Here is a 113,253-nt window from a genome sequence, read left to right as displayed (position 1 = left end):
GGAGCTGAACGTCTGCCACAACGCGCTGGACCGGCACGTCGAGGGCGGGCGCGGCGAGCAGGCCGCGCTGGTCTACGACTCCCCCGTGACGGGCTCCCAGCGCACGTACACCTACGCGCAGCTGCGCGACGAGGTCGCCGTGTTCGCCGGGGTGCTCGCGGCGCAGGGCGTGGGGCGCGGCGACCGCGTGGTCATCTACATGCCGATGGTGCCCGAGGCCGTCGTCGCGATGCTCGCGTGCGCGCGGATCGGGGCCGTGCACTCGGTGGTGTTCGGCGGGTTCGCCCCGAAGGAGCTGGCCGTCCGCATCGACGACGCCGCCCCGACGGTGATCGTGTCGGCGTCCTGCGGCATCGAGGGCCAGCGGGTGATCGCCTACAAGCCGCTGCTGGACAAGGCCATCGAGCTCGCGGAGCACAAGCCGTCGGCGTGCGTGATCCTGCAGCGGCCCCAGGCCGAGGCCGAGATGGGCCCGAACGACATCGACTGGGCCACCGCCGCCGCGGACGCGACCCCGGCCGACTGCGTCCCGGTCAAGGCCACCGACCCGCTCTACATCCTCTACACGTCCGGGACCACCGGGAAGCCGAAGGGCGTCGTGCGCGACAGCGGCGGCCACGCGGTGGCGCTGAACTGGTCGATGCCGTCGGTCTACGCCGTGGGCCCCGGCGAGACGATCTTCACCGCGTCCGACGTCGGGTGGGTCGTCGGCCACTCCTACATCGTCTACGCGCCGCTGCTGGTCGGGGCCACCTCCGTGCTCTACGAGGGCAAGCCCGTCGGCACCCCCGACGCCGGGCAGTTCTGGCGGGTCGTGCAGGAGCACAAGGTGAAGAGCCTGTTCACCGCGCCGACCGCGTTCCGGGCGATCAAGAAGGAGGACCCCCGCGGGGAGTACGCGCAGAAGTACGACCTCTCCTCGCTGGAGTACCTGTTCCTCGCCGGCGAGCGCCTCGATCCCGAGACTTTGCGCTGGGCGCAGGAGCTGCTGGAGATCCCGGTGATCGACCACTGGTGGCAGACCGAGACGGGTTGGCCGATCGTGGCCAACCCCGCCGGCATCGAGCTGCTGCCGGTGAAGCCCGGCTCGCCGACGGTGCCGCTGCCCGGCTGGGACGTGCAGGTGCTCGACGCGGCGGGCAGGCCCGTGGAGGCCGGCACCGACGGCGCCATCGTCGTCAAGCTGCCGATGCCGCCCGGCGCCCTGCCCACGCTCTGGAACGACGACGAGCGGTTCGTCAGCTCCTACATGTCGGCCTTCCCGGGCTACTACCTCACCGGCGACGGCGGACGGATCGACGCGCAGGGCTACGTCTACGTCATGGGCCGCACCGACGACGTGATCAACGTGGCCGGCCACCGGCTGTCCACGGGCGGGATGGAGGAGGTCCTCGCCTCGCATCCCGACGTGGCCGAGTGCGCCGTGATCGGCGTCGCGGACCCGATGAAGGGCCAGATCCCGCGCGGGTTCGTCGTGCTCAAGTCCGGTGTCGAACGGGACGGCGACGAGCTGCGCGCCGAGCTGGTGCAGCTCGTGCGCGAGCAGATCGGGGCCGTCGCGTCGCTGAAGGACGTCGCGGTGGTGGCGGCTCTGCCCAAGACCCGCAGCGGCAAGATCCTGCGCAAGACCATGCGCGGCATCGCCGACGGCCTCGACGAGCCGGTGCCCGGCACCATCGAGAACGCGGCGGTCCTGGACGACCTCCGGCCGGTGCTGCGGAAATCCTGAGCGCCTGACCCGCCTGCCGGTGCGGCTCTGAGCCGAACGGCCCAACTTGTGACGGAGCGGTAACGACGGCCGACGGGCCGTAGATGAGCAGGTCAGGCCGGCGCTCCCCCTCGACGGCCGCTCCACGAGAGGACCCCCGCTCTCATGTCCCTCACCCGTCCCACCCTGCTGGCGGCCGCCGCCGCCACGATCAGTGCCGCCTGCGTCGTCGCCATGGCCGGCACCGCGCTGGCCGTCGACGCGCACCGTCCCCCGGGGCCCGCCGCGGCCAGTGCGACGTCCACACCGGCCGCGCCCACCCGGGCGGTGGCCACCACCCCGGCGGGGGCGCCCGCGGGTTAGGCCGACCTGGCTTTCCCGCCCGTCCGTGACCGTGCACGATGGACCCATGAAGGTCACGGTCGACTTCGACCTCTGCGAGTCCAACGCCATCTGCATGGGCATCGTCCCCGAGGTGTTCGAGGTGAGGGACGACGACTTCCTCTACATCCTCGACGAGAACCCCGCGGAAGCCCTGCGCCCGAAGCTGGAGGAGGCCGTGGCCTCCTGCCCGCGGGCGGCCATCAAGCTCGTCGAGGACTGATCACGCACCGAACGGTAGCGCCGTAGCCTCACCGGGACGCGCTGAGTGCCGTTCGGCGCTTGCCCGGCCCGGGTGCAGCGTTCAGGATCCACTCATGCCCCTGTCGGTCTGGAACACGCAACTCACCCCGCTCGCCTTCCTGCGCCGCTCCGCCGACGTGTACCCGGACAAGACGGCCATCGTCTACGGCGAGCGGCGGCACACCTACGCCGAGTTCGCGGCCGAGGCCACCCGCGTGGCCCACGCGCTGCGCGGGTCCGGCGTGGAGCCGGGCGACCGCGTCGCGTACCTGCTGCCCAACGTGCCGGAGATGCTGGTGGCGCACTTCGCCGTGCCGCTCGCCGGCGCGGTGCTCGTCGCGATCAACACGCGCCTGTCCACCGACGAGGTGCGCTACATCCTCGACCACTCCGGTTCCACGGTGCTCGTCGTCGACGCCGCGCTGTACCCGGTGGTCGCCCCCGTCGCGGGGGAGCTGAAGACCGTCGAGGAGATCATCACGGTGGTCGACCCGGCCAACCCGGGCGACGGCATCGGCAGCGGCGTCCGCTACGACGACCTGCTCGCCCGCGGCAACGACGAGCCGCTGCCGTGGACCGTGGCGGACGAGGACGCCACGCTGTCGATCAACTACACGTCCGGCACCACGGGCAAGCCCAAGGGCGTGATGTACCACCACCGCGGCGCCCACCTGAACTCGTTCGGCGAGATCATCCACTCCGCGCACACGCCCGACAGCGTCTACCTGTGGACGCTGCCGATGTTCCACTGCAACGGCTGGTGCACCCCCTGGGCACTCACGGCGATCGGCGGCACCCACGTCTGCCTGCGCGAGGTGCGCGGCGACGCGATCTGGGCGTTGATCAAGGAGCACCGGGTCACGCACCTCAACGGCGCCCCCACCGTCGTCACCACGATCCTGCGCGCCCCCGAGGCCGAGCAGCTCGACTACCAGCTGGTGATCACCACGGCGGGAGCGCCGCCGTCGCCCACCACGATCCTGGCGATGGAGAAGAAGGGCTTCCGGATCGTCCACGTCTACGGGCTCACCGAGACCTACGGTCCGTACACGGTGAACCAGTACCAGCGCGCCTGGGACTCGCTCGAGCCCGAGGAGCGCGCATCGCGGCAGGCCCGCCAGGGCGTCGGCATGCTCTGCGCCGACCGCGTGCGCGTGGTGGACGAGAACATGCGGGACGTGGCGGCCGACGGCGTCGCGATGGGCGAGATCGTCATGCGCGGCAACAACGTCATGAAGGGCTACTACGAGGACGTCGACGGCACCGAGAAGGCCTTCGCGGGCGGCTGGTTCCACTCCGGCGACCTCGGCGTCATGTACCCCGACGGCTACATCGAGCTGCGTGACCGGGCCAAGGACGTCGTGATCTCCGGCGGGGAGAACATCTCGACGATCGAGGTGGAGCAGGCGATCGTGTCCCACCCCGCGGTGCTGGAGGCGGCCGTGATCGGGGTGCCCGACGAGAAGTGGGGCGAGGTGCCCAAGGGCTTCGTGGTGCTGGCCGAGGGCGAGAGCGCCACGCCGGAGGAGATCATCGAGCACGTCAAGGTGAAGATCGCCCGCTACAAGGCGCCCAAGACCGTCGAGATCGTGGCGGAGCTGCCGAAGACCTCCACCGGCAAGGTGCAGAAGTTCGAGCTGCGCGAGAAGGAGTGGAGCGGCCAGACCAGCCGCATCCGCGGCTGATCGCCGCGATCCACACGTCGGCGGACGGGCGACCACGCGCCGGGTGATCGTCGCCCCGGGACCGCCAGCCGCGCCCCCTACGGCTCCGCGTCCCCGACCGATGATCACGCCCGGTGTCGTTGTGGCGGGCGGCGGCGGGCGGCACCGCCGCCGTCACGGTCGCGGTGGCCGTGCGGCTACCCCGGTATGAGGCGCCCGGCCAGGGCGATCGCGTCGTACGGCGCGTGCACCTTGGCGTCGTTGTCGAAGTAGACGGCCACGTCGAGCCCGGCGGCGAGCCACCCCCGCACCCGCCCGGCCCAGGCGTCGAGGGCCTCGGGGGTGTAGCCGCCCGCGTAGAGCTCGTCCTGCCCGTGCAGCCGGACGTAGACGTGGTCGGCCGTCACCTCGTCGAAGACGGGCCAGGTGCCGGCGGAGTCCGCGAGCACGAGCGCGACGCCGTGCTCGCGCAGCAGCGCCGGGACGGCGGGGTCGCGGAAGCTCTCGTGCCGCACCTCCAGCGCGTGGCGCAGGGGCCGGTCGGCGTCGGTGGTGGTGAGCGCCCGCCCGTCCAGGCGCTCGTCGTGGCCCTCGGCGAGCGCCGCGGCCCCGGCGGTGGTGTGCGGCAGCAGCGCCAGGAACACCTCGATGCGCGCGGCGTCGAACCGCATCCGCGGCGGCAGTTGCCAGAGCACCGGACCGAGCTTCGGGCCGAGCCCCAGCACCCCCGACGCGAAGAAGTTCGCCATCGGGACGGCCACGTCGCGCAGCTGCTTGAGATGGGTGACGAACCGGGGCCCCTTGACGGCGAACACGAAGTCGTCGGGGGTCTCCGCGGCCCACGCCCGGTAGCTCTCAGGGCGTTGGAGCGAGTAGAACGACCCGTTGATCTCAATGGACCGGACCCGCCGCGAGAGGTACTCGAGCTCACGCCGCTGGGGCAGGCCCTCGGGGTAGAAGGTGCGGCGCCACGGTGGGTAGCGCCACCCCGACGTCCCGACCCGTACCTGTGCCATGTCGGCGAGGATGGCACCGGAGACGCGCTCTGTCCCGCGGAGGCGACATCGGCACCGCCGACGCACACCGTCCCGCGAAGGCGACATCGGCACCGCCGACGCACACCGTCCCGCGAAGGCGACATCGGCACCGCCGGGGCAGGATGGCCGCGTGAACGACCTGCACACCGCCATCGGGACCGTGCTCGACTGGCCGGTCGACCACGTCGCCGCCACCACGGTCGCCGCGGACGGCACGGTGCTCGGCTCGGCGGGCGAGATCGACCGCCCGTTCCGCCTGGCGTCGGTCACGAAGCTGCTCACGGCGTACGCGACGCTGATCGCGGTCGAGGAGGGCGCCGTCGAGTGGGACACCCCCGCCGGTCCCGAGGGCTCCACGGTGCGCCACCTGGCCGCCCACGTCTCCGGCCTCGCCTTCACCGGTGACGCCGTGCAGGCCGCCGTCGCGACGAAGCGGATCTACTCCAACACCGGCTTCGAGGTGCTCGGCGCCGCGATCGCGGAGGCCGCGGGCATCCCGTTCGCCGAGTACCTGGACCAGGCCGTGTGCGAGCCGCTGGGCATGACGGCCACGCGGCTGGAGGGCTCCCCCGCCGCCGACGGGGTGTCGACCGCGGCCGACCTCACCCGGTTCGCCGCGGAGCTCCAGGCGCCGATGCTCACCCACACCCTCGCGGAGGCCACGACCGTCGCCTTCCCCGGCCTCGACGGGATCCTGCCCGGCTACGGGCGGCAGAAGCCCAACGACTGGGGCCTCGGGTTCGAGATCCGCGACGGCAAGTCCCCGCACTGGACGGGCGCGAACAGCTCGCCGCGGACCTTCGGCCACTTCGGCCAGTCCGGGACGTTCCTGTGGGTCGACCCCGACGCGGGCGCCGCGTGCGTGGTGCTCACCGACCGCGACTTCGGGCCGTGGGCGATCGAGGCCTGGCCGCCCTTCACCGATCGCGTGCTGGCGGGAATCATTTCGGGGGGCGGCCCGTTGTAGGGCCTGTTCGGGTCGAGCGATCCGAGCCCCGGGTCTCACCATTTTGCCACCCCACGGGGTGTGCCATCCGCCGAGAGGCGCCCGGCGCTCGGCTCGGACACCTACCCCGTCGGGGGAACAGTTCCCTGGTCGGGGTGGTTGTAGTGCGTGTCCGAACCGGGCGATCCGAGCCCCGGGTCCTACCTATCGCCGCCTACGGGTGTGCCACGCGCCGTGAGGCGCCCGGCGCCCGGTCCGGACACCTACTCCTCCAGATCGAAGGACACCGCCATGAAGGGCGACCGTGTAGAGATCGTGATCGACGCCGGCAGCGGCACCACCCGCACCTACGACATCACCGCCACGCGCGCGGGCCGCAAGGTCTCCATCACGCACGGCCGGGGCTTCGTCGAGGTCAGCGAGAGCACCCGCGGCGGCTCCACCATCCGCACCGCCCGCTTCCTGGCCAACCGCGTGCTGGCGCTGGTCGAGCACCCGGCGGCCGACAATCCCGTCGACGACGAGATCACACCCGGCCTACGCTCGGCCTGATCTCGCATCGGTCACACTGAAAGAACCATGTCCTTCCCCGTAGATCGAGCCTCTCCCGCGGCCCGAGCCGGCGACGCGCGCCCCGCGCAGGACGCCCCACCCGCCGACGCCCTCCCCTCCCGCGAGGGTGTCGTGCCCGCCGGTGGAGGCGCCCGCGACGGCGCCGACCGGCCGGGCCGCGGGAGTCCCGACGGCGTCGACGCCCGGCCTCCCCGCAGGCCGCGCCGGCGCCGTCCTCGTTCCGCCCGGGCCGATGGAGGCACTCCCGCCCCCGTGGAGAACGGCGGCGCGGAGAACGGCGGCGCGGAGAACGGCGGCGCGGAGAACGGCCCGGCAGAGCGGGACCATCGCCACGGCGACCGACCCGCGTCGGCCGGGTCCCGCCGCCGCCGGCCGTCGCACGCGGAGCCCGACCCGCACGCACGCACACCCCGACTCGCGGAGGATGCGGCGCCCGAGTTCTCCGACGCCCATCTCGACGCGCTCGCCGAGCGGCTGCCCGCGCTGGGCCTGCGCGACGAGCACCGCCTGGCCCGCCGCCTGGACACGGCCCACCGCACCCGCGACCGCGCCGCCCGCAACCGGAACCTCGCCGGCATCGCCACCGCCGTCGACGAGGCCGAGCAGCGGATCGCCGCCCGCCGTGCCGCCCTGCCGGCCATCAGCTACCCCGAGACGCTGCCCGTCAGCGCCCGTCGCGAGGACATCGCCGCCGCCATCCGCGACCACCAGGTCGTGATCGTCGCCGGCGAGACCGGCTCCGGGAAGACCACGCAGATCCCGAAGATCTGCCTCGAGCTGGGCCGGGGCGTCCGCGGGCTCATCGGCCACACCCAGCCCCGCCGCCTCGCCGCCCGTACCGTGGCCGCCCGCATCGCCGAGGAGCTGCACACCGAGATCGGTGAGGCGGTCGGCTGGAAGGTGCGCTTCACCGACCAGGTCGGCGACACCACGCTGGTCAAGCTCATGACCGACGGCATCCTGCTCGCCGAGCTCACCGGCGACCGGATGCTGTGGCAGTACGACACGCTGATCATCGACGAGGCCCACGAGCGCAGCCTCAACATCGACTTCATCCTGGGCTACCTCGCTCAGCTGCTCCCCCGGCGCCCCGACCTCAAGGTGATCATCACCTCGGCCACCATCGATCCCGAGCGCTTCTCGCGGCACTTCGGCGGCGCCCCGATCGTCGAGGTGTCGGGACGCAGCTACCCCGTCGAGGTGCGGTACCGGCCCGTCGTCGATCCCGACGATCCGGACGCCGACCCGGACCGCGACCAGCTCGCCGCCATCGCCGACGCCGTCACCGAGCTGCGCCGCGAGGGCCCCGGCGACATCCTCGTGTTCCTCCCCGGCGAGCGGGAGATCCGCGACGCCGCCGACGCGCTGGCCAAGCGCGACTTCCCGGGCATCGAGATCCTGCCGCTGTTCGCCCGTCAGACCACCGCCGAGCAGCAGCGCGTCTTCGCCCCGAAGCAGAGCTCGCTGGGGCGCCGGGTCGTGCTCGCCACCAACGTCGCCGAGACCTCGCTGACGGTGCCGGGCATCCGCTACGTCATCGACCCGGGCCTCGCGCGCATCTCCCGCTATTCGCGCCGGCTCAAGGTGCAGCGGCTGCCGATCGAGAAGGTCAGCCAGGCCAGCGCCAACCAGCGCGCCGGTCGCTGCGGCCGCGTCGCCGACGGCATCTGCATCCGGCTCTACGCCGAGGACGACTTCGACGCACGTCCGCTGTTCACCGACCCGGAGATCCTGCGCACCAACCTCGCGTCGGTGGTGCTGCAGATGATCTCGCTGGAGCTCGGCGAGATCACCGAGTTCCCGTTCGTCGAGCCCCCGGATGTCCGCAGCGTGAACGACGGCATCGCGCTGCTGCAGGAGCTCGGCGCGCTCGACGGCCGCAGCGAGCTCACACCGGTGGGCCGCCAGCTCGCCGCGCTGCCCGTCGACCCGCGGCTGGGCCGCATGCTGGTGGAGGCCGACCGCAACGGGGCCCTGCGCGAGGTGCTCGTCATCGCCGCCGCCCTGTCGGTGCAGGACCCGCGCGAGCGCCCCACCGAGCAGCGCCAGGCCGCCGACGAGAAGCACGCCCGCTTCGCCGAGGACGGCAGCGACTTCCTCGCGTTCCGCAACCTCTGGACCTATGTCGCCGACCTGCGCAAGGAGATGGGCGGCAGCCGGTTCCGGAAGACGCTGCGCGAGGAGTTCCTGCACTACCTGCGCATCCGCGAGTGGCAGGACCTGCACGCGCAGCTCCGCTCGGCCGCCCGCAACGCCGGCATGACGCTGACCGACACCGACGCCACAGCGCCGATGAGCGGAGCCGCAAGCGGCCCGCTGGCAGACCGCATCCACATCTCCGTGCTCGCCGGGCTGCTGAGCCAGGTGGGGCTCAAGGAGGGCGAGTCGCGGGAGTACCTGGGTGCCCGCAACGCCAAGTTCATGATCTTCCCGGGCTCGACGCTGGCGAAGAAGCAGCCGCGCTGGGTGATGGCCGCCGAGCTCGTGGAGACCTCCGCGCTGTTCGCCCGCACCGTCGCCCGCATCAAGCCGGAGTGGATCGAGCCGCTGGCCGGGCACCTCGTCAGGCGCACGTACTCGGAGCCGCACTGGTCGCGCAAGCGCGCCGCGGCGGTCGCCGTCGAGCGCGTGACGCTCTACGGCATCCCGATCGTGGTGGGCCGCAACGTCGACTACGGCCGCATCGACCCGGAGGTTTCGCGCGAGCTGTTCATCCGGCACGCGCTGGTGGAGGGCGACTGGGACACCCGCCACCGGTTCTTCCACGCCAACCGCGCGCTGCTGGAGGACGCCGAGGAGCTGGAGACCCGTGCCCGACGCCGCGACCTCGTGGTCGACGAGGAGACGCTCGTCGCGTTCTACGAGCAGCGCATCCCCGCGCACGTCGTCTCGGGCCGGCACTTCGACTCGTGGTGGAAGAAGAACCGGAACTCCGATCTGCTCGACTTCACCGAGGAGATGGTGCGCACCGCCCAGGCCGCGGGTGTCGACGCGTCGGCCTACCCCGACCACGTCGAGGCGGGCGGGCTCACCCTGCCGCTGTCGTACGCGTTCGAGCCGGGCCGACGCGAGGACGGCGTCACCGTCGACGTGCCCGTGGCGGCGCTGCACCAGATCGACCCCACCCCGTTCACCTGGCAGGTGCCCGGGCTGCGCGAGGACCTGGTCACCGCGCTGATCAAGACACTGCCGAAGAACCTGCGCCGCAACTTCGCGCCCGCCCCCGACCACGCCCGGGCCGTGCTGGCCCGCCTGCAGGTGGGTGACGAGCCCCTGCTCGACGGCCTGGAGCGCGAGCTGGGCCGGATGAAGAACATCGACATCCCCCGCGAGGCGTGGGAGCTGAACCGGCTGCCCGAGCACCTGACGGTGACGTTCCGCGTGGTGGACGAGGCCGGGCGCGAGGTCACCCGCGGCACCGACCTGGAGGCGCTGCGCCACGAGCTGGCGCCGAAGGTGCGCGCCGAGCTGGCCGCCGCCGGCAGCGACCTGGAGCGCAGCGGCCTCACCACCTGGACCATCGGCGCCCTGCCCCGCGAGCACGCCATCCGCCGCGGCACGCACGTCGTCACCGGGTTCCCCGGGCTGGTCGACCGGGGCAGCTCCGCCGACGTGCGGGTCTTCCCCACCGCCGCCGAGCGCGACCCCGCCACCTGGCGCGGCGTCCGGCGGCTGCTGCTGCTCGACACCCCGTCCCCGGCGAAGCAGGTGACGCGCGGCCTCGACAACGCGGCCAAGCTCGCCCTGTCCCGCAACCCGCACGGCTCCGTCGCGGCGCTGGTGGACGACTGCGTGACGGCCGCCGCCGACGGGCTGATCAAGGCCGCGGGCGGCCCGGCGTGGGACGAGCGCGGCTACCTGCGGCTGCAGAAGCTGTTCCGGGAGCGCCTGGCCACCACGACGCTGCAGGTGCTGCTGGCCGTGCGTGGGGTGCTCGACGTCTGGCACCGCGTCCAGCGGCTGCTCGCCGACACCCGCGCGCCGATGCTGCGGGCGGGCGTCGCCGACATCACCGCCCAGCTCGCCGCGCTGGCCGGCCCCGGCTTCGTCACCGCCGCGGGCGCCTCCCGGCTCGGCGATCTGGCCCGCTACCTGGAGGCGATCGAGCGGCGCATCGAGAAGCTGCGCGTCGACCCCGCCCGCGACGCCGGGTGGACGGCCCAGGTCCGCGTCGTCGCCGACGAGTACGCCGCGGAACTGGCGGCGCTCCCACAAGGCGTCGAGCCGTCGGACGCGCTGTGCGAGATCCGCTGGATGATCGAGGAGCTGCGCGTCGGCCTCTACGCGCACCCGATGCGCACGCGGTACCCGGTGTCGATCAAGCGGATCCAGCAGGCGATCGACGCCCTGCCGCGCTGACCCGGACGTCGAGCAGGTCGTCGGCGGCCTGCCGCGGCAGCGGCAGGTCCACCGGCACCACCGTCTCGCTCCGCCACGACCGGGTCAGCCACGCAGCCACCTGGTCCGGGAACGGGCTGTGCTTGCGGGTCAGCGCCGGCTTCTCCACCAGGAACCAGGAGGCGATCGCGACCGGCAGCGTCGCGAAGATCGCGACGGGCGCGAACGACCAGTCCGGCAACCAGCGCAGCGACGTCAACGCGAGCAGCTGGATCACCGGCCAGTGGTAGATGTAGATCCCGTAGGACAGGTCGATCCGCAGGGACACGAAGCGTGTCCCGGCGGTGGCCAGCCAGAACACCAGGTAGGCCATCGGCACCGCGCCCAGCAGCCGGTAGTTGTGCGGGAACGCCGCCGCCGAGTAGAGCACCAGCGCCAGCGCGAGCACGCCGAGCCAGGTGTTCATCGGGATCCGCTCGGCGTAGAGGTGGGCGAGCGCGCCGAGCGCGAACATCAGCGTGAGCCGCAGCGTCATGTCGCGCATCGGCACCGCCACCCCGTTCTCCTGCAGCACCGTCAGCACGATCAGCGCCGCGGCCAGCGCGAGCACCACCCAGCGCCGCCGGCTCAGCACGCCGACCAGGCCGAGGGCGGCCACCAGCAGGTAGCAGAACGCCTCGAACGTCAACGTCCACAGCGCCCCGTTGAACGACGGCTCGTGCGGAGCCGCGTTCAGCACCCCGCCGATGTCGTACTGCTGGATCACCAGGAACCAGTCGGCGGTCAGGAAGTGCCAGGCCGACGGGGTGCCGGTGAAGCCGGCGGTGGCGGGCAGCCCCTGGATGAGCGCCGCGGCCGGGGCGACGACGAACGCGCAGACCAGCAGGCACACCCAGAAGCCGGGCATGATCCGCAGAAACCGGTGCCAGGCGAACCGCGGGAGCGAGTGGAGCCGCAGGTAGCTGCGGGTGACCAGGAAGCCGCTCAGCACGAAGAACCCGTCCACCCCGATCTCTCCCGAGGTGCCCGAGCGGCCCCAGAAGTCCCCGGCCCGGCCCTGGAGGATGACGGCGTGCTCGACCACGACCATTGCGGCGAAGAGCAGCCGCAGTAGGTCGAAGTTGTTCCGGCCGGTCCCGAACCGCTGCTCGAGCGTCGATGCCACGTGCCCTCCAGGTCGTCCGCGTACTCGGGAAGGCATCGATCGGGTGAATGTCGTCGTTACGGACTGCTGCCAACCTGAGTAAGCGTGCGGTGAAGGGTCGAAAATCGACGGTGACCGTCAGCCGTCTGCCAGGTTCAGGGGCACCGGTCAGGGTGTGGCCAGGGCCTCCAGGGTCGCCCGTGCGCCCTTCTCGTGCAGCGACGCCAGGTGCCGCTGGTAGGTCTCCGCGAAGCGGGTGTCGTCGGCCAGGTCACCGAACAGCTCCTCGTTGCGGACGAACACCAGCGGGTCCTCGGCGTACCGCTGCGCCGTCGCCTTCAGCGTGTCGGCGAGCCGGTCGACGATCGTGATCGGCCCGCCCTGCTCGTCCACGCCCTCCGCGTAGCGCGCCCACGCCGCCACGATCGCGGCCGAGCGCTCGATCTCCCCGCCGTGTTCCAGGTTGTGCCGCACCACCGGCAGCAGCCACTTGGGGATGCGGTCGGAGCTCTCGGCGCACAACCGGGCCACGGTGTCGCGCACGTGGGAGTTGGAGAACCGCGAGATCAGCTCGTGCTTGTAGGCGTCGAGGTCGATCCCGGGCACGGGGTGCAGGCTCGGCGTGGCCTCCCGGTCCATGTACGACAGCAGGAACTGCGCGAACAACGGGTCCTGGCACACGTCGTGCACCAACCGGTGCCCGGCGAGGTAGCCGAGGTAGCACAGGCCCTGGTGGCTGGCGTTGAGCAGTCGCAGCTTCATCAGCTCGTACGGTTCGACGTCGGCCACCACCTGCGCGCCCGCGTCCTCCACCGGCGGCCGACCGGCGACGAAGGCGTCCTCCAGCACCCACTGCGTGAACGGCTCGCACACCACGGGCCACCGGTCCTCGACGCCGAACCGCTCCGCGATGGCGGCGCGGTCGTCGTCGGTGGTGACGGGGGTGATGCGGTCGACCATGCAGTTGGGGAACGTGACGTGCTGCTCCACCCACTCGCCGAGCTTCTCGTCCCCCCACTTCTCACCGCGCAGCCGGGCGAACGCGGTGAAGCTGCGGCGCGCGGCGTCTCCGTTGCCCTGGATGTTGTCGCAGGACAAGATGGTGAACGGACCGGTCCCCCGGTCGCGGCGGCGGGCCAGGGCCTCGGTGACCAGCCCGAACGTGGTGCGCGGTACCGCGTCCGGCTCCAGGTCGGCGACGACGCCGGGGTCGGTGGCGTCGAACTCCCCGGTGACGGCGTGGAAGTTGTAGCCGCCCTCGGTGACGGTGAGGGAGACGATCCGGGTCTCCTCCGACGCCATCTTCTCGATCACCGCCTCGGGGTCGTCCGGGGCGAGCAGGAACTCGACGATCGAGCCGACCACCCGCGCGTCCTGCGTGCCGTCCGGGTGCTTCTCCACGAGCGTGTAGAGGCAGTCCTGGGCCTGCAGCGCGTCGCGCATCCGGGCGTCACCGGGCAGCACCCCCACCCCGCAGATCCCCCAGTCCATGCCCTGCCCCGCGTTCATCAGCTTGTCGAGGTAGAGCGCCTGGTGGGCGCGGTGGAAGCCACCGACGCCGATGTGGACGATCCCCGCCCGCACCGCGGCCCGGTCGTAGGCGGGCACGGCGACGGACGGGTCGAGCGAGGAGAGGGTGGCGGTGGAGAGCGCCGTCACTTGACGGCCCCCAGGGACAGCCCCTGCACCAGCTTGTCCTGCGCCGCGAACCCGGCGATGAGCACCGGGAGCGACACGACCACCGCGGCCGCGCACACCTTGGCCAGGAACAGCCCCTGACTGGTGACGAAGCTCGTCAGGAACACCGGGGCCGTCTGGGCCACCGTCGCGGTGAGCACGCGGGCGAACAGCAGCTCGTTCCAGCTGAAGATGAAGCAGATCAGCGACGTGGCCGCGATGCCCGGCAGCACGATGGGCATGACGATCGTGCGCAGCGTCCGCGGCAGCGTGCAGCCGTCCATCGACGCGGCCTCGAGGATCTCCCCCGGCACCTCGGCGAGGAACGAACGCATCATCCACACGGCGATCGGCAGGTTCATCGACGTGTACAGGATGATCAGCAGCCAGATGTTGTCCAGCATGCCGATGCCCTGCGCGATCAGGTAGACGGGCAGCAGCCCGGCCACCACCGGCAGCATCTTCGTGGACAGGAAGAAGAACAGCGTGTCCGTCCACTTGCGCACCGGCTTGATCGACAGCGCGTACGCGGCCGGGATCGCCAGGATGAGCACCAGCACCGTCGAGAGCACGCTCGCGGTGATCGAGTTCAGCAGCGGTGGCCACGGGCTCGCGCCGCCGCCGAAGAAGTTCGCGTAACCGTCGAGCGTGAGCGGGGCGAACACCGACGGCGGGTTGGTGGCCGCATCGTTCTCGCTGTGGAACGAGGTGAGGAACATCCACACCACCGGCAGCACGAACAGGATGCCGACGAGCCAGGCGATGACGCCCAGCGCGATCCCGGACCGCCTGCGCTTGGTGTGGGCGGCGGTGTCGGCCGTCGCGGTCGGGGTCTTCTCCAGGGTTGCTGCAGTCATGACGAGTGCTCCTCGACCGGCGGCGCGGATGGAACCGCAGCCGTGATGGTGGATGGCGTGATCATCGAGCACCCTCCTCGCGGAACAGCGACGACACGGTCCGCAGGGCGAACGTGGCGATGATGATCGTGCCGATCACGGTGACGACGCCGGCGGCCGACGCCCGGCCGTAGTCCTGCGCGTTGTAGAAGGTCTGGTAGATCGTGTACGGCAGGTTGGCGGTGCCGAGCCCGCCCGAGGTGATCGTGAAGACGGCGTCGAAGTTCTGCACGATGTAGATCGACCCGAGCAGGCCGCCGAGCTCCAGGTACTGACGCAGGTGCGGGAACGTCATGTGCCGGAAGACCTGCCAGTTGTTGCAGCCGTCGATCTGCGCCGCCTCGATCACGTCGAGCGGCTTGCCCTGCAGACCCGCCAGCAGGATCAGCATCATGAACGGCGTCCACTGCCACACCAGGGCGATGATCACCGACGTCAGCGGGGCCGCCGTGATCCAGTCCGGCTGCGGCGCGTTCGCCCCGAAGATCCACGTGAGCACGCCGTTGAGCAGGCCGTACTCCGGGTTGAACAGCGCGTGCTTCCACAGCAGCGCCGCCGCGACGGGCACGACGAGGAACGGCGTGATCATCATCGTGCGGACGATGCCGCGGCCGAGGAACGCCCGGTCCAGCAGCAGCGCGATGAGCATGCCCAGCACCAGGCTGATGATCACCACCGACGCCGTGAGCAGGATCGTCGTGAGGATCGCGTTGCGGGTGTTGATGTCGGTGAGGACACGCACGAAGTTGTCGAACCCGGCGAACCCGCGCTCGTCGGGGTAGTAGGCGTTCCAGTTCATGAACGAGATGACCAGCGTGCCCACGAACGGCAGCTGCGTCACGATGATCATGAAGATCAGCGCGGGCAGCAGCGGGGCCCGGCGGGCCCACTGCCCGGTGCGCTGCAACGCGGTGTTCGCGGGAGTTCCGACCGGACGTTCGGCTGTCGTGGTCATGGCTACTTCCCCCCTTCGCTGCGCGAGCGGTAGCGCTCCGCGACGTCGTCGGCCAGTTGCTGGCCGCGGTCGAGGGCGTCCTGCACGCTCGTCTGCCCGGCGATCGCCGAGCTGATCTCCTGCGACACCTGGGTCCCGAGGTCCGGGAACTCCGGGATGTCGACGAACTGGATGCCCAGCGCGGGCCGCGGCTGGACGCCGGGGTCACGCGGGTCGGCCGCCTCGATCGCGGCCTTCGTCGGACCGGCGAACGAGGAGGACGCGGCCAGGTACTGCGGGTTCTCGTAGGTCGACGCCCGCTTGCCCGCCGGGACGCTCGACCAGCCGATCTGCTGGCCCACGAGGTTCTCGTAACCCTTGCCCGACGCCCAGGAGATGAACTTCCAGGCGTTGTCCTTCTTCGTGCTCGCCTGCTGGATGCCCCACGACCAGGCGTAGAGCCAGCCGGCGCTCTGCGTGTCGACGACCGGAGCCGGGGCGTAACCGATCTTGCCCTTCACCGGGGAGCCGGACGCCTCGAGCGAGCCCGCGGCCGACGTGGCGTCGTACCACATGGCGACGTTGCCCTGGATGAGGTTGTTGAGGCACTCGGTGAAGCCGGCCTGCGGGGCGCCGGTCTCGCCGTGGGCGCGCACGAGGTCGACGTAGAACTGCACGGCCTTGGTGAACTCCGGCGCGTTCACCTGCGCCTGCCAGTCCTTCGTGAACCAGGTGCCGCCGAACGTGTTGACCACCGTGGTGAGCGGGGCGAACACCTGGCCCCAGCCGGGCTGGCCGCGCAGGCAGATACCCCTCATGCCCGGCTGCGCGCCGTCGACCTGGGCGGCGATGTCGGCCACCTGGGGCCAGGTCGGCTTCGCGGGCATCGTGATGCCCTTCGCCGCGAGCACGTCCTTGCGGTACATGAGGAACGACGACTCACCGTAGAACGGCTCGCCGTAGACCTTGCCGTCGTCGCCGGAGAGCGAGGTGACCATCGGCTTGAGGATGTCGGCCTGGTCGAACCCCGGATCCTTCGCGATGTAGTCGTCCAGCGGCGCGATCCAGCGGCTGCGCGCGTAGATCGGGATCTCGAAGTTGCTGACCGTGGCCACGTCGTACTGGCCGGCCTGGCTGGAGAACTCCTGGCTGATCTTGTCGCGGACGTCGTTCTCGGGCAGCACCGTGAAGTTGACGGTGATGCCCGTCTCCTTCGTGAAGTTGTCCGCCGTGAGCTTCTGCAGGTCGATCATCTGCTGGTTGTTGACCATCAGCACGTTGATGCTGTTGGGCCCGCCGCCTCCGACGCCTCCGCCCCATCCCGCGCAGGCCGAGCTCAGCATCACCATGCCGAGCGCCGCCGCCACCATCCCCGACCGCTTCATTGCGCCCTCCCGGGACTGCTCAGATGAGCACTGCCCTGATCACACGATCAGGGTGTGGCACCGGTCACCAGGAGTCAATGGTTTGTGCAAGAATGGGCATGGGACCGCTCAGATGAGCAGGAGGACGCATGGCGACACCGGCACGCGGGCCGGCGCAGCTCGTCCTCACCGCCTCCGTCGCCCGCCGCTACTACATCGACGGCCGCTCCAAGATCGAGATAGCGGAGGAGTTCTCGCTCAGCCGGTTCAAGGTCGCCCGCCTCCTCGACGACGCGCGCAGCAGCGGGCTCGTCCGCATCGAGATCGGGCACCCCGGCGTGGTCGACGTCGAGCTGTCCGGGCGGCTGATGGAGGCGCTCGGCCTGGCGCACTGCGTCGTCACCGACACCCCCGACGAGCACCCGACGGCCCTGCGCGAGCACCTCGGCGCCGCGGCGGCCGAGCTGCTCACCGAGATCGTCACCCCCGACGACGTGCTGGGTCTGTCGTGGGCGCGGTCGGTCAGCGCGATGGCCACGGCCCTGCGCGAACTGGCGACCGTGCCGGTCGTGCAGCTGACCGGAGCGCTGGCCCGGCCGGGCGTGGACGACAGCTCGATCGAGCTGGTGCGGGAGGTCGCCCGGGTGTCCGGCGGGCCGGCCTACTTCTTCTACGCCCCGATGGCGGTGCCCGACGCGACCACGGCGCGGGCGCTGCGCCGGCAGCCGGAGGTGGAGCGGGCGTTCTCCCTCATCGGGTCGGTGACCAAGGCCGTCGCGGGCGTGGGGGCGTGGGAGCCGGAGCAGTCCACGCTCTACGACGCCACGGGCGAGGCCGAACGCGCCGACCTGGCGCGGCGGGGCGTGTGCGCCGACGTGTCGGGCGTGCTGCTCGACGTCCACGGCGACGCGGTGCCCGCCGACCTGACCGAGCGGATGATCGGCATCACCGCGGAGCAGATGCGGGCCGTACCCGAGGTGATCGGGATCGTGTACGGCACGGCGAAGGTGCAGGCGGTGCAGGCGGCGGTGCGCGGCGGGCTGGTCGACAGCCTGGTCACCCACTCCACGATGGCCACCGCCCTGATCGCCGCGGCACCGCGGTGACGGCGTCCGAGGTCCCGCTGCTCGGCGGCACCGCCAACCGCGGCCGCGTGCACCGCGTGGGCGACACGGTCCGGCGGCCGATGCGACCGACCAGCGCGGCCACCCACGCGCTGCTGCGCCATCTCGAGGACGTCGGGTTCGACGGCGCCCCGCGCGTGCTCGGCATCGACGACGCCGGGCGCGAGGTGCTCACCTACATGCCGGGCGACGCGGTGACCGTGCCGCTGCCGGACTGGGGTCTCACCGACGACGCCCTGCGCAGCACCGGTGAGCTGCTGCGCCGCTTCCACGACGCCGTGGCGGGCTTCGATCCCGCACCGCACACGTGGTCGCACCCGACGCCGGCGGCGTTCCGGGGCGGCGGGATCGCCCACAACGACCCCAACCTCGACAACGTCGTGTTCCGCGACGGCCGCGCCGTCGCCCTGATCGACTTCGACCTCGCCGCCCCCGGCTCCCCCGTGTGGGACCTGGCGACCGCCGCCCGGCTCTGGGCCCCGCTGCGCTCGCCCTCGGACGTGTCCGACGTCCGGCGGGGCCGCGGCCTGGAACGGCTGCGCATCCTCGTCGACGCCTACGGGCTCGACGAGCAGGGCCGCGAACTGCTGGTCACCGCCCTGCGCGAAGCGCACGACTGGATGGTGACCATCGTGGCCGAGGGCGCGCGTGACGGCGTGCCCGGCTTCGCCGCCTACTGGACCCCCGACGCCGCGGAACGCGCCCGCCGCACGGATGCGTGGATGGAGCACAACACCGACGCGATCCGGGCGGTGCTGGCTACCTAGCCACCTTCGACGGCCACCAGATCCTCCGGCCGACGTCCAGGGACAGGGCCGGGACCAGCAACGTCCGCACGACCAGCGCGTCGAGCAGCACCCCGAAGGCCACCAGGATCGCGATCTGCAGCAGGAACAGGATCGGGATCACGGCGAGCGCCGCGAACGTCGCCGCCAGCACCACGCCGGCGGAGGTGATCACGCCACCGGTCACCGAGAGCCCCGTCAGCACGCCGGCGCGGGTCCCGTGCCGCACGGCCTCCTCCCGCACCCGGCTCATCAGGAAGATGTTGTAGTCGACGCCGAGCGCGACGAGGAAGACGAACGCGAACAGCGGGACGCTCGGGTCGGCGCCGGGCAGGTCGAGCAGGTCGTTGAAGACGAGGGAGCCGATCCCGAGCGTCGCGGCGAACGACAGTACGACCGTCGCGATGAGCAGCAGCGGCGCCACGAGCGCACGCAGCAGCAGCGCCAGCACGATGAAGACCACGAGCAGGACCGCGGGGATGACCACCCGGAGATCGCGCGCCGCGGTGTCCTGCGTGTCGAGCTGGGTGGCGGTGATGCCGCCGACCAGCGGGTCCGCTCCCGGAACCGCGCGGACCGCCTCGCGCAACGACCGAACGGCCGCCACGGCCGCCTCGCTGTCGGGCGCGTCGGCGAGCACGGCGTTCAGCTCGACCCGCCCGTCGACGACCCGGTCCGAGCCGCGCCGGACGTCGGACACGCCCTCGACACCACGGGCCGCCGCGATCACGGCGTCCTCGGTGGAGGCCGCCGTGATGATCACTGCAGGCGCACCGGTGCCGCCCGGGAAGTGCCGGCCCAGCGTGTCCTGGCCCTGGACGGACTCCACCGCGGACTTGTTCACGAAGAAGTCCGACTGCGCCACGCCGGACGCGCGGAACTGCGGGACCAGGGCGGCCGCACCGAGCAGGACGATCGCGGTGCCGACCCAGATCGCCCGCGGCCGCCGCCCGACCGTTTCGGCGATCCGCGCCCAGAGGCCCGGACGTCCGGCGGCGGCGCCGACCCTCGGACGGAACGGCCAGAACGCTCCGCGGCCGGTCAGGAGCAGGGCCGCGGGCAGGAAGGTGAGCACGGCCAGTACCGACGCCACGATGCCGATGGCCGCGACCGGGCCGAGGCCGCGGTTGGAGTTCAGACCGGACAGCAGCAGGCACAGCAGGCCGAGCACGACCGTTCCCGCGGAGGCCAGGATCGGCTCGATCGCGGCACGGTAGGCCGCGCGCATCGCCATCCACGTGGACTCGTGGCGCAGGAGCTCCTCCCGGAACCGGGACACCAGCAGCAGCGCGTAGTCCGTGGCCGCGCCCACCACCAGGATGAACAGGATCCCCTGGGTCTGGCCGCTCAGCGCGATCAGATCGTTCGCCGCCAGCCAGTAGACGACGAGCACGGCGAGCGAGAGCGCGAGCACGGCCGAGAGCAGCACCAGCACGGGCAGCAGCGGGCTGCGGTAGACCAGCAGCAGGATCAGCGCGACGACGCCACCGGCGACGATCAGGAGCAGCCCGTCGATGCCGCTGAAGGCGGTGACGAGGTCTCCGAGCAGGCCGGCGGGGCCGGCGACCTGGACCGTGAGGCCCGCCGGCAACCCCTCGGCGAGGGTGGAACGCAGGTCGGTCACCACCTCGGTCAGCCGGTCGCGGAACTGGGCCGGGATCGCGACGACGACCTGCGCCGCCGCCCCGTCGGCCGACGGGATCGCCGGCGAGGACCGGCCGGACAGCCCGGGGAGCGTGCCGATCGCCGTCACCCGCGTGGTGATCGCGGCGAGGTCGGCGGAGGTGAGCCCGCCGGGCCGTTCGAAGACGACGATCGCGGGGATCGCCTGCTCGTCGGTGAACGCGAGCTGGGCCTCGGCGGCCCGCGTGGCCTCCGCGTCGGCGGGGAGGAACGACGAGCTGTCGTTGGACTGGACGTCAGCGAGCTTGCCCTGGTACGGCCCGCCGAACGCTCCGATCACCAGCCAGCCCACCAGGACCAGCGCCGGGAGCACCACGCGCAGCCAGCGGTTGGGCGGGGCCGGCGGACGCGTCGGTGACTCCGCGCCGGACAGGACAGGGAGACTCATTCATCAAGTATCTCCATTATCGAGATGAAGCGCCAGTCGACCACCGCGGAGCCCGTGGTCACGGATCGGCCGGCCTGCTCCGGACGTTCCACAGGGAGTGCTCCACTCCGCGGATCGCACGGACCCGTGCCACCATCGCCCGATGGCTGAGTACGCGCACCTCGGTGAGGCCCTGGGCACCGACTTCTTCTCCGTCCGGGACCAGTTCACCGGCGAGCAGTGGGACAAGTTCATCGCGGTGCGCAAGTTCGTCGACGACGAGGTGCTGCCCGACATCGGCGACTACTGGGAGAGGGCCGAGCTCCCCTGGCACCTCTTCCGGCGCCTGCCCGAGCTGAAGATCGTCGGCGAGGACATCCAGGGCCACGGCGCCGCCGGGATGAGCCCGATGGCCTGCGGGCTGGTGCACATGGAGCTGCACCGCGGCGACGGCTCGCTCGGCACGTTCCTCGGCGTGCACGCCGGGCTCGCGATGCAGTCGGTGGCCATGTGCGGCTCCGAGGAGCAGAAGGAGCGCTGGCTGCCCGCGATGTCGTCGCTGGACAAGATCGGCGCGTTCGCGCTCACCGAGCCGAACCACGGCTCCGACTCGATCGCGCTGGAGACCACCGCCCGCCGGGACGGCGACCACTGGATCCTCGACGGCGCCAAGCGGTGGATCGGCAACGGCACCATCGCCGACCTGGTGGTGGTGTGGGCGCGGGACACCGACTCCGGCGAGGTGAAGGGCTTCGTCGTCGAGACGCCCGCCGAGGGCTACGAGGCCGGCGTGATCACCGGGAAGATGTCGCTGCGCTCGGTGTGGCAGGCCGACATCGAGCTCCACGGCGTGCGGGTCCCCGACGAGAACCGGCTGGCGAACGCCGCGTCGTTCAAGGACTGCGCGAAGGTGCTGGCCAACACCCGCGGCATCTGCGCGTGGATGGCGCTGGGGCACGCCACCGCCGGCTACGACGCCGCGATGCGCTACGCGATGACCCGGGAGCAGTTCGGCAAGCCGCTCGCGTCGTTCCAGATCGTGCAGCAGCGGCTCGTGCACATGCTGGCCGGCCTGACGTCGATGCAGCTCTACTGCATGCAGCTGGGCCGCCTCGCCGACGACGGCCGCCTGTCCCCCACCGTCGCCGGGCTGGCCAAGATGCACAACACCCGCACGGCCCGGAAGATCCTCTCCGAGGCGCGGGACCTGTTGGGCGGCAACGGGATCCTGCTCGAGCACCACGTCGTGCGGCACTGGGCCGACATCGAGGCCATCCACACGTTCGAGGGCACCGAGACGATGCAGACCCTGATCGTGGGCCGCGACATCACCGGCCTGGGCGCGTTCGCCTGACGGCGGGTCGTGCGCGGATATCAGGGTCGGAACACCGTTATCCGCGCACGGGGCCGAAGGCCCGCTTCCAGGCCTGGTAGCCGCCGTCGAGGTCGGTGGCATTGTGCAGGCCCAGGTCCTGCAGCGACGCCGCCGCCAGGCTGGAGCTGTAGCCCTCGGAGCAGAACAGGATCCAGGTGACGTCGTGGTCGACGGCCTGCGCGATCTTCGCGTCCGACGTCGGGTCCAGCCGCCACTCGAGGTGGTTGCGCTCGATGATCAGCGCGCCGGGCAGCTCGCCCTCGTCGGCGCGCTGCCAGCCCGGCCGGGTGTCGACGAGGATCGCGCCCTGCTCCACCAGCTCCGCGGCACGCCGCGGGTCCGGGCGGTCCAGGCGGGCGCGGGCGGCGGTCAGGAGATCGTCGACGGTGGTCATCCGACGCCCTTCGGGGAACCGGAGCCGATCAGCTCCGAGCGGGTGCGGCGCAGGCCCCGGGCCGGGTCGACGTCGTAGTAGGACATCGCCGTGAGCGGCGGGGAGTACGCGTGGACGCTGACGGCGGGCGTCGTCTCGTGGTTGCCCACGTCGTGGACGTGGCCGAGCGGGAAGCCCGCGCTGTGCCCGGCGAGCAGCCGGCGGCTGCGGAGTCCGGCACCGGCCCAGCGGTGCTCCACCAGCTCGCCCGACACGACGGTGAGCGCGCCGAGCGAGCCCGCGTGGTCGTGCAGCTCGGCGGCCTGCTCGGTGGACCAGCTGATCAGCCAGACGTCGACGTAGTCGTCGGTGCGCAGCAGCTCGTACCAGCGGCGGACGGGATCGACCTCGACCGGGTGGACCCCGGCCAGCACCTCGTCGGCGATCTCGCGGGTGAGGTCGGTCAGGTCGGACAGCGCAAGGGACGTGGGGGCGTGCAGCAGCACAGGGATGCTCCGGGGACGGTGGGACGGACGGACGAGGACGTCAGTGCCGTCAACACCACTGGTCGAAGCAGTCCGCACGGCGTCCGCCCCAGATCTCTCCGAGGACGGCGGCCGGTGACATGGGCTCATACCAACACAGGGTCGGCCCGCAGGGCCACCACTTCCCACCTCCCGGGAGGACCCACAGGAAGTCCACAGCGGACGCCCGGCAAATGTCCGGCCATGGCCGGTCGGGAACACTGGGCCCATGGCGACGCACCTCGAGGACGGCAGCTGGGAGATCCAGGGACGACGGCTGGGCTTCCCGGTGCGCATCACCGAGGCGGCCGCGGCCTGCGCGACGTACCTGGTGCGCACCGACCGGGCGCGGCGGCTCGTCGAGGGCACGGGGCTGGAGCTGCTGTCGTTCGCCGGCCGCACCCCGCTGTTCCTGGCCCTGATCGACTACCGCGTGAACGACCTCGGCGACTACGACGAGGCCGGCGTCGCGTTCCTCGCCCGCCACCGGGGCCGCACGGGTACCTACATCCACCAGCTCCCCGTGACGCAGACGTTCACGATGGAGGCCGGCCGCGCGCTGTGGGGGCTGCCGAAGTGGCTGGGCCGCGCCGAGCTCGCGATCGACGGCCGGGACGCCACCTGCCACCTCGCCGACGACGCGGGCCGTCACGTGCTCACCGCCGCCCTGCGCACGCTGCCCGGGCGCCTGCCGTGGCCGGTGAGCGGCGGGGTCGCCGCGCTGGCCCCACGCGACGGCGAGGTGCTGGTCAGCCCCGTCCGCGCCCGGCTGAGCGGGATCCGGGTCGGCCGCAGCGCCACCGTGGTGCTCGGCGGAGGTCACGCCATGGCCGACGAGCTGCGCGCCCTCGGGCTGCCCCGGCGACCGCTCCTGACCACGATCGTCGACCACGTGGCCTTCGAGATGGACCCCGCGTCAGCGGTGGGCCGCTAGCCACTCGCGCAGGTCGGCGAGCGGCGCCTCGCGCTCGGGCTCGTTGTAGATCTCGTGCCACAGGCCCTCGTACCAGCGCACCGTCTGGTCCGGGGAGCCGCTCGTGGACTCCAGCAACCGGGTGCCCGACGGTTCGGTGAGCACGTCGTCGGTGCCGTGCTGCAGCAGCAGGGGCAGCGTCAGACCGCGGGCGCGCTCGGGCAGCACGTCGAACTGTGCGAACAGCCGCGCGGAGAGCCCGAGCGTGGGGTTGCCCTGGTACACCAACGGATCGGCCTGGTACGCGGCGACGACGGCCGGGTCCTTGCTGACCTTGGTGCCGTCGATGCCCGCCGGACGCAGGGTGGGGGCCACCCTGGCGAGCAGGGTGAGCACCGGCACGGCGACCTTCGGCACGGCGTTGCTCGCCAGCGCGGGCGCCGACAGCACCAGCCCCTGCAGATCGGCCTGGTGGTCGAGTGCGTAGGCCAGCGCGATCTGGCCGCCCATGCTGTGGCCGAGCAGGAACACCGGCAGCCCGGGGTGCAGCGCCACGACGTGGCGGCGGAACGTGTCGAAGTCGGCCAGCCAGTCGGCGTAGTCGTCGAGGTGGGCGCGGCGGCCGCCGGAACGGCCGTGGCCGCGGTGGTCGAGCGCGTAGACGGCCCACCCGTCGGGGGTGACGGCGTCGACGACGTTGCCGTAGCGGCCGGAGTGCTCACCCAGGCCGTGGCAGAGCAGCAGCACACCGGTGGGATCGGTGGGAGGGAGCCAGCCCTGCCAGTACAGCTCGACGCCGCGCACACCGTCGAGCGTGCCCTCCACGTGCGTGTCCGCCATCAGCCGTGGCCGATCATGACGTCGTCGGCGGCGGTGGGCGCGGGCAGGCCGGCGGGCACCAGCTCGATGTCGTGGCGCAGGTCGGTCTCGTCGGGCACGGTGAGCAGGAGCGCCGCCGGCTCGCAGTCGTGGGCGCTGACCGAGAGGCCGTAGTCGCCCGCGGCGAGGTCGGAGATCCAGTACTCGCCGCCCGGGCCGGTGCCGGTGGTGTCGACGATCTCGCCGTCCTGCACCAGCGTCAGGCGCGCGCCGACGATCGGGCCGTCCTCCCCGAACACGGTGCCGGCCACCGACGCCGACCGCGCGAGCAGCACCTCGGCCTCCACGGGCTCACCCCCGACCGTGACCGCCACGGCACCCGGCTGGTGCCCCGGGGCGGCCGACACGAGCACGTAGCTGCCCGGGTGGGGCGCGCGGACCTCGCCGCGGCCCTTGGCGTCGGCGACCGCGGTGGTGGTCTCCCGGCCGCGGTCGTCGAGCAGCGTGACGCCCGCGCCGTCGATGCCGTCACCGTCGCGGCCCACCACGCGGAAGGCGACGGTCTGCGCGGAGCCGGTGACCGGTACGGGGGCGGCGGGGGCGACCGACGGCGACATCGGGGCGTCGTCCTCGTCGTCGACCGCAGGGGCGGCGGAGCCCGCCGGGGCGCAGCCGAACGTGCGGAGCAGGGCGAGATCGGCCGCGGCCTGCTCAGCGGCGGTCTCGGCGGCGGTGCGGCGGCGGACGGCGAGCTCCTCGGGGGTGGCGTCGGGCTCCGACGCGGTGACGGGGTCGGGGGCCGGTTCGACCTTCGGGGCCGCGACGGCCTCCACCGGTGCTGCGGGCTCCGTGGGGGCGGCGGGCTCCGTGGGGGCGGCAGGCTCGCCGCGGACCAGCGCGAGGACCGGCCGGGAAGCGACGGCGGGCACAGCCGGCGTCCGGGGGACGGCCGGGGCCGCTTCGACGGCGGGCGGCTTCGCCACCGCGAGGTCCTCGTCCGCGACCGGGGCCCGCACAGCGACCGAGGCCTTCTCCGGGGCCTTCTCCGGGGCCTTCTCCGGGGCCTTCTCCGGGGCCGGGGCGGGGTCGGCAGCCGGGGCGGGGTCGGGCCGGGTGGGTGCGACGACCGGGCGCGGGCCGAACAGCTCCGGGCTCACCGTGGGCAGCACGACGGGCCGCAGCTGCGGCTCCGACCGCTCCGGGACTCCGGACTCGCTCTCGTCCACGTCCACGTCGGCCCAGTCGGCCCACTCCGACCACTCGTGGTCCGGGTCGCCGGTGGCCCACACGGCACCGTCGCCGTCGGCCATCCGGGCCGCCCGGCCCCAGGGGGTGTCGGAGCCCGGGAGCTGCGCGACGGCGGACGACTCGGCGCGGACGGCCGGGGCTGCGGCGGGCTCCACGGACGGCACGGACGGCACGGACGGCACGGACGGCGCGCCGGGGGCCTCCTCCTCGGCGACGGCCGGTTCCGCGACGACCACCACATCGGGCTCGGCGTCGACGGGCTCGGCAGCGGGCTTCCCGGCAGCGGCCTTCTCCGCGGCGGGCGTCTCGGCGGAGGACTCCTGCTCGGCGGGCGGCGCGTCGGCGGCCTGCTCGGCCCGCATCCGCACCAGGTCGGCGACGGTGCGCGGGCTGCCGGGGTTCTCGCCGGGGGTGCGGCGCACCACCCGGTACAGAATGACGACCGCTGCGACGACCAGCGCGGCGAGCACCAGCGCGACCATTCCCAGCGTGCTCATGACCGCTCCCCGGATCCGTACGAACTTGGCCTGAACCTAGCATCCCGGCGACTCCGGACCGGGTAGGCGGCCACGGAGTGTTACCGCAGCTCAGGGCATGATCCAGGGTGTGGACACCGAACTCAGCGAGCTCGCGGCAGCGCACGGGGTGGCGACGGCGTACCGGGACGGCGAACGGCGCCTGGTCACGGTCGACGAGGACGTCGTCGTGCGGGTGCTGGGCCTGCTCGACGTCGACGCGAGCACCCCGGACGCACGGCGCGCCGCCCTCGCCGTCGCGCGCGCCGACGCCACCCGCACCCCGGGCACGATCGCGGCCCGCACCGACCGGGCCCGGCCGCTGCCGGCGCCGGGGGTGCTCGTCGACTCCGGCGGCGGGCGCCGCGAGGTCACGGAGATCCCCGCGGGACTCGACCCCGGTTGGTACCGGTTGGAGACCGCCGACCGGGTCGTGACGGTGGTGGTCGCCCCGCCCGCGCTGCCCGAACCGCGCCGGGCCTGGGGCTGGATGCTGCAGCTCTACGCCCTGCACTCGGACCGGTCGTGGGGCATCGGCGACCTCGGGGACCTCTCCGCGTTCACCACCTGGACGGGCCGCGAGCACGGCGCGGGTGCGGTGCTGCTCAACCCGCTGCACGCGATCACCCCGGTGCCTCCCGTGCAGCCGTCGCCCTACACGCCGTCGAGCCGCCGGTTCGGCACCCCGCTGGCCCTGCGGATCACCGACCTGGACGCCTACGCCCGCGCCGACGCCGACACGCGCGCCGAGGTGGACGCGCTGCGCCCCGTACAGGTCGGCGACCGCATCGAGCACGACCGCGTCTGGGCGGCCAAGCGCGCCGCGGCCGAGCTGCTGTGGCGCGCCGACGGGCGCCCCGAGCCGACCGACGCGCCCGCCGACCTGTGGGAGTTCGCGCGGTTCTGCGCGCTGGCCGAGCGGTTCGGCGGCCGCTGGAGCCGCTGGCCCGCCGACCTGCACCACCCGGACGCGCCCGGTGTAGCGCCGATGTGTGCAGAGCTGGCGCCGCGGGTCGCGTTCCACGCCTGGTTGCAGCAGCAGGTGCAGCGGCAGCTCGCGGGGGTGCTGGAGGCCGCGCGGGCCGTGGACGTGCAGGTGGTGCACGACCTCGCCGTCGGCTGCGACCCCGAGGGCGCCGACGGCTGGGCGCTGCAGGACGTGCTCGCGCTGGGCGTCCGGGTGGGCGCCCCGCCGGACGCGTTCAGCCAGCAGGGCCAGGACTGGGGGCTCCCGCCGTGGCGCCCCGACCGCCTCGACGCCACCGGCTACGCCGCCTACCGCGACCTGCTCCGGGCGCTGCTGCGCCAGGCCGACGGGCTGCGCATCGACCACGTCGCCGGACTCTTCCGGCTGTGGTGGGTGCCGCCGGGCCAGTCGGCCGACCGCGGCACCTACGTCCACTACGACGCCGAGGTCATGCTCGCCGTGCTGACGCTGGAGGCCCACCGGGCGGGCGCGCTGGTGATCGGTGAGGACCTCGGCACGGTGGAACCGGAGGTCACCGAGGCACTGGCGGAGCGGAAGATGCTCGGCTCGTCCGTGCTGTGGTTCACCCGCGACCTCGACGCCCCCGGCGAGCCCCTCCTGCCGCCCGGGCGCTGGAACGAGGAGTCGGTGGCCACCGTCTCCACCCACGACCTGCCGACCGCCGCGGGTTTCCTGCGCGGCGAGCACGTCCGGGTCCGGGCCGAGCTGGGGCTGCTCGACGACGTGCCGGCCGAGGAGGCCAAGGCCGTGCGGGAACGCGCCGAGCTGCTGGACCTGCTGCGGGCGGAAGGGCTGATCACCGGGGAGCCGGACGAGGCGGCGCTGATCGTCGCCATCCACGCCCTGCTGGCGCGCAGCCGTTCCCGGCTGGTGCTGATCTCCCCCTACGACGTGGTGGGCGAGGTGCGCCAGCCGAACCTGCCCGGCACCGTCGACCAGTACCCGAACTGGCGGCTGCCGCTGCCGGTGTCGCTGGAGGAGCTGGTCGTCCATCCCGGCGTGCGCGCTGTGGTGGCACAGCTCCGTCGAGCCCGCATGTGACGAGCCGCGTGCGTGATCGCCGCCCACGGGCCATCATCGTCGGATGGAGTCGTCGCGACTGGACCGCTGGCTGTGGTCCGTGCGCCTGACCAAGACCCGCCCCGACGCCGCGGCCGCGTGCCGGGGCGGGCACGTGCGCGTCAACGACAAGCCCGCGAAACCCGCCACGCCGGTGCAGCCCGGCGACCGGATCCGGGCGCGGGTCAACGACACCACCCGCATCGTCGAGGTGGTGCGGGTGATCCCGCGCCGCACCAGCCCCGTCGACGCCGCCACCTGCTTCATCGACCACACCCCCGCCCCACCGCCGGAGGCCGCCGTCCCGGTGGCCCGCCGCGAACGTGGGGCCGGCCGCCCCACGAAACGCGAACGCCGCGTCCTCGACGACTTCCGCGCCGGCCTGCTCTGACCAGCACCGACGCGCCCGCCCCGATCAGCCACCAGCGCCCAGCGCTCGCGCGCGGTGGCCGGCGGAAGGCCCGCACCGGCGAGGGCGGTCCGGTCGGGGCGCTCCACGACGGCCCACAACGCGATCCCCACGCGATCCGTACCGCAGCCGGGGTTGGACCGTCCTGACTCCGGGTAGCCCCAGGCATCGACACCGACCGACAGGCCACGGGCGCAGGCGCTCCGGACCGGCTGAGGCTGCGCCTCACCGGGCCGTCGCTGCGTGGCCAGCTGCGTTGGGTGCGGCTGCGGCTGGCCGAGTGGGCGACCGGGGTCGGCATGGACCGCGACGGCGTGGACGACCTGGTGCTGGCCGCCTACGAGGCGCTGGCCAACGTCGCCGACCACGCCTACCCCGACGGCCCGGGCGACGCGTGGGTGGAAGCGGACCGCTACGCGCCCGACCAGCTGGTGGTGGTCGTCACCGACCGGGGCCGCTGGCGGCCCCCGCCGTCGGATCCGGGGCTGCGCGGCCGCGGTATGACGTTGATCGCGGCGTTGGCCGAGAAGGTGGCCGTGCAGCGGGGCGACGCCGGCACCCGCGTCGTGATGCACTGGCGGGTGTGATTGCGGACGCTGCCCGGGCCCAGGTCGCTGCCACCTGTCGTGCCCTGCGCGCCGAGGGTCTCGTCGTCGGCACCGCGGGCAACGTCTCGGTGCGGGTGGACGATCTCGTGGCCGTCTCCCCCAGCGGCCTCGACTACGACGACCTGACGCCCGGCCTGGTGGGCGTGCACCGGCTCGACGGCACCCCGGTGGACGCGCCGCTCGAACCGTCCAGCGAGCTGCCGCTGCACCTGGAGATCTACGCGCGGACGGCGGCCGAGGCGATCGTCCACACCCACGCGCCGGCGTCGACGGCGCTGTCCTGCGTGGCGGACGAGGTGCCCGCGTCGCACTACTACACGGCGATGTTCGGCGGGCCGGTCCGCGTGGCGCCCTACGCGACGTTCGGCAGCGATGAGCTCGCGCGGAACGTCGCGGCGGCGCTGGAGGGGCGCACCGCCGCCCTGATGGGCAACCACGGCGCGGTGGTCGTGGCCGGGAGCCTGGCGACGGCCCTGAGCCTGGTGCGGTACCTGGAGTACGTCTGCGACGTGCACCTGCGGGCGCTGTCCACCGGTCTCCCGGTGCGCACGCTGGAACCCGCGGAGATCGACCGGGTGGCCGGGCTGCTCGGCGGCTACGGCCAGTCGATCCCCGCGGGACCGGGAAACCGGTGAGCAGCCTCCGCTGCTCCCGGTTCTCAGCCGGCGAAGTCCACGAGCGTCAGGTCCAGCGGGAACTGGCGGGTGCGGGGGCTGGGGGTGGGCAGGAGCCCCTGGTTCCACACCCCCTCCAGCGTCGTGCTGGCCCCGAACCGCGCCGCGTCGATCGCACCGGCCACGGCGAACCGGTCGTAGGTGTAGGGCAGCCCGCTCGACCCCAGCACTGACGGCCCGTTCATCAGGTGGAAATGCAGGTGCGGCGCGGACGTGTTGCCCGTGTTGCCGAGCAGCCCCAGCACCTGGCCGCGCCGCACCCGGTCGCCGACCTTCACCGTCACCGAGTTCTCCTGCATGTGCGCGTAGAAGGCGAACACCCCGTGGCCGAGGTCGAGCACGACGTGGTTGCCGTCGACGTTGGCCAGCGTGATGGTCGAGGGGTCGGGCAGGGTGCCGGGCACCTGGTCGCTCAGGGTGCTGAGCGTGCTGACGACCGTGCCGTCCGCCACGGCGAGCAGCTGGGCCCCGTAGGCCGTGTAGTTGCGGACGTCGGTGGGGTCGCCGTGCACGAGACGGCCCTGGGCGTCGAGGCGCATGTAGTCGATCGCGAAGCGCTGGGTGTCGGCGAGGTGGCCGTTGACCGGCAGCACCGTGTCGCGGTGGATGCCGTCGCCGCTGCAGCACCCGTTGATGTCCACCCAGCCCTTCCCGGCGAGCGGCGGGCTGATCACCAGTGGCTTCCCGACCAGGTCGAACGGCGCGGCGGTGTAGTCGAGCTGGGCCGGCGGCCCTCCCGCGACGGGCTGGCCCAGCAGGCGGAACCGGTGGATCAGCTGCTTCGGCACCTGGGCGTCCGTCGCGAAGGCCAGGTCGACGAGCACCAGCCGGGAGACGTCCTCGGGGATGGCCAGGCTGCCTGCGGGTTCCTTGCCGGTGAGCTTGCGCAGGCGCTTCAGCAGGTCGTCGCCGGCGAAGGACGCCACCACCCGCGAGGGGCGGTCGGCGTCGAGGACCTGGATCTCCTGCAGCGTCGCGAGATCGGCCCTGGCGTTGGTCAGCTGGATCTCGTAGACGACGTGCAGCCTGCCGTCGGTGCCCAGCACCGGCGACTGGCCGGAGTCGAGCGTGGACGCCACCACCACCGTGAACTGGTCGGGCGGCGGGGGCGCGGTGCGCGCCACCGGGAGCGTGGACGCACTGAGCGGCGCCACGGTCATCCCGGCACCCAGGCCGAGGACGGCGAGGATCGCCATCGCGAGGAACACGGGGACACGTCTGCGGGGCATGGCCACTCCCGGTCGGGCTGGTGGGCGCCACATCCCCGCGAGCGGCTCACCCAGCACGGTACGGACCAACCGCCCGATCCGGAAGGGTCCGTTCGGCCGTGCGCCAGACTGACGGCGTGCAGGTCGATCTCACGGGGCAGAGCACCCGTCGGTGGGTTCGCCGGTTCGCCGGTTCGGAGTCCGCGGGTGCGGTGGTGCTCCTCGTGGGTGCCGCCGCGGCGCTGCTGTGGGTGAACCTCGACGCAGCGTCCTACGACGGGTTCTGGGACACCCCGCTCGCGGTCCGCCTCGGCGACCACCTCCTGTCGCTGAGCCTGCGCGAGTGGGTCAACAGCGGGCTGATGTCGTTCTTCTTCTTCGTGGTCGGGCTGGAGGCCCGGCGGGAGTTCGACCTGGGCGAGCTGCGCGAACGTCGTCGCCTGGTCCTGCCACTGATGGCGGGGCTGGCCGGGATGGCCGTGCCGGCCGCGATCTACCTGGCCGTCACCGCGGGCACGCCGGCGGCGCACGGCTGGGGCGCCGCCATCTCCACTGACACGGCACTGGCTCTGGGCCTGCTCGCGCTGGCCGGCGTCCGCTCCCCCGCGGTGCGCGCGTTCCTGCTGACGGTGCTGGTGGTGGACGACCTCGTCGCGCTGTCGGTGATCGCGGTGGTCTACACCGACGAGGTCTCGCTGCCCGCACTGCTCGTGGCCGTCGCGCTGCTCGGGGTGGTGCTGCTGGCCCGGACCGCGCGCATCCGGGCGGGCGCCGTGTACGCCGTGCTCGGGGTGGCCACCTGGGTCGCGCTGCACGCCTCCGGGGTGGACGCGGTGACGGCCGGGCTCGCGCTGGGCCTGCTCACCTGGGCGTACCCGGCCAACCGCGGTGACCTCGAAGCGGCCACCGACCTCGTCCGCGCGTTCCGGGAGCAGCCGACGGCCGCGCTGGCCAGCTCCGCCCGCGCCGGGCTCGGGGCCGCGATCTCGCCCAACGACCGGTTCACGCACCTCTACTCGACCACCGTGGCGCTGGTGATCGTCCCGGTCTTCGCGCTGGCCAACATCGGCATCCCGCTCAGCGGCGAGGTGATCGCCCGCGCGGCGACCTCACCGATCACGCTCGGCGTGGTCGCGGCCTACGTCCTCGGCAAACCGGTCGGGATCGCGGGCATGTCGTGGCTGGTCACGAGGCTGTCAGGAGGTCGGCTGCGCGCTCCGGTGGGCTGGGCCGCCGTGCTCGGCGGGGGCGCGATCGCGGGCGTCGGGTTCACCGTGTCGCTGCTGATCGCCACGCTCGCCTTCTCCGGTGACGACCTGGAGGCCGCCAAGCTCGGCGTGCTCGCCGCCGCCGTCATCGCCTACGCCCTGTCCTGGCTGGTCTTCCGCGGGGCCGCGGCCCTGCCCGAGAAGGCGCTCCTCGGCTCGTCGCCGGTGATCGTGGACCTCCTCGACCCGGTGGACCCGGTGGTCGACCACCTGCGCGGCCCGGCCGACGCGCCCGTCACGGTGGTGGAGTACGGCGACTTCGAGTGCCCGTACTGCGGCCAGGCGGAGCCGGTGGTGCGCGAGCTGCTCGCCGAGCGCGGGGACGTCCGCTACGTCTGGCGGCACCTGCCGCTCACCGACGTGCACCCGCACGCCGAGCTGGCGGCCGAGGCCGCGGAGGCCGCCGCCCGCCAGGGCGCGTTCTGGGAGATGCACGACCGGCTGCTCGGCCACCAGGGCGAGCTGCGGCCCGTGGAGCTGGTCGCCCACGCGGAGGCCCTCGGGCTCGACGTCGAGCGCTTCCGGGCCGACATGCGCGGGCGCACCGGACGCGACCGCGTCGCCGCCGACGCCGGGTCGGCCGACCGCAGCGGCGTGTCGGGCACGCCCACGTTCTTCGTCAACGGCCGGCGCCACCACGGGTCCTACGACATCGCCTCGCTGACCGCCGAGGTGACGGCGGCCCGGGCCCGGGCCTGAGCTCAGCCGTCCTGCTCGTCGCCCAGCTCGGAGCGGAGCACACCGGCGAGCCGGGTCAGGTCGGCGCGGACGTCGGCGCGCACCCCGCAGAGCCGCTCGACCTCCTGCTCGGTGCGGTGCTGCCGCCGCGTGAGCTCGACGTCGGCGTTCTCCAGGATCTCGGCCGCCCCGACCTCGGCCTCCAGCCGGGTCCGGTCGGCGGCGCGTGCCGCGTCGGTCCTGATCCGGGCCGCCTCCTCGCGGGCGGCGGCGACGTGGTCGGCGGCGCGCTGCTCCTGCTCCTCGAGGTTCGCGGTGCGTTCCGCGGCCTGCTCCTCGAACTGCGTCTCGCGGGCGATCAACGCCTGTTCGATGTCGTGCCGGTGCGCCTCGGCGCCGGTGCGGACCTTCTCCAGCATCGCCGCGGCGTCGCGGCTCGCGTCGCTGCGCACCTCGGCGGCCTCCTGCTCGGCCAGCCGGATGATCTTCTCGGCGCGCACGCCGAACCCGTCGCTCTCGGGACGCCCGCCCCTGCGGGCGTCCCGGACCTCCTGCTCCAGCTCCTCGGCCCGCCGGACCGCCCGCAGCCGCAGCCGTTGCGCGTCGGCGAGCTCGGTCTCCAGCTGGGCGAGCCGCGCGGCATTGCCCGCCACGAAGCCGTCCACCTGCGTGCGGTGGTAGCCGCGCATCACCGTGGCGAACGGCTGTGCGTCCGCTGCCGGGTCGGTGCCGGTCATCCGGATCCCCCTCGCGGGCCCATGATCTCGACCAGCGCCTCGGTCAGCCCGACCAGGTTCAGGTCCATGTCCGGACCGGCCCGATCGAGCTCACCGACCACGGTGATCACGTCGAGCATCGGCCCCTCCTCCGGGTTCGTCACCGGGGGACTCTGCTCGTGGTCGCCGACCCGGCGCAAGTGACGGTGCATGTGCAGATGCACAAGCGGGTCGCCGTCGTCACCCGGGTGGAGCAGCGACCGTCCCGAGTTCGTCCGGGAGGGCCGACTCGGTCACCCCGCAGCAGCACGGTCAGCACCTGGCGGACCGCCGCGGCCGACGCCGTCGCGACCGGCAGTCCGCGTCGCTCAGGACTCCGGGGAACGGCGCCGCTCACGGATCAGCTCGCGGGCCAGGGGGATCAGCGAGACGACGACCACCACGGCGATCACCGGGAGCAGGTACTGGTCGATCCCGGGGACGAACGCGCCCAGCGCGTAGCCGGCCAGCACGAGACCGACGCTCCACAGGAGACCGCCCACCGCCTGCCACACCGTGAACATCGCGACCGGCGTGTGCAGCGCGCCGGCCAGCGGGTTGAGGACCGTGCGGACCACGGGGATGAACCGGGCCAGCACGATCGCCTTCGCCGGCCCGTACCGGATGAACAGCTCCTCGGCCCGGCGCAGCCCCGCCGCCAGGCGCGGTCGCCCGGCGCGCGCCGTGAGGGCGGCCCCGGCGCCCCGTCCGATCAGGAACCCGACCTGCGCGCCCGCCAGCGCGCCCGCGGCGGCGGCCACCAGCACCCACGGCAGGCTCAGGTTCAGCCCGCCCACCCCGGTCGCGCAGATCAGCCCGGCCGTGAACAGCAGGGAGTCGCCGGGCAGGAAGAACCCGATCAGCAGACCCGTCTCGGCGAACAGCACCACCAGGATCCCGATCGTGCCGAACGACGAGAGCAGGTCGGTGGCGCTGAGGGGGTTGAGCGCCGATACGTACGTCATGTCTCCCTCGTACCGTCCCCGAGGCAAGCATTCGGCAAAACCCCCGTGGCACCCGCAACGGGCGTCGCCCCCGTCACGATGCTGTCGGGGTGAGCACCCGTCCCACCGACGTCATCCGCACCCGGCGGGTCCTGGTCAAGGTCCCGGAGATCACCGTCCTGTTCTGGGTCGTCAAGGTCCTGACCACCGGTATGGGCGAGACCGCATCGGACTGGCTCGCCCGCACGATCGACCCCGTGATCGCCGTCGGCGCCGCCGGGCTCGTGCTGGTGGGCCTGCTCGCCGCGCAGATGACGGCGCGGTCCTACCGGCCGTGGGTCTACTGGGCCGCCGTCGCCATGGTGAGCGTGTTCGGGACCATGGCCGCCGACGTCGCCCACGTGGTGCTGGGGATCCCGTACGTGGTCTCGACCGCGGCGTTCGCCGTGACGGTCACCGTCGTGCTGGCGGTCTGGTACCGCACCGAGGCCACCCTCGACGTGCACAGCATCACCACGCCGCGTCGCGAGGCGTTCTACTGGGCCACGGTGCTGGTCACGTTCGCGCTCGGCACGGCCGCGGGCGACATGACGGCCACCACCCTGCACCTGGGCTACCTCGCCTCGGGCGTCCTGTTCGCCGTGGCCATCGCGGTGCCCGCGGCCGCGCACCGCTGGTGGGGCCTGGGCCCGGTGCCCGCGTTCTGGATCGCCTACGTCCTGACGCGACCGCTGGGGGCGTCGTTCGCCGACTGGATCGCCGTTCCGCCGGCCCGCGGTGGCCTCGATCTCGGCACCGGCCCGATCAGCCTCGTCCTCATCGCCGCGATCGTCGTGGTGGTGGCGCGGCTCGCCGCGGTGCACCGGGCGGCCGGCCCCTCGTAACGGACGGTGGGCGCACGGCGAGTGGCGGAGGACGGCTTCACCCCTTCGGCCCCAGGAGCTCGCCGTGTCGCAGCCCTATCCGCAGCAGCCCCCGCGACAGCAGTACGGGCAGCAGTACCCGCCGCCCGCAGCCCCTGCCCCCGCGGCGCCGCCCCGGGCGAGGACGTCCAAGCTGGCGGTGGTCGCACTCGTCGTCGGCCTGCTCAACCTGGTCCTCACGGTCTATCTCGTGATCGTGGTGATCCGCGCCCAGGCGGCCCTGTCCGAGCTCGGCAACGCGTTCTCCGGGCTGCCGGGCGGGCTCGGCGGCGGCTGAGCCCCCAACGGCCGGATCACACCGTTTCCACGACGGCGTCACGGACGATTCTCAGGCGGCGCGCGCCTCATGGACCCACGGGCGCACGCACAGGAGACGACGATGAGCGAACACCAGCAGTACGGGGCAGGCGGCTGGGGACCGGTGCCGCAGTGGGCACCACCCGGCCCGCCACGGCGCCGGCGCACCGTCCCGGTCCTGCTCGGGGCGGTCGCGCTCGTCGTGCTCGTGGCCGTCGGGCTGACGGCGTGGACGGCCGGCCGCTCGGCCCAGGTCGCGTCCGCGCCCACCCCGGTGACGGCCACCCGCTACCAGTCCGGCGACCCGGCGGCCGCCGCCGCGGTGCAGCCGGGCCTCGTCGACGTCGACACGGTGATCGGCTACCAGGGCGCGCAGGCGGCCGGCACCGGGATCGTGCTGACCGCCGACGGCGAGGTGCTCACCAACAACCACGTGGTGGCGGGCGCCACCCGGATCCAGGTCACCGACATCGGCAACGGCCGCACGTACGCGGCCACCGTCGTGGGTTACGACCGCAGCAGGGACGTCGCGGTGCTGCAGCTGCAGGGCGCGACCGGGCTGACCACGGCCCCGCTCGGCGACTCGGCCACGGTGGCGGTCGGGGACCCGGTCGTCGGCGTCGGCAACGCCGGCGGCGTGGGCGGCACGCCGAGCACGGCCGCCGGCACGGTCACGGCGCTGGACCGGCCCATCACGGCGTCGGACGAGTCGGGGAGCGCGGAGCAGCTCACGGGGCTGATCCAGGTCGACGCCGACATCCAGGCCGGCGACTCGGGCGGGCCCCTGGTGAACAGCGCCGGCCAGGTGGTCGGGATGGACACCGCGGCGTCGACGCCGAGCCGGACGGCGACGCGCCACCACCGGTCCGCCACCGGGCAGACGGCCGCGGTCCAGGGCTTCGCGATCCCGATCGACGACGCCCTGTCGGTGGCGCGGCAGATCGAGTCGGGCGCCGCCTCGTCCACCGTCCACATCGGGGAGTCGGCCATGCTGGGGGTCTCGGTCACCGACTCCGGGGCCGGTCAGGGAGCCGTCGTCGGCCAGGTCCTCGCCGGCAGCCCCGCCGCGCAGGCCGGCGTGGTCGCCGGTGACGCCATCGTGGCGGTGAACGGGCAGAGCGTCGACTCGGCCGCGGCCCTGACCACCCTGCTGGACGGGACGCACCCCGGCGACTCCGTCAGCGTGACGTGGGTGGACCAGTCCCAGCAGCAGCAGGACGCCACCGTCACGCTGGTCACCGGGCCCACCGGCTGACCCCGGTCGGGCCGTGGCGCGCCCGACGATGTGGAGCAGCCGGTTGAGCTCCGCGGCCTCGGCCGGGGTGAGCCCGAGCGCCTCCGGGGCGTTGACGGCGAGCACCGCCGGGGTGGCCCGCTCCAGGGCGTCGCGGCCGGCCGCCGTCGGGTTCAGGCCGGTGGGCACAGACCGTGATCGAGGGCGTGGCGATAGAGCGTCTCCTCGATCCACCGGTCGGTCGGCTGCCGCAGCGCCGTTCCCTGCTCCGGCACGACCACCCCGTCGACATCGGGATCCGACGGCACGAGCCCGATGCCGTGCAGCGCGAACTCGAGCCGGCACTCCTCGTCGTCGAAGGCCGCGGGTGGGACGAGCACCCCCGCCGGCCCGAAGCCGCGCATGCTGCGCGCCTGCCGCAGCGCCCGCCGCCATCCCCGGCGGGCCACGACCAGCACGCCGGTCAGATGCAGGGCCGTGGGCGGCGAGTGGGCGGCCGACCGCAGCCACTCCCAGGTCAGCAGCACGTCGGCGTCGAGGTTCGGGCCGTCGCCGCTGCACTCACGGGCCCGGTGGGCGATGGGGTCGATGTCGACGATCGGGATCACCCGGCAGCCCACCAGCATGATCTCCGGCAACGCCACACCGGACCAGCCGAACACGCGGACCGCCCGCGCCACCGCCACCTCCGACGGCGTCGTGCTCGTGGGTGGCCCGCCCACCATGTGCTCACCCCCGTCGCCGGCCCGGCCGGTCGGCCGCGTCCCACGCAACCAACGGTCGCCGCCGCCGACGGGGTGCGCTACCGAACGGGGGAACGGGGGTTAGTCACTCCGCGTGAGCGCGTCAGGCCGACGACGGGCGCGGCGGCGGCCGCCGGCACCTCCGCCCCACCCGGGGTCTGGCGCACCTGGTACTCGCGTATCAGCGGGTCCGGGACCACACGTCCGACGTAGTGGAAGTCGTCGTCGTGCGCTTGGCGATGTCGGTGCCCCTCGATGGTGGCCACCCGCGGCATCACGCTGCCGCACGCGCAGGGCTCGGGCAGGAAGGGACCTCGTCATCGAGGTCGTCGCGGATGAACGGGAAGGGGCCGCCCGCCAACCCGGTGGCGAGCGTGCGGGTGGCGGGCTCGTGCGGGCCGACCGGGTGGCCCGCAGCGTCGACGCGTTCGGATCACCTCGTCCGCGTCGAGGAACGGGCCAGGCGGTCGATCACCGGGGCGTAGCCGACGAGGTGCGTCGGTCGGGCGCTCCGGACCGCGGCCAGTATCTCGTCGGATGGCGCTGCCGCGACGATGACCGTCGTCGGCACCGCCGGGCTGGTGGCGACGTCGAAACAGCGGGTGCTGCCGTGCGGCGGCTCGCCCGCCGTGAGCACGGCCAGCCGGGCTGGGCCGGCCTCGGACCAGCGCCCGGCCCGCACCTGCCACCGCCAGGCGAGGCAGGTGGGCGTCACGACTGCTCCCAGCCCCAGACGTACACCCCGCGCACCCCGCTGTAGCCAGCGGAACTGAACACCGGCAGACCCGAGGTTGTGTCAGTTCCCGTTCGGCCAGCAGTTCGGGAGCCCGCCGTTGACCGAGATCACGTCCTTGGGCACGAACCCGGTCGTGCCGTTCGGGTCCGCGGTCTCGCTGATCCGGAACCAGTACTTGTTGCCCTCGACGACGTCGCTCTCGACGAAGCAGTGGGCCGTGACCTGCTGACCCTGGGTGAGCCCGGTGATGACCGCCGGGGAGTTCTTGGTCGGCCACTGGTAGCCCGTGGTGGGCTTGATGATGTAGGCCGGGGCTCCCGTCTCGGTGGCGGCGGTCTCGGCGGCGCTCGCGGGTCCTGCGAGGGCCATGAGCCCCGACGCCGCGGCCGCGGCTCCGACGGCCCCGATGATGATCTTTCGCATGGAACTGGTCCTTCCTTCGTGGGATCGGCCCCGGTGTTCCGGCGCCGACATCCACGATCGCGGGGAAGGCGGGCATGCGGGATCGGGTGATCGGCCGGTGCGGTGGGGGACGTCGTGTCGGGTGATCGCCGGACGCCCGAACCGACCGGTGCGTCGGCTGATCGGCCGACCGCGTGGGGCGGGTGGTTGTGACCGAGCCGCATCAGGTCGGCGGCCCCGCTCTACTGATGCAGGTGTGGCCGGTGAGGGTGGTGGTGCGTACGGTGTGTGGTCGTTCCCCGAGCCCGTCGTCGATGAGCTCGACGTGCCAGTCGGGCATCTCGCGGACGTAGTTCCCGCGGGCGCAGGTCCCACGCCCGTTGACGAAACTGGTGGGGCCGCCTGTTCGGCGGCGGTCGATGTGGTCGCGGTGTCGGATCGGGGCGTCGCAGAACGGGTCCCGGCACCGCCCGCCGTCGCGGATGGTGATCATGGGCACGCAACGCGGCCAGGCGGGCGAGCCCTGCTCGACCGGGAGGAATCCCGAGAGCACGCTCATCGTGTCCGGTGCCGGCCGTAGTCCGACCCGGCGGTCCTTCCGCGCCGTCCGGCCCCGGGTGAGGTACCCGGCTCGGTCGGCGTCGTAGGCGCACTGGGAGATCAGGCTCTCGGCCCGCCGCAGCGACAGCTCGTCGAGCCCACCCTCGGTGAGTTGCCGGTCCACCAGCCGCCGCAACTCGGGATCGAGGTGGGAGGTCTGCGACACCATGATCTCCGCGATGGGTTCGCTGATCCGGCCGGCCGCGAGCAGCGCGCCGACCCCGGGCAGGTCGCTGTCCAACGCGCGGGCGATCCCGAGCCGGTGCGATCCGTGCAACGGCGACACCCGGCAGGCGAGCGCGATCTGCTCGGCGATCCCGCGGCCGAGCGCGACCGGGTCGAGCCGGCCGTTCTCGACGAGCGCGATCTGTTGCTCGACCTGGTGGCGTCCGAACGCGACCATCTCGGCGTGCTGGGCTGCGGCGAGCGCGGAGCGGATCTGCTCCATCGCGGCGATGCGGTCGATCCGTACGGCACCGGTCGCCGGAGCAGGTGACGTGGCGTGCGCGGTCAGCTGCGCGAGCCCGGCGAGCAGCGCGGCGGTGACGTCGTCGACCGCCTCACCTGCCCGTTCCGGTGTCGCTCACATGTTCGAAAGTGTACCGCTGAACACCGACAACATCGGCGCTTCGAGGACAAAGCACCAAGCCCGGAACGCTCGGAGTCACGGATCTCCGACAGCTGACGGGCGGAGCGGGTGTCCCGCCGATACGAAGCGGCTGTCGGGATCGAGCGGAACTACGACTGGCCGTCGGTGAAGCTCCACGAGGAAGTCGGGGAGCGCACGCAGGCGCATCTGACGAGGGGCCGGGCGCATACGAAGGGACTCGACATACGGAGCTGGACGCGAGCTCGCCGACGTCGCCTGCCAGGTCCTACTGATCGCTGGCCATCGCGGGGTGACCGTGCAGGCGGAGACCGACCAGAAGTGGCGATCGATGACGGCGGCGGAAGGTCAGTGTTCTGCAGCCACCGGACTACACGAAGCGCCTCGTGCGTTCCGTCGTGGACTGGTCCGCCAGCAGGTGATCTGGGGATGATGTGGGCCCCCGGGGGATCGAACCCCGAACCCGCGGATTAAAAGTCCGCTGCTCTGCCGATTGAGCTAGAGGCCCGCCGCCGCACACGAGGGCGCGGCGACGGCTGACAGCCTACGGCCCGGCCCCCACCCCCGCCCGCCACGCGCCGGGAGTCACCACAGGTCAGCGTTGGTGACGTTCAGTCACGAACACTGCGTCCTGGTGTGGCTCGCCTCCACGCTGCTGGTGGCGGGCTGCGCCACGGCCAACGCGGGCTCGGTCCACAACGTCCAGGTCAGCGCGACCTTCGACACCGAGGTGGGAACGGCGACGACCTGTGACACGGCGCTGGTGCCGGTGGGGGCGCAGGGGTCGGTGGCGTCGACGTGCGGGGCTGCAGGCGGGGCGGACCCGCGCACCGAGATCCGGCTCGACCTCACCACCGACGGCTCGGGCGCCGGCAGTGCGAGCACGACGGTGCCGTGGGAGTTCACCGGCGACCGGCGGGCGCGCTCGGCGATCATCCACGCGGGCGGCCTGCATCACGGTCGCAATCTGAGGGCATCCGTCCGGAACCCCAGCGCGGCGGCGGCGCCGGCGATCGGGTCCCACCCGGCGCCGGATCGGACGGCGCGGAGCATCGCGGGGGTGATCTCGGCGTCGGCGGCCATGAGAACCTCGACGGCGTCCACCGACGCCTCCCACTCGATGAACTCCTCGACCAGCTCACGGCAGCGCTCATCGCTCGCGGCGGGGATCGCCAGGCTGCCGAAGCCGTCGTCCGGATCGTAGGCGGCACGCTGCCAGCGGACACCGTCGAAGCCGTAGACGAAGCCGACCCACAGCCCGTCGGCCGCCGCCTTCCGGGCCGGCGGGGCCCACCAGTCGGGGGCGCCGGCGAGCAGGTCCGTCGCCTCCTCGTCGAAGTAGACGGCCGCCTCGGCGAAGTAGGTGTCGGAGTACTCGTGGTCGTGCCCGACCAGCACGGCGCGTCCGCGGTCGAGAAGGTGCAGGTCGGCCCAGTTGCCGCCGCCGTCGTCGTAGTGCCAGAGCCCGTCGCGGGCCCAGCAGCCGTCGGACAGGCCGCGGGCGGCGCAGACCGCGGCGAACGCCGCCCAGCGGCCGCGCATCGCCGCCGGCGTGGCGAGATCCAGTGTGACGAGCGGCATCAGCGGTCCCCTGCGTCGACGTGACGGGCGATCGGCGAGGACACTAGGACACCGTGAGTGCTCCGACGACCCTCCGCCCGCTCCGGATCGGGCCCTACACGTCCGCGACGCCGGTCGTGCTGGCGCCGATGGCCGGTATCACCAACGCCGGGTTCCGGCGCCTGTGCCGCGAGCAGGGCGCCGGCTTCTACGTGTGCGAGATGATCACCTCGCGCGGGCTGGTGGAGAAGAACCCGCTGACGCGCAGGATGATCGCGTTCGGGGCCGACGAGTCCCCACGGTCGATGCAGCTCTACGGCGTCGACCCCGCGGCGATGGGACGCGCGGTGCGGATCGTCGCCGAGGAGGGCCTCGCCGACCACATCGACATGAACTTCGGCTGCCCCGTCCCCAAGGTCACCCGCAAGGGCGGTGGGGCGGCGCTGCCCTACAAGCGAAAGCTGTTCGAGCGGATCGTGCACGCGGCCGTCGACAACGCGGGCGACATCCCCGTCACCGTCAAGATGCGCATCGGCATCGACGACGAGCGCCACACCTTCCTCGACGCCGGTCGCCGCGCCGTGGACGCCGGCGCGGTGGCCGTGGCCCTGCACGCGCGCACGGCGGCGCAGCGCTACTCCGGCCAGGCCGACTGGTCGGCCATCGCCCGCCTGCGTGACGCCCTGCCCCCCGAGATCCCGGTACTGGGCAACGGCGACATCTTCAGCGCCGCCGACGCGCTGGCCATGGTCGAGCGCACCGCCTGCGACGGCGTGGTCGTCGGGCGCGGGTGCCTGGGCCGGCCCTGGCTGTTCGGCGACCTCGAGGCCGCGTTCGCCGGCAAGCCGCTGCCCGAGGCACCGACGCTGGGCCAGGTGGCCGTCACGATGCGCCGCCACGCGGTGCTCCTGCAGGAGTACATGGGCCCGGACAAGGGCATCCGCGACATGCGCAAACACATCGCCTGGTACCTCAAGGGCTTCCCGGTGGGACCGGAGCTGCGCCGCAGCCTGGGCCTGGTCGGCAGCCTCGACGAGCTCGACGCGCTGCTCGCCCAGCTCGACCACGACCAGCCCTTCCCCGCCGACGCCGACGGCCCGCGCGGCCGCCAGGGCAGCCCCGGCCGCGTGGTGCTGCCCGAGCACTGGCTCGACGATCCCGACGACCCGACCGTCCCCTTCGGCGCGGAACTCGATCACTCCGGGGGCTGAGCCGGGGCCCGGTCGAGTGGGAACCTCGCCCGACCGGGTGCGCCACCTCAAGATCGCCTTCCCGCCCGTCGACATCACGGGGACGGAGGAGGTGGACGGTGGTCATGGTGCGCACAGCGATCGACGACGGTGTCGACGAGTCACGCGGAGCGGCGGGAGCGGCGCGGCACACCGCCATCGCGGAGGGCCTCGCCGCCCGGGGCGACTGGGAGCAGGCCTACGAGCACCTGCGGGCCGCCGTTCGGCTGCTGCACGGCCAGCCCGTGCCCGCCGAGGAGATCGACCGGCTGCGCCGCGAGCACGCCGAGGCGCGCGAGCTGAGCCGGCGCGACAGCCTCACGTCCACCTACAACCGCCGCTACCTCGACGAACGGCTCGTCGCCCTGCTCGACGACCCGGCCTGCCGGGGCTCGGCGGGGCTTTGCGTGGCACTGGTGGACGCCGACCACTTCAAGCAGGTCAACGACACGTTCGGGCATCGCTTCGGGGACCGCGTGCTGCAGCGCATCGTCGCCGAGCTGGGGACGGGCCTGCCCGAGGGGGCGTTCTGCGCGCGCTACGGCGGCGAGGAGTTCGCGCTCGTGCTGCCCGGCTGCGACCCCACCGACGCCGTGCGCACCTGCGAGGCCGCCCGCCGACGGGTGGACGACCACCCGTGGGAGGAGCTGGACCCGCGCCTGCGCGTGACCGTCAGCATCGGGATCGCGCACTCGGCCGGGCCGCTCACCGACGTCGAGCGGCTGGTCGGCGCAGCGGACGCGCTGCTCTACTCGGCCAAGAACTCCGGCCGCAACGCCGTCGCCTACCGCGACCGGCGTTCCGGGCTCGTCCGCCTCGCAGGTCCCGCGGGTGGACGTCGCTCCATCACCCAGGTGGGGCGGGCCGACACCCGACTGTGACCTGCGCTTCGTCTCTCCGTAAGGTCGATGGGAGTCGGCTGGGGGCGAACGGGAGGTGGCGTGGAGGGCGGTCAGAACCGTGCTCGCTCCACCGGACGGCCCCAATCGGTCGACGAGATCCTCGCCCGCAACGGCGCGCCGAGCTCCGGTGGGCGGGCGGCCCGTCGGCGGGCGGCGGAGGAGCAGGAGAGCGCGCAGCCCGTCGCACCACCGGTGACGGGCCGGCGGCGCGCGCCCGAGCCGGCCGGGCCCCCGGCTCCGGCGATGTCCCCTCCCCGCCGGTCGGCGCCTCCCGCGTTCCCGCCGGCGCCCGCGTTCCCGCAGCAGACCGGTGGTGCGTCCCGGCCCAGCGCCCCGGTGCCGCGCGCGGCCACGGAGACGCCGGCCGCCCCGGCCCATGCCGCACCGCCCCCGGTCGGCCGGCCGCGTTCCGGCCCGCCGGTGCCGGTCGCGCCCGACCTCCGACGACGGACGGCCGGCCCCGCACCCGGCCCGCGGGCCGCCACGCCCCCGACCGGGGCGGCCGGGCGCGGCCGGGGCGCCGCAGCCCGCCCGGGCACGACCGCCCCGCGGCCCGACGACCGCGCCCCTTCCGCTCCGCCGGTCACGGGCGCCGGTCCGAGCCGCCGCGGCCCGGCCGCACCATCTGGTGGGCGCCCGGAGGCGCCCACCACCAGCACCCGTCGCCACCGTCCCGGCGAGTCCGCGGCCGAGCAGACGATGGTCACGAGCGTGCCGGTCGGACCCCGGCCGGGTGACGTCGGCTCCGGCGTCCCCGACGTCAGCGAGCAGGCCGAACGCACCCGGCGGGCCGAGCGCAGCGAGGCGGAGGACACCCGCTCCCAGCGGATCGACGAGACCCTGATCCGGTTGACGGCCGCGCACGCCGGGCTCGCCGTCCCCGGACGCGACGAGGAGCCCGACGAGCCCGAGGAGAAGCCGAAGCGCACATGGCGCCCGAGCCTCCCGGGCCCCAGGCGCCTGGCCGCCCTGGTGCTGGCCGTGCTCGTGTTCGGCACCACCACCGTCGGATGGGCCACGCAGAGCTGGCTCGGCTCGGCGATCCGCAACGTCGCGGCGCTCGACACGGGGTCCGGCGCCATCGTCGACGCGGACGCCCAGAAGGGCGCGCAGAACGTGCTGCTCGTGGCCACCGACCTGGGCCCGGCCCCGGGATCGGGCGCCACCACGGCCTCCCCCCGGCCCGACACGGTCGTCGTGGCGCACGTCCCGGCGGGCGGCGGGCCGATGACGGTGCTGTCGGTCCCCACCGACCTGGAGATCAACCGCCCGCCGTGCGAGCGGTTCGACCCGACCTCGGCGTCCTACACCTCCGACACCGTGCCCGCACAGGCCCGCACGCAGCTGGCCACCGCGCTGGACATGGGCGGCCCGCGCTGCGCCACCCGTGTCATCCAGCAGCTCACGGGCCTGGCGATCACCCAGTACGTGGGGCTGGACCTCGACCGGCTCGGCGCCGCCGTGGACGCGGTGTCCGGCGTCACGGTCTGCGTGACGCAGCCGGTGCTGGACAAGGTGCTCGGCCCGGTCATCGCCGACCCCGGCACCAGCACCCTGGACGGTGCGAAGGCCGCCGACTTCGTGCGCGCCGCCGACGTGGACGGCGACCCGCCCGCCGACCTCGGCCGCATCGAACGCCAGCAGCAGGTGGTCGCCGGCGTCCTCGACCCGACGCTGACCAGCACCCGGCTCCTCGACGTCCCGCGCATCGCCGCCCTGCGGCCGGCCCTGGGTGCCGCTCTCACCTCCGACGGGGCCGGGCTGAACGAGATCCTGGCGCTGTCCCTGGCGCTGCGGCGCATGAACGACGTGACGTTCACGTCCGTGCCCACCACATCCGGGCCCCGCGACACCGCCGTGCTGCGCGCCGCCGACGCCGCCGCGCTGTTCTCGGCGCTGCGCAAGGACGCACCGCTGCCGGCAGCGGCCACCGACACCAGCGCCACCGATACCGGACCCGCCCCCGGCGACCTGACGGTGCAGCTGCTCAACGCGTCGGGTCAGACGGGCCTGGCGGCGGGGGTCGGCGACACCCTCAAGCAGCTCGGGTTCGGCGTCGGCACCGTGTCCAACGCCGACCAGCCCACCCCCCAGACGGTGATCCGCTACTCCCCCGACCAGGCCGCCGCGGCGGACCTGCTGGCCGGCACCGTGCCGTCGGCCACCACCGTGCCGGACCCGGGGGCCACCGGGGTGCTGCAGCTGGTGCTGGGCCGCTCGTTCGACAAGGTCGTCCGCGCCCCCACGCAGGCGGTGGCCCCCGCCGCCGCGAGCACCACCGCGGCACCGTCGAGTTGCTCCTGATCACCCGCGTCGACGCAGCGTTCACCCCGGGTTCACCCCGCTCAGCCGGACGGGTCCGGACATCCCGACTAGTCTGCGGACCATGCGTGACGTCTACCAGGAACAACTCGACCAGCTGGCGGACGAGCTCGCCGGGATGTGCAACCAGGTCGCGGAGGCGATGGAGAAGGCCACCCGATCCCTGCTCGAGGCCGACCTCCAGCTCGCGGAAGAGGTCATCTCCGAGGACATCCGGGTGGACGAGATCCGGGCGACGGCCGAGGAGAAGGCCTTCGCCCTGCTCGCGCTGCAGGCGCCCGTGGCCACCGACCTGCGGATCGTCGTGTCGGCCATCCACGGCGCCGGCGACATCGAGCGCATGGGCGACCTCGCGCTCCACGTCGCGCAGGCCGCCCGGCGTCGCCACCCGCAGCCCGTGCTCCCGGCCGAGGTGGCGCCCTACTTCGCCGAGATGGGCAGCGTCGGTGTGCGCCTGGCCCGCAAGGCCGGCGACGTCATCCGGTCCCGCGATCTCGCCGCTGCGGCCGAGCTGGAGTCCGACGACGACGCGATGGACGACCTGCACCGGCACATGTTCAGCGTGCTGATGGATCCCGGCTGGAGCCACGGCGTCGGTCCGGCCGTCGACATCACGCTGCTCGCCCGCTTCTACGAGCGCTACGCCGACCACGCGGTCGCCGTCGCCCGCCGCATCGTCTACGTCGTGACCGGCCGGATGCCCGGTCCGCTCACGGTCTGACGCCGTGCCTCCGGCCCCCCTCCCCGCACAGCTCGCCGAGCTCTCCGAGCTGCTGGGGCAGATGTGCACGACCGTCGCCGGGGCCCTGCAGCGGGCCACGTACGCGCTGCTCGAGAGCCGGCAACGCGTGGCGCAGCAGGTGGTGGCCGCCGACGCGGAGGTCGACGCGCTCCGGGCCAAGGTGGAGGAGATCGCCACCGACGCGCTGCTGTTCCACGCCCCGGTGGCCGGTGACCTGCGCCAGGTCGTGTCCGCCATCCGCACGGCGGGCGACGTCGAGCGCATGGGCGACCTCGCCCTGCACGTGGCCCAGGCCGCCGAGCGCGGCCGCCCGCTGCCCGAGCAGGTGCGCGACGACTTCGCCGAGATGGGCCGCGTCGCCGTCCAGCTGGCGCTGAAGGCGGCCGAGGTGGCCCGCACGCGCAACGTCATCCTCGCCGTCGAGCTCGACGCCGACGACGACACGATGGACGACCTGCACGTCCACATGTTCGGGGTGCTCATGGACCCGGAGTGGCCCTGCGGCGTCCCCGCGGCCGTCGACATCACGCTGCTGGCGCGCTACTACGAGCGCTTCGCCGACCACGCCGTGGTGGTGGCCCGCGAGACCGTCTACGCCGTCACGGGCCAGGAACCGGACGCCATACCCATCTAGCAGCAGTGCTGCCCGCGCCAGGCGTCCCGGCCCTCCTTCAGAGCCACGGCGGCGATGACGAGCGCGGCGATCGGGTCGGCCCACGACCAGCCGAACAGGACGTTGAGCAGCAGCCCCGCCAGCAGCACGCCCGACAGGTACGTGCACAGCAGCGTCTGCTTGGAGTCGGCGACGGCGCTGCGTGACCCCAGCTCCCGCCCCGCCCGGCGCTGGGCGTGCGAGAGCACCGGCATGATCACGAGCGACAGCGCCGCCAGCACGATCCCGACGGTGGACGGCTCGGCCTCGGCGGCCCCGGACAGCGCCCGGACCGACTCCACTCCCACGTAGGCGGCGAGCGCGAAGAACGACAGCGCGATCACCCGCAGCGCCGCCCGTTCGCGCACCTCGGGATCGGACCCGGAGAACTGCCAGGCCACGGCGGCGGCGGACGCCACCTCGATGACCGAATCCAGGCCGAACCCGATCAGCGCCGCCGACGACGCGACGGTGCCGGCGCTGATCGCGACCACGGCCTCGACCACGTTGTAGGTCATCGTCGCGACGACGAGCAGCCGCACGCGCCGGGTGAGCAGGGCGCGCCGCTCGAGCAGGACCGGCGAGGGCGCGCAGCAGTCGGCCATCAGCAGCAGCCCTCGTCCGCGCACGCGCCGGGGTCCGTGACCAGCACCAGTCCCAGCAGGTCGCCCAGCGCATGGCCCAGCTGCGGATCGGCCAGCTCGTAGCGCGACCGCCGCCCCTCGGGCACCGCGACGACCAGCCCGCAACCCCGCAGGCAGCCCAGGTGGTTGGAGAGGTTCTGCCGGGTGACCCCGAGCAGCTCCGCCAGCTCCGCGGGATAACCGGGGGCCTCCCGCAGGGCCAGCAGCAGCCGGGCCCGCGTCGGGTCGGACAGGGCGTGCCCGAACCGCGCGAGCACGGCTCCGGACATCAGCGTCTCCACGCCGACGACAGTACAGCCGATGCTGTACTGATGTCACTCAGCCGAAGCGGCCCGAGACGTAGTCCTCGGTGGCCTTCTCCTTCGGCTGCGAGAAGATCGTCTTGGTCTCGTCCATCTCCACCAGGTGGCCGGGCTTGCCGGTGCCCTCGATGTTGAAGAACCCGGTGAAGTCGCTGACCCGGGCGGCCTGCTGCATGTTGTGCGTGACGATGACGATGGTGTAGTCCATCTTCAGCTCGTTGATCAGGTCCTCGATCGCGAGCGTGGAGATCGGGTCGAGCGCCGAGCACGGCTCGTCCATCAGCAGGACGTCGGGCTGCACGGCGATGGCGCGGGCGATGCAGAGGCGCTGCTGCTGCCCGCCGGACATGCTCGAACCCGGCTTGTCGAGGCGGTCCTTGACCTCGTTCCACAGGTTGGCGCCGCGCAGGGACTGCTCGACGAGGTCGTCGGTGGCGTCCTTCTTCATCTTCTTGTTGTTCAGCCGCTGACCCGCGATCACGTTGTCGTAGATCGACATCGTGGGGAACGGGTTGGGGCGCTGGAACACCATGCCGATCTGGCGGCGCACGCCCACCGGGTCGACGCCGGGGCCGTAGAGGTCCTTGCCGTCGAGCTCGAGGCGGCCCTCGACGCGGGCGCCGGGGATCACCTCGTGCATGCGGTTGATCGAGCGCAGGAACGTGGACTTGCCACACCCCGACGGGCCGATCAGGGCCGTGACGGTCTTCGGCCGGATCGTCATGTTGACGCCCTCGACCGCGAGGAACGACGAGTAGTAGATGTTGAGGTTCTTGGCGTCGATCGCTTTGCCCATGACGGTTCCTATCGGGTCTTGGGCGCGAACACCCGTGCGACGAGCCGCGCGACGAGGTTCAGCACCAGCACGATGATGATGAGGACCAGCGCAGAGGTCCACGCCCGGTCGATGAAGGGCTCGCGGGGCACACCCGGTGCGGCGTAGGAGTAGTAGGCGAACACCGGCAGCGTCGCCATGCGGTTCGCGAACGGGTTGAGGTTGAGCCCGGTCGTGATGCCGACGGCGATGAGGAGCGGAGCCGTCTCCCCGATGACGCGGGCGATGGCCAGGGTGATCCCGGACGCGATACCCGCGATGGACGTGGGGATCACGACCTTGAGGATCGTGCGCCACTTCGGGGTGCCGAGGGCGTACGCGGCCTCTCGCAGCTCGTTGGGCACGATCTTGAGCATCTCCTCGGTGGAACGCACCACGACCGGGATCATGAGCACACTGAGCGCCACCGATCCGGCGAACCCCAGGCGGATGCTCGGACCGAAGAACAACGCGAACAGCGCGAACGAGAACAGGCCGGCGACGATCGAGGGAATGCCGGTCATGACGTCGACGAAGAACGTGACGGCCCGGGCCAGGCGGCTCTTGCTGCCGTACTCGACCAGGTAGACGGCGGTGAGCACCCCGACCGGGATGGACATGACCGCGGCGAGCGCCGTGATGATCAACGTGCCCATGATGGCGTGGTAGCCGCCGCCGGCGAGGTCGTTGGCCCCGCCGACGCCGCGCATGGACTGGGTGAAGAAGGCCGCATCGAACCGGGCGAGGCCGTTGGTCACCACCGTGATCACCACGGAGATCAACGGGATGAGCGCGATGAGGAACGCGACCGTGACGACGATGGTCACGAGCCGGTCGGTGGCCTTGCGGGCGCCCTCGACGACGCGCGAGACCAGGTAGGTGGCCAGGCCGAACAGGACGGCCGAGAGGAAGACGAACAGGCCGATGCTGAAGCCGCCCGTCACCGCGAGCAGGACGCCGACCACCACGAGCGAAGCCACGAGGATGCCGTAGGGGGCCCACCGCGGCAGCTCGGCCCGGACCAGCGAGACGGGTCCGGGCGGAGGCTCGACCTTCTCCTGCTGGGCTCGTTCGGTGTCGATGCTCATCAGTTGGCTCCCGAGAACTCACGACGGCGGTTGATGATGTAGCGCGCGAGCGAGTTGACCAGCAGCGTGATCACGAACAGCACGAGGCCGGATGCGATCAGCGTGTTGACCGCGACCCCGGTGGAGTCCGGGAAGTTGAGCGCGATGTTCGCGGCGATCGACGACGAGTTGCCGGAACTGATCAGGTTGAACGTGATGATGCTCGAGCCGGAGAGGATGATCGCGACGGCCATCGTCTCGCCGAGCGCGCGGCCCAGGCCGAGCATCGCGCCGCTGATGATCCCGGAGCGGCCGAAGGGCAGCACCGACATCCGGATCATCTCCCAGCGGGTGGCGCCCAGCGCGAGAGCGGCCTCCTCGTGGAGCTTGGGGGTCTGGAGGAACACCTCGCGGGACACGGCGGTGATGATCGGCAGGATCATCACCGCGAGGGTGACACCGACGACGAGCATCGTCCGCCCGGTGACGGAGACCGGTCCGGCGAACAGCGGGATCCAGCCCAGATAGGTGTTGAGCCAGGTCGACAGGCCCAGCATGGCGGGCGCCAGGACCGCGAGGCCCCAGAGCCCGAACACGATGCTCGGCACCGCGGCCAGCAGGTCGATGAGATAGCCGAGCCCCTGGGCCAGCCGGCGCGGCGCGTAGTGGGTGATGAACAGCGCGACCGCGATGGCCAGCGGCGTCGCGATGATCAGGGCGATCGCCGAGGAGACGACAGTGCCGAAGACGAACGGCGCGACGTAGACGGCGATGTTCTTGCCACCCGGCAGGTCGGCCGGGTTCGCGACCAGTGCCGGGATCGCCTGGATGACCAGGAACGCCGCGACGCCCGCGAGGACGACGAGGATGAGGATCCCGGCCCCCCTCGCGGACGCGGCGAAGATGCGGTCGCCGGGCTGCTGCACCGCTCGTGGCGGTGTCGCCGTGGCCGGCGGCGGGGGGGTCGTTGTGGGGGCGCTCACAATGTCCTCTCGAGCGACTGTCGGTCTCACGAACGGGCGGGGCCTGACACCGGACGGGGCCGACCACTCGTCATGATGACGACCGGTCGGCCCCGTCGGCTAGTGCCTGGACATTCAGGAGATGGCGTTCACGGCGGGCGTGATCGCCGCTCGGACCGCGTCGCTCAGCGGAGCCGAGCCGGCCTTGGATGCGGCGGCCTGCTGCCCCTCGGGGCTGATGACGTAGCTCATGTACGCCTTGACCAGGGCACCCTGCTTGGCGTCCGCGTACTTGGAGCAGGCGATCATGTACGACGACAGGGTGATCGGGTACTGGCTGGGGTCGGTCGTGGTGCGCGGCAGCGTGTACGAGAAGACGTACTGCCCGCCGTCGGTGCCGCGGGTGGCGGCCTCGAGCAGCTTCGCCGCGCCTTCGGCGGACGGGGCCACGTAGGTCGTGCCGACCTGGATCTTGGCGATCCCGAGGCCCTTGGCCTGGCTCTCGTCGGCGTACCCGATGGCGCCGTCGCCGGCCTTCACCGCGCCGATGACCCCCGAGGTGCCCTGAGCGGCCTCACTGCCCTGGATCGGCCAGCTGTCGGCACCGGGGTAGGTCCAGTCGGCCTTGGCCGCCTTGGACAGGTAGTCGGTGAAGTTGGCCGTGGTGCCGGACTTGTCCGAGCGGTTGACCGGCGTGATGGCCTTGTCGGGCAGCGTCTTGCCGGCGTTGACCGCGGCGATGGCCGGGTCGTTCCACTTGGTGATCTTCTTGTTGAAGATCTTGGCGATGAGCGACGGCGTCAGCTGCAGGTCGGTGACGCCCTGCAGGTTGTAGACGACCGCGATCGGCGAGACGTAGACCGGCACCTCGACGATGTCGCTGGCGCACTTGGCCTTCGCCTGGGTGATCTCGTCGGCCTTCATCGCCGAGTCGCTGCCCGCGTACTGGACGCCGCCGGCGATGAACTGGGTGCGGCCCGCACCCGAACCGCTGGGGTCGTAGTTGACGTTGGCGTCGGGGTTGTTCGTCTGCAGGCCGGCGACCCAGGCCTGGGTGGCCACCTGCTGGGTGCTCGCGCCGGCACCGTTGATGGTGCCGGAGACGGCGGCCGAGGAGCCGCCGGACCCACCGCCGGCCGGCGCTGCGGTCTCGTTCGAAGCGCCGCAACCGGCGAGCAGCAGGGCGCCACTGGTGGCGATGCCCACCGCGGCGATTCGGGCACGGGCGCTGTGCCGCACGGTCTTCACCTTTGAGTCCTCCGTCATGGTGTTCGGGCGTGCAGCTCGGGGGCCGCACGGCCGCGACGGTAGGTAAGCCCGATGGACACACCCCCCCGATCAGGTAAACGCAGGATGAACACGTCACCCGGGGTGACCCATCACACCCGGACGATGAGCCGCCGTGATCCCACCGTGACCTGCGGCGACGCGATTTGTCCGATCGTTCCGCCGGTGGCCGGGGGGTGAACGGAGATCAGCGAACGTACGAAACGTCGGTATCCCAATGCGTGAACTGGAGGTCCTCGTACACCCGAATGGCGGCTTCGTTGTCGGCCTCGACGTAGAGCATCACCTGGTTGAGGCCACGGTCGCGGAGGTGGCGCAGGCCGGCGAGGGTGAGCGCCTTGCCCAGGTGCATCCCGCGGACCGCGGGATCGACGCCCAGCACGTAGACCTCACCGATCGGTTCGTGCGAGTGCTCTCCCGCGCTGGCCCCGTGCACCTTGGTCCAGTGGAATCCGAGCAGCCGGTCGTCGCCGTCGACGGCGAGCAGGAACCCCGCGGGGTCGAACCACGGCTCGGCCTCCCGCAGCTTCATCCGGTCGACGTCCCAGCCGCCCTGCTCGGGGTGCCAGTCGAACGCCGCGTTGTTGACGCGCAGGAACTCCGGCTCGTCGCGGCCGACGACGAACGGGCGCAGCCGCACACCCTCGGGGAACTCCGGCGCGGCCAGCGGCGCCAGGAGGCTGCGGCGCATCTGCCACAGCGTCCGGGTCCGGGTGAAGCCGTGACGCTCCGCGAGGGCCGCGGCGCCGGGGTGCCCGCCGTGGGCCCACAGCCGGAGACGGCCACCGGCCGGCGATCCGGCGGACGCCATCCGGTCGAGCAGGGCCTGCACCACCTGCTCACCGAGCCCGTGCCGGCGCCGGTCCGGGTGCACGACGAGCTCGCCCGCCCCGCCCGCCACCGGGTCGGTGGCGTCGAGGTGCGCGAACGCCACCAGCGCATCGCCGTCCCGGGCCACGAGGTGCAGGGCCTCGGCGTCACCACCGTGGCGCAGGTGCATGAGCACGTGCTCCGACAGCGGCGCGGTGCCGTCGACGTCGGCGGCGCCGGCCATCAGCGCCTGAACCTCGGCGATCTCGTTCTCGTCCAGCTCACCGTGCCACGTCAGTTCGACCACCCGGCCGACCCTAACTCAGGCCATGCCCGAGACGCCGTTCATCCGGCTGGGAGCCCGGTCGGCGTCGCCCTCGTCGGAGGCCTCGTCGGGCTCGGCGATCGAGGCGACGCCCAGCGCGCCCCGGCTGGGCCGCACGAACTTGTAGCCGACGTTGCGCACGGTGCCGATCATCTGCTCGTGCTCGGTACCGAGCTTGGCGCGCAGGCGCCGCACGTGGACGTCGACGGTGCGGGTGCCGCCGAAGAAGTCGTAGCCCCAGACCTCCTGCAGCAGCTGCGCCCGGGTGAACACCCGGCCGGCGTGCTGCGCGAGGTACTTGAGCAGCTCGAACTCCTTGTAGGTGAGCTCGAGCAGGCGGCCGCGCAGGCGGGCGGCGTAGGTGGCCTCGTCGATCACCAGCTCGCCCAGCACCAGCGCGCCGCCGTCACGGCCGGCGTCGGTGCCCGGGCGCGACTTGAGCAGCCGCAGGCGGGCGTCGACCTCGGCGGGGCCCGTGCCGGGCAGCAGGATCTCGTCGACCACCCACTCGCCGGAGACGGCCACCAGGCCGCCCTCGGTGAGCACGGCGACGACCGGCACGTCCATGCCCGTGCTGCCCAGCAGCCGGCACAGGCTGCGCGCGGCGACGAGGTCGGTGCGGGCGTCGACGAGCACGGCGTCGTGCGGACCGGCGTCCAGCAGGGCCGCCACCTCGGGGGCGGCGGTGCGGACACCGTGCGGGAGCAGGGTCAGCGCCGGCAGCACCGATCCGGGTTCGGGATCGGCCGTCAGCAGAAGGAGTTCCACGTGGTGCCTCCTCTTCGTCAGGGGGCCGGGGCACACGGTCTGGAGCCCCGAATCACGGCGGCGACGCTGACGCACCGTTCACACCCACGTGACGCGGCCGGAACAACGGCACGCGGATCGGTGCAGCTTAACCGGGTTTCGGGCCGCTTGCGACGGGTGCCGTATCCGATGGGACACCTCCGTTCACCCGGGTGCCACGTAACGGCCCCCTCGACGTCGCCGGATCGCCCGCCTCTACGGTCGTAGGCCCCGGCAGGGAGTCGTGGGAGAGGGTCGGAGGTCGGATGAGGCGCCTGGTCATCGCGCTGCTCGTACTGGTCGGGCTCCTGGTGGCCGCCGACTTCGGTTCGGCGGCGCTCGCCGAGTCGGCGGTGTCGCGCCAGATGCGCCAGCAGATCGGGCTCGCCGACGACCCGTCGGTGCGGATCAACGGCTTCCCGTTCCTCACGCAGGCCGCCTCGGGCCATTACTCCAGCATCGACGTGGACGCCCAGCACATCGCCGTCGGCAAGTTCCGGGACGTGGAGCTCACCGCCCACCTGTCCGACGTCACCGCGCCGCTGTCGATGCTGCTCGGTTCCGGGCCGAAGAACGTGCAGGTCGCGCGGGCCGAGGGCACGGCGAAGATCAGCGCGAACGATCTGGAGCGGCTGGTTCCGGGCGTCACGAAGGTGCGCATCGAGTCCGTCGACAAGAAGGCGTTGACCCAGCTCGTACAGAAGGGGGGCGACGCCTCGCTGGCCGATCTGGACCCCGACCGGACCGCCCGCCTCGTCGGCACCGTCACGGCGCTGGGGCAGCCGATCGAGGTGGCGGTCGTCGCGACGCTCGAGCTGGCCGGCAGCAAGGCGAAGATCGTGCCGCAGGACGTCCGGCTCAGCGACGGCACGGCGCTCCCGATCCCGGCCGTGGCGCAGCGCGCGATCCTGGGGCTGTTCGCGATCCCCCTCGACGTCGGCGCGCTCCCCCTCACGGTGACCCCCACCACGTTCCGGGCGCAGGACGGCGACCTCGTGATCAGCGGCACGGCGTCCGGGCTGAAGCTCGGCGGCGCGGCCACGGCCGGCTGAGGAATCCCGCGCCGCGCCGGCGCGTTGTGCCGCTCGTGAACGGAGTCGGAGTCGCGGTGCTGGTGGGCACGCTCGTGCTCGCCACGGTGGTCGGGATCGTCCTGCGGTCCCGCGACGGCCGGATGCGCGGCGGCGGCGGTGCGTCCGGCGGCTGGGCCCTCGCCGGTTCGGCTCCCGCCTCCGACGAGCGCGTGCTGCTGCTGCAGCTCTCCTCCCCCGTCTGCACCCCGTGTCGCCAGACCGCGGGCGTCCTCGGCGAGCTGACCGCCCGCACACCGGGCGTCGTCCACCTCGAGATCGACGTGGCCGACCGGCCCGACGTGGCCCGCGAGCTGGGCGTCATGCGCACCCCCACGGTGGTGGCGTTCGACCGCTCCGGGGCCGAGCTGACCCGCGTGTCGGGCGTGCCGCGCGTCGCCGATCTGGAAGCGGTGCTGGCCCCGGAGCTGAACCGGCCGTGATCCCGTCACCCGGTCGGGAAATCCAGTGGTTGGGAGCACGCTCCCGAAAGTCGGGACAGTCAGGTACCGTCGCCTGTGTGTTCTGGCCGCTGACCCGACGACGCGCAGTAGACCTGTGCCGCGTCGGCAGCTGCCTGTGTCCGGCCCTCTGAGCCGATCCGCGCCGTCGTGCGCCCTCTTCGTAGAGCCTCAGGAGCCCCGTCATGTCCCGTCCCGGTGACCCACCGGTCGATCCCCGCGGTGTCCGTTTCTCCGCCGCCGTGACCACCGTCGTCCTCGCGCTGGTGCTGCTGTCCGGCAGCGGCTGGCTGCTCGCGGCGCAGGCCGTGGTGTTCGCGCTCGGCGCGTTCGCCGGCCTGCGCTTCTCGCCCTACTCCGTCCTCTACCGCGCGCTGGTCGCGCCGCGGCTGGGCCCGCCGTCGACTCAGGAGGAGGCCGCACCCGTGCGCTTCTCCCAGACCGTCGGCCTCGTCTTCACCGTGGTCGGGGTGGTCGGCTACTTCACCGGCCTCACCGCGCTCGGCATCGTCGCCACCGCGTTCGCGCTGGCTGCTGCCTTCCTCAACGCCGCCTTCGGCTTCTGCCTGGGCTGCGAGATGTACGCCCTCATCGCCCGCGTTCGCAACAACAAGCAGGGAGCTACCGCATGAGCCGCCAGGACGTCCTGGTCACCGCCGACTGGGCCGAGCAGAACCTCGACTCCGACGGCGTCGTCTTCCTCGAGGTCGACGAGGACACCGCCGCGTACGACGGTGGTCACCTCCCCGGCGCCGTGAAGGTCAACTGGACCACCGAGCTGCAGGACGCGGTCCGCCGCGACATCGTCACCAAGGAGCAGTTCGAGCAGCTGCTGTCGGCCAAGGGCGTGAGCGACGGCGACACCGTGGTGCTCTACGGCGGCAACAACAACTGGTTCGCCGCCTACGCCTACTGGCAGTTCAAGCTCTACGGCCACGCCGACGTCCGGCTGCTCGACGGCGGGCGCAAGAAGTGGGAGCTCGACGGCCGCCCGCTCACCACCGACGTGGTGGAGCGCAAGGGCACCACCTACACCGCGAAGGACGCCGACAACTCCATCCGGGCGTTCCGCGACGAGGTCGTGGCCGCGATCGACACGAAGAACCTGGTCGACGTCCGCTCGCCCGACGAGTTCTCCGGCAAGATCAAGGCGCCGGCGCACCTGCCGCAGGAGCAGTCGCAGCGGGCGGGTCACATCCCGTCGGCGATCAACATCCCGTGGAGCAAGGCGGCCAACGAGGACGGCACGTTCCGGTCCGACGAGGAGCTCACCAAGCTCTACGGCGACGAGGGCTTCGACGGCTCGAAGTCCACCATCGCCTACTGCCGCATCGGCGAGCGCAGCTCCCACACCTGGGTCGTGCTGCACGAGCTGCTCGGGCACAACGACGTCAAGAACTACGACGGCAGCTGGACCGAGTACGGCTCGCTCATCGGCGTGCCGATCGAGCTGGGCAGTGGTCGCTGATGTGCGCCGCACCTGACCAGGGGATCACGCTGCCCGCGGGCACCGATCTCTCCAAGGAGACCGTGCTCACCGGGCGCGTGCTGGCCGGCGGCGAGCCCGTCGGCGGTGCGTTCGTCCGGCTGCTGGACGGCAGCGGCGAGTTCACCGCCGAGGTCGTGGCCAGCGCGAGCGGCGACTTCCGCTTCTTCGCCGCCCCCGGCACCTGGACGCTGCGCGCGCTGAGCCGCAGCGGCAACGGCCAGACGGTGCTGCAGGCGGAGGGCCCGGGGCTGCACAAGACCGAGGTGGCGGTGGCGTAGGCCCCGCGAGGCGTGCCAGTAGAGCCACTTTCCGGACGTCTGCGGACAGGGAAGTGGCTTTACCGGCGTCAGGGGTAGGGTCACCGGCCGTGCACTGGTTCTTCACGGTTCTGCTGATCGCCGCCAGCGCGGGCACGGTCGGGTTCGGCGCCCACCTGCTCCACCGGCTCTTCACCACCGAGCCGGCCGGGGAGAAGTCATGACCGACCCGGACCTGCCCGGCACGATCACCGGCCCCGCCAACGCGGCCCCGGACTCACCGCAGCGCAACCGGCCCCGCTTCGACGACCTGCCGGTCCCGGACGACACGGCCAACCTCCGCGAGGGCCCCGACCTGCACGAGCAGTGCCTCGGCCTGCTGCCCCTCATCGGGGTGTGGCGGGGAGCCGGCGAGGTCGTCTACCCGACGATCGACGGCCCCTTCGCCTTCGGCCAGCAGCTCGTCTTCGCCCACGACGGGCGCCCGTTCCTGTCCTACGAGGCCCGCGCGTGGCTGCTGGGGCCCGACGGCGAGATCCTGCGGCCCGCCGCCCGCGAGACCGGCTTCTGGCGGCCCCAGCCCGACGGCGAGCTCGAGGTGCTGATCACGCACGCCACCGGCATCTCGGAGATCTTCTACGGCCGCGCCCGCAACCTGACGTCGTGGGAGATCGAGACCGACGCGATCGTCCGCACGGCCAGCGCCAAGGACGTCACGGCGGGGCACCGGCTCTACGGGCTCGTCGACGGCGGCGACCTCGCCTACGTCGACGAGCGGGCGATGATGGGCCAGCCCCTCCAGCCGCACCTCTCGGCCCGGCTCAGCCGCATCGCGGGCTGAACCGCTACCGGTCCGCGGGCTGCTTCGCGAGCAGCGTGGTGACCTGCTCCACCGAGAACCCCGAGAGGCGGGCGAGCTGCTCGGTGCTGAGCCCCGACGACGCGAGCCGGGTCAGCACGTCGCTCAGCTGACCCCGGCAGGTCGCCAGCTCCTCCGCGGCGCCGACCGCGCGGGCCGGATCGGCGAGCAGCACCGCCAGCAGGCGGTCCCGGGCGTCGGCGGTGCGGCTGGGCACCGGTGCGGGCAGCGCGGCGGCATCGCGGCCCGCCGCGGCCCGTGCGGCCAGGGCGTGCGCGACCGCGGCCGCCACGGTCGGGCCGGAGCCGGTGGACTCCACGGCGACGCGGGACGGGGCACGGGGAGCCGGGGAGGTGGCCGGCTCCGGGTCGGCGGTCGCCGAGGGCGGGGGCTCCTCCGCGTCGGCGTCCCGGCCCGCTGGCTCCGGGACCACTGACTCCGGGACCACTGACTCCACGGCATCCGACTCCGCGGCTTCCGGCTCCGCGGCTTTCGGTGGCTCGGGCTGGGACGTCTCGGCCTGGGACGTCTCGGCCTGGGACGTCTCGGCCTGGGACGTCTCGGCCCGGGACGTCTCGGGCTGGGACGTCTCGGCCTGGGGCGTCTCGGGCTCGGACGTCTCGGGCTCGGCGGTTCCGGCCTCGTCCGCCGGGGCGGGCTGCACCACCGGCAGGGGGCCGGTGGTCACCGGCGCCGCCGCGGCGGGCCGGGCGCCCAGGAAGGCGACCGACGACACCGGCAACGGGGCGGTGTCGGCCTCCCGCACGGCGATCGCCTCGGCGACCGTCAACCGCTGCGGCAGGGCGGGCACGGTCACGCTCGGCGTCGGGGTGGGATCGGCCGTGGCCGCCTCCCCCGTCCAGTCTGCCGCCGTGGGCGCCGACGTCTCGTCACGGGCGGTGCGCCTACCGCGCAGGATCACCACGACGACCGCGATCACCGCGACCGCCACCACGGCGCACGCTCCCAGCGGGAACAGCACCTCCGGCGTCAGGGCCAGCTGCATGAGTGCGCACCGTACGCCTCATGACGTGACGGTGCGCGTTCGGGATCATCCAGAGCGTGACGTCGACGTCGAACGGTCGGGGGCTCCGGCGCCCTCACCCTTCGCGTCGGGCTTCGTGTCCTTCTTCTCCGGAGGCTTGACCGCGGGGGCCACCACCGTGGCGTCGGACGGTGCCGACGGCCGCACCGGGCCGACCTTCATCGTGGCCTCGACGTCGCCGGGCTTGTCCGACGGTTCCTTCTTCGCGGCGGGCGCCTCACGGCCCGGCTGGGCCAGCGGCCGGAAGAGGTCGGCCGGCTCCGGCTCGGGCTCGCTGCGCGGGCGCATCGACGCCTGCTCCCCCACCGCCGGGTACGCCCCGGTGGGCAGACGGTGGGCCGCCTTGACCTGCTTGCCCGCCTCGGAGGTGCGGCCGGAGTCACCGCCCGGCGGGACCGGGCTCGCGACGGTGGGTCTGCCCCGTGACGCGCCGCCCTGCTGACCGGCCGGCGGCGACCCGCTCGGCCCGGATCCCTTCTGCGCGGACCCCTTCTGCGCGGACCCGTTCTGAGCCGACCCGTTCTGAGCCGAGCCGTTCTGACCGGGCTTGCTCTGACTGGGCTTGCTCTGGGCGGCGTGGTTCTGGGGCGGGGGGTTCTGGCCCGCCGCGTTCTGGCCCGATGACGGCGGGCCCGAGGGCGCCTTCGGCCCGGACGGGGACTGACCGGAGACCGGAGGGGCGACGCGGGGTGCGCCCGCCTGGGGCGGACCGGACGGGCCCTGCGGAGGCTGGCCGGGCCGGGCCGGGCCCGACTGCGGTGATCCCGCCGGCGAGGGGGTCTTACCGCCCGCCGGGGGCTGCTGCGCCGAAGACTGCTGCGCCGCCGAGGAATGCGCCGCGGCCGGCTGGGGCCGCCCCGGCTGGCCATGGGGCTGGGCCGCGCCCGGCTGCTGGCCGGGGGACTGCTGACCGGGCGCCTGGGGCGGGCCGGCGGGTGCCGGACCGGGCCGGGGCTTCGGGGCGTTGGCGGCCGCCGGCCGCTCGCTGCCGGGAACCGGCTTCGCGCCTCCCTGCGACCCGCCGGGGGCCGCACCCGGGCCGGCCGGAGACTGGCGCGGGTTCGCGCCGTCCCGCGGGGCCGCGGCCATGCGGCCGGTGGGTGCGTGCAGCATCCCCTCGAGCTGGCCGCGCAGGCGCGTGAGCTCGTGCAGGACGGCGTCGCGCTGGCGCACGAGATCGGCCAGCTCGGCCCGGACGGACTCCGTCTCGGCCCGGGCGCCTGCCCGCGCCTTGTTGCGGATCTCCGCGGCCTCCTCCTCGGCGGCCTGCAGGATGCTCTGCATGCGGTCGGTGAAGCTGCCGATCATGTCGGGCTCGTCGGGACGGGGCCGCGGCGCCGGACGGGGAGCGCCGGGCGGGGGCTGACCGGGCTGACCAGGACCGGGACGGCCGTAGCCGGGCGGCGGGCCCTGTACGACGGGGATCGGCTGGCTGCGCACCAGCTCCAGGTCCGCGCGCATCCGGGACATCACCCGCTGCAGCCGTGCGACGTGCTCGTCGACCTGCCTGCGGTCGTAACCGCGGAGGACGACGTCGAAACGTGGGGCACCAACCCCACCCGCGTCGGCCGTCATCGTTGGTCCTTCCCGAACCTGTGGACACCCTGCATCTCGTCGAGGGTAGGGAGGCCGTGTCGGTCATACCGGCCCGTTCACCCTGACGGAGCATACCGATCGTGGACCGTTCGTCGTTCTGCCGGTGTTTCGCACCACCACTTTCGGGTTCCGGGGCGGTATAGAGGCCCTCACCGGACACCGGCCTACCATGGCGTTGTGGACACCTCGCTGCGACGAACGTTGCACCAGCGCGGCCTCCGGATGACGCCACAGCGACAGCTGGTGCTCGACGCCGTCCGTGATCTCGGCCACGCCACCCCGGAGCAGATCTGTACGCAGGTGCAGCGGTCCGCGCCCGCGGTCAACATCACCACCATCTACCGCACCCTCGACCTCATGGAGCGGATCGGCCTGCTGCGGCACACGCATCTGGGTCACGGCGCCCCGTCGTACTCCGAGGAGAAGCACCAGCACGTCCACGTCGTCTGCCACAGCTGCGGCGCGGTGTCCGAGGCGCCGCTGGACCTGCTCGACGGGGTCGTCGGGCGGTTGCGGTCCGACTCCGGGTTCGAGCTCGACGTCACCCACCTGGCACTGACCGGCACCTGCCACACGTGCCAGAGCACTCCACCGGAGGACGAGTAGATGACACTGCCCGAGCACCACATGGACGACGACGCCACCCTCCACCGCGGCGACCCACTGGCCGAGCAGCGGGCGATGGCCCGTTCCGCCGCCGTGGTCGACCGCAGCCACCGGAGCGTCATCGCCGTGCCCGGCGAGGACCGCCTGACCTGGCTGCACCTGCTGCTCACCCAGCACGTCAGCGCGCTGCCCGCCGACACCGGCACCGAGGCGCTGATCCTCGACCTGCAGGGCCGCGTGCTGCACCACATGGTGGTCGGCCACTGTGCCGATGCCTCCGGGGACGCCGTCGTCTACCTCGACACCGAGCCCGGTGAGCTCGCCGACCTGCTCGACTACCTGACGAAGATGGTGTTCTGGTCGAAGGTCGAGCCCCGCGACGCCACGGCGGAGCTCGCGGTGCTCAGCGTCGTCGGACCAGACACACCCGCGGTGCTGGCCGCGGCCGAGATCGCCGTGCCCGCCGCGCCCCACGGGGTGCTGGCGCTGCCCGGCGGCGGGTTCGTCCGCCGCATGGAGTGGCCGGGCGTCGACGCCGCCGACGTGGTGGTGCCCCGGGCCGAGAAGGACGACTGGCTGGCGCGGCTCACGGCCGCGGGCGCCCGCCCGGCGGGCACGATGGCGTTCGAGGCGCTGCGCGTGGAGTCGCGGCGGCCCCGCCTCGGCCTCGACACCGATGACCGCACCATCCCCCACGAGGTGGGCTGGATCGGGCCGGCCGTGCATCTGGAGAAGGGCTGCTACCGCGGCCAGGAGACGGTTGCGCGTGTCGCCAACCTGGGGCGTCCGCCTCGGCAGCTCGTCCTCCTGCACTTCGACGCGGGCGACGAGCAGCTCCCCGTACCGGGCGACCCCGTGGTCCGCGAGGGCCGCACCGTGGGCCGCGTCGGGTCCGTGGTGCAGCACCACGAGCTGGGCGCGGTGGCGCTGGCGCTGGTCAAGCGGTCGGTTCCCACCGACGCCGACCTGGTGGCCGGGGTGGGCGAACGCGCCACGCCGGCCCGCATCGACCCCGACTCGGTGCCCGCCGACGACGGCACGCTGCCGCCCGGCCGGGCGGCTCAGATGCGGGGCGGCCTCCGCGGCTGATCTCATCAGCTGGGACGACGGTCCCGGATGACGGGAACCCGACGTACCGTCGACGCATGGGTGAGGGCAACGGATACCGCTGGGTCGTGCTTGGCGTGGGCACGTTCGCGCAGGCCGCGACGGCCACGTACTTCCTCGGGCTCGCCGCCGTCACCCCGGCTCTGCGCGACCACTACAACCTGAGCCTGGCCGGCGTCGGGGCGCTGATCGGGGTGATCTCCGTCGGCCTGATCGCCACCCTCATCGCCTGGGGCGGGGCCGCGGACCGCTTCGGCGAGCGCGGGGTGATGACCGCCGGGCTCGTCGGGTCGGCGATCGCACTGGGGGCGACCACGTTCGTCCGCGACCCGATCGGGGTCGGTGCGCTCCTGCTGCTGGCAGGGGCGTCCGGGGCGAGCGTCAACGCCGCGAGCGGACGGGCCGTGCTCACCTGGTTCCCGGCCCGGAACCGCGGCATGGCGATGGCGGTCCGTCAGACGTCGGTGCCCGTCGGTGCCGCCGCGGCCGCGGTCGCGCTACCGGCCGTGGCCACGGCCTGGGGCGTGCCCGCGGTGTTCACCGTCCTGGCGGCCACGTGCGTCGTCGCCGCCGTCGCCGTGGCCGTGTGGATCCGTGAGCCGCCCGGACGCGGCGCCACCGGCCGCGCCCCCGCCACCGGCGTCCGCACGGTGCTGGCCGATCCCCGGCTCCTACGCCTGAGCGTGGGCGGAATGCTGCTGGTGGTGCCGCAGTTCCTGGGGTCGGTGTTCCTGGTCGAGGTCCTCCACGACGGGGCGGGGATGTCGCTGGCGCTGGCGGGCGGCCTGCTCGCCCTGACACAGGTGCTGGGCGGGATCGGACGGCTGGGCAACGGCTTCTGGTCCGACCGTGCAGGCAGCCGGCTCGGCCCGCTGCGGATCGTCGCGCTGGCCGTCGCCGTCGGGTTCGGCCTCGCCGCCGTCCTCGAACCCGGACCGGCCCCGCTGCTGGCCGCGGTGCTCGTGCCGGCCGCAGCACTGGCGATCAGCTGGAACGGGCTCGTGTTCACCGCCGCGGGTGAGCTCGCGCCCCAGGGCCGGGCCGCCACCGCGATGGCCGTCTCCAACACCGCGAACTACGTGGGAGCAGCCGCGGCACCGCCGCTGGGCGGCCTGGTGGCGCAGGCCGCGGGATGGCCGGCGATGCTGGTCATGGGTGCGATCGCGGCCGTCGGAGCGCTGGTGACCCTGCGCCGGAGCCGCGTGGAGGGCAGCCGTCCGGATGTTCCCGTTGTGTGAAGAACGGGTCCGTCGTCACAGGAAGAGGTGCCACGTCGCACACCTGGCGGTCAGCAAGGTATGGTCGTCAGCAGGACATTGATGAGATGAATGGGGCCGCCGAGACATCCGGCCGCCCCTTCCCTGTTGTAAGGGGGACCAGCCATGGGGCGCGGACGAGCCAAGGCCAAGCAGACGAAGGTGGCCCGCGAGCTCAAGTACAGCTCCCCCACGATGGATCTCGATGCGCTCCAGCGCGAGATCGGTAGTGGGACGGTGCTCCACGACGACGGGAAGGCGGATGACGACGACTACGACGACCCGTACGCCCCCGCCGATCTCGACGACGAGGGTCCCGGCGAGCGTCGCAGCCGTTATTGACGCTGCGCCCTCACCAGCCGTCAGCTGGTGAGGGTGAGTTCGAAGGAGTAACGGCTCGCCCGGTAGAGGTGCGAGCCGTACTCCACCGCACGGCCGGATTCGTCCCACGCCGTGCGGGTCATCGTGAGCACCGGCGCACCGCGGGAGTCCCCGAGCATGCGGGCCTCCGCGGTGGTCGCTGCGCGCGCACCCACCACCTGGTTCGCCATGCGCGGAATCCGGCCGGCGGCACGGAGCAGTTCGTAGAGTCCGTGCTGCTCGAGGTCCTCACGCCGTAGCGGCAGCACGTCCACGGGCACGGCGTTGTGCATGATCGCCAACGGCTCGCCGCCCGCATACCGGAGCCGCTCGAACCAGGTCACCTCCGTGCCCTCGGGGACCCCGAGAGCCTCGGCGATGTGGTCGGGTGCCGGCCTGATCTCGAACAGCCGCATCTCGGTGCGGGGCTCCTGACCGCTCTTGGCGAGGTCGTCGTAGAGGCTGGAGAGCTCCACGGGTCTGCGGACCTTGGGGTGCACGATCTGCGTGCCGACCCCCCGCTTGCGCACGAGCATGCCGCGTTCCACGAGGTACTGGATGGCGCGGCGCATCGTGGGCCGGGAGACCCCGAGCCGGGTGGCGAGGTCCACCTCGTTCTCCAGCCTGCCCCCGACGGGCATCTCCCCGTCCTCGATCAGCTGCTGCAGGCGAGTGGCCACCTGGAAGTACAGGGGCACCGGACTGGTCCGGTCGAGTGCCACCTCGGGCAGGAACCCTCCGGTCACCGATCCTCCTTGCACTTTGTCAGGACAAAGTGTTGACGTGCTCGTGCCGGGGAGAGTACACCTCTGACCGTGACGACCGACACGCCTGAAGTACTGACCATGGGCCGCATCAGCGTGGACGTGTACCCGGACCAGGTGGGCGTCTCGCTGCGGGAGGTCACGTCGTTCGGCAAGTACCTGGGCGGAAGCCCGTCCAACGTCGCGGTGGCGGCGGCGCGCTACGGCCGCCGCAGCGCCGTGATCACCCGGACGGGAGCCGATCCGTTCGGTGAGTTCCTGCACGACGCGCTGCGCGGTTTCGGCGTGGACGACCGCTTCGTGACCGCCGTGCCCGGAGTGCCGACGCCCGTGGTGTTCTGCGAGATCTTCCCGCCCGACGACTTCCCGCTCTACTTCTACCGCTCCGAGCTGGCCCCCGACATCCGCATCGAGGCCGACGAGCTGGACCTCGACGCCGTCCGGGCCGCCGACGTCTTCTGGGTGACCGTGACGGGCCTGTCGCAGGAGCCCAGCCGCTCCGCCACGCTCGCCGCGCTGCGGGCCCGCGGCCGCAACGGCATCACCGTGCTCGACCTGGACTACCGGCCGATGTTCTGGTCCTCCCGCGACGAGGCGCACCGGTGGGTGCAGGAGGCGCTGCCGTTCGTGACCGTGGCCGTCGGCAACCTCGACGAGTGCGAGACGGCCGTCGGGGTCCGCGAGCCGCATGCCGCCGCGAAGGCCCTGCACGCCGCGGGCGTCGAGCTCGCCGTCGTCAAGCAGGGCCCGCTCGGCGTGCTGGCGTCCGACGGCACCGGGGAGGTCGAGGTGCCTCCCGTTCCCGTCGAGGTGGTCAACGGTCTCGGCGCGGGCGACGCGTTCGGCGGGGCGCTCTGCCACGCCCTGCTGTCGGGCTGGGGCCTGGAGCGTGCGATGCGCTTCTGCAACGCCGCCGGCGCCATCGTCGCCGGGCGTCTGGCCTGCTCGGACGCCATGCCCACGGCCACCGAGGTCGAGGCCAAGCTGGAGGAGGCCGTCCGTGCGTGAGGATCAGCTCCGCCGCCTGGTGGAGATCCGCGTCCAGCGCCCGGAGGCCGTCGCCGAGGCGGCGGCCAACCGCGTCCGTCCGGCATCGCTGCTCGGCGAGCACGGCCGGCTGATGATGATCGCGGCCGACCATCCCGCCCGCGGCGCACTGCGGGCCGGCGACCGGGCGTTCGCGATGGGCGACCGCGGTGACCTGCTCGACCGGCTCGTGCTCGCGCTGTCGCGCCCCGGCGTCAACGGCGTGCTCGGCACCCCGGACGTGCTCGAGGACCTGCTGCTGCTCGGCGCGCTCGACGACAAGGTCGTGGTCGGCTCGATGAACCGCGGCGGTCTCGCGGGCACGGCGTTCGAGATGGACGACCGGTTCACCGCCTACGACGCGGCGAGCATCGCGGCGTCGGGGTACGAGGGCGGCAAGATGCTCACCCGCATCGACGCCGAGGACCCGTCGACGGTCGCGACGCTGGAGTCCTGCGCCCGCGCCGTCGGCGACCTGGCCGACCACCGGCTGATGGCGATGGTCGAGCCGTTCATCTCCCACCGCGTGGACGGCCGGGTGCGCAACGAGCTCACCGCCGACGCCATGATCCGTGCGATGACGGTGGCCGCCGGGTTGGGCCGCACGTCGGCCCGCACCTGGCTGAAGGTGCCGATCGTCGACGAGATGGAACGCGCGATGGCGGCCACGACGCTGCCCGCGGTGATCCTCGGCGGCGAGGTCTCCGCCGACCCCGACGCGGTGTTCGCGAGCTGGAGCAAGGCCCTCGCGCTGCCGACGGTGCAGGGGCTGGTGATCGGCCGCTCGCTGCTCTACCCGCCCGACGACGACGTCGCCTCCGCCGTCGACTCCGCTGTCGGGCTCCTGTGAGCGGCTCCGCCGCCCGTGCGCGGTTATCAGTGCCAGGACCCCGTTTTCCGCGCACGACCTCTGGAGGAGACCGGTGAGCGAGTTCATCGTCCGCGACGGGGAGAGCGCCGAGGGGCCGTTCTCGCTGGTCATCACCCCGAAGACCGCGAACTGGGGCTACAGCTCATTGCGTGTGCTGACCCTCGCCGCCGGCCAGAGCGCGACCTTCCCGACCGGCGAGGACGAGACGGTGGTGCTGCCGCTGTCGGGTTCCTGCGTCGTCGAGTGCGACGGAGAGCGGTTCGCGCTGGTCGGCCGCGACACCGTGTTCTCCCGGGTCACCGACTTCGCCTACGTCCCCCGGGACGCACAGGTCACCGTCACCTCCGAGGCCGGCGGCCGGTTCGCGCTGCCCGCCGCCCGCGCCACGAAGCGGCTGCCCGCGCGCTACGGCCCCGCCGAGGGCGTGCAGGTGGAGCTGCGCGGGGCGGGCCAGGCGAGCCGTCAGGTCAACAACTTCTGCAACCCGGCGTCGTTCGAGGCCGAGAAGCTGATCGCCGTCGAGGTGCTGACGCCGGGCGGCAACTGGTCGTCGTTCCCCCCGCACAAGCACGACGAGGAGCGCGACGGCGAGTCGGTGCTGGAGGAGATCTACTACTTCGAGGTGGCGCCCGGAGAGAACGGCGCGGCCGGGCCGGGCTACCAGCGCGTCTACACCTCCGGCCCGGGCCGCGAGATCGACGTCTGCACCGAGGTGCGCACCGGTGACACCGTGCTCATCCCGCACGGCTGGCACGGGCCGTCGATGGCCGCGCCCGGCTACGACCTCTACTACCTCAACGTGATGGCGGGCCCGAGCCCCGACCGCGCCTGGCTGATCTGCGACGACCCCGCGCACGCGTGGGTCCGCGGCACCTGGGACGGCCAGGACATCGACCCGCGGCTGCCGATGACGGGGGTCCAGGCCCGATGAGACTCACCGTCGCCCAGGCCCTCGTCCGCTTCCTCGCCAACCAGTACAGCGAGCGCGACGGCGTCGAGCAGCGCCTGATCCCGGGCTGCTTCGGCATCTTCGGCCACGGGAACGTCGCCGGGGTGGGCCAGGCGCTCCTCGAGATGCGCGACGAGATGCCCTACCACCTGGCCCGCAACGAGCAGGGCATGGTGCACGCGTCGGTCGGCTTCTCGCGGATGCGCAACCGCCTGCAGGCCATGGCGTGCACGGCGTCGATCGGACCGGGCTCCACGAACATGCTGACGGGCGCCGCGCTCGCCACCACCAACCGCATCCCGGTCCTCCTGCTCCCCAGCGACATCTTCGCCACCCGCGTCGCCTCGCCGGTGCTGCAGGAGCTGGAGAGCCCGGCCGGCTACGACGTCTCCGTCAACGACGCCTTCCGCCCGCTGTCGGTGTTCTTCGACCGCGTCTGGCGGCCGGAGCAGCTCCCGTCGGCGCTGCTGGGGGCGATGCGCGCGCTCACCGACCCGGCCCAGACCGGTGCGGTCACGATCGCGCTGCCCCAGGACGTGCAGGCCGAGGCGCACGACTGGCCCGACGAGCTGTTCGCCAGGCGCGTCTGGCACATCCAGCGGCCCGCGCCGGACACCGCGGCGCTGGCCCGGGCCGTCGCGCTGATCCGGTCGGCGAAGGCTCCGCTGCTGGTGGCCGGCGGCGGCGTGCACTACTCGGAGGCCACCGAGGCGCTGCGGAGGTTCGCCGACGCCACCGGCATCCCGGTGGCCGACACCCAGGCGGGCAAGGGCGCACTGCTGTGGGACCACCCGAACGCGGTCGGCGGCGTCGGCTCCACCGGCTCCCCCGTGGCCAACGCCCTGGCCCGCCACGCCGACGTGATCATCGGCGTCGGCACCCGGTACTCCGACTTCACCACCGCGTCGCGCACGGCGTTCCAGCACGAGGGTGTCAGGTTCGTCAACCTCAACATCGCCTCCCTGGACGCGGCCAAGCACGCGGGCGAGATGCTCGTGGCCGACGCCCGCGAGGGGCTCGACGCGCTCACCGAGGCGTTGCACGGCTACAGCGTCGAGAAGACCTGGGACCTGACCGGCTGGAACGCCGAGGTGGACCGGACGTTCCATCTGGACCACCAGCCGCTCCCGGCCCAGACCGAGGTGCTCGGCGCCCTCAACGAGGAGATGGACGCCCGCGACGTCGTCGTGCAGGCCGCCGGCTCGATGCCCGGCGACCTGCAGATGCTCTGGCGCGCACGGGATTCCAAGCAGTACCACGTGGAGTACGCCTACAGCTGCATGGGCTACGAGATCGCCGGTGCGCTCGGCGTCAAGATGGGGGCGCCTGACCGCGAGGTGTTCGCCCTCGTCGGCGACGGCTCCTACCTGATGATGGCCCAGGAGATCGTCACCGCGGTGTCGGAGGGGATCAAGCTCAACCTCGTCATCGTGCAGAACCACGGGTTCGCCTCGATCGGGGCGCTGTCGGAGTCGCTCGGATCACAACGATTCGGCACCAGCTACCGCTACCGGGACCCCGCCAGCGGCATGCTCGACGGCGGGAAGCTCCCGATCGATCTGGCTGCGAACGCCGAGTCCCTGGGCGCGCAGGTGATCCGTGTGGCGACGATCGAGGAGTTCCGCGCCGCCATCGCGACATCCCGCGCCTCGGATCGCACCACGGCGATCCACATCGAGACCGACCCGCTCGCCCCCGTGCCCTCGTCGGAGAGCTGGTGGGACGTGCCGGTATCCGAGGTCGCGCAGCTGGACAGCACGCAGCAGGCCCGCAAGACCTACGAGGCGCACAAGACCACGCAGCGCCCTTTGATCGGGAGGACCGACTCTTGAGGACCATCACGCACTGGATCGGCGGCAAACCGGTCACGGGCGAGAGCACCCGCACCAGCCCGGTGTGGAACCCGGCCACCGGGGCACAGCAGGCGGAAGTGCTGCTGGCGAGCACAACCGACGTCGGAGCGGCGGTGAGCGCCGCGGCGGCCGCGTTCGAGACGTGGAGCCAGTCGTCGCTGTCGCAGCGGGTGAAGGTGCTGTTCGCGTTCCGCGAGCTGGTCAACGCCCGCATCGGCGACTTCGCGGAGATCATCTCCGACGAGCACGGCAAGGTGCTCTCGGACGCGAAGGGCGAGGTGCAGCGCGGACTGGAGGTCGTCGAGTTCGCGTGCGGCATCCCGTCGCTGCTCAAGGGCGAGTACTCCGACCAGGTCTCCGGAGGGGTGGACCTGTTCTCGTTCCGCCAACCGCTGGGCGTGTGCGCGGGCATCACGCCGTTCAACTTCCCGGCCATGGTGCCGATGTGGATGTACCCGGTGGCCATCGCCACCGGCAACACGTTCGTGCTCAAGCCCAGCGAGCGCGACCCGAGCGCGTCGATGCTGGCCGCGGAGCTGTGGGCCGAGGCCGGCCTGCCCGACGGCGTGTTCAACGTGGTGCACGGCGACAAGGAGTCGGTCGACGCGCTGCTGGAGCACCCGGACGTGGCCGCCGTGTCGTTCGTCGGCTCCACGCCCATCGCGAAGTACATCCACGAGCGCGGCACCGCGGCCGGCAAGCGCGTGCAGGCCCTGGGCGGCGCGAAGAACCACGCGATCGTCCTGCCCGACGCCGGCATCGACTACGCCTCCGACCACCTCGTCGCCGCCGCGTTCGGCTCGGCGGGCGAGCGCTGCATGGCGATCTCCGCGACCGTGGCCGTCGGGTCGGCCGCCGACGCGCTCGTCGAGGCCGTCAGCACGAAGGCCCTGGCCACGAAGGTCGGCTCCGGCCGCGACGCCGACAGCGAGATGGGCCCGGTGATCACTGCCGCTGCGCGCGACCGGATCGTCGACCTGATCGGCACCGGCGCGGCCCAGGGCGCCACCCTCGCCGTCGACGGCCGCGGGCTCACGGTGCCCGGCCACGAGGACGGCTTCTTCGTGGGCCCGACCGTGATCGACAACGTCACCACGTCGATGGACGTCTACACGCAGGAGATCTTCGGCCCGGTGCTGTCGGTGATCCGTGCCGGCTCCGTGGACGAGGCCATCGCGATCATCAACGCCAACCCCTACGGCAACGGCACCGCGATCTTCACCGGCTCCGGCGAGGCCGCGCGGCGGTTCCAGCGCGGCGTCAACGTCGGGATGATCGGCATCAACGTCCCCATCCCGGTGCCGATGGCCTACTACTCGTTCGGCGGCTGGAAGGACTCCCTGTTCGGGCAGTCGCACATCCACGGCCCGGAGGGCATCGCGTTCTACACGCGCGCCAAGGTCGTGACGAGCCGCTGGCCCAAGGTCGCCGAGCACAGCGCCGGCGGAGCGAGCATCGACACCGAGGCGAGTGGCTCCTCCTTCCACTTCCCGACGGCGACCTGACATGGCACTCGACAGGCTCACCCTCGGCACCGCTCCCGACTCGTGGGGCGTCTGGTTCGCGCGGGACGATCACCAGGTCGGCTGGAAGCAGTACCTCGACGAGATCGGGCAGGCCGGCTACTCCTGGACCGAGCTCGGGCCGTCCGGGTTCATGCCCCAGGATCCCGCCCAGCTGCGCGACGAGCTGGGCTCCCGCGGCCTGAAGCTGGCCGGCGGCACCATCTTCGCCGGCCTGCACCGCGGTGCGGACGCCCTCGATGACGCCGTGGCCGCGTGCGCCAAGGAGGCGGCGCTGCTGACCGCCCTCGGCGCGCGGCACCTGGTGCTGCTGCCCGAGCAGTACACCGACATGCACGGTGGATCGCTGCTAGCCAGCGCGGAGATCGAGCCCGACCAGTGGAAGGCCCTGACCACCGGCTACGACCGACTCGGGAAGGTCCTTCTCGAGGAGCACGGCGTCGACCTCGTGTTCCACCCGCACGCCGACACCCACGTCGACACGCAGCAGCGGGTCGAGCGGTTCCTCCAGGACACCGACCCGCAGTACGTGAACCTGTGCCTCGACACCGGCCACATCTCCTACTGCGACGGCGACAACATCGCCATCGTGCAGCGCTTCCCGGAGCGGATCCGCTACGTGCACCTCAAGCAGGTGGACCCCGTGATCCGCGCTCGCGTCGCCGCGGAGAAGCTCTCGCTCGCCGAGGCCGTCCCGCTGGGTGTGATGTGCGAACCGCCCTACGGCATCCCCGAGATGCCCCCGCTGCTCGACGCCCTCGCGGCGATCGACACCGACCTGTTCACCATCGTCGAGCAGGATCTCTATCCCGTCGAGCCGCACATCCCGCTCCCGATCGGGGCGCGTACGGCCGGCTACTTCGCCGGATGCGGCCTCGGCCCCACGCGGCGCTGGCCGTACTGAACCCCGAACACGCAGCCGGCTCCCACGGCGGCTGCACCGATGAGAGGAATGCTCGATGAGGAGTACCCCGAAGGTGGTGCGCGCGCTCGCGGTCGTGGGTGCGCTCGCCGTAGCGCTGGCCGGCTGCAGCAGCCAGGGCGGAGCCAACTCGGCCAACAACAACAGTGGCCCGGCCGTCGGCAGCGCGGGCGGCAAGCAGTACACGATCGCGATGGTGACGCACGAGGCTCCCGGTGACTCGTTCTGGGACAAGATCCGCGCAGGCGCCCAGCAGGCGGCCAAGGAGCTCAACGTCAACCTGAAGTACTCGAACAACAACGACGCGGGCCAGCAGGCCACGCTCGTGCAGAACGCGATCGACTCCAAGGTGGACGGTCTCGCCGTCACGCTCGCCTACGCCGACCAGGTCGGCCCGGCGGCGCAGAAGGCCGTGGAGGCCAAGATCCCGACCGTGGCGTTCAACTCGGGCATCAGCGAGTACCAGAAGTACGGCATCGGCATGTACTTCGGCTCCGACGAGACCCTCGCCGGCCAGTCCGCCGGCAAGAAGATGACGGCGGGCGGCAAGGCCCTCTGCGTCATCCAGGAGCAGGGCAGCGTCGCGCTCGAGGCGCGCTGCGCCGGTGTGAAGGCCACCTACCCAAACACCGAGAACCTGCAGGTCACCGGCACCGACATCGCGTCCGTTCAGCAGACCATCGGGGCCAAGCTCCAGCAGGACCCGTCGATCACCTACGTCGTCACGCTCGGCGCCCCGATCGCACTGGCGGCCCTGCAGGCCGCACAGGGCGCCAGCAGCAAGGCCAAGATCGTCACGTTCGACCTGAACGCCGACGTGGCCAACGACATCAAGGCGGGCACGATCGAATTCTCGATCGACCAGCAGCCCTACGTCCAGGGCTACATGGCCGTGCAGGCGCTGTGGTTGAACCTGACCAACGGCAACGACCTCGGCGGCGGCAAGCCGGTGCTCACGGGCCCGTCCTTCGTCGACAAGTCGAACATCGACGCCATCGCCACGTACGCCGCCAACAACACCCGATAGGTCCTAACACGGGGGGCCGGTCCGCCGGCCCCCCGTGGCCGTCCCACCCTGGAGAGCCGCCATGAGCTCGACCGTGACGACAGAGAAGCCGCCACAACCTCCGTCCGCCGGGCAGACCCGTGCCCAGCGGTCCCTCACCGCACGCGTGCTCGGCCGCCCCGAGGTGGGCGCGTTCGCCGCCGCCGTCGTCATCTTCATCTTCTTCACCGCGATCGCCCCGCCGTTCCACACCGTGCAGGGGCTGTCCACCGTCCTGTACGCCAGCTCGACCATCGGACTCGTCGCCGTCGCGGTGTCGTTGCTGATGATCGGCGGCGAGTTCGACCTCTCCGCCGGTGTCAGCGTGGCCACAGCCGCCCTGGCGGCCGCGATGATCAGCTACCAGTTCAGCCTCAACGCCTGGGTCGGTGTGGTCGTCAGCCTGCTCATCGCGCTGGCGATCGGATTCCTCAACGGCTACCTGGTGATGCGCACCGGCATCCCGAGCTTCCTCATCACCCTGTCCACATTCTTCGTCCTGCAGGGCGTGAACCTCGGCGTCACGAAGCTCGTCACGGGCACCGTCGCGACCACCAACATCGACAAGCTCGACGGGTTCGCCTCGGCCAAGGCCCTGTTCGCCTCGGACCTCGACCTGGGCTTCATGACGCTCAAGATCACCGTGCTCTGGTGGCTGCTGTTCGTCGCCGTGGCCACCTGGGTGCTGCTGCGCACCCGCGTCGGCAACTGGATCTTCGCTGTCGGCGGCAACCAGGACTCCGCCCGCGCGGTCGGCGTGCCCGTTCGCCGGGTGAAGATCGGCCTGTTCATGGGCGTCGCCTTCATGTCCTGGTTCCTGGGCATGCACCTGCTGTTCAACTTCAACAGCGTCCAGGCCGGTCAGGGCGTCGGCAACGAGTTCATCTACATCATTGCCGCGGTCGTCGGCGGCGCGCTGCTCACCGGTGGTTACGGGTCGGCCGTGGGCTCGGCGCTCGGCGCGTTCATCTTCGGCATGGTCACCCAGGGCATCGTCTTCGCCGGCTGGGACCCGAACTGGTTCAAGGCCTTCCTCGGCGCGATGCTGCTGCTGGCGGTGCTGGTGAACCTCTACGTCAAGAACTACGCAAGCCAGAGGAGGTGACCGGGATGACCGACACGATCGCGGAGCACGCTGCTTCCGGCCTCGAGAAAGGCGCGCCGCTCGTCGAGATGGCGGGCGTCGGCAAGGCCTACGGCGCCATCCGGGCCCTGGAGGGGATCAACCTGCGGGTCAACGCGGGCGAGGTCGCCTGCGTACTCGGCGACAACGGTGCGGGCAAGTCGACCCTGATCAAGATCATCTCAGGGCTGCACCCGCACACCGAGGGCACCCTGACCGTCGACGGCGAGACCGTGCAGTTCTCGTCGCCGCGCGAGTCGCTCGACCACGGCATCGCCACCGTCTACCAGGACCTCGCCGTGGTGGGGCTCATGGAGGTCTGGCGCAACTTCTTTCTCGGCTCCGAGCTGCGCAAGGGCAACTACCCCCTCGCCCCGCTCGACATCGCCGGCATGCGTCGTGTCGCCGACGAGGAGCTGCAGAAGATGGGGATCACGGTCAAGGACATCAACCAGCCCATCGGGACGCTGTCCGGCGGTCAGCGTCAGTGCGTCGCGATCGCGCGCGCCGTCTACTTCGGCGCCCGCGTGCTGATCCTCGACGAGCCGACGGCCGCGCTCGGCGTCAAGCAGTCGGGCGTCGTGCTCAAGTACACCGCGGCCGCCCGCGACGCCGGGCTGGGCGTCGTGTTCATCACGCACAACCCGCACCACGCCTACCTGGTGGGCGACCACTTCATCATCCTGAAACTGGGCCGGTGCGTGCTCGACCGCAAGCGCTCCGAGGTCACCCTCGAGGAGCTCACCACGCAGATGGCCGGTGGCCAGGAGCTCGAGGAGCTCCAGCACGAACTGAAGCGCTAGTCCCCTTCCCTTCCTGAATGAGGAGTATTCGACGTGACACTCAACGTCGGCGTCATCGGCGTGGGCATGATCGGCCAGGACCACATCCGGCGGCTCACCCGCGTCCTGTCCGGGGTCCGCGTCAGCGCGGTCACGGACGTCGATCTGGACCGTGCGCGCACCATCGCGGACGACCTGCCCGGCGCGACCCTCCACTCCACAGGGGCGGAGCTGATCGCGGATCCGGGTGTCGACGCCGTCGTCGTCACGTCGTGGGGACCGACGCACGAGGAGTACGTCCTCGCCTGCATCGCGGCCGGCAAGCAGGTGTTCTGCGAGAAGCCGCTCGCCACCACCCGTGAGGCGTGCGACCGCATCGTCGACGCGGAGCTGGCCGCGGGTCGTCGCCTGGTGTCGGTCGGCTTCATGCGCCGCTACGACGCCCAGTACAAGGCGATGAAGGCCGTCGTCACCGGCGGGGAGATCGGCGCGCCGCTGCTCATGCACGCGGCGCACCGCAACCCGTCGGTGCCCGACTTCTTCACCAGCGACATGATCATCAACGACTCCACCGTGCACGACATCGACGTGGCGCGCTGGATGTTCGACGAGGAGATCGTCACGGTCACGGTGCTCAAGCCGCGCCGCTCGTCGAAGGCACGCGAAGGATTCAACGACCCGCTGCTCGTGCTTCTGGAGATGGCGTCCGGCGTGATCGTCGACGTCGAGGCGTCGGTGAACGCGGGGTTCGCCTACGACATCCGCGGCGAGGTGGTCTGCGAGGACGGCACCGTGGAGCTGTCGGAGTCGGCGGGCGCGCTGGTCAAGCGGGCCGGGTCGGTGTCCGCGCGCGTGCCGGAGGACTGGCGCGAGCGGTTCGTGCTGGCGTTCGACACCGAGTTCCAGACGTGGATCGACGCCGTGACGGCGGGCGGCACCACCGGCCCGTCGGCGTGGGACGGCTACGCCGCCACCGTCGTCTGCGGCACCGGGCTGGCCTCCCTGCGCTCCGACGCGCGCGAACCCGTCGTCCTGCGGGAGAAGCCCGACCTCTACAAGGAGGGCTGATGAAGATCGCCCTCGACCCGGCGATGTACCACGCCTCGCTCTCGGTCGCGGAGGAGGTGCGCAAGGCCGCCGAGCTGGGCTACCGGTACCTGGAGCTCTCACCGCGGGCGGACTGGTTCTTCTGGCACCGCTACCCGAAGGCCGACCGCGAGGCCATCGCGGAGGTGCGCAAGGCGTGCGCGGAGACCGGCGTCGAGATCGCGACGCTGGTGCCGGTGTTCGACTGGTCGTCCCCGGACGAGCAGGAGCGCCAGGCCCAGGTGCGCAACTGGCGCCGGCTGCTGGAGATCGCGGCCGAGCTGGAGTGCCCGGTGGTGAACTCCGAGCTGTCCGGTGACCCCAACGACGCCCGGCGCTCCGAGCACGCGTTCTACAAGTCGATGGACGAGCTGATCCCGGTGTTCGAGAACTACGGGATCGGGCTCAACATCGAGGCGCACCCGTACGACTTCTCCGAGACCAACGACGACGCGGTGCAGATCATCCGGGGCCTCGACCGGGACTGGGTGAACTACGTCTTCTGCGCCCCGCACGCGTTCCATCTCTCCGACGGGACGGGCGACGTGGGCCGGATGCTGCGCTACGCCGGCTCGAAGCTCGCGCACGTGCACGTCGCGGACTGCTACAACCACCGAGCGAACGTGGGCAACCGCTACATCGTCAACCCACCCGGCGTGGACGCCCGCATCCACCAGCACAGCGAGATCGGGCACGGCGAGGTCAACTGGGAGGAGTTCTTCTCCACGCTGCGGGAGATGGACTTCGACGGCATCGCCACCGTCTGCGTGTTCGGCTGGGAGGAGACGGCGGACGAGATCCACCGCCGGATGCTCGCCCGCGTGACCGAGGAGCTGGTGTCGTGAGCCGGGTCGGGATCGGGCTCGCCGGGCTGGGGCGGATGGGCCGGATCCACGCCGCCGCCCTGGCCGGGCGGTGCTCCGTCGCCTCGCTGGCCTGCGTGTACGACGCCAACCCGGACGCGGCGCAGGCCGCCGGCGCGGAGTTCGACGTGCCGTGGACCACCTCCTACGAGGAGCTGATCGACCGCGTCGGCGCCGTGGCGATCGCCTCCCCCACCGGCACGCACGCGCCGCTCACCGTCCAGGCCGCGGCGGCGGGCCGGCACGTGTTCTGCGAGAAACCGATCTCGCTGGACCGGGCCACGACCGTCGCGGTGCTGGACGCCGTCGACGCGGCCGGCGTGGTGTTCCAGGTGGGCTTCCACCGCCGCTCCGACCCCGACTGGGCGGCCGCGGCCGCCCGGATCCGGGCCGGCGAGCTGGGCGAGGTCACGCTGTTCCGCACCTCGCTGCGCGACATGACCCCGCCGAACCCCGCGTTCCTGTCCGGCTCGGGCGGGTTCTTCCTCGACGTCGTCGTGCACGACCTGGACGTCGCCCGCTGGCTCGTCGGCGAGGTCGTGGAGGTGAGCGCGCACGGTGCCGCGTCCGATCCCGCGTTCGCGGAGCTGGGCGACATCGACACCGCCGTCACCGTGCTGCGCTTCGCCAACGGCGCGCTCGGTGTGATCGACAACAGCCGCAGCGCCCGCTACGGCTACGAGTGCTCCACCGAGGTCATGGGCACCCTCGCCACCGCCCGGATCGACGCGCCGCACGTCCGCGGCGTGGAGTGGCGCACCCCGGGGCTGGCGTCCCGGGAACTCGCGCGCGACTTCGAGGAGCGCTACCCCTGGGCCTACGCCGCGGAGCTGGACGCGTTCGCGCGCGCCGTCCGCGACGGCACCCCACCCCCTGTCACCGGTCGCGACGCGCTGGCCGCGTTCGACCTGGCCCTGGCCGCCGACGAGTCGTGGCGCACCGGTCAGCCCGTATCCGTGAAGGAGAATCCATGAAGATCGCCGGAGCACCCATCTCCTGGGGCGTGTGCGAGGTGCCCGGCTGGGGTTACCAGCTGGCCCCGTCGCGCGTGCTCGCCGAGATGCAGGAGGTCGGGCTGGTCGCCACCGAATTCGGGCCCGACGGCTTCCTGCCCGAGGACCCGCGTGCGGTCCTGGAGCAGCACCACCTGCAGGCCATCGGCGGCTTCACCCCGCTGCTGCTGCACGTCGCCGACCACGACCCGGTGCCCGAGGTGGAGAAGGTGCTGGTCACGTACGCGGCCACCGGCTCCGACACGCTCGTGCTCTCGGCGATCAGCGGCCTCGACGGCTACGACACCCGCCCCGAGCTGGACGACGCGGGCTGGCGGACGCTGCTGACCAACCTGGACCGGTTGTCGGCCATGGCCGTCGACCACGGCGTCAAGGCCGTGCTGCACCCGCACGTCGGGACGATGGTGGAGAACCCCGCCGACGTGCAGAAGGTGCTGGAGGGCTCGTCGATCGCGCTGTGCCTCGACACCGGCCACCTGCTCATCGGCGGCACCGACCCCGCGGAGCTCACCCGCCAGGCACCGGAGCGCGTGGCCCACACGCACATCAAGGACGTGGACCTGGGCCTGGCCAAGCAGGTGCAGAGCGGGCGGCGCACCTACACCGAGGCCGTGCGCGAAGGCATGTACCGGCCCGTCGGACAGGGCGACGTCGACTTCACCGCGATCATCGGCCACCTGCGCGGCCACGGCTACGACGGCTGGTACGTGCTGGAGCAGGACACGATCCTGACCGAGGAGCCGACGGGCGAGGGCCCGCTGACCGACGTCCGCACCAGCGTCGAGGAACTCCGCGCCATCCTGGCCGCCACCTGATGAGCGAGCCCTTGCGGATCGGGGTGCTCGGCGCCGCCCGGATCTCGGGCTCGGCGATCGTCGAGCCCGCGCACGCCACCGGCGACCGGCTCGTCGCCGTGGCGGCCCGGGACCCGCGACGGGCCGCGGACTTCGCGGCCGAGCACGGCGTGGAGCGGGTGGTGGCGTCCTACGCCGACGTGCTCGCCGACCCCGAGGTCGAGATCGTCTACAACCCGCTGGCCAACAGCCTGCACGGGCCGTGGAACCTCGCCGCGGTGCGGGCCGGCAAGCATGTCCTGTCGGAGAAGCCGTTCGCCGGCAACGCCGAGGAGGCCCGACTCGTCCGGGACGCAGCGGCGGACGCCGGTGTCACGGTGCTGGAGGGTTTCCACTACGTCCACCATCCCGTGATGCGCCGGCTGCTGGAGCTGGTGTCGTCGGGCGAGCTGGGCGCGCTGCGGCGCGTCGAGTCCCGGTTCACCATGCCCGCCCCGCCCGACGACGACCCGCGCTGGCAGTGGGAGCTCGCGGGCGGCGCGCTGATGGATCTCGGCTGCTACGCCCTGCACTGCCAGCGGATGCTCGTGGGAGAGCCGCGGGTGGTCGCGGCCACGGGCGAGGAGCGCGCGGGGCACCCGGGTATCGACGAGCGGATCACCGCGCAGCTCGCCTTCGCCGGCGGCGTCACCGGTGAGGCGCACTGCGACATGGCGGCCGACGACTGGTGCATCACGTGCCGGGTGGTCGGCGACCGCGGTGAGGCCACGGCGATGAACGTCGTGCTCCCGCAACGCGACGACCGCATCGTCGTGACCACGGCGGACGGCGAGCGCACCGAGCACCTCGGCACCCGCTCGACGTACCTCTACCAGCTGGAGGCGGTGCGGGCCCATCTGCACGACGGCGCCCCGTTCCCGCTCGACGTCGACGACGCGGTGGCGACCGCGGAACTGATCGACGCGGTGTACCGGGCGGCGGGCTTCTCCCCGCGCCCGTCCGCCACGCCGGGCTCACCCGATGGTGAGGGAAACATGGCCCGCCGGTGATAGGCCGGCGACCCACCACGGGTTACCGTCGCGTCGACAGCTGGCCCACGCCCAGGAGGCGATTACCATGATCACCATTGCCGTGTCGTCGCGTTCACTGGCCGCGGCCCGCCGCGTGGACCCGCACGTCTCACCTGCCGCAGTGCACGCCGCGGTCGAGGCCGCCCTGGCCGAGCAGCTGCGTCAGCTCGGCCGCGGCCGCACCGCGCCACCCGAGCCCCACCGTCGCGCGAGCTGAACCCCGGCCGCCACGGGGGCCGGACCCGTCGTCCCCCGCACCGCGAGCCGCGGTGCGAGCACCAGCTCCATCGCGGCCCACCGGCCCGGTGGCCGTGGCGAGGGCGGCGTCGGCCCTATCCTCGTGGGATGGCTCGACGGGTGACGCAGGCGGACGTCGCCGCACGTGCCGGTGTCTCGCGGGCGCTGGTGTCGCTGGTGCTCCGCGACGCGACGAACGTCAGCGACCACCGCCGCCAGGTCGTCCTCGACGCGATGGCCGAGCTCGGCTACCGGCCCAACGCCGCTGCCCGGCACCTCGGACGGCGCACCCACACGATCGGCGTGGTCGTGCAGGACCTGCACTACCCGTTCTTCGCCGAGGTGGTGGACGGGATCCAGAGCAGCGCGGCCGACCGCGGGCTCCAGGTGTTGATCAACACGGGCATGCGCGACCCGGACCTGGAACGCGCGGCGATCGAGACGTTCCTCGAGCTGCGGATGGACGGCGTCGTGCTGATCTCGCCGGACCTCCCCGACGACCGGGTGCTGGAGGTGGCCGGGGTCGTCCCGATGGTGCTGGTGGGCCGCCCGCTGGTGGACGACGCCATCGACACCGTCGTCACCGACGACCGGCGCGGCGGCTGGCTCGCCACCCGCCACCTGCTGGACCTCGGCCACCGCCGCATCCTCGACGTCACCGCCGACGTGCCGAACGCCAGCAGCGTCGGCCGCGAGGCCGGCTACCGGCAGGCGATGGCCGAGGCCGGGCTCGCCGATGCCGCCCGCGTCGTGCGCGACGGCGGCGACATCATGGCGGCCGCCGCGTCCTGGCCGGGTGAGCCGCGCGCCACGGCCCTGTTCGGCCACAACGACTTCGTGGCCGTCGACGCCTGGGCTGCGCTCGTTGCGGCGGGCGGCCCGGCCCCGGCGGTGGTCGGCTACGACAACACCCATTTCGCCGGCCTCCCGCTGCTCTCCCTGACCAGCATCGACCAGCCCCGCCTGCAGATGGGACGGACGGCGGTCGAGATGCTGGCCGAGCGGCTGGAGGGCCGGGTCATGCCCCGCCACGAGGTGCTGGCCCCGACGCTGGTGGAACGCCGCAGCAGCCACGCCTGACGAACGGCACTCTGGTCGGAACCTGTGCGACGACAGTGCCGTTCGTCAGAGGTCGAGGACCAGGCGGGGTGAGCAGGAGCGCGACACGCAGATCATCATGCGGTCGCACGCCGCTCGTTCCGCCGGCGTCAGCAGCACGTCGCGGTGGTCGGGGGTGCCCTCCAGCACCCCGGTCTCGCAGGTGCCGCACTTGCCCTCGCTGCACGAGGTGAGGAGGTTCATGCCGGTCCCGGCCTCGACGACCTCCACGATCGAGCGGTCGGTCGGGACCGTCAGGACCCGGCCCGTCCGCGCCAGCTCGACCTCGAACGGTTCGTCGAGGACCGGCGCCGCGAGCGGGGTGGCGGCGAACCGCTCGACGTGCAACGCCCCCTCGGGCCATCCCGTGCACCGGGCCTCGACCGCGTCGAGCAGCGGTCCGGGACCACATGCGTAGACGAGCGTGTCCGGGCGCGGCTCGCGGAGCAGCGCGTCGAGGTCCAGGAGGCCGTGGGTGTCCTGCGGCCACACCGTCACGCGGTCGCCGTGGCGTTCCAGCTCGTCGAGGAACGCCATGGACGCGCGCCTGCGGCCGCCGTAGAGCAGCATCCAGTCCGCGCCGGCTGCCTCGGCCTCGGCGATCATCGTCAGGATCGGGGTGATCCCGATGCCGCCCGCGACGAACACGTAGTGCGCCGAGCGCTCCAGCCGGAAGTGGTTGCGGGGAGCACGGACCGACACCGTCACCCCGGGGAGGAGCTCGTCGTGGACGAAGCGGGACCCACCGCCGCCGGCCTCCTCGCGCAGCACCCCGATGCGGTAGGTGCCCCGGTCGTCCGGATCACCACACAGCGAGTACTGCCTGGTCAGACCGTTGCCGAGGAGCAGGTCGACGTGTGCGCCAGGCTCCCAGGAGGGAAGGTCGGCACCGGCGAGGGCGAGCGTGACCACACCCTCGGCCACCTCGGTGCGCTCCCCCACGACGAGCGTACGGAGCGCGGTGTCCGGGGCTCGGCGGACGACCGGCTCGGACGTCGTCGGAGACTGGAACGACACCGGCAGGTGCTCCAGCACCGCCATGTTGGGCGTCGAGGGGTAGCGGGCCGGCGTGCCCGCTACCCGGAACCCCCCGAGCCGCGGCAGCGCCACCTCCAGCGCGACGCGGGCCTCCAGCCGCGCGAGCGGGTTGCCGAGGCAGCCGTGCAGGCCCTTGCCGAACCCGAGGTGGCGCACGGCGGGCCGCAGGGCGTCGTAGACGTGTGCGTTGTCGAACTGCCGGTCGTCGTGGTTGGCCGCACCGATCACCATCGCGACGCGGGAGCCCTCGGGGATGGTGGTGCCGTGCAGCGTGACGTCGCGGGTCGCGGTGCGCACCGTGAGCTGCAGCGGCGTGCGGTACCTCAGCCCCTCCTCGACGGCGCCGGGGATCAGCGACGGGTTCTCGCGCAGCGCCCGCTGCTGGTCGGGGCGCTTGGCGAGCTCGTGGAACAGCGTCGACAGCAGCCCGGCGGTGGTCTCGATCCCGGCGAGGTACAGCCCGAACACCAGGCCGACGATCTCCGACGCGGGCTCGATGTCGGCCTCGGCGAAGGGCACACCGGCGATGTCGGACTGCACGATGTGGGTGAGCAGGTCGGCCTTCGGCTCCCGGTGACGGCGCATCAGCAGCTCGGCCAGGTAGATCCGCGAGTTCTCGGTGCAGGCGATGGCCTTGGGCGTGAGCCGGTCGTCGTCGGGGATGCGGTCCTTGAGCCCGTGCGACCACGCGATGAGCTGCGCGCGGTCCTCGCCGTGGGGCAGGCCGAGGAAGTCGAAGAACACCTCGTAGGGCAGTGGCCACGACAGGTCCTGGGCGATGTCCGCGACGCCGCCCGGGGCGAGCGCGTCGACGAGCCGGGTCGCGATCGCGCGGACGCTGTCCTCCAGCGCGGCGATGCTGCGCGGCATGAACCGCCGCTGCACCACCGCCCGGAGCTCGTCGTGGCGGGGATTGTCGATGATCGGGAGGTTGCCGGCGCCGCCCTGGTCGTTGGTGGCGTCGAGGTCGATGCCCGGGTGGTTGATGAACGTGTCGGTGTCCAGGAGGCAGGCGCGGACGTCGTCGTAGCGCGACAGCGCCCAGAACCCCCACTTCTCGCTGCGGTAGACCGGCGCCTCGTCGCGCAGCCGCCGGTAGACGGGGAACGGGTCCTCCTGGAACGCGACGGAGAAGGGGTCGTAGACGACCGGTCGCGCGGCCTGGGCGGTCATCGGACGGTGAACGCGTCGCGGAAGCGGCGGAGGGCGAGCTCGGAGCCGTCGACGGAGGGATCGCTCGCGAACGCCTCCATCGCGACGACACCGTCGTAACCGACGTCGGCGAGCGCACGGGCAACGAACGGCCAGTGGACCTCTCCGGTGCCGGGCTCGCAGCGCCCCGGGACGTCGGCGACCTGCACCTCCCCGAGGTACGGCGCGGCGCGGCGGACCAGCTCCACGAGGTTCCCCTCGCCGATCTGGGCGTGGTAGAGGTCGAGGTTCATCCGCAGCTGCGGGCGATCGACCGCCCGGACCAGCGCGAGCGTGTCCGCGGCGTGGGCGAACGGCGTGCCGGGGTGGTCGACCTCGAGGTTCAGGTTCTCGATCACGTAGGTGACGCCCGCGCGCTCCGCCAGCGCCGCCAGACGCTCCAGCGTGCGCACCGCGGCGACCCACATCTCTCCGGTGACGACCTCGACCGGCCGCACCGGCAGGCCGCCCTCGCCGAGGCCGGTGCCGTGGATGTTGAGCGTCGGGCAACCGATCTGCTTCGCGAAGGCGATCGACGGCTCGGCCGTGCGCAGCAGGGCGTCGGCGCCGTCGGGGGTGATGAGGTCGCCCTCGACGTAGCCGGTCATGGAAGTGAACTCGGCACCCGTGCCCGCGAGGACGTCGGCGTCCTTGTCGGTCCAGCCCCAGATCTCGCAGGCGAAGCCGAGGTCGTGGATGCGCTTGACGCGTTCCAGGAGCGGCAGCTCGGTGAAGACCATCTCGGAGCAGACGGCGAGGGTGAAGCTCGTTGCCGGGTGCTCCTCGACCGGTCCGGCGGCGGACAGGGGCGCCGTGGAGGTGGCCGGCCCGATCACGCTGCCACCCCCGTGACCTGCCGGACCGCGACGCGGGTGCCGGTGCGGTGCGACTCCAGGCACGCCTCCGCGATCGCGTACGCGGCCATCGCGTCCTCCCCGGTGACGGCGGGCGCGCGGCCCTCTCCGACCGCGGCGACGAACTCCGCGAACTCGCCGACGTAGGCGTCGCGCATGAGCTCGGTGTCGCCGACGAGCCGGCCGGCCAACCGCTCGTGACGGGCGGCGCCGCCGTCCTCGCCCGCCGCCACCATGCCGCCCGAGCCGAACACCTCGGCGCGCACGTCGTAGCCGTAGGCGGCGGCGAAGTTGGCCTCGGCGGTGGCGATCGCGCCGTTCTCGTAGCGGATGACGACGACGGCCGTGTCGAGCAGGCCGGCGTCGCGGAACTCCGGGGCGACCAGGGCGTCGGCGGTGGCGAGCACGTCGACCGCGCGGGCACCGGGGTTGAACCAGTTGAGGGTGTCGAAGTCGTGGATCAGGGTCTGCGTGAAGATCGTCCCGGGCGGGATCGCGCCGGCGTCCGCCAGGCCGGCGCCGGGATCGCGGGTCAGCGAGCGCATCATGCGCACCTCGCCGATGCGGCCGACGACCACGGCGTCGTGCGCGGCCCGGAAGTCGGCGGCGAACCGCCGGTTGAACCCGATCTGGAACGCCACACCGGCGGCCGCCGTGGCGGCCCGGCCCGCCTCGATCTCCGCGAGCGTGAGGCCCGCAGGCTTCTCGCAGAACACGTGCTTGCCCGCCCCGGCCGCGGCGACGACGAGCGGGGAGTGCGCGGTGGTCGACGCGGCGATGACGACGGCGTCGACGTCGGCGGCGCCGAGCACGGCCTCCGGGGACGTCTCGCCGCGGGCGCCCAGCGGCTCGGCCAGTGCGGCGGCGACCCCGGGGCGGGGATCGGCGACGGCCACCAGCCGGGCGGACGGCACGTGCTGCGCCAGCAGCGCCGCGTGGGAGGCGCCGATGCGGCCGGCGCCGATGAGTCCGATGCGGATCGGGGATGAGGGCACGACACTTCCTCGGCTCGAAGCGATTAGCACGTGCTAATCAGCGTGGGGCCCGATACGCTCCTTGTCAAGGCCTCATCGGACGACATGGCGGTGGCGGCGCCGTCACCACCGACGAGAGGCCTGTCGCGCCGTTCGGCGACCGAATGCGACCTCTCAACTCATTATGATTCAAACGGCCGATCGAAAAATGAGCCGATCAGCGTATTGCTCTACTCCGCTCATTCGGGCCGTCCCCCGGTAACCGCATCCGTCACGCCATCCGTCGTACGCCGAGGTACGGAGTCGATGGCGGTGGCTGTCCGCCCATAACGTGCTCACAGACAGTTGCGGCGGCGAGGAAGGTCCACATTCAGGTGAACGGGCAGCATGGGACGAGAGGGAGGATCACCCGGCAGCCGGCCGGGCGGATCGGGCGTCCTTCCGTCGTGCCCGTCATCGTCTCCGGGGACGCACAGCCGGGCTCCGGCGATGTGGCGGCCCTGGCCTTCCGCAACGCCGCCGCGGCCGAGCAGCTGACCGACGGGCAGGTGCAGCGGGCGGTGGTCGCGCTGGTGTCGTTGCTGAACGACTGCCGCGCACTCCTCGGTGAGGACCACCCCGAGACCCTCGTCGTCGAGGGCAACCTCGCCGTGGCCTACGTCATGGCCGGGCAGGAGGAGGACGGCGCGCACCTCATGCTCGCGAACCTCGCCGGGCGCGAGCGGGTGTTCGGGGACGAGCACACCGCGACGCTCACCGCCCGCGACGCGCTGGCGACCACCCACCGGCTGGCCGGACGGTTGTCCGAGGCACTGTGGCTGTACTCCCGGGTCGCACCTCAGCGCAACCGCGTCCTGGGGCCGTCCCACCCCGACACCCTCACCACCCGCCTGGGGCTCGGGCTGACCTTCGCCGAGGCCGGCGACACAGCCATGGCCCTGGATGTCGTCACGGCCGCCGTCCACGACTGCGATCAGGCCGGCATCGGGGGCCAACACGCCGAGATGCTCCGTTCGTGCCTGACGGACCTGCGCCGGGCCGGCACCGTGCCCGACCCGGCGGCCGTGCCCGGCCCGGCGGCCGTGCCGCGGCGACGGAGCGGTCTCGCGGCGGCCACCGTGCGCGCCCCGGCGGCGCCGCAGCTCGACCGGGACGAACGACAGCCGATCGACATCGGGTCGGGTACCGAACGTGGTGGCGGGACATGAGCCACCGTTGCCGCCGCGCGACCCCACCCCCGCCACGTCCCGGGACGACCCCGGGTCGGCCCTGACCGGAACGGACAGAGATGGCCTGCTCACACACAGCGGAGTGTCCGCTGTTCCCCCTGCTCAACGCCAGCCTGGACGGGTGGCGACGCTGCTACTGCGACAGTGCCGACGGGTGGCGCGAGTGCGCCCGGTACAAGCAGTCGCTCCGGGGCCAGTACGTCCCGTTGAACCTGCTCCCCAACGGTCACGAGGCGAGCCTGCAGAGCGCGGTGGCCGGCCGGGGCCCCGGGCCCGGTGGCCCGCACGGCGCGCGTACCCCGGGCGGCGCGCCCACGCTCGTCGACTTGCTGTTCGAGCACGCGCCGTCTTCTGATCGCCTCCAGCCGGAGGACGAGTGCCCCCCGGCTCCGACACCACGATCGGTGGATGAGCCCGTTCCGACGCGTCCCTGGTGGAAGCGCCTGGCCGAGTGGATGAGGAGCCCGTCATGAACGACTACTGGCCGTGGTGGGCGGGCGCGATCGGGCTCGCCCTGGTCACGATCGCCTACACGCTGAGCACCGACCGGTCCTTCGGGGTGTCCGGAGCGTGGGACCGCGTGCTGCACTGGCGCGCCGAGCGGGAGCTCGAGCGGCGACAGGCGCAGGACGAGATCGAGCAGCGTGCCCTGGTCGACGCCCTCGTGGCGACGGCGCCCCGCGGTCCCGGCGCGGTGACGCCGCCGCCGCGCGGACGGAACGTGAGCCTGCCGCCCCGGCGGCCGCCCCGCCCGGCGTCGCTGGTCAGCCAGGCCGCCCTGCTCGGTTCGATCCTGGTCGGCGGGTTCGTCGCGGCGATCACGTCCGGTCGCTTCGAGGTCCGTTTCGACATGGGGGCGGGCTTCAGCGAGCTCGTCACCGGCAACCCGGTGATGATGGTCGGCATCCTGTTCCTCGGCGGCCTGCTCGTCGGCTTCGGCACCCGCCTCGCCGGAGGCTGCAGCTCGGGCCACGGGTTGCAGGGCTGCGGGCGGTTGTACCCGGCCAGCCTCCTGGCCACCGCCGTCTTCTTCGGCACCGCCGTCGCCGTGTCGTTCCTGCTGTGGAAGGTCGTCTGATGCGGACCCAGGGCGGAATCCTGCTCGCCAACATCGTCACCGGGCTGGCGCTCGGTTTCACGGTCTCGAACATCGGGTTCGGCGACTACGCCGAGCTGAACCGCATGTTCACCTTCCAGGACCTCCGGATGTTCCTCGCCTTCGCCGGCGCCGTCGCGATCATCGTGGTCGTCTTCGCCGTCGCGCGGGTGCGTCGGACACCCCCGCGCATCCACGCCGGCGTCGTGCCCGGTGCGGCACTGTTCGGTATCGGCTGGGCGATCTCGGGCGGGTGCCCGGCCATCCCGATCATCCAGGTCGGCAGTGGGTACCTGCCGGCGCTCGTCTCGATCGCCGGTGTCGTCGTCGGCATCCGGCTGTGCCGCTGGACCACCACGAGGTACCTCCTCATCGACACCGGTTCCTGCGGACGCTAGGTCCCGCTCAGGCCGTCGGTCGGGTTGTGGGCGGGGGCGTTGTAGGGCGTGATCACCTGGATGCTCGACGGCCACGTCAGAATGCCGCCGGGAAGCGCCCGGTGGGCCTGCATGATCACGTGCGCGGCGCGTCGGACGTCGTGGGCGAGGTCGTGGTGCAGCACCACCGAGATCCGTCCGGCCCGCAGCAGGCGGGTGTTGTCGGCGTCGAGGTCGTGGGCCACGAACACCGCGCACTCGCGGCGGCGTTCGTCGAACGCGTCGAGGATGGCGACGTTGCCGCCCCCGGCCGAGTAGACGGCCCGGATGCCCGGGTGGGCGTCGAGCACGCCGGCCACCCGCTCGCGCATCGTCGCGTCGAGCCCGTCGGTCTCCGTCAGGGTGACGACGGCACGGCGCCCGTCCAGAGCGGCGCGGAAGCCCTCCCCTCGCTCCTCCTCCCCGCGGAACGACGTGCGTGAGAGCGTCACCAGCACGTCACCGGGGTCGTGGCGCAGCCACTGTCCGACGAGGTAGGCGGCGGTGGCGCCCGCGGCCCGGTTGTCGATGCCGACGTAGGCCTGACGCCCGCTCGCGGGGAGGTCGGTGACGAGCGTGACCACCGGGATCCCCGCGCGCACGAGCCGTGCCGCGGCGTCGGCGATCTCGGGGACGTCGGGCGCCTTGAGCACCACGCCCTGTGACCCGCGGCGGCCGATGCCGTCCAGCACCGCGACGAGCTCGGCGACCGGGGCCGTCTCGCACAGGTGGAAGCGGGCCCGGAACACGGCGGGGCGCAGCGACGGCAGCTCGGTCTCCAGCGCGGCCCGCACCTCGGAGGAGAACCGCTGCGGCGCCTGCATCACGAGGTCGACGAGGAACATCCGGCCGGTCAGCCGCACCTGGGTGCGCTGCCGGTCGAGATCGGCGACGGCCTGGTGCACCGACTCCGCGGTCGCGGCCCGCACGCCGCCGCGGCGGTTGAGGACGCGGTCGACCGTGGCCTCGCTGACGCCGGCCTGGCGCGCGATCTCGCGGAGCGGGTGGGTGTGCACCATGACGGTTTATTGAAGGCTTTCCGCCGGTTCCGCGCGAGCCCGCCTTCCTACGCTGAGGCCATGCCACAGACGCTGACCAGCAGATGGACCGAGGACGGCTGCCGGCTCGACGACCTGCGGGCCGTCCTGGGGGAGCGCACCGATCCCGCCGACTACCCGCACGCCGCCGCCGTCGAGCAGGAGATCGTGGTCTACGACCTCGACGGTTTCCGCGCCGCTCCCTCTGACGAGCTGGTCCACGCGTTCGCCAACGGGCCCGGCGTCGTCGTGATCCGCGGGGCGTTCCCGGACACCGCGGTGATCGACCACGCCACGGCGGTGTTCGAGCAGCTGATCGCGGCCGGCACCTCACGGGGCGACCACTTCGCCGCCGCCGGCTCCAACGACCGCATCTGGAACGCGCTGGAGAAGCTCGCCGTCACCGCGCCCGAGGTGTTCGTCGAGTACTACGCCAACGACGTGATCGCGAAGGTCAGCCACGCGTGGCTGGGCCCGGGCTACCAGGTGACGTCGCAGCCCAACGTCGTGCACCCCGGCGGGAAGGCGCAGGTGGGCCACCGCGACTACCACCTCGGCTTCCTCGCCCCCGACGTGATCGAGCAGTACCCGCAGCACGTCCACCGGCTCTCCCCCGTGCTGACGCTGCAGGGCGCGGTGGCGCACTCCGACATGCCGCTGGAGAGCGGTCCGACGCTCTACCTGCCGCACTCGCAGAAGTACGGCCCCGGCTACCTCGCCACGAACCGGCCGGAGTTCCGCGGGTACTTCGTGGACCACCACGTCCAGCTCCCGCTCCGCAAGGGCGACGCGGCGTTCTTCAACCCGGCGGTGATCCACGGCGCGGGCGGCAACGTCTCCGCCGACCTGCACCGGATGGCCAACCTCCTGCAGGTGTCCTCGGCGTTCGGGCGGGCGATGGACGCGGTCGACCGCACCCGCGTCTGCGTGGCCGTCTACCGGGCTCTGCGCACCCATCCGCACCCCGAGCACGCGATCGCGGCCGCCGCGGAGGGCTACGCCTTTCCCACGAACCTCGACCGCGACCAGCCCGTCGACGGCCTCGCACCCCCCACCCAGGCCGACGTGGTGCGGCAGGCGCTCGCGGAGGACTGGACGCAGGAGCGCTTCGAGGAAGCACTGGCCGCGCACGCGTCGAAGCGGGTGACGGCATGACCCCGTCCGGGCTCCTCACCGACCGCGTGGTGCTCGTCTCCGGCGGTACCCAGGGCGTGGGCGCGGGGGTGGCGCGGGCCGCCGTGCGGGAGGGGGCGACCGTCGCGGTCACCGGACGACGGTCGGAGCTCGGCGCGACGGTCGCCGCCGACATCGGCGCGTTCTTCGTCCGGACCGACGTGGCCGACGTCGAGCAGGCGCAGGCGTCGGTCGCGGCCGTGGTCGCCGAGTTCGGCCGCATCGACGCGCTGGTCAACTCGGCCGGCCTCACCGACCGCGGCACGCTGCTCGACACGACCCCGGACCTGTTCGACCGGCACATCGCGGTCAACCTCCGCGGGCCGTTCTTCCTCATGCAGGCCGCGGTCCGGGACATGCTGGGGCGCGGGGCCCCGGGGTCGATCGTCAACATCATCTCCTCGTCGGAGCTGGGTGGGCAGCCCTACCTCGCGCCGTACGTGGCGGCGAAGGCCGGACTCGCCGGCGTCACCCGCAACGCCGCGCACGCCCACCGCTTCGACCGCATCCGGATCAACGGCCTCGACATCGGGTGGACCGACACCGAGGGCGAGGACGCCACCCAGAAGGCCTTCCACGCCGCCGACGACACCTGGCTCGACCAGGCGGCGGCCAGGGTGCCGATGGGCAAGCTCGGGCAGGTCGACGAGATCGCGGACTTCGTGGTGTTCCTGCTGTCGGACCGCAGCGGGGTGGTCACCGGCTCCGTCATCGACTGGGACCAGAACGTCGTCGGAGGGTTGGACTGATGCGACTCGGACTCATCGGCCTGGGCCGGATCGGCGCCTTCCACGCGCAGACGCTGCACGATCTCGACCGCGTCGACTCGCTCGTCGTCACCGACGCCGACCCGGACGTGACGGCCGAGGTGGCCGCGCGGGTGTGCGCAGAGCCTGTGGACTCGCCGGAGAAGCTGCTCGCCGCCGGCGTCGACGGGGTGCTGATCGCGGCCGCCACCGCCGCCCACCCGACGCTGCTGCTCGCCGCCGTCGAGGCCGGCCTGCCGGTGTTCTGCGAGAAGCCGCTCGCGGCCGACATCGCCGACGCGGTGACCGTCGCCGCGAACGCCGCCGGCGCGCCGGTGCAGATCGGCTACCCCCGCCGCTTCGACGCGGCGTTCCTCGGCGCGCGGGAGGCCGTCGTCAGCGGGGAGCTGGGCGCCCTGCACACCGTCCGCTCCACGACGCTCGACCCGGTCCCACCGCCCGCCGCCTACATCGCCGGATCCGGCGGGCTGTTCCGCGACTGCTCCGTGCACGACTTCGACGCCGTCCGCTGGGTTACCGGGCGCGAGGTCGTGGAGGTCTACGCGGTCGGCGCCAACCGCGGCGAGGCGTTCTTCGCCGAGGTCGGCGACGTCGCCAGCGCGTCCGTCCTGCTCACCCTCGACGACGGCACGATCGGCGTGGTCTCCAACAGCCGCTACAACGCGCGGGGCTACGACGTGCGACTGGAGGTGCACGGATCGCTCGACAGCGTGGCCGCCGGCCTCGACGACGGCCTGCCGCTGCGCTCCACCCAGCCCGGCGTGACGTTCCCGGCCGGGCCACCGCACGGGTTCTTCATGGACCGGCTCGCCGCGGCGTTCCGGTCCGAGCTGGGCGCGTTCGTGGAGTTCGTGGCCGGGGAGCGGCCGTCGCCGTGCACCGTGGCGGACGCCCTGGAAGTGGCCTACATCGCGGAGGCGGCCACGCTGTCCCGGCTCGAGCACCGACCCGTCCGGATCGGGGAGGTGCGCGCCGAACCCTGAATTGTTATGGTTGATGCATAACAAGTCGGGAGGTTGTCATGATGCGCAGGGCCCTGCTGGGCGGCGTGCCCCACCTGGTCGCAGCCGCGCCCACCCTCACGGTGCTGATCGCGGAGCACGAGCGGCTGCCAGTGCGGATGGCGTCGCACTTCGCCGCCGACGGCACCGTCGACGGGTACGCGGGCCACGGCATCTTCGTCGGGCTGGCCGCCGGGCTCGGCGTCGGGCTGGCGGTGGTGTTCGCCCTGCTCGCAGCCCTGCCCGCCCGGTCGGGTGCCGTCTCACGCCAGGACGTGCCCCGGTTCGCGATCACGGTGTCGTGGGCGGTCGCGGCGTTCCTGGGCGTCATCCAGTACGCCGCGGTCGCGGTCAACCTCGACCACACGGACGGCGCCGGCGTCACCCTGCCGAGGTGGACGCTCCTGGCCGGTCTGGGCGTCGCCGTCGTGGCCGGGGGGATCGGGTGGCTGGTCGCTCCGCGCACACCCCTCACCGACCACGACCCGGCCCCCGTCACGCCCATCCCGATCAGCGACACCGAGCAGGTCAGCTGGACGCGCACCACCGCGGTGGTGTGGATCCCGGTCGTCGGCGCGGTGGCGCTGGCCGGAGGCCTCGCGCTCGCCGTCGTGGGGGCGCCCGGCGGGGCCGTCGCGCTGATCCTCATCGGGGTTCTGTTCCTGCTGAACGGCCGGGTGCGCGTCACCGCCGACCGCCGCGGCCTGACGGTGCTGGTGGGGCTGCTCGGGCTCCTCCGCGTCCGCATCCCCGCCGAGGACATCCTCTCCGCCACCTCCGCCGACGTCTCCCCCGCGTCGTTCGGAGGCTGGGGTTACCGGTTCGTGCCCGGCGGCAGCGGGGTGATCCTCCGGTCGGGGCCGGCACTGATCGTGACCCGCCGGTCCGGACGCCGGTTCACTGTCACCGTCGACGACGCCGAGACCGCGGCCGGGGTGCTCGGCGGGGTCACGGGGCGAGCGTGCTGATCCGGGTCGATCCCGCCCGGTCCGTCCCGCTCGCCGACCAGATCGCCGCCTGCGTCCGCCGCGGCATCGCCGACGGCAGCGTGAGCACCGGCGAGCGGCTCCCCGGGGCCCGCGACCTGGCCGCGTCGCTGGAGGTCAGCATCCACACCGTGCTCGCCGGCTACCAGCAGCTGCGCGACGAGGGGCTCATCGAGCTGCGCCGCGGCCGGGGCGCCACCGTGCGCGGCGGCTCCCCAGCGGGCCGCGCCGAGGTCATCGAGCTGGCCCGACGGCTCGTCGAGGCGGGGCGGCGGCTCGACCTGGACGATGACGAGCTGGTGGCGCTGCTCAAGGAGGCGGCTGCACGAGCCGCAGGCGGTGCGGTGCCACCCCGACCGTGACGCGCTGCCCACGCACCACGATCAGCCGGTCGGCCTCGCCGCCGTCGGAGAACACGACGAGCTGGTCCGAGGTCACGCTCAGCTCCAGGCGCTGGGCACCGTCCAGCCGGCCCGCCACGAGCGAGGCGCCCGTCGTCGGCGACGGCCAGGCCTCCCGGACGAACCAGCACAGCGCCGGCTCGCCGGGGGTCGGCAGCGGCGGGTGCTCGGCCGTCCGGGCGAGCGCCGCGCACCACCCGGTGGCGCCGGTCCCGGTGCCGACCACCACCCCCGAGCTGCTCTGCGGCTCGCCCCGGCCGTCGGGGGTGCGGAGCAGGTAGCGCGCCGACTGGTGGCCCCGGTCGCCCACGAAGATCTCGTTCAGCCCGCGCAGCCGCTGCCCGTCGTCGAGCTCCGCCACCACGGTCGCGCGCTCGTCGATCACGGCGGATCCCTCGACCACCGCGCGCAACGCCGCCCCCACCTCGTCCGGGCGGTGCCGGGCCAGCACCCCGGGCCCGGCCGGGTCGACCCCGATCACCGGCTGCGCGTCGAGGTACTTCGCCACGTTCGCCACCAGGCCGTCGCGGCCGACGGACACCACCACGTCGCCGTCGGCGAACGGGAACGCGGCCAGTTCGCAACGGTCGGCCCGCCCGGTGCGCCACCCGGCCGGCACCGCCGCCATCACCGCGTCGAGCGCGGCGGCCTGCGCGGCGTCCCGGGCGCGCAGGGCGTCGAGCTCGCCGGGGTCGCGGTCGCGCAGGAAGAACGCGACGGCGCCCGGGGTGCCGTGGCGGTCGAGGAGCTCGCGGTACGCGGTGGGCCGCGTGACCACGACGACGCGCGGCTCGAGCGCCCTCACCGGAGACCCCCCGCGAGTCGGGGTGTGCATGCGCGCGAGTCGGGCCCCGCGTGCGCGCGAGTCGGGCCTCCGGTGTGCGCGAGTCGGGGTCCCCGCGTGCGCGAGTCGGGGCCTCCGTGCGTCCGGGTCGGGGTGTCCGTGCGCGCCGCGGCGTCCGGGCGCGCGTTCGGTCCGATCCCCGGTTCGCCCGGATTCCCCGACTCGGACGCATCGAGACCCCGACTCGCGCGCATGCAGGGCCCGACTCGCGGGGTGGGGAGGGTCGGGGTGGTCATCGGGGGCCGGCCAGTTGCGTGACCAGCCCCGTCAGGACGTCCGGGGTGATCGTCAGCTGGCCGATCTCCGGGAGGTGGCCGGCCAGCTCACGGAGGGTGAGCGAGCCCAGGACCTCCGGCGGGAGGTCGCGCAGGGCGGCCAGCTTGGCCTCCTCCGCCGCGGCCTCGGCCAGGCCGACCACGCGGATGCGCTCGGCCTGGGCCGCCGAATGAGTGCGGACGCGGTCGGCCTCGGCCGTGGCCGCGAGCCCGGCGCGCTGCGCGTCCGCCTCCGCCGCCACCAGCGCCGCGGCCGCGTCCAGCTCGGCCTGACGCCGGGTGTTGGCTCCGCGCTGGTCGACCAGCTGCTCCTCGCGCCGGGCCAGCTCGATGCTGCTCTGCAGCTCGTTCTCGGCGATCGCCCGCTCGCGCTCGACGGCGTCGGCGCGGCGCTGGTACGTGGCCCGGTCGGCGCGGGCCTGGGCGGCCTCCCGCGTCGGGGTCTGCAACGAGCGTTCGAGGTCGGGATCGGCGCGCACCGCGAGCACCCGCACCCCGACGACGGCGACGCCCAGCTCGGCCAACCGCTCGTCACCATCGAGGCGTTCGGTGATGGCGCGCTGCACGGGATCCGGACCGGCGGCGAGCGCGGCCTCCAGCGTCGAGCCGGCGAGCAGCGCGAGCACCGGCTGCTGGGCGAGCTCGCCGAGCAGGGTGGCCAGCGAGTCGAGCGGGGTGCCGCGCCAGCGCCCGGTGCGCGGGTCGATCCCGAAGTCCAGACGACGGGCGGCCAGCCCCGGTTCGGCGACCCGGTGGGTGATGCCGACGGGCACGCTCAGCTCGGTGTGGTCGGCGGTGCGGGCGTGGCAGACGAGCGAGAGCTCGCGGTCGTCGAGCGGCACCTCCGAGAGCACGGCGGTGCGCGGGCGGAACCAGAACGCCAGCCCCACGCCCTCGCGGTCACCGTGCCGGATCCAGCTGGTGGGCCCGCTACGCAGGTGGTGCAGGAACGGGGCCCGGGTGATGTCGGCCATGATCGCCTCCTCGGCTATCGTCACCGTGACGATAAGCGCGTCAGCCGATTCTCGTCAATGTGACATGAAAGAGGTTCCGTGCGGGGCAACCTGTTCGCCGTGGCCGTCGATCTGGTGATCCTCACCGTGCGGGAGGGCGTGCTGTCCACGCTCCTCGTGCGACGCGGGGTGGCGCCGTTCCTCGGTGAGCTCGCGCTGCCCGGTGGGTTCGTGCTGCCCCACGAGGACCTGCTCGACTCCGCGGCGCGCGAGCTCGTCGAGGAGACGGGCCTGACGATCACCGGCCACCACCTGGAGCAGCTCGCCAGCTACGCGGCGCCGGACCGCGACCCGCGCGGGCGCGTGTTGTCGGTGGGCCACCTGGCACTGGTGCCCGACCTGCCCGAGCCGCAGGCCGGCTCCGACGCGGCGGCGAGCGCCTGGTACCCGGTGGCCGAGGTGGGCCACCTGGCGTTCGACCACGACCGCATCCTCGCCGCGGGTGTGGAGCGGGCGCGCGCGAAGCTGGAGTACACGACGCTCGCGGCCACCTTCTGCCCGCCGGAGTTCACCGTGTCGCAGCTGCGGGGGATCTACGAGGCGGTCTGGGGCACCGAGCTCGACCCCCGCAACTTCCAGCGCAAGGTGACCAACACCCCGGGCTTCCTGGTGCCGACGGCTCGGAAGGTCAGCACGGGCCGCGGCCGCCCCGCGCAGCTCTTCCGACGAGGCGAGGCGACGTCGCTCCACCCCCCGATGCTCCGCGACTGAGCCACCGACGGCCCCGCGGGTCGACCGTCTCGACCCGGCGAGTTCGCCGTTTCGCGCAGCGAGTTCGCCATCCCACCACCGCCCGATGGTCGCGATCATCCGCACGCTGCTGCCCTCCGCGGGGCGCGGGGGTACGAACGGCAAGGTGGCGGACTCGCCGCCAGGTCAGAAGCGGGGGTGTTCACCCTCGACGTGAACGCGTCCGCCGATCTCCTTCGGCGCCTCGCCGGTGCTGCGACGGACCTCACCCAACACCCACGCCGGCACGTGCCGGGCCGTGAGCACCGCCAGGGCGCGGTCGACGTCGTCGGCTGGCAGCACCGCCACCATCCCGACGCCCATGTTGAACGTCTTCTCCATCTCCGGGCGCTCGACGCGGCCGCGGGAGGCGATCAGCTTGAAGATCGGCGCGGGGGTCCAGGTGTTGCGCTCGACCACCGCCTCCAGCCCGTCGGGCAGGATCCGCTCGAGGTTGCGGGCCAGCCCGCCGCCCGTGATGTGGGCGAACGTGCGCACTCCGGTCTCGGCGGCCAGGGCCAGGCAGTCGCGCGCGTAGATCGTGGTGGGCACGAGCAGCTCCTCGCCGAGGGTGTGCTCCAGCTCCTCGACGTGCCCCTCCAGCGGCAGCCGCGCGATGTCGAGCAGCACGTGGCGGGCCAGCGAGTAGCCGTTGGAGTGCAACCCGGACGAGCCCATCGCGACCAGGACGTCGCCGGGGCGGACGAGGTCGGGGCGCAGCATCGCCTCGGCCTCGACGATGCCGACGCCGGTGGCCGAGATGTCGTAGCCGCCGTCCTCCATCATCCCGGGGTGCTCGGCGGTCTCGCCGCCCAGAAGGGCGCAGCCGGCGAGCTGGCAGCCCTCGGCGATGCCCTTCACCACCATCGCGACGTGCTCGGGCACCAGCTTGCCGACGGCGATGTAGTCCTGCAGGAACAGCGGCTCGGCCCCGCACACGACGAGGTCGTCGACGACCATGGCGACCAGGTCGAGCCCGATGGTGTCGTGCTTGTCCATGGCCTGGGCGATCGCGACCTTGGTGCCCACCCCGTCGGTGGACGCCGCGAGCACCGGCTCGGAGTACTTGCCGATCTTCAGCGCGAAAAGCCCGGCGAACCCGCCGATGCCCCCCATGACCTCCGGGCGGGAGGCCTTCTCGGCGAACGGCCGGAAGGCGTCGACGGCCCGCTCACCGGCCTCGATGTCCACTCCGGCTGAGGCGTAGCTGGCGCCCGCCCCCTCGGGACCCGCGGTCGTCGGCATCGTCGGTCTCGCTCCTAGCGGAAGGTGTCGGGGGGTCAGGGACGCGACAACGCGTCCGCAGCACCGTAACCGGCGGCGAGCGGACCGGCGTCGCCGGAGGCCGCACCGGACACGTCCGCGGCGATCAGGTCGGAGACGGGTTCGTCGAGCTTCTCCAGCAGGTGCTTGCCGAGCCGCGCCTCCTCCGGCAGCGGGATCGGGTACTCGCCGTCGAAACAGGCCGAGCACAGGCGCGACTTCGGCTGCTCGCTCGCGGCGATGAGCCCTTCGAGCGAGACGTACCCGAGCGTGTCGGAGCCGATGGAGCGGCGCACGCCCTCGTTGTCGACGCCGCCGGCCACCAGCTCGGCGCGGGTGGCGAAGTCGATGCCGTAGAAGCACGGCCACTTCACGGGCGGCGACGCGATGCGCACGTGCACCTCGAGCGCGCCGGCCTCGCGGAGCATCCGCACCAGTGCGCGCTGGGTGTTGCCGCGGACGATCGAGTCGTCGACCACGACGAGCCGCTTGCCGCGGATGACGTCGCGCAACGGGTTGAGCTTGAGCCGGATGCCGAGCTGACGGATGGTCTGGCTCGGCTGGATGAACGTGCGGCCCACGTACTGGTTCTTCACCAGGCCCTGGCCGTAGGGGATGCCGGAGCCCTGCGCGTAACCGATGGCGGCGGGCGTGCCCGACTCCGGCACGGGGATCACCAGGTCGGCCTCGACGGGGTGCTCCGCGGCCAGCCGGCGGCCGATCTCGACGCGCGCGGCGTGCACCGAGCGTCCGGAGATGGTGGTGTCGGGGCGGGCCAGGTAGACGTACTCGAAGACGCAGCCCTTGGGCTCGGGCGCGGCGAACCGGGAGCTGCGCAGCCCGTCGGCGTCGATGGCGAGCAGCTCACCGGGCTCCACCTCGCGGACCATGGACGCGCCGACGATGTCGAGCGCCGCGGTCTCGCTGGCGACGACCCAGCCCCGCTCGAGGCGACCGAGCACCAGCGGGCGGACGCCGTGCGGGTCGCGGGCGGCGTAGAGGGTGTTCTCGTCCGCGAAGACCAGGGAGAACGCGCCGCGCACGCGCGGGAGCAGCCGCATCGCGGCCTCCTCGACGCCGATGTCGGCGGCGGTGGAGGCGAGCAGCTCGGTGACGAGGTCGGAGTCGGTGCTCGACGACATGCGCTCCCGGCCGGTGACCTCGCTGGGGTGCACGAGCGCGGCGACCTCGTCGCGCAGCTCGGCGGTGTTGACGAGGTTGCCGTTGTGGCCCAGCGCGATGCCGCTGCCGGTGGCCGTGGTGCGGAACGTGGGCTGCGCGTTCTCCCAGGTGACCGACCCGGTGGTGGAGTAGCGGCAGTGCCCGACGGCGATGTGGCCCTTCAGCGAGGACAGGATCTGCTCGTCGAAGACCTGGCTGACGAGCCCGAGGTCCTTGAACACCACCATCCGACGACCGTCGGACACGGCGATGCCGGCGGCCTCCTGCCCGCGGTGCTGCAGGGCGTAGAGGCCGTAGTAGGTGAGGTTGGCGACGTCCTCGCCGGGGGCCCAGACCCCGAAGACACCGCATTCCTCGCGAGGTCCGGGATCTTCGTCGATTTCAGAGGCGGGCTGGCTGTTCCGAGTGGAACTCGGGCGCACGACAGACTCCTAGAATCGCGAGGGGACTCAGCGGCCGATGCTACGCCGCCACAGCTCGGGAACCCACTCTCCGGGACCGGCGTCACCGAACCAGCGACCCTGACCCGTGTCACAGCCCATCGCGCCGAGCCGCTCGGCCTGCTCGGGCGTCTCCACCCACTCGGCCGTGACCTCCAGGCCCAGCGCGTGCGCCATGTCGATCAGCGCCCGCACGATCGCCGCGTCGACGGTGTCCATCTCCGGCTTGCGCAGGCCGTCGATGAACGATCCGTCGATCTTCAGCGCGTGCACCGGCAGCCGGCGCAGCCACGACAGGCTGGAGTAACCGGTGCCGAAGTCGTCGAGGGCGAGCCGGACGCCGGCGTCACGCAGGGCCCCGAGCGCGTCCATGATCGAGGCCTCGTCGCCGAGGACGGCCTGCTCGGTGATCTCCAGCTGCAGCTTCGCCGGCGGCAGGCCCGTGGCTTCGAGCACCGACGTGACCTCGCGCAGCCAGCCCGGCTCGGCCAGCTGCACCGGCGAGACGTTGACGCTCACGTACGGCGCGTCGGGCCCCAGGTCGCGCCACCACTGCGCGGCCCGTTCGCACGCCGTCTCGAGCACCCAGCGACCCAGCGGCACGATCGCCCCGCTGAACTCGGCCAGCTCGATGAACCGGCCGGGCCCGATCAGCCCCTGCTCCGGGTGCTGCCAGCGCACCAGCGCCTCGACGCCACCGAGCGTGCCGTCGGCGAGCTGCACGAGCGGCTGGTAGTCGAGCCGGAACTCGTTGCGGCCGATGCCGCCGCGCAGGCCGCGCAGCAGCGCGAACCGGGCGGCCTCGCCGGCGTCGCGGTGGTGGTCGAACACCACCCGGCGCCCGCCGCCCATGGCCTTCGCCCAGGACCGGGCGACGTCGGCGGCCCGCAACATCTCCGTGGGGCACGAGCGCGCCGTGGGGCCCTCCGCGACCCCGATGCTGACGGTGACCGCGACGGCGTGGCCGGCGATCACGAACGGCGTGGCCAGCGCGGCCTGGAGCCGGTCGGCGAAGCGGCAGACGTCGGCCACGTTCTCGGGATCGGCCACCAGCACGGTGAACTCGTCGCTGCCGGTGCGCGCCATGAGCTGGTCGCCCGCCGCGAGCTGCAGCCGGCCGACGACGCCGAGCAGCAGCCGGTCGCCGACCGCGTCGCCGAGCGCGTCGTTGACGGCCTGGAACCCGTCGAGGTCGAGCGCGCAGATCCCGACGCGGTCGGCGCCGCCCGGGCCGAAGGCCCGGTGCAGCCACTGGTCGACCAGCGCGGGGCCGGGCAGCCGGGTGAGCTGGTCGCGGGTGGACGCGTGCTGCAGCCGGGTGAGCAGGCGCTGCCGGTCCGAGATGTCGTCGATGAACGTCACCAGGTGCGACGGGGTGCCGTCCGGGTTCAGCACGAGCGACCCGGTCAGCTGGGCCCAGACGACGTCCGAGTCGGTGCGCACCAGCCGGACCTCGGTGCGTTGCATCGGCGGCTCGGCGCGGACGATGCGCACGAAGCGCTCGATGAGGTCGGTCAGGTCGTCGGGGTGGACGAAGTCGGAGAACGTGGGCAGCTCGGCCGGGAGCTCGTCGAGTCCGAGCAGGTGCAGCAGCGTCGGGTTCAGGTCGATGAGCCGGCCGTCGAGGCCCACCAGCGCGATGCCGACGGCCCCCTGCTCGAAGACCGTGCGGTAGTGGGGGTCGGACGCCGGGGCCCGCGGCGTGTCGGGCATGGCCGCCAGCGGGGGGCGCCGCGGCGGGCCCGTCAGTGCCCCCGCGAAGCCGGTGGCGAACTCGTCGAGCACGGCGGCCAGCCGGTGACTCTCCGTGACGTCGCCCACACCCAGCGTCGACCCGGCGGTGCGCAGCAGCTGGAGGCTGGCGGCCAGGAGATCCTCGGGCGCCGGACCCGCCGCCATCCCCGAGGCCACGAGCGCGGCCCCGATCGGCCGCGCCGCGACGGGCCGGAACGGCTCGGCGTGCAGGACGGACACCAGCTGGCGCAGCAGCAGGACCAGCCGGCCCGCCACCGTCTCGTCGTCCGGATCGGCCGTGAGCTCACCCCAGCGGGCGGCCAGCACGGCCAGCGGTTCGCCGGGCGGGCCGGCCTGCCCCGGGAACAGCCGATGCTTCGAGATGTCAACAGGCTCGGGAAGGCTGCGGGGAGCAACCACACCGCCACCTCCCGTAGCCCGTTTCGGTCAAGGCGCGCCCTGATCGGACCAAGTTTCCGCTCAGGGCGCCGATTACGCCACCATTCTGCGGCAGCGTTCACCCCCGAGGAACGTGCGGCAACCCGTTCGTCTCACCCCAGGGGCAGCAGGCGGGCCACCTCACCCGTTCGGGTACCCGACGCGCTCAGCCGCCCGGTGCGCAGTGCCTCGGTCCAGTCGAGCCGTCCGGTGACGAGCGCCAGCCAGGTGCGCGGGTCGGCCTCGACGACGTTCGGTGGGGTGCCGCGGCCGTGGGCGGGGCCGCTCACACACTGCACCGCGCCGTAAGGCGGCACGCGGACCTCGACGCTGCGGCCTGGGGCGATGGCGGTCAGCGCGGCCAGGCTCTGCTTGACCGCGGCGCGCTGGACGGACCGCTCCGGCGGGGGTCCGCCGTCGATCCAGGCGAGCACCGCACCCGTCTCCGTGCCGTCCGGTTCTGCCGTCACGCCGCGACCGTAACCCGCACCGGTCGGCCTATCCGTGCGGACAGGTGCCGGCATCAGCCGAAGAGCGCCGGCAGCGTGCCCTCCCAGGCGGTGCGCAGCTCGTCGAGCGCCAGCGACGGAACGCCCGCGACGTCCAGGTCCGTGCCCCCGGTGGTGCCGATGGCCCGGGCCGGGACCCCGGCTCCCCCCGCCGCGGCGAGGAGGTCGTCGACGCGGTCCGGGGCGGTGGTGACGAGCACGCGGCCAGCGGACTCCGAGAACAGCGCGACGAACGGGTCGAGCGTCGGCAGCAGCGTGACGGTGGCGCCCCGGCCACCGACCAGGCACGCCTCCACCAGCGCCTGGGCGAGCCCGCCGTCGGAGAGGTCGTGGGTGCCACTGGCCAGGCCGTTCGCGGCCACGGCCGCGAGGAGACCGGCGAGCCGCTGCTCGCCCGCCAGGTCCACCGCGGGCGGCCGGCCGCCGAGGTGGCCGTGCACCACGTGGGCCCACTCGCTGCCCCCCAGCTCGTCGCGGGTGTCGCCGAGCAGCACCACCGCGTCGCCGTCGCGGGTGAAGCCGGACCGGACGCGCTTGGCGACGTCGTCGATCACGCCGAGGACGCCGACCACCGGGGTGGGCAGGATCGGGCGGTCGCCGGTCTGGTTGTAGAAGCTGACGTTGCCACCGGTGACGGGGATGCCGAGCGTGGCGCAGCCGTCGGCCAGACCACGCACGGCCTGCTGGAACTGCCACATCACGTGGGGGTCCTCGGGCGAGCCGAAGTTGAGGCAGTTGGTGACGGCCACCGGCTTCGCACCCGAGGTCGCGACGTTGCGGTAGGCCTCGGCCAGCGCGAGCTGGACCCCGGCGTACGGGTCGAGTGCCACGAACCGGGCGTTGCAGTCGGTGGAGACGGCGACCCCGCGGCCGGTCTCCTCGTCGACGCGCACCATGCCGGCGTCCGCGGGCTGCGCGGACGTGGTGTTGCCGCGGACGTAGCGGTCGTACTGGTCGGTGACCCACGCCTTGCTGCACAGGTTGGGGCTGGCCACCATGCGCAGGATCTCCTCGCGCAGCTCGCTGGGCGCGGCCGGGCGCGGCAGGTGGTCGGGCACGTCGGCGACCAGGTCGTCCTGGCGCTCGGAGCGCTGCACCGGACGCCGGTAGACCGGCCCGTCGTGGGCGACGGTGCGCGGCGGCACGTCCACCACCGTCTCGCCGCGCCAGCTGATCACGAGGTGGTCGCCGTCGGTGACCTCACCGATGACCGAGGCGAGGATCTCCCACTTGGCGCAGACGGCCATGAACGCCTCGACGTTCTCCGGAGCCACCACCGCGCACATGCGCTCCTGCGACTCGCTGGAGAGGATCTCCGCCGCCGTCATGCCCGTGGCCCGCTGCGGCACGGCGTCGAGGTCGATGCGCATGCCGCCGTCACCGGCGCTGGCCAGCTCGGACGTGGCGCACGACAGGCCGGCCCCGCCGAGGTCCTGGATGCCGACGACGATCCCGGAGTGGATCAGCTCGAGGCAGCACTCGATGAGCACCTTCTCGGTGAACGGGTCGCCCACCTGCACGGCCGGGAGCTTCTTGTGGCCGCCCCCGCCCGCGTCCCCCGCGAAGGTCTCGGACGCCAGCACGGACACGCCGCCGATGCCGTCCAGCCCGGTGCGGGCGCCGAACAGGATGATCTGGTTGCCCGTTCCGGACGCGAACGCCAGGTGCAGGTCCTCCACGCGCATCGCGCCGACGCACATGGCGTTGAGCAGCGGGTTGCCGGCGTAGGTCGGGTCGAACACGAGCTCGCCGCCGATGTTGGGCAGGCCCAGCGAGTTGCCGTAGCCCCCCACACCCGCGACCACGCCGGGCAGCACCCGCGCCGTGTCGGGGGCGTCGGCGGGGCCGAAGCGCAGCGGGTCGGCGACGGCGATCGGGCGGGCGCCCATGGCCATGATGTCGCGGACGATGCCGCCCACGCCCGTGGCCGCGCCCTGATAGGGCTCCACGTAGGACGGGTGGTTGTGCGACTCGACCTTGAACGTGACGGCCCAGCCACCCCCGATGTCGACGACGCCGGCGTTCTCGCCGATGCCCGCGAGCATCGTCGAGCGCATCTCGGGCGTGGTGGTCTCGCCGAAGTAGCCCAGGTGCACCTTGGACGACTTGTAGGAGCAGTGCTCGCTCCACATCACCGAGTACATCGCCAGCTCGGCGTCGGTGGGGCGGCGGCCGAGGATCTCCCGGATGCGCGCGTACTCGTCGTCCTTGAGGCCCAGCTCGCGGTAGGGCTGCGGCTGGTCGGGGGTAGCGGTGGCGTTCTCGACGGTGTCGGCGCGAACTTCGGTCGTCACGACCGCTCAGCCTACGTACCGCACTGGTCGCTCCCCTGCACCGGCCGCCCCGGACCGCTCCGGGGAGCGGCCCCCACCCCGACCTCCGGTGACAGTCTGTCCCATTAGAAGACACATAAGGTAGTTTGCTCGCGCATACGGACCAGTCCGGTCCGCCGAATGCGTCGAGGTGGGCTGTGCGGATCGTCGTGACCGGTGGGGCGGGCTTCCTCGGATCCCATCTCTGTGACGCCCTCGTCGCGCGGGGGGACACGGTCGTCTGCATCGACGACCTCTCGTCGGGGTGCCCGGACAACATCGGGCACCACCTCGACCACCCCCGGTTCACGTTCCAGCACGCGGACGTCAGCCTGGCGTGCGACGTCGAGGGCCGGGTCGACGCCGTCGCCCACCTGGCCAGCCCGGCGTCCCCCGTCGACTACCAGCTCCGGCCGCTGGACACGCTGGCGGTCGGCAGCCGTGGCACCGAGCACTGCCTGCAGCTCGCCCGGCGTCACGACGCCCGCTTCCTGCTGGCCTCCACCAGCGAGGTCTACGGCGATCCCCAGGTGCACCCGCAGACCGAGGCCTACTGGGGCAACGTCAACCCGATCGGTCCCCGCAGCGTCTACGACGAGGCGAAGCGGTTCGCCGAGGCACTGACGGCGGCCTACCGACGGACCTGCGGGGTGGACACCGGGATCGTCCGGATCTTCAACACCTACGGACCGCGCATGCGCCCCCAGGACGGCCGGGTCGTGTCGTCGTTCGTCGCCCAGGCGCTGCGCGGCGAGCCGCTGACGATCTTCGGAGACGGCAGCCAGACCCGCAGCTTCTGCTACGTCGACGACCTGGTGCGCGGACTCGTCGCCATGCTCGACGCCCCCGAGCCGGGACCGGTCAACCTCGGCAACCCCGAGGAGCGGACGGTCGCCGAGCTGGCCGGGCTCGTCCTGGCGATGACGGGCTCGGCCTCGCCGGTGGTGCACCTGCCGCTGCCCGTGGAGGACCCCACCCGGCGCCGACCCGTGATCGAGCTGGCCCGTGACCGCCTCGGCTGGGCGCCGCAGGTCACCACGGAGCAGGGGCTGGCCCGGACGATCGCCTGGTTCGCCACGCGCAGCGGCCCGCCCGCCGGGTCCGCGGCACCGGCGGCCCTGGCCGCACCCGGTGCCTGACGGGTCGCGCACCCGAACGGATCCGGGGCGTCACCGCGCCCTGCCCACGCGGGGTGCGCCGGACACGCACATCGTCCGGATCTCCCGCGGGGGCGTGCGGGCTCTCACTCCCGAGGGACCGGTCTTCGGCCGGTCCGGCCGGATCGGCCGGCGCCGGCGCGCGGACCTGCTCGTGCCGGTCCTCCCCCGGCGCGACCGGATGGCCGTGGCGGTGCTGTCGGTGGGCTGGCTGGTCAGCCTGGTCGTGTTCTGGACCTGGTGGCTGCAGCCGGACCACCGCACCACCTGGGTGGGTCTCGCCATCAACAGCGCGGTGCTCGTCTACCTCACCTGCCTGCCCGCCTACTTCCTGCTGACCGCGAACCGGCTGCGCCGGGTGGACCCGACCGTCGCGGTCCCCGCCGTGCGGACGGCCTTCGTCGTGACCAAGGCGCCGTCGGAGCCGTGGACGCTGGCCCGCCGGACGCTCCGCGCGATGCTGGCGCAGCGGTTCCCGCACCCCTACGACGTCTGGCTGTGCGACGAGGACCCCTCGGCCGAGACCGCCCGCTGGTGCCACGACCACGGCGTGCGGCTCTCGACCCGGCGCGGCGTGGCGGCCTACCACCGGCCGACCTGGCCGCGGCGCACCCGCTGCAAGGAGGGCAACCTCGCCCACTTCTACGACCACTGGGGCTACCGCGACTACGACGTGGTCGCCCAGCTCGACTGCGACCACGTGCCGGCCCCGACCTACCTCGCGGAGATGGTGCGTCCCTTCGCCGACCCCGCCGTCGGGTACGTCGCCGCGCCCAGCGTCTGCGACGCCGAAGGCACCGGGTCGTGGTCCGCGCGCGGCCGCCTGCACCGGGAGGCCGCGTTCCACGGCGCCATCCAGGCCGGCCACTCCGCGGGCCTCGCTCCGGTCTGCATCGGCTCCCACTACGCGGTGCGGACCGCGGCGCTGGCCGGGATCGGCGGGATCGGCCCGGAGCTGGCCGAGGACTTCTCCACGTCGTTCCTGCTCAACTCGGCGGGCTGGCAGGGCGTGTTCGCCCTCGACGCCGACGCCCGCGGCGACGGCCCGCTGACGCTGGCGGCGATGGTCACGCAGGAGTTCCAGTGGTCGCGCAGCCTCACCACGCTGCTGATCGGCCTGGTCCCCCACCACCTCCCGCGGCTGCCCTGGGCGTTGCGGCTGCGCTTCTTCTACGCGCTGGTCTTCTACTTCCTGCTGGTCGTGACGACCGCGGCCGGGCTGCTGCTACCGCCGGTGGCGGCCGTGACCGGCCTGCGCTGGGTGCAGGTGGACTACCTGGAGTTCCTGGCCCACTGGTGGCTGCTCACCGCGTGGCTGCTCGCCGTGCTGCTGGTGCTGCGCCGCCGGGGCCTGCTGCGGCCCCGCAAAGCCCCCGTCCTGAGCTGGGAGAACTGGTTGTACTCGCTGGTCCGCTGGCCCTGGGTCGCGTGGGGGGTGCTCGCCGCGGTCCGCCAGCGGTTCCGCCCCGCCCCGATCACGTTCCGCGTCACCCCCAAGGCCCGCTCCGGCCTGGAGCCGCTGCCCACCCGGCTGGTGTTGCCCTACCTCGTGATCGCGGTCGGGCTCGCCGTCGCGGCGTTCACCGGTGAGGTCCGCACGGGCGCGGTCGGCTACGTCGGGCTGTGCATCCTGGGCGCGGCCGCCTACGGCACCGTCGTCACGGCGGTGTCGGTGCTGCACGGCGTCGAGGCGGCCCGGGCGGCCGGCGTCGGGCCGTGGCGCGGCATCCGGACGACGGCCGCCGTGCCGGTCCTGCTCGGGGTGGCCGCGCTCGGTCTCACCGCGGTGCCCGCGGCGCTGTTCCCGCTCTACGTCCAGATCGTGGTGACCGGATGAGCGCCCCGACCGTGCTGGTCACCGGCGGCGCCGGCTTCATCGGCTCGCACACCTGCGTCGAGCTGCTGGAGCACGGGTACGAGGTGGTGGTCGTCGACGACCACTCCACCAGCTCACCCGGGGCGCTGGCCGCCGTCCGCGACCTCGCCGGCCGCGACCTCGCCGCCCACCGGGCCGACCTGCGCGACGCCGCCGCGCTGGACCGGGTGTTCACCCGGCACCGGATCGACGCGGTGATCCACTTCGCGGCGCGCAAGGCCGTCGGCGAGTCCACGCTGATCCCGCTGGACTACTACGACATCAACGTCGGCGGCACCGTCGCGCTGCTGCGGGCGATGGTCGCCCACGACGTGCGGCGGCTGGTGTTCTCCTCGTCGTGCTCGATCTACGGCGACGGCGGCGGGCGCCCCCTCACCGAGGCCGACCCGGCGCGGCCCACCAACCCCTACGCCCGGTCGAAGTGGATGTGCGAGCAGATCATCGCCGACGCGGTCCGGCGGCATCCGGAGCTGTCGGCGACCGCGCTGCGCTACTTCAACCCGGCGGGCGCGCACCCGAGCGGGCGCCTCGGCGAGGACCCGCGCGGGCCGCTCAACAACGTCGTCCCGTTCCTCATGCAGATCGCGATCGGGCGCCGGGACCGGCTCCGGGTCTTCGGCGGCGACTGGCCCACCCCCGACGGCACCGCCGTGCGCGACTACGTGCACGTCGTGGAGATCGCGGAGGGGCACCGGCTCGCCCTGGACCAGCCGCCGTCGGGACCGGGACTGCGTGTGCTCAACCTGGGCACCGGCGTCGGTACGTCGGTGCTGGAGCTGGTCACGGCCTTCGGCGCCGCGTGCGGGCGGGACATCCCCTACGACGTCGTCGGCCGCCGCGCGGGGGATGTCGCCGAGCTCGTGGCCGACCCCGGCCGGGTCGCCGCGGAGTGGGGCTGGAAGGCCGGCCGCGACGTCGCCGCCATGTGCCGCGACGCCTGGCGGTTCCAGCGGCTCCACCCGGACGGCTACCCGGACTGAGCCCGCTGCACGGCCCCCACGTCCGGCGAGCCGGTGCGGACCGGCGCCCCGGTGCGGTCGAGCAGGGTGACGCCCGGCGTGAGCAGGTCGGCGAGGGGCAGTCCCGCCCCGAGCAGCGGCGAACCCGGGGACGGGAGGAAGCCCACCGCGGGATCGTCGACCGCGGTCGCCGCGAGGCCGGTCAGCGGTCCGGGGAGCCCCGGGTCCCCGGTCAGCCCGGTGCGCCGCCCGGCGGACGTCTCCTGACCGGTGGCCGCGCGCCACGCGCGCAGGGACGGCTCCGCCTCCGGACCCCAGACGACCGTCGGCGCTCCCGCGGAGCCGACGTAGGCGTTCCCGTCGAGGCGCACCGCCGACCGGGCGTAGGGCGTCACCGCCACCACGACGGGCCCCGCCTGCCGGCTGACCAGCAGGTTGTTGCGGACGTCGAGGTCGGAGACCCCGGGACCGAGCCGCAGCGCCGACGACGGGTCGCTGCGCTGCGGCGCCATGACCACCGTGTTCTGGTAGATCCGGGTGGCGCTCACCCGCCCCAGCACGGTGATCCCGCCGTAGACGCTCCACCGTCGCGCGTCCCCGCTGGAGACGTTGAACCGCACGACACTGCCGGTGTGGGCGTCGTTCTGCTGGCCGGTGTAGACCAGGTAGCCCGGACCGTGGTTGTCGTAGGACAGGTTGTACTGGAGCACCGAGTCCGAGTTGTTCTGGTCGAGGCCGAACCCGCCGCCGTCGGCCAGCCTCGCCGTCCGGTTCCGGTAGGACAGGCAGTGCTCGATCACCACGCCGGTCGAGTCGTAGGTCCAGATGCCGACCGGGCCCTCGCCCGACCCGCCCGACCCGCCGTTGTCGTGCGCGACGGACCGGGTCACGGTCGCGGTGCGGACGCTGCCGAGGACGATCCCGCTGCCGGTGTTGCGTCGGGTGTTCGCGGGGTCGCCGTGGTTGCCGTAGGCGGTGACCCGCGAGATCACCACGTCCTCGTGCGCGTAGCGGGGCGCGGTGGCGTCGAACGCGGGCCCGTACACCGTGAGCCCCGCGTCCCGGTTGTCGTGCAGGACGGCGTCGTCGACCCGGACGTCGCGGAACCCCGTCCCCGCCCGCGCGCTGCCGACCTCGATGCCGTTGCCGAACCCGTGCGCCTCGACCCGCTGCACGACCACGTGGTCGAACACCCGGTCGTCCGGCGAGTCGGTGAAGACCCGCACGCCCGCCGAGCCGGGCACGGGTTCCGGACCCGCGCCGGCCAGCACCAGGTCGCTGATCTCGACGCCGCCGGTGTCGGTGACGACGACGGCACCGTCGCCCGGCGCGTCGATCTCGGCCCGGCCGTCGCCGTAGGAGCCCACGACGACCGGGTCGGCCGCGTTCCCCGCGTCGAGCCGGTCCAGCAGCAGCCGCCCGGTGAACCGCGCGCCGCCCAGCAGCAGCACCCGGTCACCCGGGACCAGGACGGCCTCGGACGCCCGCTCGAGCGATCGCCACGGGGACCCGGCCGACGTGCCTCTCGCGGTGTCGTCGCCCGCGGGGCTCACGTAGAAGGTGCGCTGTCCCGGCGGTGCTCCGACCAGGCTGCAGGCCACCAGGAGCGCGGCCATCGGCACGGCCACGGCGGCGCGGGTGCCGGATGCGACCACCCGGGGACGAACCGACCCCTTCACCGGGCCAGCCTAGGGGCGCTCCGCCCGTCCATCGCGGGTGTCGCCCCGCGCCGCGAGCCGCGGTAACCGATCAGGTGACAGCGGCTCAGCTCCCCGAGGGCAGCTGCACGACGCTCACGAAGAAGTGGTCGATCTGCTTGATGGCCTCGATGAAGCTCTCGAAGTCCACCGGCTTGGTGACGTAGGCGTTGGCGTGCAGCTGGTAGCTGCGCAGCACGTCCTCCTCCGCCTGCGACGTGGTGAGCACGACCACCGGGATGTGGGCCAGCTGCGGGTCGGCCTTGACCTCCTCCAGCACCTCGCGGCCGTCGCGGCGGGGCAGGTTGAGGTCGAGCAGGATCAGGTCCGGGCGCGGCGCGTCGGCGTAGGGCTCCTCGTTGCGGAGGTAGGCCAGGGCCGCGGCGCCGTCGGTGACCACGTCGAGCCGGTTGTGCAGGTACTCGTCGAACGCCTCGCGGGTCATGAGCACGTCGCCCGGGTCGTCCTCCACCAGCAGCACGTTGACGATGCGCGGCGTGGGCTCGGTCATCACTTCTCCTCGGGGGCGGGAAGGGGGGTGGTGGGCAGGGTGAACCGGACGACCGTGCCCGGCCCGCCCGTGGTGTCGAGGCCGATCGCGCCACCGTGGAACTCGACGATCTTCTTGGCCAGCGACAGGCCGATGCCGGTGCCGGGGTAGAGGTCCCGGCCGTGCAGCCGCTGGAAGATCACGAAGACCTTGTCGGCGTACTCGGGTTCGATGCCGATACCGTTGTCGGCCACGGCGATCTCCCAGCCCTCGTCGACGGTCCGTGCGGACACCGTGACCTCCGGGGCCACGCCGTCGCGGTGGAACTTCAGGCCGTTGCCGAGCAGGTTGACGAGCAGCTGGCGCAGCAGCGTGGCGTCGCCGGTGACGGTGGGCAGCACGCCGACCGTGACGGTGCCACCGGTGTCCACGCGGACCTGGTCCAGCTGCGCCGCCGCGGCCGCGGCCACCTCGCCGAGATCCACCGGCGTGAACGCCTCGGTGGTGCGGCCGACCCGGGAGAACGCGAGCAGGTCGTTGATCAGACGCTGCATGCGCGACGCGCCGTCCACCGCGAACTCGATGTACTGGTCCGCGCGCTCGTCGAGCTGTCCGCCGTAGCGGCGCTGCAGCAGCTGGCAAAAGCTCGACACCTTGCGCAGCGGTTCCTGCAGGTCGTGGCTGGCGACGTAGGCGAACTGCTCGAGGTCGCGGTTGGAGCGCTCCAGGTCGCGGGTCTGGCGGTCGAGCCTGCGGTTGACCTCCTGGGCCTCGTCGAGGTCGTGGAGGATGTGCAGCCGCATGGCGTCGACGTCCTCACCCAGCTCGAAGATCTCGCGCGGGCCCGCGCCGTGCACGGGCCGCTGGACCCCGCCGGACACGACGTCGCGCACCTGGGCGGCCAGGTCCGACACCGGCCGCAGCACCGCCCGGCGCAGCCCGACCGCGGCGGCCGCCAGGAAGGCGATCATCACCACCGCGATCGCGATGCCCGTAACGGTGACGTAGGCCGCGGCCGCGTTGAGGCGGTCGCGGTCGGCGAGCCGCTGCACGTCGATGTCGGCGGTCAACGTCCCGGTCGCGGCCCGCACACCGTCGAAGAGCGTGCGGCCCTCGACGGCATCCGGCCGGACCCCGGCGAACGTCGGGTTGGCGTAGGCGTCGCGCCAGCGGGTGGCGGCCTGCTCCACGGCGTCGATGTCCCGGCCGACGTGGTCGAAGCCGCCGGTGGCCGCGTAAGCGCGCAGCGCGGCCACCTGGGTCCGCTCGTCGGCGACGCCGGAGGTGTAGGGGTCCATGAACTCCGGGCGTCCGGTCAGCCCGAAACCGCGCACACCGGTCTCCTGGTCGACCACCGCCCGGGAGAGCTGCTGCGCCGCGATCACCGCGGGGCCCGCGACGTCGAGCAGCGCGGCCCGCGCCGCCGTCAGACGGGCCAGCGCCAGGCCGCCGAGCACGATCGTGGTGATGGCGAGGACCGCCGCCACCGCGGCCACCAGCGTGAAGATCCGGGAGAGCGGCCAGCGGCGCGCGCCCTCGTCGGACCGGCGTGCGGTGAGCACCCGGCGGGCCCGGGTCAGCTCGACGGTCATCCGGCACCCGCTTCCGAGAGCACCAGTATCGCGACGTCGTCGGTGAGCGGGCCGCCGTTGAACCGCACGGCGTGGTCGACCAGCCGGGCGGGCAGGTCGTCGAGGTCGGTGTCGCGTTCCTGGTGCAGCAGCGCGATCAGGCCCTCCGGCCAGAGCAGCTCGCCCGGCGTCGGGCCGCGCCCCTCCACCAGGCCGTCGGTGTAGAGCAGCAGCGACCAGCCCGGTTCCAGCGGGACGCGCAGGGCGTCCCAGCAGGCGTCGGAACGGATGCCCAGCGGCAGCCCGAC

At 72.9% G+C, this 113,253-nt stretch carries 109 protein-coding genes and 1 tRNA gene (1 of these 110 cut by a window edge); 62 read left to right on the top strand and 48 right to left on the bottom strand.

Annotated features, from left to right (window positions below):
- From BGP03_RS05865 to BGP03_RS05850, 4 genes are all read left to right on the top strand, one after another.
- A protein-coding gene (locus BGP03_RS05865; protein WP_298799248.1) for a propionyl-CoA synthetase crosses the window boundary here: on the top strand, positions 1-1,729 show its 3' portion. 149 nt of this gene lie to the left of the window's left edge; 1,729 of the gene's 1,878 nt are visible here — the last part of the coding sequence; the start codon falls outside the window, past its left edge; it ends in the stop codon at positions 1,727-1,729.
- Between the two features lie 144 nt (positions 1,730-1,873).
- Positions 1,874-2,071 carry a hypothetical protein gene (locus BGP03_RS05860; RefSeq protein ID WP_296373957.1) on the top strand — a complete coding sequence of 66 codons (198 nt, stop codon included), beginning with the start codon at positions 1,874-1,876 and terminating at the stop codon, positions 2,069-2,071.
- Between the two features lie 46 nt (positions 2,072-2,117).
- Positions 2,118-2,312, top strand: coding sequence for a ferredoxin (locus BGP03_RS05855; RefSeq protein ID WP_296373959.1), 195 nt, complete (start codon positions 2,118-2,120; stop codon positions 2,310-2,312).
- 94 nt (positions 2,313-2,406) lie between these two features.
- Positions 2,407-4,017 (top strand): acyl--CoA ligase family protein, encoded by a 1,611-nt coding sequence (locus BGP03_RS05850; protein WP_296373961.1) that lies wholly within the window; start codon positions 2,407-2,409, stop codon positions 4,015-4,017.
- Between the two features lie 176 nt (positions 4,018-4,193).
- On the opposite strand, the gene BGP03_RS05845 is transcribed toward BGP03_RS05850, so the two are convergent.
- Positions 4,194-5,012 (bottom strand): DUF72 domain-containing protein, encoded by an 819-nt coding sequence (locus BGP03_RS05845; RefSeq protein WP_298799247.1) that lies wholly within the window; start codon positions 5,010-5,012, stop codon positions 4,194-4,196.
- Between the two features lie 151 nt (positions 5,013-5,163).
- Here BGP03_RS05845 and BGP03_RS05840 point away from each other — a divergent pair, with 151 nt between their 5' ends.
- The 3 genes from BGP03_RS05840 (at position 5,164) to hrpA (ending at position 10,911) form a co-directional block, all read left to right on the top strand.
- Positions 5,164-6,000 carry a serine hydrolase domain-containing protein gene (locus BGP03_RS05840; protein ID WP_296373965.1) on the top strand — a complete coding sequence of 279 codons (837 nt, stop codon included), beginning with the start codon at positions 5,164-5,166 and terminating at the stop codon, positions 5,998-6,000.
- 270 nt (positions 6,001-6,270) lie between these two features.
- Positions 6,271-6,531: a hypothetical protein gene (locus tag BGP03_RS05835; RefSeq protein ID WP_296373967.1), complete on the top strand. Its 261-nt coding sequence runs from the start codon at positions 6,271-6,273 to the stop codon at positions 6,529-6,531.
- 27 nt (positions 6,532-6,558) lie between these two features.
- On the top strand, positions 6,559-10,911 hold the full coding sequence (gene hrpA / locus BGP03_RS05830; RefSeq protein ID WP_298799246.1) for an ATP-dependent RNA helicase HrpA: 4,353 nt from the start codon (positions 6,559-6,561) through the stop codon (positions 10,909-10,911).
- Here hrpA and BGP03_RS05825 read toward each other — a convergent pair.
- The 5 genes from BGP03_RS05825 to BGP03_RS05805 all read right to left on the bottom strand — a co-directional run bounded on the left by BGP03_RS05825 (position 10,871) and on the right by BGP03_RS05805 (position 16,926).
- Positions 10,871-12,055 (bottom strand): acyltransferase, encoded by a 1,185-nt coding sequence (locus BGP03_RS05825; RefSeq protein WP_298799245.1) that lies wholly within the window; start codon positions 12,053-12,055, stop codon positions 10,871-10,873. The two genes, hrpA and BGP03_RS05825, sit on opposite strands and share 41 nt — an antisense overlap.
- A gap of 147 nt (positions 12,056-12,202) precedes the next feature.
- Positions 12,203-13,693 carry a mannitol dehydrogenase family protein gene (locus tag BGP03_RS05820; RefSeq protein WP_298799244.1) on the bottom strand — a complete coding sequence of 497 codons (1,491 nt, stop codon included), beginning with the start codon at positions 13,691-13,693 and terminating at the stop codon, positions 12,203-12,205.
- Positions 13,690-14,568 (bottom strand): carbohydrate ABC transporter permease, encoded by an 879-nt coding sequence (locus tag BGP03_RS05815; protein ID WP_296373974.1) that lies wholly within the window; start codon positions 14,566-14,568, stop codon positions 13,690-13,692. Before BGP03_RS05815 ends, BGP03_RS05820 begins: the two co-directional genes overlap by 4 nt.
- Positions 14,569-14,629: 61 nt before the next feature.
- Positions 14,630-15,562, bottom strand: a complete 933-nt coding sequence (locus BGP03_RS05810) for a sugar ABC transporter permease (RefSeq protein ID WP_298799243.1) — start codon at positions 15,560-15,562, stop codon at positions 14,630-14,632.
- 2 nt (positions 15,563-15,564) lie between these two features.
- Positions 15,565-16,926: a sugar ABC transporter substrate-binding protein gene (locus BGP03_RS05805; RefSeq protein WP_296373978.1), complete on the bottom strand. Its 1,362-nt coding sequence runs from the start codon at positions 16,924-16,926 to the stop codon at positions 15,565-15,567.
- A 128-nt stretch (positions 16,927-17,054) separates the two neighbouring features.
- On the opposite strand from BGP03_RS05805, the gene BGP03_RS05800 reads away from it, so the two are divergent.
- Both BGP03_RS05800 and BGP03_RS05795 read left to right on the top strand, forming a co-directional pair.
- The gene (locus BGP03_RS05800) at positions 17,055-18,011 is read left to right on the top strand and encodes a sugar-binding domain-containing protein (RefSeq protein WP_298799242.1); all 957 of its coding nucleotides are present in this window, start codon (positions 17,055-17,057) and stop codon (positions 18,009-18,011) included.
- Positions 18,008-18,796: a phosphotransferase gene (locus BGP03_RS05795; protein WP_296373983.1), complete on the top strand. Its 789-nt coding sequence runs from the start codon at positions 18,008-18,010 to the stop codon at positions 18,794-18,796. The genes BGP03_RS05800 and BGP03_RS05795 overlap by 4 nt, the downstream gene beginning before the upstream one ends.
- On the opposite strand, the gene BGP03_RS05790 is transcribed toward BGP03_RS05795, so the two are convergent.
- Positions 18,789-20,885: an MMPL family transporter gene (locus tag BGP03_RS05790; RefSeq protein WP_298799241.1), complete on the bottom strand. Its 2,097-nt coding sequence runs from the start codon at positions 20,883-20,885 to the stop codon at positions 18,789-18,791. The two genes, BGP03_RS05795 and BGP03_RS05790, sit on opposite strands and share 8 nt — an antisense overlap.
- A gap of 142 nt (positions 20,886-21,027) precedes the next feature.
- On the opposite strand from BGP03_RS05790, the gene BGP03_RS05785 reads away from it, so the two are divergent.
- Positions 21,028-22,218, top strand: a complete 1,191-nt coding sequence (locus BGP03_RS05785) for an acyl-CoA dehydrogenase family protein (RefSeq protein WP_296373987.1) — start codon at positions 21,028-21,030, stop codon at positions 22,216-22,218.
- Positions 22,219-22,255: 37 nt separating this feature from the next.
- Here BGP03_RS05785 and BGP03_RS05780 read toward each other — a convergent pair whose 3' ends face one another.
- Positions 22,256-22,633, bottom strand: a complete 378-nt coding sequence (locus BGP03_RS05780) for a rhodanese-like domain-containing protein (protein WP_298799240.1) — start codon at positions 22,631-22,633, stop codon at positions 22,256-22,258.
- Positions 22,630-23,118 carry a cysteine dioxygenase family protein gene (locus BGP03_RS05775; protein ID WP_296373991.1) on the bottom strand — a complete coding sequence of 163 codons (489 nt, stop codon included), beginning with the start codon at positions 23,116-23,118 and terminating at the stop codon, positions 22,630-22,632. Before BGP03_RS05775 ends, BGP03_RS05780 begins: the two co-directional genes overlap by 4 nt.
- A gap of 247 nt (positions 23,119-23,365) precedes the next feature.
- On the opposite strand from BGP03_RS05775, the gene BGP03_RS05770 reads away from it, so the two are divergent.
- Positions 23,366-24,070, top strand: a complete 705-nt coding sequence (locus tag BGP03_RS05770) for an acetoacetate decarboxylase family protein (RefSeq protein WP_298799239.1) — start codon at positions 23,366-23,368, stop codon at positions 24,068-24,070.
- On the opposite strand, the gene BGP03_RS05765 is transcribed toward BGP03_RS05770, so the two are convergent.
- Together BGP03_RS05765 and BGP03_RS05760 are read right to left on the bottom strand one after the other, a co-directional pair.
- Positions 24,053-24,889 (bottom strand): alpha/beta hydrolase, encoded by an 837-nt coding sequence (locus BGP03_RS05765; RefSeq protein ID WP_296373995.1) that lies wholly within the window; start codon positions 24,887-24,889, stop codon positions 24,053-24,055. The two genes, BGP03_RS05770 and BGP03_RS05765, sit on opposite strands and share 18 nt — an antisense overlap.
- Positions 24,889-26,613, bottom strand: a complete 1,725-nt coding sequence (locus tag BGP03_RS05760) for a carboxypeptidase regulatory-like domain-containing protein (RefSeq protein WP_298799238.1) — start codon at positions 26,611-26,613, stop codon at positions 24,889-24,891. Before BGP03_RS05760 ends, BGP03_RS05765 begins: the two co-directional genes overlap by 1 nt.
- 109 nt (positions 26,614-26,722) lie before the next feature.
- On the opposite strand from BGP03_RS05760, the gene malQ reads away from it, so the two are divergent.
- The 4 genes from malQ (at position 26,723) to BGP03_RS05740 (ending at position 30,330) form a co-directional block, all read left to right on the top strand.
- On the top strand, positions 26,723-28,660 hold the full coding sequence (malQ, locus tag BGP03_RS05755; RefSeq protein WP_363093214.1) for a 4-alpha-glucanotransferase: 1,938 nt from the start codon (positions 26,723-26,725) through the stop codon (positions 28,658-28,660).
- A gap of 43 nt (positions 28,661-28,703) precedes the next feature.
- A complete protein-coding gene (locus BGP03_RS05750) occupies positions 28,704-29,069 on the top strand; it encodes a S4 domain-containing protein (RefSeq protein WP_296374001.1) in 366 nt (121 codons plus the stop codon).
- A 185-nt stretch (positions 29,070-29,254) separates the two neighbouring features.
- Complete coding sequence (locus tag BGP03_RS05745; protein WP_363093243.1) at positions 29,255-29,674, top strand: ATP-binding protein; 420 nt, start codon at positions 29,255-29,257, stop codon at positions 29,672-29,674.
- Positions 29,671-30,330: a class II aldolase/adducin family protein gene (locus BGP03_RS05740; RefSeq protein WP_296374003.1), complete on the top strand. Its 660-nt coding sequence runs from the start codon at positions 29,671-29,673 to the stop codon at positions 30,328-30,330. The genes BGP03_RS05745 and BGP03_RS05740 overlap by 4 nt, the downstream gene beginning before the upstream one ends.
- A 23-nt stretch (positions 30,331-30,353) precedes the next feature.
- Here the strand turns inward: BGP03_RS05740 and BGP03_RS05735 are convergent, their stop codons facing one another.
- Positions 30,354-31,598, bottom strand: a complete 1,245-nt coding sequence (locus BGP03_RS05735) for a M23 family metallopeptidase (RefSeq protein WP_298799237.1) — start codon at positions 31,596-31,598, stop codon at positions 30,354-30,356.
- 116 nt (positions 31,599-31,714) lie between these two features.
- Between BGP03_RS05735 and nhaA the strand changes: the two genes are divergently transcribed.
- Positions 31,715-33,544, top strand: a complete 1,830-nt coding sequence (gene nhaA / locus BGP03_RS05730) for a Na+/H+ antiporter NhaA (protein WP_298799236.1) — start codon at positions 31,715-31,717, stop codon at positions 33,542-33,544.
- A 2-nt stretch (positions 33,545-33,546) separates the two neighbouring features.
- Here the strand turns inward: nhaA and BGP03_RS05725 are convergent, their stop codons facing one another.
- The 3 genes from BGP03_RS05725 to BGP03_RS05715 form a co-directional block, all read right to left on the bottom strand.
- Positions 33,547-34,260, bottom strand: coding sequence for a hypothetical protein (locus BGP03_RS05725; RefSeq protein WP_298799235.1), 714 nt, complete (start codon positions 34,258-34,260; stop codon positions 33,547-33,549).
- On the bottom strand, positions 34,257-34,403 hold the full coding sequence (locus BGP03_RS05720; protein WP_298799234.1) for a hypothetical protein: 147 nt from the start codon (positions 34,401-34,403) through the stop codon (positions 34,257-34,259). Before BGP03_RS05720 ends, BGP03_RS05725 begins: the two co-directional genes overlap by 4 nt.
- 204 nt (positions 34,404-34,607) lie before the next feature.
- Positions 34,608-35,243, bottom strand: coding sequence for a DedA family protein (locus BGP03_RS05715; protein ID WP_298799233.1), 636 nt, complete (start codon positions 35,241-35,243; stop codon positions 34,608-34,610).
- A gap of 89 nt (positions 35,244-35,332) precedes the next feature.
- On the opposite strand from BGP03_RS05715, the gene BGP03_RS05710 reads away from it, so the two are divergent.
- From BGP03_RS05710 to BGP03_RS05700, 3 genes are all read left to right on the top strand, one after another.
- Positions 35,333-36,106 carry a hypothetical protein gene (locus tag BGP03_RS05710; RefSeq protein WP_298799232.1) on the top strand — a complete coding sequence of 258 codons (774 nt, stop codon included), beginning with the start codon at positions 35,333-35,335 and terminating at the stop codon, positions 36,104-36,106.
- Between the two features lie 64 nt (positions 36,107-36,170).
- The gene (locus BGP03_RS05705; protein ID WP_298799231.1) at positions 36,171-36,422 is read left to right on the top strand and encodes a hypothetical protein; all 252 of its coding nucleotides are present in this window, start codon (positions 36,171-36,173) and stop codon (positions 36,420-36,422) included.
- Positions 36,423-36,524: 102 nt separating this feature from the next.
- Positions 36,525-37,697, top strand: coding sequence for a trypsin-like peptidase domain-containing protein (locus BGP03_RS05700; protein WP_298799230.1), 1,173 nt, complete (start codon positions 36,525-36,527; stop codon positions 37,695-37,697).
- Positions 37,698-37,849: 152 nt separating this feature from the next.
- Here BGP03_RS05700 and BGP03_RS05695 read toward each other — a convergent pair whose 3' ends face one another.
- The 7 genes from BGP03_RS05695 to BGP03_RS05665 form a co-directional block, all read right to left on the bottom strand.
- Entirely contained in the window at positions 37,850-38,401 is a 552-nt protein-coding gene (locus BGP03_RS05695; protein ID WP_296374019.1) for a hypothetical protein, read from the bottom strand.
- Positions 38,402-38,852: 451 nt separating this feature from the next.
- The gene (locus BGP03_RS05690; RefSeq protein ID WP_298799229.1) at positions 38,853-39,134 is read right to left on the bottom strand and encodes a hypothetical protein; all 282 of its coding nucleotides are present in this window, start codon (positions 39,132-39,134) and stop codon (positions 38,853-38,855) included.
- 81 nt (positions 39,135-39,215) lie between these two features.
- The gene (locus tag BGP03_RS05685) at positions 39,216-39,578 is read right to left on the bottom strand and encodes a hypothetical protein (RefSeq protein WP_296374023.1); all 363 of its coding nucleotides are present in this window, start codon (positions 39,576-39,578) and stop codon (positions 39,216-39,218) included.
- Positions 39,579-39,780: 202 nt separating this feature from the next.
- The gene (locus BGP03_RS05680) at positions 39,781-40,605 is read right to left on the bottom strand and encodes a DUF222 domain-containing protein (RefSeq protein ID WP_298799228.1); all 825 of its coding nucleotides are present in this window, start codon (positions 40,603-40,605) and stop codon (positions 39,781-39,783) included.
- A gap of 594 nt (positions 40,606-41,199) precedes the next feature.
- Positions 41,200-41,272: transfer RNA gene (locus BGP03_RS05675), tRNA-Lys, on the bottom strand.
- Between the two features lie 107 nt (positions 41,273-41,379).
- Positions 41,380-41,700 (bottom strand): hypothetical protein, encoded by a 321-nt coding sequence (locus tag BGP03_RS05670; RefSeq protein WP_296377504.1) that lies wholly within the window; start codon positions 41,698-41,700, stop codon positions 41,380-41,382.
- Positions 41,701-41,718: 18 nt separating this feature from the next.
- Positions 41,719-42,345, bottom strand: a complete 627-nt coding sequence (locus BGP03_RS05665; RefSeq protein ID WP_296377505.1) for a proteophosphoglycan 5 — start codon at positions 42,343-42,345, stop codon at positions 41,719-41,721.
- Positions 42,346-42,398: 53 nt separating this feature from the next.
- Here BGP03_RS05665 and dusB point away from each other — a divergent pair, with 53 nt between their 5' ends.
- The 5 genes from dusB to phoU (BGP03_RS05640) all read left to right on the top strand — a co-directional run bounded on the left by dusB (position 42,399) and on the right by phoU (BGP03_RS05640) (position 48,153).
- Positions 42,399-43,535, top strand: a complete 1,137-nt coding sequence (gene dusB / locus BGP03_RS05660) for a tRNA dihydrouridine synthase DusB (protein WP_296377506.1) — start codon at positions 42,399-42,401, stop codon at positions 43,533-43,535.
- Between the two features lie 104 nt (positions 43,536-43,639).
- Positions 43,640-44,434 (top strand): GGDEF domain-containing protein, encoded by a 795-nt coding sequence (locus BGP03_RS05655; RefSeq protein WP_296377507.1) that lies wholly within the window; start codon positions 43,640-43,642, stop codon positions 44,432-44,434.
- 60 nt (positions 44,435-44,494) lie between these two features.
- The gene (locus tag BGP03_RS05650; RefSeq protein ID WP_296377508.1) at positions 44,495-46,759 is read left to right on the top strand and encodes an LCP family protein; all 2,265 of its coding nucleotides are present in this window, start codon (positions 44,495-44,497) and stop codon (positions 46,757-46,759) included.
- A gap of 82 nt (positions 46,760-46,841) precedes the next feature.
- Entirely contained in the window at positions 46,842-47,498 is a 657-nt protein-coding gene (gene phoU, locus BGP03_RS05645; RefSeq protein ID WP_296377509.1) for a phosphate signaling complex protein PhoU, read from the top strand.
- Between the two features lie 4 nt (positions 47,499-47,502).
- On the top strand, positions 47,503-48,153 hold the full coding sequence (gene phoU, locus BGP03_RS05640) for a phosphate signaling complex protein PhoU (protein ID WP_296377510.1): 651 nt from the start codon (positions 47,503-47,505) through the stop codon (positions 48,151-48,153).
- Here the strand turns inward: phoU (BGP03_RS05640) and BGP03_RS05635 are convergent.
- From BGP03_RS05635 to BGP03_RS05600, 8 genes are all read right to left on the bottom strand, one after another.
- Positions 48,150-48,776, bottom strand: a complete 627-nt coding sequence (locus BGP03_RS05635) for a cation transporter (protein WP_296377524.1) — start codon at positions 48,774-48,776, stop codon at positions 48,150-48,152. The two genes, phoU (BGP03_RS05640) and BGP03_RS05635, sit on opposite strands and share 4 nt — an antisense overlap.
- The gene (locus BGP03_RS05630) at positions 48,776-49,096 is read right to left on the bottom strand and encodes a metalloregulator ArsR/SmtB family transcription factor (RefSeq protein ID WP_363093206.1); all 321 of its coding nucleotides are present in this window, start codon (positions 49,094-49,096) and stop codon (positions 48,776-48,778) included. The genes BGP03_RS05635 and BGP03_RS05630 overlap by 1 nt, the downstream gene beginning before the upstream one ends.
- A 37-nt stretch (positions 49,097-49,133) precedes the next feature.
- The gene (pstB, locus tag BGP03_RS05625; protein ID WP_296377511.1) at positions 49,134-49,913 is read right to left on the bottom strand and encodes a phosphate ABC transporter ATP-binding protein PstB; all 780 of its coding nucleotides are present in this window, start codon (positions 49,911-49,913) and stop codon (positions 49,134-49,136) included.
- A gap of 8 nt (positions 49,914-49,921) precedes the next feature.
- A complete protein-coding gene (gene pstA, locus BGP03_RS05620) occupies positions 49,922-51,019 on the bottom strand; it encodes a phosphate ABC transporter permease PstA (protein WP_296377512.1) in 1,098 nt (365 codons plus the stop codon).
- Complete coding sequence (gene pstC / locus BGP03_RS05615; protein ID WP_298799227.1) at positions 51,019-51,924, bottom strand: phosphate ABC transporter permease subunit PstC; 906 nt, start codon at positions 51,922-51,924, stop codon at positions 51,019-51,021. Before pstC ends, pstA begins: the two co-directional genes overlap by 1 nt.
- 171 nt (positions 51,925-52,095) lie before the next feature.
- Positions 52,096-53,226 (bottom strand): phosphate ABC transporter substrate-binding protein PstS, encoded by a 1,131-nt coding sequence (gene pstS, locus BGP03_RS05610; protein WP_296377514.1) that lies wholly within the window; start codon positions 53,224-53,226, stop codon positions 52,096-52,098.
- A gap of 208 nt (positions 53,227-53,434) precedes the next feature.
- Positions 53,435-54,364 carry a mycothiol synthase gene (gene mshD / locus BGP03_RS05605; RefSeq protein ID WP_296377515.1) on the bottom strand — a complete coding sequence of 310 codons (930 nt, stop codon included), beginning with the start codon at positions 54,362-54,364 and terminating at the stop codon, positions 53,435-53,437.
- Positions 54,365-54,379: 15 nt separating this feature from the next.
- Entirely contained in the window at positions 54,380-55,150 is a 771-nt protein-coding gene (locus BGP03_RS05600; RefSeq protein ID WP_298799226.1) for a response regulator transcription factor, read from the bottom strand.
- 284 nt (positions 55,151-55,434) lie between these two features.
- Here BGP03_RS05600 and BGP03_RS05595 point away from each other — a divergent pair, with 284 nt between their 5' ends.
- The 6 genes from BGP03_RS05595 (at position 55,435) to BGP03_RS05570 (ending at position 59,286) form a co-directional block, all read left to right on the top strand.
- Positions 55,435-56,220, top strand: coding sequence for a DUF2993 domain-containing protein (locus BGP03_RS05595; protein WP_296377517.1), 786 nt, complete (start codon positions 55,435-55,437; stop codon positions 56,218-56,220).
- Positions 56,221-56,255: 35 nt separating this feature from the next.
- On the top strand, positions 56,256-56,681 hold the full coding sequence (locus BGP03_RS05590; protein WP_296377518.1) for a thioredoxin family protein: 426 nt from the start codon (positions 56,256-56,258) through the stop codon (positions 56,679-56,681).
- Positions 56,682-56,884: 203 nt separating this feature from the next.
- Positions 56,885-57,331, top strand: a complete 447-nt coding sequence (locus BGP03_RS05585; RefSeq protein ID WP_296377519.1) for a DUF4395 domain-containing protein — start codon at positions 56,885-56,887, stop codon at positions 57,329-57,331.
- On the top strand, positions 57,328-58,167 hold the full coding sequence (locus BGP03_RS05580; protein WP_296377520.1) for a sulfurtransferase: 840 nt from the start codon (positions 57,328-57,330) through the stop codon (positions 58,165-58,167). The genes BGP03_RS05585 and BGP03_RS05580 overlap by 4 nt, the downstream gene beginning before the upstream one ends.
- Positions 58,167-58,466 (top strand): DUF1416 domain-containing protein, encoded by a 300-nt coding sequence (locus BGP03_RS05575; protein WP_296377521.1) that lies wholly within the window; start codon positions 58,167-58,169, stop codon positions 58,464-58,466. The genes BGP03_RS05580 and BGP03_RS05575 overlap by 1 nt, the downstream gene beginning before the upstream one ends.
- Positions 58,467-58,665: 199 nt before the next feature.
- Positions 58,666-59,286 (top strand): FABP family protein, encoded by a 621-nt coding sequence (locus tag BGP03_RS05570; RefSeq protein WP_296377522.1) that lies wholly within the window; start codon positions 58,666-58,668, stop codon positions 59,284-59,286.
- Between the two features lie 4 nt (positions 59,287-59,290).
- Here the strand turns inward: BGP03_RS05570 and BGP03_RS05565 are convergent, their stop codons facing one another.
- Complete coding sequence (locus tag BGP03_RS05565; protein WP_298799225.1) at positions 59,291-60,310, bottom strand: hypothetical protein; 1,020 nt, start codon at positions 60,308-60,310, stop codon at positions 59,291-59,293.
- A 45-nt stretch (positions 60,311-60,355) separates the two neighbouring features.
- Positions 60,356-61,924 carry a hypothetical protein gene (locus tag BGP03_RS05560; protein WP_298799224.1) on the bottom strand — a complete coding sequence of 523 codons (1,569 nt, stop codon included), beginning with the start codon at positions 61,922-61,924 and terminating at the stop codon, positions 60,356-60,358.
- Between the two features lie 243 nt (positions 61,925-62,167).
- Between BGP03_RS05560 and BGP03_RS05555 the strand changes: the two genes are divergently transcribed.
- From BGP03_RS05555 to BGP03_RS05540, 4 genes are all read left to right on the top strand, one after another.
- On the top strand, positions 62,168-62,551 hold the full coding sequence (locus BGP03_RS05555) for a transcriptional repressor (RefSeq protein ID WP_363093240.1): 384 nt from the start codon (positions 62,168-62,170) through the stop codon (positions 62,549-62,551).
- Complete coding sequence (locus BGP03_RS05550) at positions 62,552-63,640, top strand: glycine cleavage T C-terminal barrel domain-containing protein (protein WP_298799223.1); 1,089 nt, start codon at positions 62,552-62,554, stop codon at positions 63,638-63,640.
- A 56-nt stretch (positions 63,641-63,696) separates the two neighbouring features.
- The gene (locus BGP03_RS05545; RefSeq protein ID WP_298799222.1) at positions 63,697-64,896 is read left to right on the top strand and encodes an MFS transporter; all 1,200 of its coding nucleotides are present in this window, start codon (positions 63,697-63,699) and stop codon (positions 64,894-64,896) included.
- A gap of 144 nt (positions 64,897-65,040) precedes the next feature.
- Positions 65,041-65,256 (top strand): DUF3073 domain-containing protein, encoded by a 216-nt coding sequence (locus BGP03_RS05540; RefSeq protein ID WP_296376448.1) that lies wholly within the window; start codon positions 65,041-65,043, stop codon positions 65,254-65,256.
- A 20-nt stretch (positions 65,257-65,276) separates the two neighbouring features.
- Here the strand turns inward: BGP03_RS05540 and BGP03_RS05535 are convergent, their stop codons facing one another.
- Positions 65,277-66,020 (bottom strand): GntR family transcriptional regulator, encoded by a 744-nt coding sequence (locus BGP03_RS05535; protein ID WP_296376449.1) that lies wholly within the window; start codon positions 66,018-66,020, stop codon positions 65,277-65,279.
- A gap of 99 nt (positions 66,021-66,119) precedes the next feature.
- Between BGP03_RS05535 and iolC the strand changes: the two genes are divergently transcribed.
- From iolC to BGP03_RS05455, 16 genes are all read left to right on the top strand, one after another.
- Complete coding sequence (iolC, locus tag BGP03_RS05530; protein WP_298799258.1) at positions 66,120-67,046, top strand: 5-dehydro-2-deoxygluconokinase; 927 nt, start codon at positions 66,120-66,122, stop codon at positions 67,044-67,046.
- On the top strand, positions 67,039-67,914 hold the full coding sequence (locus BGP03_RS05525) for an aldolase (protein ID WP_296376453.1): 876 nt from the start codon (positions 67,039-67,041) through the stop codon (positions 67,912-67,914). Before iolC ends, BGP03_RS05525 begins: the two co-directional genes overlap by 8 nt.
- Before the next feature lie 73 nt (positions 67,915-67,987).
- The gene (gene iolB / locus BGP03_RS05520) at positions 67,988-68,866 is read left to right on the top strand and encodes a 5-deoxy-glucuronate isomerase (protein ID WP_296376455.1); all 879 of its coding nucleotides are present in this window, start codon (positions 67,988-67,990) and stop codon (positions 68,864-68,866) included.
- Positions 68,863-70,716: a 3D-(3,5/4)-trihydroxycyclohexane-1,2-dione acylhydrolase (decyclizing) gene (gene iolD / locus BGP03_RS05515; RefSeq protein ID WP_296376457.1), complete on the top strand. Its 1,854-nt coding sequence runs from the start codon at positions 68,863-68,865 to the stop codon at positions 70,714-70,716. The genes iolB and iolD overlap by 4 nt, the downstream gene beginning before the upstream one ends.
- Positions 70,713-72,242 carry a CoA-acylating methylmalonate-semialdehyde dehydrogenase gene (locus BGP03_RS05510; RefSeq protein WP_298799221.1) on the top strand — a complete coding sequence of 510 codons (1,530 nt, stop codon included), beginning with the start codon at positions 70,713-70,715 and terminating at the stop codon, positions 72,240-72,242. The genes iolD and BGP03_RS05510 overlap by 4 nt, the downstream gene beginning before the upstream one ends.
- Before the next feature lies 1 nt (position 72,243).
- On the top strand, positions 72,244-73,164 hold the full coding sequence (locus tag BGP03_RS05505) for a TIM barrel protein (protein ID WP_298799220.1): 921 nt from the start codon (positions 72,244-72,246) through the stop codon (positions 73,162-73,164).
- A 55-nt stretch (positions 73,165-73,219) separates the two neighbouring features.
- Positions 73,220-74,209: a substrate-binding domain-containing protein gene (locus tag BGP03_RS05500; RefSeq protein ID WP_296376463.1), complete on the top strand. Its 990-nt coding sequence runs from the start codon at positions 73,220-73,222 to the stop codon at positions 74,207-74,209.
- 61 nt (positions 74,210-74,270) lie between these two features.
- A complete protein-coding gene (locus tag BGP03_RS05495; protein WP_296376464.1) occupies positions 74,271-75,332 on the top strand; it encodes an ABC transporter permease in 1,062 nt (353 codons plus the stop codon).
- 5 nt (positions 75,333-75,337) lie between these two features.
- Positions 75,338-76,153, top strand: a complete 816-nt coding sequence (locus tag BGP03_RS05490; RefSeq protein WP_296376466.1) for an ATP-binding cassette domain-containing protein — start codon at positions 75,338-75,340, stop codon at positions 76,151-76,153.
- 33 nt (positions 76,154-76,186) lie between these two features.
- A complete protein-coding gene (locus BGP03_RS05485; RefSeq protein WP_298799219.1) occupies positions 76,187-77,200 on the top strand; it encodes a Gfo/Idh/MocA family oxidoreductase in 1,014 nt (337 codons plus the stop codon).
- Complete coding sequence (locus BGP03_RS05480; protein ID WP_298799218.1) at positions 77,200-78,063, top strand: sugar phosphate isomerase/epimerase; 864 nt, start codon at positions 77,200-77,202, stop codon at positions 78,061-78,063. The genes BGP03_RS05485 and BGP03_RS05480 overlap by 1 nt, the downstream gene beginning before the upstream one ends.
- Positions 78,060-79,055: a Gfo/Idh/MocA family oxidoreductase gene (locus tag BGP03_RS05475; protein WP_298799217.1), complete on the top strand. Its 996-nt coding sequence runs from the start codon at positions 78,060-78,062 to the stop codon at positions 79,053-79,055. Before BGP03_RS05480 ends, BGP03_RS05475 begins: the two co-directional genes overlap by 4 nt.
- Entirely contained in the window at positions 79,052-79,909 is an 858-nt protein-coding gene (locus BGP03_RS05470) for a sugar phosphate isomerase/epimerase (protein WP_298799216.1), read from the top strand. The genes BGP03_RS05475 and BGP03_RS05470 overlap by 4 nt, the downstream gene beginning before the upstream one ends.
- Complete coding sequence (locus BGP03_RS05465; protein WP_298799215.1) at positions 79,909-80,937, top strand: Gfo/Idh/MocA family oxidoreductase; 1,029 nt, start codon at positions 79,909-79,911, stop codon at positions 80,935-80,937. The genes BGP03_RS05470 and BGP03_RS05465 overlap by 1 nt, the downstream gene beginning before the upstream one ends.
- Positions 80,938-81,004: 67 nt before the next feature.
- Entirely contained in the window at positions 81,005-81,175 is a 171-nt protein-coding gene (locus BGP03_RS05460) for a hypothetical protein (RefSeq protein ID WP_296376477.1), read from the top strand.
- Positions 81,176-81,303: 128 nt separating this feature from the next.
- On the top strand, positions 81,304-82,275 hold the full coding sequence (locus BGP03_RS05455; protein ID WP_296376479.1) for a LacI family DNA-binding transcriptional regulator: 972 nt from the start codon (positions 81,304-81,306) through the stop codon (positions 82,273-82,275).
- A gap of 45 nt (positions 82,276-82,320) precedes the next feature.
- Here the strand turns inward: BGP03_RS05455 and BGP03_RS05450 are convergent, their stop codons facing one another.
- From BGP03_RS05450 to BGP03_RS05440, 3 genes are read right to left on the bottom strand one after another with little or no spacing between them, the layout of a single operon-like run.
- Positions 82,321-84,504, bottom strand: coding sequence for a cytochrome P450 (locus BGP03_RS05450; RefSeq protein ID WP_298799214.1), 2,184 nt, complete (start codon positions 84,502-84,504; stop codon positions 82,321-82,323).
- Positions 84,501-85,358 carry a TIM barrel protein gene (locus BGP03_RS05445; protein WP_298799213.1) on the bottom strand — a complete coding sequence of 286 codons (858 nt, stop codon included), beginning with the start codon at positions 85,356-85,358 and terminating at the stop codon, positions 84,501-84,503. The genes BGP03_RS05450 and BGP03_RS05445 overlap by 4 nt, the downstream gene beginning before the upstream one ends.
- A complete protein-coding gene (locus tag BGP03_RS05440) occupies positions 85,355-86,371 on the bottom strand; it encodes a Gfo/Idh/MocA family oxidoreductase (protein WP_298799212.1) in 1,017 nt (338 codons plus the stop codon). The genes BGP03_RS05445 and BGP03_RS05440 overlap by 4 nt, the downstream gene beginning before the upstream one ends.
- A gap of 425 nt (positions 86,372-86,796) precedes the next feature.
- On the opposite strand from BGP03_RS05440, the gene BGP03_RS05435 reads away from it, so the two are divergent.
- The 3 genes from BGP03_RS05435 to BGP03_RS05425 all read left to right on the top strand — a co-directional run bounded on the left by BGP03_RS05435 (position 86,797) and on the right by BGP03_RS05425 (position 89,073).
- Positions 86,797-87,558, top strand: coding sequence for a tetratricopeptide repeat protein (locus BGP03_RS05435; protein ID WP_298799211.1), 762 nt, complete (start codon positions 86,797-86,799; stop codon positions 87,556-87,558).
- A 490-nt stretch (positions 87,559-88,048) separates the two neighbouring features.
- A complete protein-coding gene (locus BGP03_RS05430) occupies positions 88,049-88,657 on the top strand; it encodes a YeeE/YedE thiosulfate transporter family protein (RefSeq protein WP_296376489.1) in 609 nt (202 codons plus the stop codon).
- Complete coding sequence (locus BGP03_RS05425) at positions 88,657-89,073, top strand: YeeE/YedE thiosulfate transporter family protein (RefSeq protein ID WP_296376491.1); 417 nt, start codon at positions 88,657-88,659, stop codon at positions 89,071-89,073. The genes BGP03_RS05430 and BGP03_RS05425 overlap by 1 nt, the downstream gene beginning before the upstream one ends.
- On the opposite strand, the gene BGP03_RS05420 is transcribed toward BGP03_RS05425, so the two are convergent.
- Complete coding sequence (locus tag BGP03_RS05420; protein WP_296376492.1) at positions 89,070-90,110, bottom strand: LacI family DNA-binding transcriptional regulator; 1,041 nt, start codon at positions 90,108-90,110, stop codon at positions 89,070-89,072. The two genes, BGP03_RS05425 and BGP03_RS05420, sit on opposite strands and share 4 nt — an antisense overlap.
- Before the next feature lie 60 nt (positions 90,111-90,170).
- Between BGP03_RS05420 and BGP03_RS05415 the strand changes: the two genes are divergently transcribed.
- The 5 genes from BGP03_RS05415 to BGP03_RS05395 are packed head-to-tail and all read left to right on the top strand — an operon-like array spanning position 90,171 to position 94,417.
- The gene (locus tag BGP03_RS05415) at positions 90,171-91,283 is read left to right on the top strand and encodes a phytanoyl-CoA dioxygenase family protein (protein WP_298799210.1); all 1,113 of its coding nucleotides are present in this window, start codon (positions 90,171-90,173) and stop codon (positions 91,281-91,283) included.
- Positions 91,280-92,050 carry an SDR family oxidoreductase gene (locus tag BGP03_RS05410; protein ID WP_296376496.1) on the top strand — a complete coding sequence of 257 codons (771 nt, stop codon included), beginning with the start codon at positions 91,280-91,282 and terminating at the stop codon, positions 92,048-92,050. Before BGP03_RS05415 ends, BGP03_RS05410 begins: the two co-directional genes overlap by 4 nt.
- Entirely contained in the window at positions 92,050-93,051 is a 1,002-nt protein-coding gene (locus BGP03_RS05405; protein ID WP_296376498.1) for a Gfo/Idh/MocA family oxidoreductase, read from the top strand. Before BGP03_RS05410 ends, BGP03_RS05405 begins: the two co-directional genes overlap by 1 nt.
- A gap of 38 nt (positions 93,052-93,089) precedes the next feature.
- Positions 93,090-94,037 (top strand): hypothetical protein, encoded by a 948-nt coding sequence (locus BGP03_RS05400; protein WP_296376500.1) that lies wholly within the window; start codon positions 93,090-93,092, stop codon positions 94,035-94,037.
- Positions 94,031-94,417 (top strand): GntR family transcriptional regulator, encoded by a 387-nt coding sequence (locus BGP03_RS05395; protein WP_296376502.1) that lies wholly within the window; start codon positions 94,031-94,033, stop codon positions 94,415-94,417. The genes BGP03_RS05400 and BGP03_RS05395 overlap by 7 nt, the downstream gene beginning before the upstream one ends.
- Here BGP03_RS05395 and BGP03_RS05390 read toward each other — a convergent pair.
- Positions 94,365-95,261, bottom strand: a complete 897-nt coding sequence (locus tag BGP03_RS05390; RefSeq protein ID WP_296376505.1) for a hypothetical protein — start codon at positions 95,259-95,261, stop codon at positions 94,365-94,367. The genes BGP03_RS05395 and BGP03_RS05390 overlap by 53 nt on opposite strands.
- A 271-nt stretch (positions 95,262-95,532) precedes the next feature.
- Complete coding sequence (locus BGP03_RS05385; protein WP_298799209.1) at positions 95,533-96,573, bottom strand: SPFH domain-containing protein; 1,041 nt, start codon at positions 96,571-96,573, stop codon at positions 95,533-95,535.
- Positions 96,574-96,627: 54 nt separating this feature from the next.
- Between BGP03_RS05385 and BGP03_RS05380 the strand changes: the two genes are divergently transcribed.
- Positions 96,628-97,299 (top strand): NUDIX domain-containing protein, encoded by a 672-nt coding sequence (locus tag BGP03_RS05380; protein WP_296376509.1) that lies wholly within the window; start codon positions 96,628-96,630, stop codon positions 97,297-97,299.
- Positions 97,300-97,464: 165 nt separating this feature from the next.
- On the opposite strand, the gene purM is transcribed toward BGP03_RS05380, so the two are convergent.
- From purM to purL, 5 genes are all read right to left on the bottom strand, one after another.
- On the bottom strand, positions 97,465-98,562 hold the full coding sequence (gene purM, locus BGP03_RS05375; protein ID WP_296376511.1) for a phosphoribosylformylglycinamidine cyclo-ligase: 1,098 nt from the start codon (positions 98,560-98,562) through the stop codon (positions 97,465-97,467).
- Between the two features lie 35 nt (positions 98,563-98,597).
- Positions 98,598-100,184 carry an amidophosphoribosyltransferase gene (purF, locus tag BGP03_RS05370; RefSeq protein WP_296376512.1) on the bottom strand — a complete coding sequence of 529 codons (1,587 nt, stop codon included), beginning with the start codon at positions 100,182-100,184 and terminating at the stop codon, positions 98,598-98,600.
- 27 nt (positions 100,185-100,211) lie between these two features.
- Positions 100,212-102,356, bottom strand: coding sequence for an EAL domain-containing protein (locus BGP03_RS05365; protein ID WP_298799208.1), 2,145 nt, complete (start codon positions 102,354-102,356; stop codon positions 100,212-100,214).
- 131 nt (positions 102,357-102,487) lie between these two features.
- Positions 102,488-102,844 (bottom strand): sterol carrier family protein, encoded by a 357-nt coding sequence (locus BGP03_RS05360; protein WP_296376517.1) that lies wholly within the window; start codon positions 102,842-102,844, stop codon positions 102,488-102,490.
- A gap of 53 nt (positions 102,845-102,897) precedes the next feature.
- The gene (gene purL / locus BGP03_RS05355; RefSeq protein WP_296376519.1) at positions 102,898-105,177 is read right to left on the bottom strand and encodes a phosphoribosylformylglycinamidine synthase subunit PurL; all 2,280 of its coding nucleotides are present in this window, start codon (positions 105,175-105,177) and stop codon (positions 102,898-102,900) included.
- A 176-nt stretch (positions 105,178-105,353) separates the two neighbouring features.
- Between purL and BGP03_RS05350 the strand changes: the two genes are divergently transcribed.
- The 3 genes from BGP03_RS05350 (at position 105,354) to galE (ending at position 109,208) form a co-directional block, all read left to right on the top strand.
- On the top strand, positions 105,354-106,334 hold the full coding sequence (locus tag BGP03_RS05350) for a UDP-glucuronic acid decarboxylase family protein (RefSeq protein ID WP_296376521.1): 981 nt from the start codon (positions 105,354-105,356) through the stop codon (positions 106,332-106,334).
- Positions 106,335-106,428: 94 nt separating this feature from the next.
- Entirely contained in the window at positions 106,429-108,189 is a 1,761-nt protein-coding gene (locus tag BGP03_RS05345; RefSeq protein ID WP_298799207.1) for a glycosyltransferase, read from the top strand.
- On the top strand, positions 108,186-109,208 hold the full coding sequence (gene galE / locus BGP03_RS05340) for a UDP-glucose 4-epimerase GalE (RefSeq protein WP_298799206.1): 1,023 nt from the start codon (positions 108,186-108,188) through the stop codon (positions 109,206-109,208). Before BGP03_RS05345 ends, galE begins: the two co-directional genes overlap by 4 nt.
- On the opposite strand, the gene BGP03_RS05335 is transcribed toward galE, so the two are convergent.
- From BGP03_RS05335 to BGP03_RS05320, 4 genes are all read right to left on the bottom strand, one after another.
- Positions 109,196-110,866 (bottom strand): right-handed parallel beta-helix repeat-containing protein, encoded by a 1,671-nt coding sequence (locus tag BGP03_RS05335; RefSeq protein ID WP_296376526.1) that lies wholly within the window; start codon positions 110,864-110,866, stop codon positions 109,196-109,198. The genes galE and BGP03_RS05335 overlap by 13 nt on opposite strands.
- An 85-nt stretch (positions 110,867-110,951) precedes the next feature.
- The gene (locus tag BGP03_RS05330; RefSeq protein WP_296376528.1) at positions 110,952-111,395 is read right to left on the bottom strand and encodes a response regulator; all 444 of its coding nucleotides are present in this window, start codon (positions 111,393-111,395) and stop codon (positions 110,952-110,954) included.
- On the bottom strand, positions 111,395-112,966 hold the full coding sequence (locus BGP03_RS05325; RefSeq protein ID WP_296376530.1) for a sensor histidine kinase: 1,572 nt from the start codon (positions 112,964-112,966) through the stop codon (positions 111,395-111,397). The genes BGP03_RS05330 and BGP03_RS05325 overlap by 1 nt, the downstream gene beginning before the upstream one ends.
- The coding region (locus tag BGP03_RS05320; protein ID WP_299735675.1) for a PP2C family protein-serine/threonine phosphatase at positions 112,963-113,253 on the bottom strand (291 nt) is incomplete at its 5' end. The genes BGP03_RS05325 and BGP03_RS05320, both read right to left, overlap by 4 nt.

The organism is Pseudonocardia sp. 73-21, assembly GCF_001899645.1.
GTDB lineage: Bacteria > Actinomycetota > Actinomycetes > Mycobacteriales > Pseudonocardiaceae > Pseudonocardia.
Note: the sequence above shows the minus strand (reverse complement) of the source record. Positions and strands in the feature narration are given on the sequence as shown.

Coding starts and splice junctions, on each gene's coding strand:
- BGP03_RS05325 (WP_296376530.1), bottom strand. CDS start 112,966: ATGACCGTCGAGCTGACCCGGGCCCGCCGGGTGCTCACCGCACGCCGG.
- BGP03_RS05700 (WP_298799230.1), top strand. CDS start 36,525: ATGAGCGAACACCAGCAGTACGGGGCAGGCGGCTGGGGACCGGTGCCG.
- BGP03_RS05855 (WP_296373959.1), top strand. CDS start 2,118: ATGAAGGTCACGGTCGACTTCGACCTCTGCGAGTCCAACGCCATCTGC.
- BGP03_RS05770 (WP_298799239.1), top strand. CDS start 23,366: ATGGCGACGCACCTCGAGGACGGCAGCTGGGAGATCCAGGGACGACGG.
- BGP03_RS05550 (WP_298799223.1), top strand. CDS start 62,552: ATGACACTGCCCGAGCACCACATGGACGACGACGCCACCCTCCACCGC.
- pstA (WP_296377512.1), bottom strand. CDS start 51,019: ATGAGCATCGACACCGAACGAGCCCAGCAGGAGAAGGTCGAGCCTCCG.
- BGP03_RS05655 (WP_296377507.1), top strand. CDS start 43,640: ATGGTGCGCACAGCGATCGACGACGGTGTCGACGAGTCACGCGGAGCG.
- BGP03_RS05565 (WP_298799225.1), bottom strand. CDS start 60,310: ATGCAGCTGGCCCTGACGCCGGAGGTGCTGTTCCCGCTGGGAGCGTGC.
- BGP03_RS05785 (WP_296373987.1), top strand. CDS start 21,028: ATGGCTGAGTACGCGCACCTCGGTGAGGCCCTGGGCACCGACTTCTTC.
- BGP03_RS05415 (WP_298799210.1), top strand. CDS start 90,171: ATGCCACAGACGCTGACCAGCAGATGGACCGAGGACGGCTGCCGGCTC.
- BGP03_RS05540 (WP_296376448.1), top strand. CDS start 65,041: ATGGGGCGCGGACGAGCCAAGGCCAAGCAGACGAAGGTGGCCCGCGAG.
- BGP03_RS05555 (WP_363093240.1), top strand. CDS start 62,168: ATGACGCCACAGCGACAGCTGGTGCTCGACGCCGTCCGTGATCTCGGC.
- BGP03_RS05780 (WP_298799240.1), bottom strand. CDS start 22,633: ATGACCACCGTCGACGATCTCCTGACCGCCGCCCGCGCCCGCCTGGAC.
- BGP03_RS05430 (WP_296376489.1), top strand. CDS start 88,049: ATGAACGACTACTGGCCGTGGTGGGCGGGCGCGATCGGGCTCGCCCTG.
- BGP03_RS05845 (WP_298799247.1), bottom strand. CDS start 5,012: ATGGCACAGGTACGGGTCGGGACGTCGGGGTGGCGCTACCCACCGTGG.
- BGP03_RS05805 (WP_296373978.1), bottom strand. CDS start 16,926: ATGAAGCGGTCGGGGATGGTGGCGGCGGCGCTCGGCATGGTGATGCTG.
- BGP03_RS05490 (WP_296376466.1), top strand. CDS start 75,338: ATGACCGACACGATCGCGGAGCACGCTGCTTCCGGCCTCGAGAAAGGC.
- BGP03_RS05750 (WP_296374001.1), top strand. CDS start 28,704: ATGGAGTCGTCGCGACTGGACCGCTGGCTGTGGTCCGTGCGCCTGACC.
- BGP03_RS05810 (WP_298799243.1), bottom strand. CDS start 15,562: ATGACCACGACAGCCGAACGTCCGGTCGGAACTCCCGCGAACACCGCG.
- BGP03_RS05405 (WP_296376498.1), top strand. CDS start 92,050: ATGCGACTCGGACTCATCGGCCTGGGCCGGATCGGCGCCTTCCACGCG.
- BGP03_RS05835 (WP_296373967.1), top strand. CDS start 6,271: ATGAAGGGCGACCGTGTAGAGATCGTGATCGACGCCGGCAGCGGCACC.
- BGP03_RS05790 (WP_298799241.1), bottom strand. CDS start 20,885: ATGAGTCTCCCTGTCCTGTCCGGCGCGGAGTCACCGACGCGTCCGCCG.
- BGP03_RS05670 (WP_296377504.1), bottom strand. CDS start 41,700: ATGATCGCCGAGCGCGCCCGCCGGTCGCCGGTGAACTCCCACGGCACC.
- BGP03_RS05420 (WP_296376492.1), bottom strand. CDS start 90,110: ATGGTGCACACCCACCCGCTCCGCGAGATCGCGCGCCAGGCCGGCGTC.
- BGP03_RS05815 (WP_296373974.1), bottom strand. CDS start 14,568: ATGACTGCAGCAACCCTGGAGAAGACCCCGACCGCGACGGCCGACACC.
- BGP03_RS05455 (WP_296376479.1), top strand. CDS start 81,304: ATGGCTCGACGGGTGACGCAGGCGGACGTCGCCGCACGTGCCGGTGTC.
- BGP03_RS05635 (WP_296377524.1), bottom strand. CDS start 48,776: ATGGCCGACTGCTGCGCGCCCTCGCCGGTCCTGCTCGAGCGGCGCGCC.
- BGP03_RS05860 (WP_296373957.1), top strand. CDS start 1,874: ATGTCCCTCACCCGTCCCACCCTGCTGGCGGCCGCCGCCGCCACGATC.
- BGP03_RS05400 (WP_296376500.1), top strand. CDS start 93,090: ATGATGCGCAGGGCCCTGCTGGGCGGCGTGCCCCACCTGGTCGCAGCC.
- BGP03_RS05495 (WP_296376464.1), top strand. CDS start 74,271: ATGAGCTCGACCGTGACGACAGAGAAGCCGCCACAACCTCCGTCCGCC.
- BGP03_RS05585 (WP_296377519.1), top strand. CDS start 56,885: ATGTCCCGTCCCGGTGACCCACCGGTCGATCCCCGCGGTGTCCGTTTC.
- BGP03_RS05760 (WP_298799238.1), bottom strand. CDS start 26,613: ATGAGCACGCTGGGAATGGTCGCGCTGGTGCTCGCCGCGCTGGTCGTC.
- BGP03_RS05545 (WP_298799222.1), top strand. CDS start 63,697: ATGGGTGAGGGCAACGGATACCGCTGGGTCGTGCTTGGCGTGGGCACG.
- BGP03_RS05500 (WP_296376463.1), top strand. CDS start 73,220: ATGAGGAGTACCCCGAAGGTGGTGCGCGCGCTCGCGGTCGTGGGTGCG.
- BGP03_RS05450 (WP_298799214.1), bottom strand. CDS start 84,504: ATGACCGCCCAGGCCGCGCGACCGGTCGTCTACGACCCCTTCTCCGTC.
- BGP03_RS05460 (WP_296376477.1), top strand. CDS start 81,005: ATGATCACCATTGCCGTGTCGTCGCGTTCACTGGCCGCGGCCCGCCGC.
- phoU (WP_296377509.1), top strand. CDS start 46,842: ATGCGTGACGTCTACCAGGAACAACTCGACCAGCTGGCGGACGAGCTC.
- BGP03_RS05425 (WP_296376491.1), top strand. CDS start 88,657: ATGCGGACCCAGGGCGGAATCCTGCTCGCCAACATCGTCACCGGGCTG.
- hrpA (WP_298799246.1), top strand. CDS start 6,559: ATGTCCTTCCCCGTAGATCGAGCCTCTCCCGCGGCCCGAGCCGGCGAC.
- BGP03_RS05465 (WP_298799215.1), top strand. CDS start 79,909: ATGAGCGAGCCCTTGCGGATCGGGGTGCTCGGCGCCGCCCGGATCTCG.
- BGP03_RS05685 (WP_296374023.1), bottom strand. CDS start 39,578: ATGCGAAAGATCATCATCGGGGCCGTCGGAGCCGCGGCCGCGGCGTCG.
- pstB (WP_296377511.1), bottom strand. CDS start 49,913: ATGGGCAAAGCGATCGACGCCAAGAACCTCAACATCTACTACTCGTCG.
- pstS (WP_296377514.1), bottom strand. CDS start 53,226: ATGACGGAGGACTCAAAGGTGAAGACCGTGCGGCACAGCGCCCGTGCC.
- BGP03_RS05330 (WP_296376528.1), bottom strand. CDS start 111,395: ATGACCGAGCCCACGCCGCGCATCGTCAACGTGCTGCTGGTGGAGGAC.
- BGP03_RS05765 (WP_296373995.1), bottom strand. CDS start 24,889: ATGGCGGACACGCACGTGGAGGGCACGCTCGACGGTGTGCGCGGCGTC.
- iolD (WP_296376457.1), top strand. CDS start 68,863: ATGAGACTCACCGTCGCCCAGGCCCTCGTCCGCTTCCTCGCCAACCAG.
- BGP03_RS05570 (WP_296377522.1), top strand. CDS start 58,666: ATGACCGACCCGGACCTGCCCGGCACGATCACCGGCCCCGCCAACGCG.
- BGP03_RS05410 (WP_296376496.1), top strand. CDS start 91,280: ATGACCCCGTCCGGGCTCCTCACCGACCGCGTGGTGCTCGTCTCCGGC.
- iolC (WP_298799258.1), top strand. CDS start 66,120: ATGGGCCGCATCAGCGTGGACGTGTACCCGGACCAGGTGGGCGTCTCG.
- BGP03_RS05470 (WP_298799216.1), top strand. CDS start 79,052: ATGAAGATCGCCGGAGCACCCATCTCCTGGGGCGTGTGCGAGGTGCCC.
- BGP03_RS05665 (WP_296377505.1), bottom strand. CDS start 42,345: ATGCCGCTCGTCACACTGGATCTCGCCACGCCGGCGGCGATGCGCGGC.
- BGP03_RS05505 (WP_298799220.1), top strand. CDS start 72,244: ATGGCACTCGACAGGCTCACCCTCGGCACCGCTCCCGACTCGTGGGGC.
- BGP03_RS05680 (WP_298799228.1), bottom strand. CDS start 40,605: ATGGAGCAGATCCGCTCCGCGCTCGCCGCAGCCCAGCACGCCGAGATG.
- BGP03_RS05575 (WP_296377521.1), top strand. CDS start 58,167: ATGTGCGCCGCACCTGACCAGGGGATCACGCTGCCCGCGGGCACCGAT.
- BGP03_RS05595 (WP_296377517.1), top strand. CDS start 55,435: ATGAGGCGCCTGGTCATCGCGCTGCTCGTACTGGTCGGGCTCCTGGTG.
- BGP03_RS05580 (WP_296377520.1), top strand. CDS start 57,328: ATGAGCCGCCAGGACGTCCTGGTCACCGCCGACTGGGCCGAGCAGAAC.
- galE (WP_298799206.1), top strand. CDS start 108,186: ATGAGCGCCCCGACCGTGCTGGTCACCGGCGGCGCCGGCTTCATCGGC.
- BGP03_RS05695 (WP_296374019.1), bottom strand. CDS start 38,401: ATGGTGGGCGGGCCACCCACGAGCACGACGCCGTCGGAGGTGGCGGTG.
- BGP03_RS05725 (WP_298799235.1), bottom strand. CDS start 34,260: ATGACCGGCACCGACCCGGCAGCGGACGCACAGCCGTTCGCCACGGTG.
- BGP03_RS05480 (WP_298799218.1), top strand. CDS start 77,200: ATGAAGATCGCCCTCGACCCGGCGATGTACCACGCCTCGCTCTCGGTC.
- purM (WP_296376511.1), bottom strand. CDS start 98,562: ATGCCGACGACCGCGGGTCCCGAGGGGGCGGGCGCCAGCTACGCCTCA.
- BGP03_RS05850 (WP_296373961.1), top strand. CDS start 2,407: ATGCCCCTGTCGGTCTGGAACACGCAACTCACCCCGCTCGCCTTCCTG.
- BGP03_RS05735 (WP_298799237.1), bottom strand. CDS start 31,598: ATGCCCCGCAGACGTGTCCCCGTGTTCCTCGCGATGGCGATCCTCGCC.
- BGP03_RS05800 (WP_298799242.1), top strand. CDS start 17,055: ATGGCGACACCGGCACGCGGGCCGGCGCAGCTCGTCCTCACCGCCTCC.
- BGP03_RS05715 (WP_298799233.1), bottom strand. CDS start 35,243: ATGACGTACGTATCGGCGCTCAACCCCCTCAGCGCCACCGACCTGCTC.
- BGP03_RS05560 (WP_298799224.1), bottom strand. CDS start 61,924: ATGACGGCCGACGCGGGTGGGGTTGGTGCCCCACGTTTCGACGTCGTC.